This window comes from Nonomuraea sp. NPDC051298 (genome assembly GCF_055586305.1).
In genome coordinates, this window is record NZ_JBVJIM010000005.1 from 1 (window position 1) to 111,670 (window position 111,670).

A 111,670-nucleotide genomic window follows, 5' to 3' on the forward strand; every position below is an offset into this window, starting at 1 on the left:
CCAGGTGCATGGCTGGTTGGCTACGTTCGGGAGGGATAACCGCTGAAAGCATCTAAGCGGGAAGCTTGCCTTGAGATGAGGTCTCCCACCCCTGTGAGGGGGGTAAGGCTCCCGGGTGATGACCGGGTTGATAGGCCGGAGGTGGAAGCGCGGTAACGTGTGGAGCTGACCGGTACTAATAGGCCGAGGACTTGACCACAAAGCAGTTTTTCTTGCTCGCGTCCACTAGGCAATTCTGAGACAGCAAATGGGCTGTTTCGGAGGGTTACGGCGGTTATGGCGGGAAGGAAACACCCGGTTACATTCCGAACCCGGAAGTTAAGCTTCTCTGCGCCGATGGTACTGCACTCGGGAGGGTGTGGGAGAGTAGGTCACCGCCGGACAATCATTTCGGGAATGGGTCTGACACGGTTTGTGTCGGGCCCTTCCTGCATTTCCGGACTCCTTTTCTTCTTCGTCTTCTTTCTTCGGCGGGTTGTGGGGGGAGGCTGGTTGGGGGTTGTCGTGGCTGTTTGAAGGGTTGTGGTTGTGGGGTGGTGGGGTTTGGCTGGGTGGTGGGGGTGTGTGTTTGGTGGGCCTGGCCGGGGTGGCTGGGCCCTTTTCTGTTTTCCGGGGGTTGGTGCTCGCTGTTGGTTCTGGGGTGGTGGTTGGTCTTGTTGGTGGGGGTCGGTGGGTGTGGGGTTGGCGGTTGGTCGGGGCGGAGGGGGTGTTGTGGGGGTTGGGGGTGGTTGTTGGGGGGATGTGAGGATTCATCGGAGATTGGGGTTGTTTGTCTAGCGGGGTGGGGGGAGTTTTCGTGATAATGCTCGGGTGATCACGGCCGGGGTGAAGGCGGCGGCTCGACTGGTCATGGCGCTTGCCCTGGTTATGCCGATTGCGTCGGAGCAAGGGGTGGGCGGGGGCGGTTCGGTGGGGTCTGGTGTGGTGGTTGCCGGCGTCAGGGCTGGTGGTGTTGGTGTGGGTGGTGGGGAGCTGGTGGCGGTGGCCAAGGTGGCGGGTGTGTCGCGGGTGCCGGGGGAGAAGATATCCGCGCGGCTTGACCGGTATCTGGCCGGGCGGGCCGGGGCGGCGACGGCCATGGTGAAGGACCTGGGTACGGGCCAGGTGTATCGGTATCACGCGGGCGAGCGGCTGATCACGGCCAGTACGGCGAAGGTGCAGATTCTCATGGCGTTGCTGTTGCGTACGTCATGGAAGAAGTTGCCGGCGGGGGTCAGGCGGGATGCCGAGATGATGATCCGCTACAGCGACAACCATGCGGCCGACCGGTTGTGGTCACGGATCGGGGGCGCGGGCGGGTTCACCGCGGCCGGGAAGAGGTTCGGGCTGAAGCACACGCAGGGGGTGCCGGGGGACTGCCTCGACCTGTACTGCTGGGGGATCACCAAGACGTCCGTGGACGACCAGGTGCGGCTGATGGCGGCGCTGGTGTCCGAGCGGAGCCCGCTCAAGAAGGGTGACCGGGAGCAGGTGCTCAGGCTCATGGGCGCGGTCATCGACGGCCAGGACTGGGGTATCAGCGCCGCCGCGTGTGAGGGGGACCGGGTGGCGCTGAAGAACGGCTGGCTGAAGCGGGTCTCGACCAAGCGCTGGGCCACGATCAGCGTGGGGCTGATCAGGAGTGACGGGCGCGACTACGCCGTTGCCGTACTCACCGAGGGAAGTCCCGAGGTAGGGTACGGCATCGCGACGGTCGAAGGTGTGGCAAAGCGGATTATGCAGGATTTTCGGAAGTGCCGGGCGTGACCAGCCGATAGCCCACCCCGCGTACGGTCTGGATGAGCTGGTCGTCCTCGTCGCCGAGACGTGCCCGCAGTCGTTTGACGTGCACCGCGATCGTGTTCGTCGAGGTGTTCGCGGCGGCGTGCCAGACGTGGCGCATGATCTGCTCGCGGGTGACCGTGCGGTCGGCGTTGCGCATGAGGTACTGCAACAGCTCGAACTCACGCAACGGCAGGTGCACGGCCCGCCCGCTGACGCGTACTTGGTAAGCCTGTACGTCCAGCTCGACCCCGCCCACGGCGAGCACCTTGCGGGACTCGGGCGAGGCCGCCTGGATGAACGGCAGCAGTTCGGGCACCCGGTAGGGCCTGGCCACGCAGGCGGCCGCGCCTGCCGCGAGTGCGCGTACCGCTTGCTCGGCGTGTCCCTCTCCCACGCCGAGCAGCACGGGTACGGCTCGCGCCAGCCGCACCGCGCGTACGAACTCCACTGCGTCGATGACCGGGAGCGTGGCCGAGACGAGTACCACGTCCGGCTGCAGGGCTCCGGCCTGCAGCAGCCCCTGAGCACCGTCGGAGGCACCGGTGACGGCCACGCCCTCGCGTTCGAGGGCGGTGGCCACCTCCTCCACCACGGCGCCGTCGGGGTCGGCGATGAGCAGTACGGGCTTGGTCCTCGTGTCCCCGTTCATCGTGGATGCCGCCTGCTGTGGGGTCATCAGCCGAAGCGCCCCGTGATGTAGTCCTCCGTGGCCTTCTGCGTGGGGTTGGTGAACATGCGGGAGGTCTCGTCCATCTCGATCACCTTGCCGGGCTTGCCCTGCTCGGCGAGGTTGAAGAACGCGGTCCGGTCGCTGACGCGGGCGGCCTGCTGCATGTTGTGGGTCACGATGACGATCGTGTACTGGTCCTTCAGCTTGGCCATCAGGTCCTCGATGGCCAGCGTGGAGATCGGGTCGAGCGCCGAGCACGGCTCGTCCATCAGCAGCACCTGCGGCTTGACCGCGATAGCGCGGGCGATGCAGAGCCGCTGCTGCTGACCGCCGGACAGGCCGGCGCCGGGCTTGCTGAGGCGGTCCTTGACCTCGTTCCAGAGGTTGGCGCCCTTGAGCGACTCCTCCACGACGCTGTCGCTCTCCGACTTGCTGACGCGGCCGTTGAGCTTGAGCCCGGCGGCCACGTTCTCGTAGATCGACATCGTGGGGAACGGGTTGGGGCGCTGGAAGACCATGCCGATCATCCGGCGGACGGAGACGGGCTCGATGGTGGGGGCGTACAGGTCCTCGCCGTCGAGCAGCACCTTGCCCTCCACGCGCGCACCGGGGATCACCTCGTGCATGCGGTTGAGCGTGCGCAGGAACGTCGACTTGCCGCATCCCGACGGGCCGATGAACGCGGTGATCGAACGGGGCTCGATGGTCATCGACACGTCTTCGATCGCCTTGTGCGACCCGTAGTACGCGTCGAGACCCGAGACCTGGATCTGCTTGGACATTGCGGTGGTTACCCCCTATCGGCCCCTGGCGGGCGCACGCCACCAGGCGATCAGGCGCGCCACCAGGTTGAGCAGCATGACGATCAGGATCAGCGTGAGGGCTCCGGTCCACGCCCGGTCGACCGCGGTGTCGTTGGGACGCGCGGCCTGGTCGAAGACGAACAGCGGCAGGCCCATCTGCGGCCCGTTGAACGGGTCGTTGTTGATGGAGTTGGTGAAGAACACCGTCATCAACAGCGGTGCGGTCTCACCGGCGACGCGGGCCACCGCCAGCATGACGCCGGTGACGATGCCGGTGAACGCGGTCGGCAGCACGACCTTGCCGATGGTGCGCCACTTGGGCACGCCCAGCGCGTACGAGGCTTCGCGCAGGTCGTTGGGCACCAGCCGGAGCATCTCCTCGGCGGACCTGACGACCGTCGGCATCATCAGGATCGACAGCGCGATCGCGCCCGCCCAGCCGGAGAACGGGAAGCCGAGGAACAGGATCCAGAACGCGAAGACGAACAGGCCGGAAACGACTGAAGGGACGCCGGTCATGACGTCCACGAAGAAGCTGATGGCGCGGCTCAGCCGGCCCCCGTTGCCGTATTCGACCAGATAGATCGCGGTGAACAGGCCGATCGGGACCGAGATGAGCGAGGCGAGCAGAACCTGTTCCAGCGTGCCGATGATCGCGTGGTACGCGCCGCCGCCGGCGTCTCTGGCACCGATGCCGTTCATGGAGTGGGTGAGGAACTCCATGTCGAAGCGGCCGATGCCGTTGGAGATCACCAGCCAGAGCACCGAGATCAAGGGGATCACGGCCAGCACGAACGCCAGGTAGACCAGGCCCTGGACGACCCTGTCCTTGATCCGGCGGCCGGTTGAGATGTGCTGAATCGTCATGCGCCGGCCCTCGCGAACTCCTTGCGGCGGTTGATGACCATCCGAGCCGCCATGTTGACCAGCAACGTGATGATGAACAGCACCAGACCGGAGGCGATCAGGGCGCCCCGGCCCATCTCGGTGGCCTCGCCGAACCCGTTGGCGATGTTGGCGGCGATGCTGTTGGCGTGCGGGGTGAGGATCTCGATGCTGATGTCGAAGGTGGCCGGGAAGATCAGCGCGACCGCGATGGTCTCGCCCATGGCCCGGCCGAGGCCGAGCATGGCGGCGCTGATGACGCCGGGGCGGCCGAAGGGCAGCACGGCCATCCTGATCATCTCCCAGCGGGTGGCGCCGAGAGCGAGCGCGGCTTCCTCGTTCATCTTCGGAGCCTGGAGGAACACCTCGCGGGAGATGGCCGCGATGATCGGCAGGATCATGATGGCCAGCACGATCGCGCCGGCGAGCATGGTCTTGCCGCCGATGACGCCTTCGCCGGCGAACAGCGGGAACCAGCCGAAATGCTCGTTGACCCACTGCGACGGGGTCCTGATGAGGGGCACCAGGAACGCCACGCCCCACAGGCCGTAGACGACGCTGGGGACGGCGGCGAGCAGGTCGATCAGGTAGCCGAGGGGGGCCGCGAGCCTGCGGGGGGCGTAGTGAGAGATGAACAGCGCGACGCCGACCGCGATCGGGGTGGCGATGACGAGCGCGAGCGCCGAGCTGAACACGGTGCCGAACGCGAGCGCTCCGATGCCGAACACGCCGCTGCTGTTCGGTTCCCAGATCAAGTCGGTGAAGAAGTTGCCCTTGTTCGCCTGCAACGCGGGCAGCGCCTCGCTGATGAGGAACACGGCGATGGCCGCCATGATCGCCAGCAGCAGGACGCCGGCCCCGGTGGCGGTGATGCGGAAGGGGCTCTCACCGTGGCTGCGCCGCGAGGCGAACCGGCTCTCGGCCGGTCCGCCGTCACGGGTACGTACGTTTGTTGTCATGGGGGGTTAGGAGATCGCCTCGACCGCGGTCCGGACCTTCGTGAGCAGTTCGCCCGACAGGGGGGCGTAGCCGAGCTCCTTCAGCGCGGCCTGGCCCTCGTCGCTGGCGGTGTAGGTGAGGAAGCTCTTGACGACCTTCGACTCCTCGGCCGGCAGGCCCTTCTCGCAGGTGATCTCGTAGGTCACCAGGACGATCGGGTAGGCGCCCGGGGTCTTGGTGGCGTAGTCGATCGACAGGGCGAGGTCGTTGCCGGTGCCCTTGACCTCGGCGGTCTCGACCGTCTTGGCCGCGCTCTCCGGGGTCAGCTCGACGAACTCACCGGCGCCGTTGGAGACCTTGGCCTTCTGCAGCCCGGAGTTCTCGGCGTAGGAGAGCTCGACGTAGCTGATCGCGCCCTCGGAGTCCTTCACGCTGGCGGCGATCTGGTCGGAGCCCTTCGCGCCCTGGCCCTTGGCCTCGGCGGGCCAGGCCTTGGCCGGCTCGTACGGCCAGTCGGCCTCGGCGGTGGCCTTGAGGAACTTGGTGAAGTTGTCGCTGGTGCCCGACTCGTCGGAGCGGTGGACCGCCACGATCGGGGTGGACGGCAGCGTGGCGCTGGGGTTGTCGGCCTTGATGGCGGCGTCGTCCCACTTGGTGATCTTGCTGTTGAAGATGCCGGCGAGCGTCTTGGGGGAGAGCTGGAGGCCCTCGGCGCCGGGCAGGTTGTAGACGACCGCGACGGGGCCGGTCACCATCGGGATGTTGATCGCCTTGCCGGTCTTGCACCGGGCGTCGGCCTGGGCGGGCTCGTCTTCCTTGAGCGCCGAGTCGGAGCCGGCGAAGGAGACCGTGCCCTGGATGAACGCCTGCACACCGGCGCCCGAGCCGCTCGGCTGGTAGTTCAGGGTCACACCAGGGTTCGTGGCCGTGAAGTTCTTCGTCCACTCGGTGATCGCGTTCGCCTGGGCGGAGGAGCCCGCGGCGTTGATCGTGCCACTCACAGCGTTGTCATTGCCCGCCGCGGGCGCACTGGCACTGGCAGAGCTGGTGGTCCCGCTGCCTGCGTTGTTGTCTGTGCCGCACGCAGCGAGCGAGAGCGCGCCGACGACGGCGACGGCGGCGAGCCGGCCTGCATACTTCACGGTTGGGTTCCTCCCACTTGGTCCTTAGTCGTTTGGAAAGCTATGCAGGCAAGGTGACTCGGACCCCCCACCATGGGTGAACGTTCGGTGAACGCGCCAGGTCACCCTCATGATGGGTGCTATGACCTATCGCGTATGCCTAGTGTGCATGGGGAACATCTGCCGGTCGCCGATGGCCGAGGTCGTGTTGCGCCGGACGCTCGAGAACCGCGGACTGGGCGGAAGTGTCGTCGTCGACAGCGCGGGGACCGGCGGGTGGCACGCCGGAGATCCCATGGACGAGCGGGCGCTGGAGATCCTCGCCCGGCACGGGTACGACGGCTCGGCGCACCGGGCCAGGCAGTTCACCGAAGACTGGTTCGACCGCTACGACCTCGTGCTGGCCATGGACCGGGACAACCTGTCCAATCTGCGGCGGCTGGCGTCAGCGGGGGCGAAGGTGCGGTTGTTCCGGTCGTTCGATCCGGCATCGCCCGAGGGGGCCGAGGTGCCGGATCCGTACTACGGCGGCCGTGAGGGGTTCGAGGAGGTGCTCGGGCTGGTCGAGGCCGCCGCCGAGGGCGTGGCCAAGCACGTCGCCGATGAGATTCACTGACGATCTGGGGTCGTCGCACGGCCGCCGGCTGCGCCGGGGCGTGCTGGACGACGGGCGTGAGGTCTTCGCGAAGAGCGGCCCGGCCTCCGAGGGCTTCGCCTCGGAGGCCGCCGGGCTGCGCTGGCTGGGCGAGGCCGCCGCGGTGCCCGAGGTGATCGACGTGCGGCCCGACCGGCTCGTGCTGTCCTGGGTACGCCAGGAGCCGCCCGGTCCGGCCGCCGCCGAGCGGTTCGGGCGCTCGCTGGCCCGGTTGCACCGCGCGGGAGCGCCGGGTTTCGGCGCCCCGTGGCCGGGCTTCATCGCCGAGCTGCCCATGGACAACTCGCCCGCCGCCGACTGGCCGGCGTTCTACGTGGAGCGGCGGGTGCTGCCGTTCCTGCGTACGGCGCGGCTGGGGGCCTCGGATGCCGCGCTCGTGGAACGGGCCGTCGGACGCCTGGCGGAGGTCGCCGGGCCCGCGGAGCCGCCCGCGCGGATCCACGGGGACCTGTGGAGCGGGAACGTGTTGTGGTCGGGCGGGGACGGCGTGCTGATCGATCCGGCGGCCCACGGCGGGCATCGGGAGACCGATCTGGCGATGCTGGACCTGTTCGGGCTGCCGTATCTCGATCGGGTGCTGGGGGCGTACCGGGAGGAGTTTCCGCTTGCGGAGGGGTGGCGGGAGCGGGTGGCGGTGCACCAGCTCCATCCGCTGCTGGTGCACGTGGTGTTGTTCGGCGGGGCGTACCGGGAGAGCCTCATGGGCGCGGTGCGGCGGGTGCTGGCGCTTTAGCCGCAGTTGTCCGCGCCTGACTTGCGTCTGCGGTAGGCGCGTTGCTGACAGGCCCGGGAGCAGTAGACGCGGGGACGGCCGGACGCGGCGGGCTCCAGTGGGGTGCCACACTCGGGGCAGATTTCGTCACGGGATTCGTCACGCTCTCGGACGAGGGTCTCGACGCCGTCGAGGAGGCGGCGCAGGCCGAACTCGAAGGAGTCCTCCGGGGGGTCCCAGCCGCCGGTCTCCCACAGGCGGGTGATCGTGGGGTATTGGCCGAGGCGCTCGTACAGGGAGTCGCGGCCGCCCCACCACTCCTCCTCCGACACGCCACTGCGGCGCTCCTCGCGCTGGATCTCGACCAGGGTCAGGGCCTCGGCGTCCACGAAGCGGCCGAGCAGGCCGACGACCGCGATCACCTCGGACGGCCTGAGCGCCGTGCCGGTCAGGGTGGCGAGCATGCGCTCGTAGTGGGCGACGGCGTTGGGGCCGGGGAGGTGGCGGGTGCCGCGTACCTCGGCCATCCAGGGGTGGCGTCGGCAGGTGCGCCACGTCTGCCTGGTCACCGCCTCCAGGGCGGCCCGCCAGCCGGCCGCCGGCGGGCGCTCCGGCTCCGTGACCTGCCCCGTCATCTGCCCCGTCATCTGCCCCGTCATCTGCTCTGTGGCCCGCTCGCCGATGACCTCGTCGAGCATCAGGTCGAGTAGCTGGTCGCGGCCTGGGACGTGGCGGTAGAGGGACATGGTCGTGAAGCCGAGCCGGTCGGCGACCTTGCGCATGGACAGGCCGTCGAGTCCCTCCGCGTCGGCCAGCTCGATGGCGGCGCGCACGATCCTGCCCAGGCTCAGCCCGGCGCGCGGCTCGCGCTCGCCTTCGCGCCACAACAGCTCGACCCCGTCGTCCGGATTCCCCATGCTTCTAGTTTATGGTGTAGTAGTTGGTGTACCACATAAACAACGGAAGGCGGCTCAGATGTTTCACTTCCACGTCGATCCCGGAGGCGACGACTCCTCGCCGGGCTCCGCAGAACGACCGTTCGCGACTCTCGAACGCGCCCGGTCGGCGGCCCGCGAGGCTCCTGGCGCGGCGGTCGTCCTGCTCAGGGGCGGGACGCATGTGCAGGCGCGGCCGTTCGAGCTGACCGGCGACGACTCGGGCACCGTCTACCAGGCGTACGGCTACGGCACTCCCGAGCAGGAGGAGCCCGTCATCAGCGGCGGCCAGGTGATCACCGGCTGGCAGGAGCGGGACGGCGTCTGGCTGGCCGAGGTCGGCGACCTGCGGACCCGGCAGCTCTATGTGGACGGCCGCCGCGCCCCCCGCGCCGCCGTCCCCGGCCTGCCGGGGACGGCGGCCATGACCGAAACCGGCTACGTCACCGACAACGCGGAGCCCCTGGCGTGGCGCGGGGCCGAGTTCGTCTACCGGGGAGTCTACCCGTGGACCGAGGCCCGCCTGCCGATGGCCGGGGTCTCGGCCGACGGCGGCTCGACGGTGATCACCATGGCCCAGCCGGGCTTCGGGCTGGCCACCGAGCTGTACAACTCGACCTGGGAGGGCGCCACCTCCAACGGGCCCGGCCTGCCCACCAGCGTCGAGAACGACCCGAGCTTCCTGCGCGAGCCGGGCACCTTCGTGCTCGACCGGTCACGGGCGGGGGACCACGTGCTGATGTACCTGCCTCTTCCCGGTGAGGAGCCGGGGCGTACGCGGGTGGTCGCGCCGGTCCTGGAGCGGCTGGTGACCGTGGCCGGAGCGCGGGACGTGTCGTTCAAGGGAGTGGTGTTCGCCGAGGCCACGTGGTTGCGCCCGGATCGTCCGGAAGGCTTCCCGCACTACCACGGCAGTGGCTACTACGAGGGCGGGGGCATCGAGACGGCCTTCATCGGGGAGGACGCCTCCGTGACGTATCCGGTTGCTTCCGTCACGATTCCCGCCTGTGTGACGGCCGAGGACACGGACGGGGTGGAGATCGAGGGCTGCCGGTTCACCCGGCTCGGGGCCTCGGGGCTGGGTCTGTCCGGAGGCTCGCGGATCGCGGTACGCGGCTGCGACTTCGACACGCTCTCCGCCGGGGGCGTCGTGGTCCAGGGCAGCCGTGACACCGCGATCGAGGACAACCGGGTGCGCCGGGTGGGGCTGGAGTACAGCGGGTCGCCGGGGATCTCGGTGTCCGGCACGCGCGGCTGCGTCATCGCGCACAACGAGGTCACGGAGGTGCCCCACTGCGGCATCGTGGCCGGGCCGGGGGAGGGCACGCGCATCCTGCGCAACCTGACCGTCGACACCATGCAGGTGCTGGCCGACGGGGGCGGGATCTACCTGTCCCTCGCCCAGGGGGACTCGGAGGCCAACGGGGGCGTGGTGCGGGGGAACGTCGTCAAGGACACGCGCACGCCGTACAACTTCGGGCTCTACACCGACTATGGGGCCAGTTGGGTGACCGTGGAGGAGAACGTCGTCATGCGGGCCGACAACACGGCCGTGCTGCACGTGGCACCGCCGTTGGAGAACGTGGTGTACCGGGGGAACTTCTGGGATGCCGACCCGGTCGGGCACGATGATCCGCCGCTTGGGGTGACGTATGACGGAAATTTGACGATCCTAGATGAACAGGAGTTGAACGCCGCCACCAAGGCCATCCAGTCGCAGGCCGGGCTGCGCCACCCACGCCCATAGCCCGGTTTCAGCGGTTCTGTGTGTTTCCGGCCCTCCTGGGAGCCGGAGCGCCGTGCGGTGAGGTGGCGACGACCGGCCGTGGGGGCGGTGGGCCGGACGCCGCTGCGGGGTCGGATCGGATCCTGGGCAGGGGGTGAATCAGGTTCTGAGGGTGGTGCCGTTGAGGCGGTCGATCACCTCGTTGTGCAGGACGCCGTTGGTGCACACCAGGCTGCCGCCCTCCAGCCCCTTCACGCCGGCGACGTCCGTCCAGGCGCCGCCCGCCTCCTCGACGATCACGGTGAGCGCCGCCATGTCCCACGGTGACAGCTCCGGCTCGGCCGACAGGTCCACCGATCCCTCGGCGACCATCATGTGTGACCAGAAGTCCCCGTACGCCCGCGTACGCCAGCAGGCCCGGCCAAGGTCGAGGAAGTTCTCGAGCTTGCCGGCCTTCTCCCACCCGCCGAAGCTCGAGTACGAGAACGAGGCGTCCTCCAGCGCGGAGACCGAGGACACGTGCATGCGGGACGCCTTGGTCAGGCTCTTGCCCGTCCACGCCCCGCCGTCGGCCGCCGCCCACCAGCGCCGGCCGAGGGCGGGGGCCGAGACGAGGCCGACGACGACCTTGCCGTACTCCATGAGCGCGATCAGGGTGGCCCACACGGGGACGCCGCGTACGTAGTTCTTGGTGCCGTCGATGGGATCGATGATCCACGACCGGGCTCCCCACCCGGTCTTGCCGAACTCCTCGCCCACCACCGCATCGCGCGGCCTGGCGCGACGGAGCGTGCCCCGGATGGCCTCCTCCACGGCGCGGTCGGCGTCGCTGACCGGCGTCAGATCGGGTTTGGTCTCGACCTTGAGGTCGACCGCCTTGAACCGTCGCATGGTCAGGTCATCGGCGGCGTCCGCCATGACATGCGCGAGGCGAAGATCATCGCTGTAACCCTGCACGATCGCCCACGCTACCGTGTCGGGTATACCGAACATCAGTCACCAACACTCCTTTTCTGGTAACCCGCATTTCAGTTACCCGCCAGTAGCATGTCCATATGTCGCTAGATGTCGGTGAGCTTCTGCTGGAATCAGTCCCTTTTGCCCGGAATCTGGGCATCGTTTTTGAATCGGTGGCGGATGGGCGGGCCATTTGCCGGGTGCCCGATCGGGCCGATCTGCACAACCACGTCGGCGGGCCGCACGCAGGGGTGCTCTTCACGCTCGCGGAGTCCGCGTCGGGGGCCGCCGTACTGTCGTCCTTGGGAGACCAGCTCAGCCGGGCGGTGCCGTTGCCCACCACGGCCACCATCGAGTACCGGAAGGTGGCTTCCGGAGAGGTACGGGCCGAGGCCCGGCTGCTGGCCGACCGCGACGAGGTCGTGGCCAGGCTCGACGTGGGGGAGCGGCCGGTGTTCGACGTGGCGGTGGAGGTGACGAACTCCGAGGGCGTCGTGGTCGCTGCCCTGACCGTCACCTGGACGCTGCGTCCGAACCGGCCCGCCGGCTGACCGCCGAGAGCGCTCGCGGTTCATGATCGGGCATGACCGCCTCGGTCCGAGCCGCGTCTGTCTCACGCGCCGCGTCGGTGGGTCGGGGCGGCCCTCTGCGGGTGCGGTCGGGTGCGGTCGGGTAAGGAGACTTCACGGAGAATGTGACGTCGGCAGCGGTCGCAAGCGAGACGTCGGGAGGCTCGGCCGGAGGTCAGAGGACACTGTTGGACGCCGGAGGTCGCATGGGCAGCCATCCTGGACAACGGCAAACCTTGAGGTGGCCGCGAACATCTAAACGCACATGATGAAGACCTTAGCCCTGGGCGTGGTGGCCGCGGCGGTCACGGGAGCGCTGTTGACCAACCCCGCCGAGGCGTCCGTCAAGCAGTACACCCACCCCTGCCAGGGCGTCAGCCAATGCAGGTACGAGAAGACCGACGGTGAGATGTGGCAGGTCTCGACACCGACGAAGAACTGGAAGAAGGTCATCTACCGCTTCCACCACCTCACCAAGCGAGCCCGCTCGGTCTGCGGCAACGGCAGCGGCGACAGCGGCAAGAAGCCGCAGATCAGGATGATCCTCACGACCCCCGACAGTTCCAAGAGCAAGGTCGTCGATATCGAGGCCTCGGGACGCACCCCCCGGAAATACTGCTACTAGTGCTGTGATCGGAGCCTTTGGCCGGGTTGGCCTGCCCTTGGGTCGGCACGCGTTCCGATGAGCAGCCCGGCAAACCTTTCCGGCCACGCTAGGGAACGTGGTCGGCCGTCGGGGGACGTGTGCGGACGTCTATGGGACGTGTTCGGAAATGTGTGGCCGGACGGGTGGCGTCAGGGGGCGTGCGGTCGGCGAGGTGGGGTCAGGAGACGTCGTCGGAGATCGGCTCGCGGCGGGTGGCGGTCGGGTCGTCGGCGGTGCCCTCGCGGCTGGCCAGCAGGCGGCGCAGCGACTCCAGGCGGGCGGGATCGGCGTTGCCCGCAGCCACCCACGCGTCGAGAGCGCACTCCTCGCCCAGGTGCGCGCATCCCTTCGGGCAGTCGACCGTGCCCTCCACCAGGTCGGGGAAGGCCGCCAGCACCGTCTCCACGGACACGTGGGCCAGCCCGAAGCTGCGTATGCCGGGCGTGTCGATGATCCAGCCGCCCTCGGGCAGTTCCAGGGCCACGGCCGAGGTGGAGGTGTGGCGACCCCGGCCGGTGACCGCGTTGACATGGGAGACGGCCCGGTTGGCGTCGGGGACCAGGGCGTTGACCAGGGTGGACTTGCCGACGCCCGAATGGCCCACCAGGACGCTGATGTGGCCGGACAGGTGTTCGCGCAGCTCGTCGAGGGAGCCGCCCTTGTGGACGACCACGTGCGGCACGCCCAGCGGCTCGTAGAGGGCCACCAGCTCGTCGGGCGGCGCGAGGTCGGACTTGGTGAGGCAGAGCAGGGCGTCGATCTCGGCGTCGAAGGCCGCCACCAGGATGCGGTCGATCATGCGCGGGCGCGGCGGCGGGTCGGCCAGGGCCGTCACGATGACGAGCTGGTCGGCGTTGGCCACCACCGGGCGTTCGATTCCGTCGGTGTCCTCGGTGTCGTCGGCCGAACGGCGCAACATGGAGGTGCGCGGCTCCACGCGTACGACCCGGGCCAGCGTGTCTGGGCGGCCCGACACGTCGCCCACCAGGGCCACCCTGTCGCCCACCACGATGCCCTTGCGGCCCAGCTCGCGGGCCTTCATGGCGACCACCAGCCGGGGCTGCGGCGGCTTGCGCTTCTGGGCCGAGCCCTTCGGGCGCTCGGGCTCGACCAGCGTCGTGTAGCGGCCCCGGTCGACGGCCACCACGAATCCTTCGACGGCGTCCTCGTGCGCGGGACGGATGCGGGTCCGGGGCCGTGAGCCCTTGCCCGGCCTGACCCGTACGTCGTCCTCGTCGTACTCCCGCTTACTCAGCGGTCCGCTCCCATGCGCTCGCTTCCCTTCCTCGGTGTCCTTGGTGGTGTCGGTGTGCTTGGTGTGTCGTCTCGCGTGTGTGGGGTGAGAGTGGTGCGGCCTCCCGCGATCGCGAGGCCGTCTGGGCGCGCGGCGCGCCGACGCCTCGCCTGCCCGGCGCACTTGTGCCCGTGCCCGTGCCCGGCGCACGTGCGGATGGTGTCCGTGTGGTCGGCGTTCGTGCGGTGGGTACGCGTATCGCTGATGTCCGTGCGGCCGGTGCGCGCGTCATCGGTGTGGGTGTCACCGGCGAGGGTGTCACCAGTGAATGCGTCGTCGGCAGGCGTGTCGTCGGTACGCGTGTGGCCAGTGCACGTGTGGCCAGCGCACGTGTGGTGCGGGCCCGCGAGGCGGGTGTTCGTCGTGCTCCAGCCCGGTCTGCGGCCCCTGGAAGGCCGTTGGAGCGTCCCGCCAGTGCCAGTGCCAGTGCCAGTGTCCGTGCCCACGCCCGTGCCCCTGCCCGTGGTGTACGGATGCGGACGCGCGTGCGGCTGGGCGGTGTCGGTGGTGGGCGGGTGGGCGGTGCTGGTGGTGAACTGGTGCGGGGCGCAGGTGGTTGGCTGGTGTGGGGCGTCGGTGGTGGGTTGGTTGGTGTGAGCGGTGCCTGCGGTGCGGACGTCACCCGGAAGTGCACGGGTGACGGCAGGCCGGTGGAACTCGTGATCGCCATGCGGACGGTGCGGACGGCGCGCTGTCACGCGTCGCCCTTTTCCGACGTGCCCGGCGCTTTCCGGGTGAAACCAGCGTTTGCGGGCCCGAACGCGTCAGCCCAGCTCACACGGGTCGGGTCGGCCCAGCTCGCGCAGGTCACCGCGCCCGCCGTCATCGGGATCCCAGCATCGCCGCCCACATCTGGACGAACTCCGGCAGGGTCTTGGCGGTCGTCGCGATGTTCTCCACCTCGACGCCGGGCACCGCCAGGCCGATCACGGCTCCGGCTGTGGCCATGCGGTGGTCGTCGTAGCTGTGGAAGGTGCCGCCGTGCAGCGGGCGGGGGCGGATGAGCAGGCCGTCGTCGGTCTCCTCGACGTCGCCGCCGAGTCGGTTGATCTCGGTGGCCAGCGCGGCGAGGCGGTCGGTCTCGTGGCCGCGCAGGTGGCTCACGCCCCGGATGCGGCTCGGTGTGGAGGCCAGCGCCGCGATGGCGGCGATGGTCGGGGTCAGCTCGCCCACCTCGTGGAGATCGGCGTCGATGCCGATGATCTCGCCCGTGCCCGTGACCACCAGGTCGGAGACGGCCCCGGACGCGACCGGGGAGGCGGTCTCGGAGTCGGCCGGGGAGACGACCTCGGAGTCGGCGGGCGAGACGGACTCGGAGTGCGTGGCGGCGGAGGAGCGGGTGACCGTCGCGCCCATGGCGGTGAGCAGGCCGCGCAGGGCGTCGCCCGGCTGAGTGGTGCGCGCCGGCCAGGCGGGGATGGTCACCGTGCCGCCCGTCACCAGCGCCGCCGCCAGGAAGGGGGCCGCGTTGGACAGGTCGGGCTCGACCGTAAGGTCTCTGGCCGCGATCGGGCCGGGCGCGACCCGCCACACCTCGGGCTCGCCGTCGTCGACCGCGACGCCCGCGGCCCTGAGCATCTCCACGGTCATCTCGATGTGCGGCTGCGAGGGCACCGGCGGGCCCACGTGGCGGATCGTGACGCCCTTCTCGAACCGCGCCGCCGTCAGCAGCAGGCCGGAGACGAACTGCGACGAGCCCGACGCGTCGAGCGTGACCTCGCCGCCCACCGGCGGCCCGCTGATCGTGAACGGCAGGGCGTCGTTGTCGATGCGCGCCCCGAGCGAGCGCAGCGCGTCGAGGATGGGGCCCATGGGGCGCTTGCGCGCGTGCGGGTCGCCGTCGAAGGAGACGGGACCGTCGGCGAGGGCGGCCATCGGCGGCACGAAACGCATGACCGTGCCCGCCAGCCCGGCGTCGATGTGCGCCCCGCCGTGGATCGGGCCGGGCGTCACCCGCCAGTCGACGCTCGCCGCGCTCTCCCGCATGGGCTCCAGCGTCGTGCCGAGCGCCCGTAGCGCCGCCACCATCAGGTCGGCGTCGCGGCTGCGCAGCGCCTGGCGCACGACCCCGGGGCCGTCGGCGAGCGCGGCGAGCAGGAGCGCGCGGTTGGTGACCGACTTGGAGCCGGGCAGGGTGACGGTGGCGGTGACCGGGGTGGCCGCCGTCGGTGCGGGCCAGTGCGGAGCGGGCATGGTCAAAGGGTACTGGCCGTGGCGGGGCGGGGGTCACAGGCTGTGGATAACGACTGGCTCACTGTCGCTGTCTGTGCATGACGGGCCTCCAGAGATCGGCTCCTCCAGAGATCGGCTCTTCGCTGAGATCGGCTCCTTCAGAGGTCAGGCTCCCTCCACGGGACAGGGCGCCCGGCTGGGCGACACGCCGTGTCACACCCGCCGCGTCCAGCGGTACGACGCGCGGGTGGCGTGGCGCGTGCCGAGGCAAACATGCGATCGAAAGCCTGGCATGGCAGTGTGGGGTCATGTGCGGTAGATACGCCTCGGCGCGCAAGAAGCACGAGTTGCTCGAGGAGTTCCAGGTCGAGCAGGACGCCGAGCCAGACAAGGAGCTCGGCGCCGACTTCAACGTCGCCCCCACCAAGAACGTCTACGCCGTGCTCAGCCGCGTTCCCAAGGAGGCCGAGCGGGCCGTGCGCCAGCTCAGGGTCGTGAAGTGGGGCCTGGTGCCGGCCTGGGCCAAGGATCCGTCGATCGGGTCGCGGCTGATCAACGCCAGGGCCGAGACGCTGGCCGAGAAGCCGTCGTTCCGCCAGGCGTTCGCCAAGCGCCGGTGCCTGCTCCCGGCCGACGGCTACTTCGAGTGGATGCCGGTCGAGGGGGAAAAGAAGAAGAAACAGCCGTACTTCATCCATCCGGCCGACGGCGGCGTCCTGGCCATGGCCGGTCTGTACGAGTTCTGGAAGGACCCGTCGCGCGACGACGACGACCCGCTCAAGTGGCTGGTCACCTGCACCGTCATCACCACCGACGCCGAGGACCACCTGGGCCGCATCCACGACAGGATGCCCATGATGATCGACCGGGAGCACTGGGCCGAGTGGCTCGACCCCAAGCTGACCGACACCTCCAGGGCCGCGGGCCTGCTGGTGCCCGCCGAGTCGGGCCGGCTCACCGCGTACGCGGTCTCGGCCGACGTCAACAACGTCCGTAACAATGGCCCGGACCTCATCAAACCTCTTCAGGAAGAGGGGGAAACGGCCCTTTTCTAAAGGTGTAAGAGGCACGGTAAATGGGCATCCGGTGAGGAAAGCGATGCAACCGTTCACTCGGTGTCACCGCCATAAATGCCCCTTGATTGCGCCGGGCGGGACATCCGGGGAGTCCGGCCGCGGGTTGCCCTCATCACCCGGAGGTGCGGATTCGTGGATGTCACGACCGCTCGTGAGCGGCTCGAAGTAATGCTCGCCAACCTGGATCGATCGATCGGGGTCATCCAGGGCGACCCCGTCGCCGTACGCGAGCACTCGGCGGCGGACGCCGGCTCCGACCTGACGGACGCCGACCGCGCCAGGGCCATGCTGACCGTGGCCACCACCCAGCGTCAGGCGATCGTCGAGGCGATCAGACGCATCGAGGAAGGCGCGTACGGCAGGTGCGTCGACTGCGAACGCACGGTGCCGGAGGGCCGCCTGGAGGCCCGGCCCGAGGCCGCGCGCTGCGTGCAGTGCCAGGGCAAGCGGGAGCGCCGTCGCTGAGCGCGCACGCCGCCGGACACGAAGAACGGCGGCGCGCCACCCCGCACCGCGGCGGATCACCCCTTACGGGCGCTGGCCACCAGGTGGATGCCGACCGTGTCGTCGTCGTCCGGCTGGGCCTCGAGCTCGGTGCGCACCAGGTAGTTGAGCGCCCGCGCGTCGGACCCGAGCACGTGGTCGACCGTGGACGGCGACAGCACCGTACGCGGCCGCATCCACTCGACCTCCAGCCCGGCGCCCACGAGCAGCTCGCGCAACTGGCCGCTGCTGAAGCAGCGCGTGATGCTGCCGTCGGGCCACGGCACCAGCATGACCTCGCCGGTCTGCCGCAGGTGCTGCCACTGCTCCTGCTCGGCCAGGATCGCCATGCCCAGCACCAGCGAGTCGACGCACACCAGGGCCCGCCCGCCCGGCCGCAGCACGCGGGCCACGTCGCTCATCGCCGACTCGGCCATCAGTTCGATCGACATCACCCGTTCCTCGGCGAGCACCGCGTCCACGCTCGCGTCGGGCAGGAAGGCCAGGTCGTCGGCGCGTACGTGCCGGACGCGGTCGGCGTCGCGCAACCGGGACTGCCCGTCGAGGGTCCGGCGGAAGTCGAGCACCTCGATCACTCGGTGTCCCGCCCTGGCGGCCTGGCCGGACCACCGCCCACGGCCGCCGGAGAGGTCGAGGATCACGGAGGGTTGGCCGGGGAGCCATCGGGTGAGTTGTTCGGCGGCGACGGCGCGGTAGAAGGTCCAGTACGGCCCGAGCGTCCCTGAGCCGTTCAGTTCCTCGGCCGGAATGGGCAGCACACGCGACTCCTGGGTTCCGGGAAAAGGGCTACCAGCCGGTACGTATGACGTTCCCCGCACCGGGTCCTTCGTACCTTCTATCTTGCGGGAACAGACAAGGGCGCGGGCGTGTTGCGACGAGCATGCTCACATTGGTAGAACCCCAGCCCGTTGACAGAGCGGTCACGGGCCAGCGGGTATCCTCCCCTGAGTACGGTGTCCCGCCACAGCCGGCCACCGGTGATCTTAGGGGGGTGGGTCCGGTGCCCGCGACAGGCGCGGAGACGCTGGAGCAGCGAAGCGAGCGATTCGAGCGCGACGTCATGCCGTATCTCGAGCAGCTCTACTCCGCCGCGCTCCGGATGACCCGGAATCCCGCGGACGCGGAGGACCTGCTGCAGGAGACCTTCGCCAAGGCGTTCGCGTCGTTCCACCAGTTCCAGCAGGGAACCAACCTCAAGGCGTGGCTCTACCGGATCCTGACCAACACCTTCATCAACAGTTACCGCAAGAAGCAGCGGGAGCCGAAGCAGTCGGGCACGGAGGAGATCGAGGACTGGCAGCTCGCGCGGGCCGAGTCCCACACGTCGAGCGGCCTGAAGTCCGCCGAGGTCGAGGCGCTCGAGCACCTGCCCGACGGCGACATCAAGCAGGCGCTGGCCGTGCTGCCCGAGGAGTTCAGGATCGCGGTCTACCTGGCCGACGTCGAAGGCTTCCCCTACAAGGAGATCGCCGACATCATGGGCACTCCGATCGGCACCGTGATGTCGAGGCTGCACAGGGGACGCAGGCAGCTCCGGGGCCTCCTTGAGGACTACGCCCGCGAGCGCGGCCTGGTCCCGGCGGAGGGATCGAAATGAGCTGTGGCAACCCACACGACACCGACTGTCGCGAGGTCCTCGACAAGGTCTACGCCTACCTCGACGGCGAGTTGACCGAGGGTGACGTCGCCGACATCCGCGTGCACCTCGACGAGTGCAGCCCGTGCCTGAAGGAATACGACCTCGACAAGGCGATCAAGGCGCTGGTGCACAAGCACTGCGGCTGCGATCCAGTTCCCGCGGACCTGCGCTCGAAGGTGCTGGCTCGCATCGCGCAGGTGAGGTCGGAGCTGTCCGACTAAGATTCACCCATGCGCGTGTTGGTCACCGGGGGTGCCGGGTTCATCGGTTCGCATCTCGTCGATCGTCTGCTTGCCGATGGGCACGAGGTCGACGCGGTCGACGACCTGTCCTCGGGCAGCAGGGGCAACCTGGCGGGAGCGGCCGGCCACGACCGGTTCCGGCTGCACGTGATGGACGTCCGCGACCGGGCGCTCACCACGCTGATGAGCGACCTCCAGCCCGAGGTGGTCTGCCACCTGGCCGCGCAGATCAGCGTGCGCAGGAGCGTGGCCGACCCGGCCCACGACGCCAGGCTCAACGTCGAGGGCACGGCGGCGGTGCTGGCCGCGGCCCACGAGGGGCGTACGCGCAAGGTCGTCTTCGCCTCGTCGGTGGCCGTCTACGGCCGCCCGGCGGTGATCCCCGTGCCGGGTGACGCGGCCGGTGACCCCCGCTCGCCGTACGCCGCCTCGAAGCTGAGCGGCGAGATCTACCTGGCCACCTTCCGCGCCCTCTACGGCATCGAGTACACCACGCTGGTGCTCTCCAACGTCTACGGCCCGCGACAGTCTCCGGAGGGCGAGGCCGGAGTGGTGGCGATCTTCACCGACGCCCTGCTCGGCGGCACGCCCACGGTCGTCTACGGCGACGGCACCCAGACCCGCGACTACGTCTACGTCGACGACGTGGTCGACGGCTTCGTCAGGGCGTGCGGGTCGGAGGGCAACGGCCGCCGCTTCAACCTCGGCACCGGCATCCAGACCACCGACCGCCGCCTGCACTCGCTGATCGCCGACGCGGCCGGGGCGCACGACAAGCCCGGTTTCGCCCCGCCGCGCGCGGGCGACCTGCCGGCCATGGCGGTCGATCCGGTGCCCGCGCACGACGGGCTCCGCTGGCAGCCGCGCACCGACCTGCCGACCGGGCTGAAGAAGACCGTCGAGTGGGCGGCCGCGCGTCGCGTGAAGTAGTGGCTTGATTACGCTTTGCTTGCGATTTCCCCCTCCGCCCGTACGGCAACGTCGTCTTCTGTAGCGTGAACCCCACAAGTCGACGTGGAGGCATGTGGATGTCGAAGGTTATGGTCGCCCGGCTGCTCACGGCCATCGTGCTGATCACCCCGGTGGTCACGATGGTGATCGGTGGCGGACTGGTTCCTCCCGGGGTGTCCTGGACCTGAACACCTTAGGGGGCCGCAATGCGTGATCTGCCGTGGCCCGCAAGGGTCTATCTGGTCGCCGTGATCGGCGCGGCGGCCGCTCTCATCGTACGCAGCGTCATGGTCTCCGGCGCGCCCGTGGCCGACGAGGACCTTGACATCCTCCTGGTGCTCGCCCTGCTGTTCCTGGTGTGCGAGTCGATGCCGACGCTGCTCAACGTGGAGCAGTTCGCGGTGTCGGTCAGCTTCTCCGCCTCGCTCGCGGCCGTGGTGCTCATCGGGCCGGAGGGCGCGGCGCTGGTGGGGCTCACCGCGGTGCTGAGCGTGCGGCCGGGGCTGCCGCTGATCAAGCGGCTGTTCAACGGTGCCCAGTTCGCCATCTGTGGTTACGTGGCGGGCCGGGTCTACGAGGCGTTGCACGGCCGGGTGGGCGTTCCCGAGGTCAACGCCTTCGACGACCTCATCGGCCCCTACGCCGCCGCCACCGCGGTCTTCGTGCCGCTCAACATCTTGCTCACGCTCACCATGATCGGGCTGGCCACGCGGGTGCGGGCCGCCGAGGTGCCGATGCGGGGCATGGGGCAGTTCCTGCTCTCCTACCTGGGCTACGGGACGTTCGGGCTGCTCGTGGCGGGTCTGTGGGCCACCGTGGCGTCCATCTCGGCCGTGCTGGTGCTGCTGCCGCTGTTCGTGGCGCGCTGGGCGTTCGGCCAGTACAGCGCCCAGCAGCGCTCCTACGACGCCACCATCGCCGCGCTCTGCCAGGCCGTCGAGACGAAGGACTACTACACCCGAGGGCACTGCACGCGCGTCTCGCACGCGTCCTCGATGATCGCCCAGGAGATCGGCATGCGCACCGAGCGGGTGCGGGCCATCCGCTACGCGGGCATGCTGCACGACGTCGGCAAGCTCGGCGTGCCCACCAAGGTGCTGCAGAAGGACGGGCCGCTCACCGAGGAGGAGTTCGCCGCGATCCAGCTCCATCCCATGCGCGGGCTGGAGATCGTGCGCGGGATCGGCTTCCTCGACGAGGCGTACGCCGGGATCATGCACCACCACGAGCGCCACGACGGCACCGGCTACCCGATGGGGCTGGCCGGTGACGAGATCCCCGAGTTCGCCAAGGTGATCGCGGTGGCCGACGCGTTCGACTCGATGACCTCCGACCGCTCCTACCGCGGGGCCAGGCCCGTCCCCGTGGCCGTCGACGAGCTGCGCAAGAGCGCCGGCACCCACTTCGACCCCGTGATGGTGGCCGCCTTCATCCGCGCGCTCGAGCGCGAGCCGTGGCAGCCGCCGCGCCGGGTCGACCCGCCGCCGCCCGAGGCCGCCGAGACGCCGATCAAGGACCACGACGATCCGACCATGCCTATCCAGGTCGTGACCGGGCAATGACCACCACTGAGCGCGTCAGACGTACCGAGCGGTCGCTGCACACGGTGCTGCGCCGGCTCGACTCCGGCCAGCTCCTGCTCATCTGCGCGGCCGGGCTGGTCGCGCTGGCGGGGGTGGCGCACACGGCGGCCGTCGGGCTCGACCGGCCGGAGATCGCGGTCGGGTTCGGGGCCCTGATCGCCGTCGGTGAGCTGGCCCGGCTGACCATGCCGGGCAACAGGGAGGTCGCGCCGATCGGCGCCGCCGCCGCGCTCGGCTACACGCTGCTGCTCGACCTCAGCCAGAACCCGCTGCGGCACTCCGCGTTGCAGGTGGTGGCGGTGATCACGGTCGGCATGCTCGCAGGGGCGCTCCCGCATCTGGCCGTGGGCCGGCCGCCGCGCCTCGACGCGATGGCCCGGCGGCTGCTGACCGGCGCGCTGCTCGCCTTCGCGTTCCGGCCGCTGGCCGACCCTCTCTACGAGCTGACCAAGCCGCCGACCAGCACGTGGTGGCCCGCGCTCGTGGTGATGGTCACGCTGATCGCGATCACGCTGCTCATCGACGTGCTCATCGCCGCGCTGCTGCGGGCCGAGCAGGTGCGCACTGCGTTCCGGGTGGCCGTGCGCGACGAGATCAACATGGCCTTCCCGCTGGGGGCCGCCGTGGCGTCGTCGGGGGTGCTGCTCGCGCTGGCCACGCACAGCATGGACCTGGTGGCGCTGCTGGTGTTCGCCGCGCCGCTGCTGGTGACGCAGGTGGCCTTCCGCAAATACGCGGGCATCCGCGCCACCTACCTGCAGACCGTACGCGCCCTGTCGCGGGTCACCGAGGTGGGCGGCTACGTCGAGCCGGGCCACTCGCGCCGGGTCAGCCGCCTGGCCGTGGCGATCGGCAGAGAGCTGGGCATGTCGGAGCCCGAGCTGCTGGAGCTGGAGTACGCCGCGCTGATGCACGACATCGGCCAGCTCTCGCTGCGCGACCCGATCCCGGGCGGGGCGACCGTGCTGACCGAGCCCGAGCAGGCCCGGCGCATCGCGGAGCTGGGCGCGGAGGTGATCAGGCAGACGGGCGTGCTCGACCGGGTGGCCGAGGTGGTCAGCCGCCAGTGCGAGTCGATCGCCGACGACCCGCCGCTGTCGAGCCGCATCATCAAGGTGGCCAACGCCTACGACGACCTGGTGGGGCCCTCGACCGATCGCGACCGGGGCGGCGCGGCGCTGGAGCGGATCCGGTTGTCGGCCGGCAGCGCGTACGATGCCCACGCGGTCGAGGCGCTGGCCCGCGTGATCGACCGCGGCCGCGTCTGAGTCCCCGCGCTTCCAGGGTTTTTGTGTACTTCCTACAGATCGTGCTCGCCCGATCGGTGCTTCAGGGCGAAAGAGGGCAAGCCGGTGGCGGTCATAGGGTGGTCGGCGTGCTTATCGAGACGCTCGGACCCGTTCTGATCGCCAACCGGGGGGAGATCGCGCGGCGGATCATCCGTACGGTCCAGCGGCTGGGCCTGCGCGCCATAGCCGTCCACTCGGAGGCCGACGCCGCTCTGCCGTTCGTCCGCGAGGCCGACGAGGCCGTGCTGATCGGGCCCGGCGATCCCGCGCGGAGCTATCTCGACGTCGCGAAGGTGCTGGAGGCGGCGCGCGCGACGGGCGCAGGGGCGATCCATCCGGGTCACGGATTCCTCGCGGAGAACGCCGCGTTCGCCCGCGCCGGCATCGAGGCCGGGATGGTGTGGATCGGGCCGTCCCCAGAGGTCATCGGCAGGATCGGCGACAAGATCAACGCCAGGAACCTCATGGAGGCCGCCGGCGTGCCGGTCGCCCCGGGCACCCGCGAGCCGGTCACCGATCTGTCGCTGGCGCTGAAGGCCGCCGAGGGCATCGGCTACCCGGTCATGGTCAAGACCGCGGGCGGGAGCGGTGGCATCGGCATGAGCGTGGCCCACGACGACGAGGAGCTGGCCAAGGCGTACGAGCAGGCCGCCAGGGCGGCGTCCAGGTCCTCCGGCGACGCGCTCGACGGCCCGGACGTGCTGCTCGAACGCTACGTCGAGCGCGCCCGTCACGTCGAGGTGCAGATCCTCGGCCTGCCCGGCGGCCGGGTCGTGGCGCTGGGCGAGCGCGACTGCTCGGTGCAGCGCCGCCATCAGAAGGTCGTCGAGGAGTCTCCCTCGCCCGGCGTCACCGCCGAGTTGCGCGAGCGCCTGCTGGCCGCCGCGGTGCGGGCCGGTGAGGCCGCCGGCTGTCTGGGCGCGGCCACGGTGGAGTGGCTGGTCGACGTCGAGCGGCAGGAGTTCGTGTTCCTGGAGATGAGCACCGGGCTCCAGGTGGAGCATCCGGTCACCGAGCTGGTCACCGGGCTCGACCTGGTCGAGCTGCAGCTTCGCGTCGCGGCGGGGGAGAGCCCCGAGCTGAGGGCCGAGCCCAGGGGGCACGCGATCGAGTTCCGCGTCCACGCGGAGGACTCCGAGCGGTTCCTGCCCGGCCCCGGCCCGATCACGGCCTGGGACGAGCCGACCGGCGAGGGCGTACGCGTCGACTCCGGCTACGCGGCCGGCGACACCGTCACCGCGTACTACGACCCGCTGATGGCCAAGCTTTGCGTGCACGGCTCCGACCGGGAGGAGGCCCTGGAGAAGGGCCGCAAGGCGGTCGCCGGGTTCGTCGTCGAGGGCCCCGAGAACAATCTGCGGTTCTGCGCGGAGCTGCTGGACAACGCCGAGTTCGTCACCGGCGACTACGACACGGGACTGGTCGGGCGGATGCGCGCCCCGGCCGCGTGAGGTGGTGGAGAACATGGAGATCCCCGGTGATCATCGAGGCCGAGGGCGATCTGGCCGCCGTCACCGGGTGGCGCGGGCGAGGAACCTGGTGCGGTCGACCACGACGCGCTCGATCGTGCCCTTGCCCACCACAGCCTGCCTGTCGTGGGCCTCGAAGGCGAAGACCAGCCGCCGGCCGTCGACCTGGGTCAGCTCCACGCCCACCTGGACGTGGCTGCCGAGCGGGCTGGCCGCCAGGTGCTCGAGCTCGACCCGGGTGCCGACCGACGTCTCGCCGGGGGCGAGGTGCCGGTGCACGGCGCGTACGGTCGCCGCCTCGGCCAGCGCGAGCAGCCGGGGTGTGGCCAGCACGGGCACGTCGCCGCTGCCGAGCTTCTTGGCGGTGTCGTCCATCTCGACCACGACGGAGAGCTGGGCGCGGAGCCCGGGAGCGAGCGTCATGAGATCAGCTTAAGCTGCCTGCTTGGAGCCCCTGGACTTCGCGGAAACGCGGACAAGTGTGGGCAAGAGGCCCCAGGATAGGCTTTGTACGTCTTGGGGCTTTTGAGTGGCATGTGGGACAGGTGAGTCGTAGACTCTCTGAGTTCCGTGACCACTGTGTTACCTCACCGCGACAAAACTTCGCTTTGTTGGAGATCCGCGGGGTGGGAGAGGCTTCGGACATAGGGGGTAACGGGGGAATCATGGTGGCCCAAGGGACGACGCTGGCGGGGCGGTACCGGCTCGACACCCGCATCGGCGCCGGTGGCATGGGCGAGGTGTGGCGAGGCGAAGACATCGTCCTGGCCCGCACCGTCGCCGTAAAGGTGCTGCTCCCGGGCCGGATGGAGGACCCAGGGTTCGTCGCTCGCTTCCAGGGGGAAGCGCGGGCGATGGCCACGATCAACCACTCCGGCGTGGTCGACGTCTACGACTACGGCATCAGCGGCGACAACGTCTACCTGGTGATGAAGTTCGTCGACGGCGAGCCGCTCGACCGGCTGCTGGGCCGGCTCGGCCGGATCCAGCCGCAGGCGGCGATGGAGCTGATCGCTCAGGCCGCCTCGGCGTTGCAGGCCGTTCATGACCAGGGCATCGTGCACCGCGACGTCAAACCCGGCAACCTGCTCGTGCAGCGCGACGGCACGCTCGTGCTCACCGACTTCGGCATCGCGCGCGCCGACCTGGCCAGCCGGCTCACCGACGCGGGGATGGTGCTGGGCACCGCCGCCTACTGCGCCCCCGAGCAGGCCGAAGGCGCTCCCGTGACACCCGCGGTGGACATCTACGCCCTCGGCGTCGTCGCGTACGAGTGCCTGGTGGGCCAGCGGCCGTTCGACGGCGACAGCGCGGTCACCATCGCGCTCAAGCACATCCGCGAGGCCCCACCGCCCCTGCCGCAGGACATCCCGCAGGCGGCCAGGTCGCTGGTCGAGATCGCCCTGTCGAAAGACCCGGCCAGGCGCTACCCCAGCGCCCGCGCCATGAGCGAGGCCGCCCGCGCGATCGCCAGCGGCCAGGTGCCCGTCGCGCCCGAACTGGCCACCGGGATCACGATGGTGCCGCCCCCCGAGGCGTACCAGCAGCCGCCCGGCCAGGAGCCCCAGCAGCCCGACGCGAACCCCTACCAGACGGGCGCCAGGCTGGCCCAGGAGGACACGGCCGTGTCCGAGCGGCGCGGGAGCCGGCGCGCGGCCAAGACACCGCGCAGGACCGGGTTGATCGCGGGCATCGCCGCGGCGGTCGTGCTCGGCGCGGGAGCCACGGCCGTGGCGCTGACCGGCATGACCACCACCGCCCCGCCGGAGGTGACGTTCACGCCGGGCGGCGACTCGAAGTCCATCAGCAAGTCGTCCAAGCCCAGGAAGACCACCCCCGCTCCCGAGCGCTCGGAGACGGAGGAGGCGGTCCTCCCGCCCAAGCCCACGAAGCCCACGCCGACGCCGGAGGAGAGCGAGGAGGCGACGGAGACGCCCTCCAGCACACCCAGCAAGACCCCCTCGAAGACCCCCAGCGGCACGCCGACGCCGACGACGACGAAGGTGCGGGTGCCCAACGTGGTGGGCAGGCCGTTCCTGGACGGGCAGTCGATGGTGGAGGGCGCCGGGCTGCTGGCGGGACTCGACGACCGCACCACCACCACCGACGGCCTGCGCTGCGGCAAGATCAAGCAGACCGTCCCCGTCGCCGGCACGGCGCTGGACAAGGGGAAGGAGGTCACGCTGGTCGTCATCGACGCGGTCTGCCCCGAGGACGTCCCGCCGACGCCCACCCCGACCCCCTCCACCACCCCCAAGCCCACCGCCAAGGCGTCGTAGGCCGCTCACACCCCCGTCGTGTTGCGGGGATAGGCGATCTGCGGGTCGGTGGCGATGTTCACCAGGTACGGCACCCCGGAGTCGAACGCCCTGCGCAGCGCGGGCCCGATCTCCGACGGCTTGGTGACCAGCTCGCCGCCCCCGCCCAGCGCGGTCACGACCTGGTCGTAGCGGCACTGCGGCTGCAGCTCGGCGGCCACGTCGTAGCCGTACAGCATCTGCATGGGGTGCTTCTCCAGGCCCCACATGCCGTTGTTGCCGCAGACCATGACGACCGGGAGGCGGTGGCGTACGAGGGTGTCGACGTCCATCAGCGAGAACCCGGCCGCGCCGTCGCCCAGCAGCAGCACCACCTGCGAGGACGGCCTGGCCAGGCGGGCGGCGATGGAGTAGCCCAGGCCAGTGCCGAGACACCCGTAGGGGCCGGGGTCGAGCCAGTTGCCCGGCTGCTTCGGCTCGACGTATTTACCCGCGTACGAGACGAAGTCGCCGCCGTCGCCGATCACCACGGCGTCGTCGGCCAGGACCTTGCCCAGCTCGCCGTACACCCGCATGGGGTGGATGGGGTCGGAGTCGGCGGTCAGCAGCTCGGCGTCGCCGGCGGTGGCCGCGGCGGCGGCCTCGGACAGCCTGGACACCCACGACGCGTACGAGTCGGGCTTGACCCCCGCCTCGGCGCAGGCGGTGCCGAGGCCCCAGAACACCACCGACAGGTCGCCGGCGGCCGAGGCGGCCGGCTGCATGTGCGTGGTGAGCTGCGAGGGCGCGTCGGCGACGTGGACGACCCTGGCCAGCGGCGCGCCGTCCTTCCCGCCGAACCAGCCGTAGCCGAGGCGGAAGTCGAGCGGCGTGCCCACCACGATCACCAGGTCAGCCTGGCCGAAGGCGAGGCTGCGGGCCCGGGTGACGAGCAGCTCGTGCCCGGACGGCAGGATGCCGCGGCCCTGGCCGTTGGGGATGACCGGCAGCCGCCAGGTCTCGGCGAAGTCGCGGGCGGCCTCCTCGGCGCGGTCCATCCACACGTCGGAGCCGTAGACCAGGACCGGGCGCTCGGCCTCGGCCAGCAGGCGGGCGATGCCCGCCAGGTCGTCGGGGTCGGGCTCCAGCGGGGAGGGCGTCTGCGTGTGCACCTCGTGCGGCGGCGACGGCGAGAACAGGTGGTCCATGTAAAAGTCGAGGAACACCGGGCCGCGGTGCGGCGCGACCGCCGTGCGGAAGGCCATCTCGACGTCCTGGCCGACCGACTCCGCGCCGGACGAGGTGAACGCCAGCTTGGTGATCGGCTCGAGCAGCGGCGGGTGGTCCATCTCCTGGAGGGCGCCGCTGCCCCAGCGCGACTGGGGCGCCCGGCCGCCCAGGACGACCACCGGCGAGCCGTTGAAGTGGGCGGTCGCGACGCCGCTGACGCCGTTGGTGATGCCGGGGCCGGCGGTCAGCACGGCCAGGCCGGGTTTCCTGGTCAGCCTGGCGGTCGCCTCGGCGGCGAAGACCGCGCTCTGCTCGTGGCGTACGTCGAGGATGCGCATGTCCTCGTGCACCGCGCCGTCGTAGAGGGGGAAGACGTGCCCTCCCGACAGCGTGAACATGGTCTCGACGCCATATGCCTTGGACACGGCGACGGCGGCGTCACCGGCGTGCTTCGCAGACTCCATGCCGGGAACTTACCAACCAGTCACACTGGTAAACAGTTTTTCACCGGCAGCATACGGACACGGAGCCCTTGGGGGCCTTGGCGATGATCTTCCGTGGGGCGTCCGTGTCTCTCCTGACGTCGAGGGTGGTGTTGGAGGCGGACGTCGTCACGGCGTAGACGTTGTCGGGCACGGTCAGGTCGACGTTGCCCACTGTCCGCACCACGGCCCTGACCTCGGCCGGGACGCCGGCGAACATCAGCCGCACGTCGCCCCAGCCGACCTCCACGTCGGCCTTCCGCCCACTGAGATCCATCCCGCGGATGCTGCCCGTCGCGGTCCTGGCCCACAGGTCTCCGGTGATGGCGCGTACGCTGATGTCACCGGAGACGGAGGTCAGCCGCACGCTGCCGAAGAGGTCGCCGACATCGAGCCTGCCCCCGGACGTACTGGCCTCGAGCTCGATCTCCGGCGGCACGTACACGGTGTAGTCGGCCCGGCAGAGCGGGCCCTCCGGCTGGTCGGAGCCGGAGCAGACGGCGTCGAGCCGCAGCGTCCCGGAGCGGGCGTCCCACTCCTCGGTGACCGCCGGCCGGTCCCGCGACCAGTGCAGCGCCCGGTCGAGCAGCAGCTCACCCGCCTTGCCGGGCAAGACGACCAGGTCGACCTGGCCCCTGCCCGTCTCGATCCGCATGTCGCCCCGGTCGAACGGGATCGACCTCATCGTGACGTCCATCGGCATTCTGGCCTGGGCGAAGCCGATCCAGAGCGCCGCCGTGGACAACACCAGCGCGAACACCGTCATCACCGCGCCGGCCGCCAGCCACGCCGCTCTCACGGCAGGCTCCGGATCTTGAGAAACTGCAGCACCGCCAGCACGCGCCGGTGGTCGCCCTCGGTCGGCGGCAGGTCGAGCTTGGTGAAGATGTTGCCGATGTGCTTGCCCACGGCCCCCTCGCTGAGCACCAGAGCCTGCCCGATGCCGGCGTTGGAACGGCCCTCCGCCATCAGCTTGAGCACCTCGTGCTCGCGGGGCGTCAGCCGTTCCAGCGGGTCGCTGCTGCGGCGCAGCAGGAGCTGGGCCACGACCTCGGGGTCGAGCGCGGTGCCGCCCGCGGCCACCCTTCGCAGCGCGTCGACGAACTCGGCCACGTCGGCCACCCGGTCCTTGAGCAGGTAGCCGACCCCGCCGGTCGCGGCCGAGGCGAGGAGCTGGGCGGCGTAGCGCTCCTCGACGTACTGCGAGAGCACCAGCACCGCCAGCCCCGGCTGCTGGCGGCGGAGCACGAGCGCGGCCCGCAGGCCCTCGTCGGTGTGCGTGGGCGGCATGCGCACGTCCGTGATGACCAGCTCGGGCCGGTGCCGCTCGGCCGCGCGCAGCAGGCCCTCGGCCTCGTCCACCGCGGCCACCACCTCCATGTCGGCGGCGTCGAGGAGCCGGATCAGCCCCTCCCTCAGCAGCACGGAATCCTCGGCGAGCACTACTCGCACGGCAGCTCCACCTCGATCGTCGTCGGTCCGCCCAGCGGGCTGGACAGCCGCAGCGTCCCGTCCACCGAATCGACCCGCTGCGCCAGGCCACGCAGCCCGGTGCCGCCGTCCATCCTCGCACCGCCGCACCCGTCGTCGTGGACGAGCACGTGCAGGCGGTCTCGCTCGCGCCGCACGCTCACCTCGGCCTTGGTGGCCGCCGCGTGCTTGGCGATGTTGGTCAGTGCTTCGGACACGATGAAGAACGCCACCGCCTCGATGGTCGGAGTGGTACGCAGCTCGATGTCGACGCGGAGTCTGACGGGGAAGGGCGCGCGGGCCGCCACGCCGGACAGCGCGGCGTCCAGGCCCTGGTCGTTGAGCACGGCCGGATGCAGGCCGCGGACGAAGTCACGCAGCTCCTTGAGCGCCTGCTTGGCCTCCTCGTGCGCCCGCGCGATGGCCTCGCGGGCCGGCTCGGGCAGGTCGGTCAGCGTGGCCCGGGCCAGGCCCAGGTTCATGGCGAGGGAGACCAGGCGCTGCTGGGCGCCGTCGTGCAGGTCGCGCTCGATCCTGCGGCGCTCGGCGTCGGCCGCGTCGATCACGCCTGCGCGGCTCTCGGTCAGCGTCTCGATGCGCTGCCCCAGCTCGGTACGGCTCGGTTCGAGCAGGGCGCGGGCCACCGACAGGTCCAGCATCGCCATCGCGCGGGCCAGGACGGGCGCGAGCACCAGCAACACCAGCCCCACCAGCATGAACACGGCCACGACCCGGTTGTTCCTGAGATCGAAGACGAACTCCAGCGGCACCTCGTGGATCTTCGCCGGCAGGAACGCCAGCAGCCCCACGATCGCCCCGCCCCACGTCACCGCCACCAGGATCACGCCGACCAGGCTCACCAGCGGCGACAGCAGGTGGTAGCCGATCTGCCGCCACATGCCCGGGTCACGCCACCCGCTCGGGTCCTGCGCGGGCGGGATGCGCAGGCCCAGGAACGCCTCGAACCTGGAACGCTGCACACCGGTGAAGCGCGGCACGGCCCGCAACAGCAGCCGCGGCGCGACGACCAGGACGAGCGTCAGCCCGCCGAGCAGCACGCCGACCGGCAAGCCGATCATCACGTGAGCCGTGTCGAGCCACGCCCGTCTCGACCAGGGACGGGGGACTTTCATGCCTCAACGGTATTGACCGGCGGCGGTGACGGGAAATGGGCCAGGTGTGCCGGTGCATGGTGGGGCTAGCCCCACCCCCCAAGCGCCCGTACGACGCCTGCCACCCGTCGGGCGGCTCCGCCTGCGTTCCTCAGAGGCTGTGGTGGTCACGGAAGCCGGCGGGGTCGAAGGAACCGCCCAGGGTGACGCCCAGCCCCAGGCGGGCCACCTCGGTGAACTCCCGGCCTCCGCCGAGCCTCCCCGCCCCTTCCGGCAGCGCTCCGGCGAGCGGGCGGGCGGCCAGCATCTCCAGATCCGCCACGCTGCCGCACTCGGCCAGGCCGGGCCTGGCGGGCCAGCGCCCGATGACGATCCCGGCCAGGTCGAGCCCGCGATGGGCCAGCGCCTCCAGGGTCAGCGCCGTGTGGTTGACGGTGTCGCCGCCGGGGCGAGCCACGACGAGCACCTGGGCGCGCAGGGTACGGGCGAGGTCGGCGACGGTGGCGCCGTCGTCGTCGTAACGGTCCAGCAGCCCGCCGGTGCCCTCCACGACCACCAGGCGGTTGCTCTCGGCCAACTCGGAGATCAGCTCGGCGGCGCGGGCCGGGGACACCGGCGGCCTGCCGGCGGCCCTGGCGGCCGCGGCAGGCGGGAGCGGCGCGGGGAAGCGGGCCAGCTCGAACGTCGTGCTGACGCCCGCCAGCCGGATCACCTCGTCGACGTCGCCGCTCTCGCCGTCGGCCACCCCGGTCTGGGCGGGCTTCACCACGGCCACCGCCGCGCCGCGGGCCCGCGCCAGCGCCGCGAGCGCCGCCGTCACCACGGTCTTGCCCACTCCGGTGCCCGTGCCGGTGACGACGAGGATGCTCATGCTCTCAGCGTAGAAGGCGCGCCACCTCCAGACCGCGCTTGACCACGCTCGGAACGCGCCGGTCCAGGAGGCGCGCACCCGAGCCGGGAACACGTGCCCGGCCGTGCCGTTGGGCGGGCGGGCGGTGCCCGCGACCGGCGTCCCCAGACGGGCTGTGTTCGCGACCGGCGTCACCTGAAGCGCAGGGACTCCTCCCGCGCGACCGCCTGGGACACCTTCTCCGGAGCCCGCCGGAGCTCGTCCTCCAACTCGTCGACCACCTGACGCGAGCGCCTCCTCAGCTCCTGCCGCTGCCGGCTCAGCTCCTCGCCGAACTGCCTGGCGGCCGGCCCCACCCAGACGGCCGTGCCGGTGAACTGCCGGAAGGGCTGGTCGAGCGCGCTCTCGAGCTGCGCCACCTGCCGGCGCACGTTCTCCAGGGCCTGCTGGAGGGCCCGGTGACGGGGACTGTCGACGAGCCCCTCGGGAGAGTCGTACGTCATCGGGGATTACCTATCTGCGCAATGTCCGTACGGCGGGGGCGGGGTCGGGGAATATGAGAGCTGCGAGGCGATGGGTGGAGGCGGTCCCGATGAAGGGTGCTCTGCGGTGTCTGAGCGTGCTGGCGGTGTTCGCCGTCGTCACGGGATGCGCGGGCGGCGATCCCGGTCCCACGGCCGCTCAGGCGGGCGAGACCCTCAAGGCTCACATCAATGAGCTGATGGCGAAAGCGAACCTGCCCGATTTCGCCGTCACCGACCATGGGGACAACGACCTCCCCTGCGGCTCCGACGGGAGGAAACGTACGTATGGCGTCAGGTCCGCTTTCCAGACCGACGCCGAAGGGCTCATCGCCGAGCTGACCGGCACCCTCACCACCACCTGGGGCTACAAGGTGGATCAGGTCTTCGTACCCGACCGGGGAAAGACCGTTCTCAAGCTGGCTCCGTCGCGCGTCGCGGTGACCCTCGACCTTCCTGAGGCACACGTGGTGACGGTGACGGGCGAGACCGATTGCGTCTCGGGAGACAGGTGAGAGCGGCATCGTAGGGTCACTCACTCCGAGCCGGTCAGTATCTTCTTGAGGCGTTCGTCGGTGACCGCCAGCAGCGCCTGCGCCCGCTCCTGCTGACCGGCGAACTTTATGCCGGAGTTCGCCGCCACCTGCCCCAAGGTGCGGCGGTCGGCGGTGTCGTTGGTGCTGCCGTTGGATTTCAGCCACTCCAGGAACGCCTCCATCCGCTTCGGTTCCTTGCTGATCTCCGCGAACGCCCGCAGCCGCCCGTCGTCGTCCACGATGAGCGGGTCCGTCGGGGGCTTGAACCACACCGGCGCCCCCTTCTCCGTGTAGCCCGCGTTGACCAGTGCGGACGCCATGTCGTACAGGACGGCCCTGGCCCGTGTCAGCTCCTTCTCGTTGACCGAGGGCAGGCGGGGCTCGGGCTCCAGGGCGGCTCCGAGGCCGTCCTTGACGACCCAGCTGAACACCATCCACGACGCCGCCGCAGCGCCGGCCGGCAGGCCGAAGGCCGGGGTGGACAGGAGCGCGATGTCCATGCCCTTGTCCAGGGCCAGTTCGAAGGTCTCGTGGCCGTTCCTGTCGGCCAGGTCGGCGCCGCCGCGTACGACCTTCAGCGCCGCGTACTGCATGCCCGACACGACGCCCAGCCGGGAGAAGAGGTGCTCGACGGCGGTCTGCGGCTGTGCGCCGTCCGGCGGGGGGTGGGCGAGGCGGTGCCGGTCGAGGGCGACGCTGTGCGCGAAGAGACGCTGGGTGAGCCCGGCCATGGCGCGGTCGAAGGGCTCCATGTGCTCGTTCGTGTCGGCGAAGGTCTGCAGGAAGCGGTAGCCGTCGCGCAGCGTCAGGCGGAAGGCGGGGGTCGTGCCGGGCAGTTCATCGTCGAACGTGCCGAACCGGCTGTCCTTGTGGGCGTCGGGTTCGAGGGTCTCGGCACCGGCCGCGAACTCGGTGACGTACGCGCCGCCGACCTCCGCCAGGTGCCGTCTCATGGCATCGTGCGCGGAGAACCGCGGCGCCGCCGTGATCACGTGGAAGGCGAACCTGGCGGCGTCCTGGCTGTGGGCTCCGTCCTTCTCGTCGTACGCGCCGGAGGCCGCGGCCAGCATGCGTCCGAACGCGTCGGCGGTGCGCCTGTCACCCCCCGCGTACGCGCTCATGGCCACCAGCACGCCCCCCACGGTCGGCTTCGGGACGCCTTGGAAGAGGGGGAGTGAGGGCGGGACCTGGGCCGTCCAGTCGCGTCCTGCGCCGCCGACCGCCGCGCGGGCCGCGGACGGGTTGTTGGCCAGCGCCGCGAGGAAGCGCGAGGTGGTGCCGAGGGTGATGTCCGTGGGCGGCAGCGTACGGCCGAGCATGGGCAGCACCACGTTGGCCCGCGCCACGCTCGCGAGCCATTCCGTGGGGAAGTGGCCGGTGCTGACCAGCCACGACAGCCCGTCGCGGTGCGCCTCGTCGCCGCCGTGCGCGAGGTCGTCGAGCACCTTGCCGAAGCCGGGGGTGCGCCGGGTGGCGGTGGTGGCGGCGGCGAACGCGGCGGCCAGCCCGGCGAGCGCCTGCTCCTTGGTGGGCGTCTCCTCGTCGACGGACAGGGACGGCGAGTCGTCGTAGAGACGCTGGATCTCCGCGGGGAGCCCGGCGGTCTTTTCCGCGCCGACGCCGGCGAAGAAGGCGGAGGTGAAGTCGGCGTCCCCCTTGCGCGCGAGGAGCTGCGCGAGCAGGGCCCGCTGGCGCTCCTTCAGCTCCGTGGTGTGCACCTTGCCCTCGGCGTCCGCGTCGTAGCGCCGGTACAGGCCGGCGAGCGCACTGCCCTCGCGGCGGGACTCCTCGGGCGACGCGTACGGCACCAGCCCCTCGTCGTACGCCACCAGCCCCGGATCCGTGGTCAGCGGCCCCCAGTCGGGAACGCGTTCGCGGATTCGCTCCAGGCGCACGCGCAGCCAGGGGAGTTGCTCGCCCGTCCAGTCCTCGACCCGCCTGACCGGGGACAGCGCGGCCGCGCCGAGGCCCACCCGGCCGAACTGGTCGCGGATCGCCTGGGACTGCTCGCCCATCACCGCGTGGGCGCGGGTCATGGCGGCGATGAAGCCGTCCATCAGGCCGGGATCGATCCCGGAGAGGCCGGGGTCGAGCGGACCCGTGCCGGGAGGCGTCGGCGCCATGGCGTCGCTCCCCACTGTCACACCGGTGGCGGTACGGCTAGGTGACCCCACCTTGCCACAGCGTGACGCCGGTGGTCAGCCGTAGCGCCACTCATGCGCAACGGGCCTGGCGGCCTCTTCTCCGGCGATCCGTCAGGGTCGGCGCAGGCGGGTGACGAACTTGTAGCGGTCGCCCCGGTAGAGCGACTGCGCCCACTCGACCGGGTGGCCGTCGGCGTCGAAGGCGTGGCGGGTCAGCAGGAGCATGGGCAGCCCCACGTCGACCCCGAGGGCCTTGGCGTCGTAGGGGGTGGCCAGGACGGTCTCGATGATCTCCTCGGCGTCCGTCAGCCGTACGTTGTAGGCGTTGTGCAGCGTCTCGTACAGGGAGGCGTGCACCTCCAGCTCGCGGCGCAGGCGGGGGAAGCGGCGGGCGGACAGGTGGGTGGTGTCGATCGAGACGGGCTCGTTGTTGGCGAGCCTGAGCCGGTGGATGCGCAGCACGCGCCCGCCCGGGTTGATGGCCAGCCGCCGCGCCAGCGCCTCGTCGGCGGTGATGTAGCCGATCTCCAGGATCTTCGTGTCCGGCTCCAGCCCGGCCGTGCGCAGGTCGCCGATGTACGACGTGAGCTGCAGCACCTGCGCCACCTTGGGCTGCGCCACGAACGTGCCCTTGCCCTGGATGCGCAGCAGCCGCCCCTCGACCACCAGCTCGGTGAGCGCCTGCCTGACCGTGGTCCTGGAGGTCTCGAACCGTACGGCGAGCGTGCGTTCAGGAGGCAGTGCGGTGCCGGGTGTGAGGCTCTTGGTGAGCTCGAGCAGGGCCCGTTTCACGTCGTAGTACTTCGGAACGCGGGGGCTGTCGTCTGTCACGCTCTCACCTTCACTTCTGCCACGGCGGTGAAGGCGTGTCTGATCACCGCGAGATCATCGGAACCCACTTCGGCCCGAGCGGTCAACCGCGGGCCGGTGCGGCCGGCCGGCGCAGGGCCCGCGCGGGTGTGGGCACGCACGGATCCGGGCTGCTCAGGTTGATGGTGAAGGATATCCACAGCGGCGTACGCGATCGCAACCGAGGCCGGTCCGCGTGCCGTGTCGCGGGAAAGCCACCTGGCCGTGGGGATCACCTCCGGCTGGCCGCGCACCTGCCCGTCCTGGAGGGCGGATGGCGCGGGGATGTGACAGTTCTCACAATATGAGATTTTGGTAATTGTCCAGTTGGGTAGGCGGTTGAGCGGACACGATGGCATGTGTCTTCCCTGTGCGGCTGAGACGGTTTGCGCCCCCGTTCTTTCCGGAGTTATGCCCCTTGCCGGGCGAAGTCCGCCCGCCCGTCCCGTGCGTTGTCGAATGTGCTCGTCTCGCTGGGAGTCGGTTTGGTTGTTGCGGGGGAAAGCACGCATGATGCACTCGTGCCGACTCTCAGCGACCTCGTAGCCCGCCACACCGCGCTCGACGAAGCGGATCTCGACTGGCTGCACTCGCTGGTCTCCGACTGGCAGCTCCTGGCCGACCTGTCGTTCGCCGACCTCATCCTGTGGGCGCCGCTGCTCGGGGAGAGCGGCTGGATCGCCATCGCCCAGATGCGCCCCACGACCGGCCCCACCGTCTACCACGACGACATCGTCGGCACCGTCGCGGCCAAGGGCGAGCGCCACCTCATCGACACGGCGTGGAACGAGCGGCGCATCTGCCGTGAGGGTGACCCCGACTGGTCCACCGGCGTCCCGGTCAGGGAGGAGACGATCCCCGTGCGCCGGACGGTCGAGGGCGGCGAGGGGCGCTTCCTGGCGGTCATCCAGCGCTCCACGAACCTCTCCTCGGCCCGCACGCCCTCCCGCCTGGAGCTGACCTACCTGCAGAGCGCCTCCGACCTGGCGCAGATGGTGGCGGAGGGGCGCTTCCCGTTCTCGGGTGAGGAGCCGATCCTGGTCCGTTCGCCGCGCGTCGGCGACGGGCTGCTCAGGCTCGACCGCGCCGGGCGCGTCACGTACGCCTCCCCGAACGCCCTGTCCGCCTACCGCCGGCTCGGCCTGCACGCGGACCTGGTCGGCGCCGAGCTGGGCCGGGTCACCGCCACGCTGTGCTATTCGGACGAGCCGATCAACGAAGACCTCATGATCGTGGCCAGCGGGCGCGCCGCCAAGGAGACCGAGGTGGAGTCCGGAGGCACGACCGTGCAGCTCAGGGCCATCCCGCTGATCGTCGGCGGCGGCCGGATCGGCGCGCTGGTCCTCATCAGGGACGTGACCGAGCTGCGGCGGCGCGAGCGCGAGCTGATGACGAAGGACGCCACCATCCGCGAGATCCACCACCGGGTGAAGAACAATCTGCAGACCGTGGCCGCGCTGCTCAGGCTCCAGGCCAGGCGGCTGCAGGTGCCCGAGGGGCGGGAGGCGCTGGAGGAGGCGGTACGCCGCGTCGGGTCGATCGCGATCGTGCACGAGACGCTGTCTCACGCGCCGGAGGAGTTCGTGGACTTCGACGAGATCGCCGATCGGGTGAGCGCGATGGCCGGAGAGGTGTCCTCGCCCGAGGTGGCCGTCACGCCGCGGCGGGTGGGGGAGTTCGGCGTGCTGCCCTCGCTCATCGCCACGCCGCTGGCCATGGCGCTGACCGAGCTGCTGCAGAACGCGTTGCAACACGGCCGGCCCAAGCGGCTCGAGGTCGTGGTCGAGCCCGCCCACGAGCGGCTCAACGTGACCGTCTGGGACGACGGCCGCGGTCTGCCCCCCGGCTTCGACCTCGACAGTTCCACCAGTCTGGGGCTGCAGATCGTGCGTACGCTCGTGGAGGGCGAGCTGTCCGGGCGGCTCACCATCGAACCGCGCCTGGAAGGCGGCACGGAAGTGGTGCTGTCGATCCCGCTCCCCGCCGGCTGACCCTGCTGGTCGCAGGCTTCGGTCGCTGGTGTCGGTCGCCGGTGTCGGTCCGTGCTGTCTGTCGGTGCTGTCTGTCGGCAGGTGAGGTGGTCAGGCGGAGGCGCGGGCGCGGGCCCGGATGCTGCGGCGCTTGAGAGCGCGGCGCTCGTCCTCGCTCAGACCGCCCCAGACGCCGGCGTCCTGGCCGGACTCCAGGGCCCACTTCAGGCAGGCTTCGACGGCCGGGCAGGAACGACAGACCTGCTTGGCCTCCTCGATCTGCATGAGGGCGGGGCCGGAGTTGCCGATCGGGAAGAACAGCTCGGGGTCCACGTCACGGCAGGCAGCTCGGTGGCGCCAGTCCATGCGTCCACTCCTTAGTAGATGGGGCCTCTGGTCGGCTCCGTGCGGCTACTTTGTGAAGAGTTTCACTAACTCGCGCGAACAATTACCCGGGATCCTGTGAGGACCGGGGTCGCCCGCCGACGTCCGGAGGACCCTGGGGTTGTTAAAGGTCCTACGTTCGGACGTCAAGCTTGAGCCTGTCAGCCACGGAGAGTGCACGCAAGGGGGTTGGCGGGAAGTTTTGGCGGTTATGGATGTCGGATGCGTCACACAATGACCGAATGTAACCAGCTAGACCAGAACTTGTAACGCGTTCGGTGTAGAGCGAAATGTCACGGTTTCGCGTTCGCCCAGGTAGTCGCCGTCCAGTTGAAAGGCCACGGGGCGGTCCGCGGTGAGCGTGATCTCGGCCTCGTCGTGGAGCTGGACGAGGTGCCGGCCGGACGGAAGGGCCTCACTCTCCGTGAGGATGTGCCTGATCACTCCTGAAAGTGTGATAGCGCCCATCCGGCGCAGGCCGAGGAGGTCGAGCCCGGTCTCGAAACTGGCCCACGGCGTCGGGCGTACGGGGTGCGCGCCGACGTACGTCCACGGTGAGGTGTTGGAGACGATCGCCATGAACACGCCTCCGGCCGAAGGGATGCCGGGGCCGGTCACGGTCATCGGAGGATGCCGCTTGTCCGTGGCCAGGTAGTGCCTCAGAGCGGTGTTCACATACCGCGTAGGGGTAGCCTTGCGGCCGGTGCCTCTGAGGCCCTCCACGGCCCGTACAACCTCGGCGTCGTATCCCATCCCTGAACAGAAGGTGAAGTATCGGCTCTGCCCCTCCCAGAGGGCCTGCCCCAGGCCGACGGTCCTGCGCCGGCCCTCCCTGATGGCCTCCAGCACCTGGCCCGTCGACTCCACCGGGTCGTTGGGCAGGCCGAGCGCGCGGGCGAAGACGTTCGCGCTGCCGCCGGGGATGACGAGGAGCCCCGGACGTCCTGCGCTGGGGTCGTCACCGAGCGGGAGGTCGGGGCCGTCGACCGGGTTCAGCAGGCCGTTGACGGTCTCGTTGATCGTGCCGTCGCCGCCGAGCACCGCCACCACGTCGAACCCCTTGGCCCGCGCGGTGGACGCCAGCGACGCCGCGTGACCCCGGTAGCGGGTCTCCTCGACGGAGAGCTCCACCGCCGCGCCGAGCGCCCGGATGAGCACGTCGCGCGTGCGGGCGTTCGTGGTCGTGGCCTTGGGATTGACCAGCAGCATTGCGCGCATAACGCCAGCGTATCCGCTGATTGTTGTCCGCCTTATCGGCCGAACGTCCTATTTCCCGCCCCGCGCACCCCGAGAGGTAGGGTACGGACCGTGAACGCTCGCCCGCTTACCCTCCTCATCGCCGCCGCGGTCGTCGCCCTGGAGGGCCTGGTCGCGCTCGGGCTCGGCGTCTTCGTCGCGGTCGAGACCCTCGTCGGGGCTCCCGACGACGTGACCAGCGCCGTGGCGGAGGCGGTGTTCGGGCTGCTCGTCGGCGCGGGGCTGCTCTGGGTGGCCTGGGGCGGGCTGTTCCGGATGGAGCGGTGGGGGAGGTCACCCGCCGTGCTGGCCCAGATCTTCATGCTGCCGGTGGGCGTCACGCTCACCCAGTCGGGCTGGCCGCAGCTCGGCGTCCCGCTGATCGCGGTGGCGGTGGCGGGACTGGTGACGCTGCTGGCGCCGCCCACCACCCGCGCGTTGTACGGAAGCGGATAGCCGGTGGGCACTGACGGCCGACAGCGGGTGTGCGCGGTCGGGCCCTCGCGCAGGCTTGGCGCGTTCGCGGTCGGGCCCGCCGTGCCGGAATCTCGAAGGGCTGGTCTCGGGCTTCGGGGGGTCGTCGGCTAGTCTTCCGCGGTCAGGCCCTCGCGCAACTGGGCCAGGGTGCGGGCCAGCAGGCGTGAGACGTGCATCTGTGAGATGCCCAGCTCGGTGGCGATCTGCGACTGCGTCATGTTGCCGAAGAAGCGCAGCAGCAGAATGCGCTTCTCGCGGGGCGGCAGCCGCTCCAGCAGCGGTTTGAGCGACTCGCGGTATTCGACGCCCTCGAGCGACTCGTCCACGATGCCGAGGGAGTCGGACACGGCCGGCGCGTCGTCGTCGCCGGAGTCGGGCGCGTCGAGGGACACGGTCGAGTACGCGTTGGCCGACTCGAGCCCCTCCAGCACCTCCTCCTCGGTCATCTTGAGGTAGGAGGCCAGCTCGGCCACGGTCGGGGCGCGCCCCTCGCGCTGCGAGAGATCGCTTATCGCCTTGGTCAGCGAGAGCTTCAGCTCCTGCAGGCGGCGCGGCACGCGGACCGCCCAGCCCTTGTCGCGGAAGTGCCGCTTGATCTCGCCGACGATGGTGGGCGTGGCGTAGGTGGAGAACTCCACGCCGCGGTTGAGGTCGAACCGGTCGATGGACTTGATCAGACCGATGGTGGCGACCTGGGTGAGGTCGTCGAGCCACTCGCCCCGGTTGCGGAACCGGCGCGCCAGGTATTCGACCAGCGGAAGGTGAAGCTCGACCAGCTCGTCCCTGATGCGCTGGCGGCGCGGCTCCTCGGGGCCCAGCTCGGCCAGCTCGGCGAAGAGCATGCGGGCGCGCACCCTGTCGGGCACGGCGTGTTCGCTGGTGGCCATGGCTCCAGTCCTTTCCGTCACGCCGGCCCTGCCGTACTCCGGGCCGCGGCTCGGCGCTTGCGCAGGACGATCGCCATGCGGTCGGGGGAGCCGGTCACCGCGTCGACGTCGTCGGCCAGGGCGGTCAGCACCATCCAGGCGAAGTCGTCGCGTTTGGGGGCTGAGCTGCCGACGGTGGCCACCTCGACCCTGACCTGCATCTCCTGCCCGGTCAGCTCGAACTCCGCGGTCAGGTCTGTGCCCGGCACCGCCTCGGTCAGCAGCATGGCACAGGCCTCGTCGACCGCGATCCGCAGATCTTCGATCTCGTCCAGGGTGAAGTCAAGCCGCGCCGCAAGGCCGGCGGTAGCCGTACGCAGCACAGACAGGTAGGCACTGGCGGCGGGGAGCCTGATGCTCACCACGTCGCGGATGCCGGCCACGCCCTCCGCGCGCGTCTCGGTTTCCTCGGTCACGTTCCTCCTCGCGAATCCGACGCTGACTGCAACTTACCGCCCCTGAGAGGTGCTTGGACGATTCAGACTCGCCATCGACGGAAAAGGCTCTGCGCGGTCTGCGACCGCACAGAGCCTTATATGCCGTTTTAGGCGGCCTTGGTCTCCCAGAAGATCTTGGAGATCTCGTCGATCTTGCCCAGCAGGTCCTCAGCCTTGGAGACGTCAACGGTGCCCTTGGCCCCGGCGGCGCCGGCCAGCTTCGTGGCGTCCCAGAAGAGCTGGTGGAGCTGCGGGTACTGCTCGAGGTGCGGCGGCTTGAAGTAGTCGGTCCAGAGCACCCACAGGTGGTGCTTGACCAACTCGGCGCGGTCTTCCTTGATCTTGATGGCGCGGGCGCGGAAGACCGGGTCCTCGTTGGCCGCGTACTTCTCCATGATCGCCTTGACCGACTCGGCCTCGATGCGGGCCTGAGCGGGGTCGTAGACCCCACACGGCAGGTCGCAGTGTGCGGAAGCGACATGCTTGGGTCGTAGCAGTCGTGCGAGCATCAGAAAGTCCTTCCTGGATGCTGAATCAGCTTGGTCCACAACCGACCTTACTCGTGTCCCAACGCCTGCGGAGTAGGGGGTCACAGCCGATGAGAGTGCGTGTCGAAGGGGATTCGATGCGGCCGGCGCTGGTTCCTGGTGACTGGCTGCTGGTGCGCCGGGGCGCCTCGGTGCACCCTGGCGACCTCGTGGTGGCCAGGCTTCCCGAGGAGCCCGACCGGCTGATCGTGAAACGGGCCCAGTGGCACGGCGTGGACGGGTGGTGGCTGGAGAGCGACAACCAGCGCGCCAGTGGCCGCCGCGACAGTTGGGACTTCGGGCCGGTCCAGGACATCGTGGGGCGCGTGGTGCTGCGTTACTGGCCGCTGCTGAGGCGGCGGCGCCGCTAGGCCGACGTCACGCCGCATGAGGCTCGCCGGGGTGGCTCAGGAGCCGGGATGCCTCACGAGGCGGGATGCCTCACGAGGCGGGATGGCTCAGGAGGCGGTGCGGCGGCGGGCGCGGAAGGCGGCCACGTTCGCCCGGCTGGCGCAGCGGGACGAGCAGTAGCGGCGCGAGCGGTTCGACGAGGTGTCGAGGAAGGCGAGCCCGCAGCGCGGCTCCCGGCAGCGGCCCAGGCGGTCGACGCCCAGCTCGGCCACGACCGCGGCCAACCCCATCACGGCGGTCGCGGCCGGGTCCTCGGCCAGGTGGAGATGCCAGCCGCTGCCGTCGTGGTCGGAGAGCTGAGGGTGTACGGGATAGCGCGCGAGCAGGGCGTTGAGCCGCTCGGCCACGGCACGGTCGTCGCCGGCCGCGTCGAACACGGCGGCCAGCTCGTCGCGCAGCCGGCGCAGCTCGGGCGGCGGGGCGAGGTCGTTGGCCAGCCGGACCGCCCACTCGGCGTAAGAGGTGAGGTCCATCCCTGCGTATTACACCAGAAAGGCGGGGCGGCCCGCAGACCTCGCGGGCGCCCCAGCTCTCCGGCGCGGCCAATGTTCGGCGCGGCCCCCGTCCGGGGCGGCCCCCGTCCGGGGCGGCCCTGTTCGGCGCGGCCGCGCCGAACTGGCGGGCCGCTCTGTCCTCCGGAGCGGCCCGTGGCGTCCGGAGCGGCCCGCCGAGGTCGGCGGGTGCGCCGTCCCTTCGCGGGTTACCCCTCGGGGTGCAGGACGCGGTGCAGGAACGCGCGGGTGCGCTCGTGCTGCGGGTCGCCGATCACCTGGGCCGGGACGCCGTCCTCGACGATCACGCCGCCGTCCATGAAGACCACCCGGTCGGCCACCTCCCGCGCGAAGCCCATCTCGTGCGTGACCACGAGCATGGTCATGCCCTCCTCCGCCAGCTTGCGCATGACGGTGAGCACGTCGCCGACCAGCTCGGGGTCGAGCGCCGAGGTGGGCTCGTCGAACAGCATCAGGTCGGGGCTCATCGCCAGCGCCCTGGCGATGGCCACCCGCTGCTGCTGTCCGCCCGAGAGCTGGGACGGCGGGACGTCGCACTTGCTGCCGACGCCGACCTTGTCCAGGTTCTCCCTGGCGATGACCTCGGCCTCCCGCCTGCCGCGCTTCAGCACCCGCTGTTGGGCGATCATGACGTTCTGCAGCGAGGTCATGTGCGGGAACAGGTTGAACTGCTGGAAGACCATGCCGATGCGGCGGCGTACGGCGTCGATGTCCACGTCGGGGTCGGTCACCTCGACGCCCTCCACGAACACCTGGCCCCTGGTCGGCCGCTCCAGCAGGTTCACGCAGCGCAGCAGGGTGGACTTGCCCGAGCCGGACGGCCCGATGACGCAGACCACCTGGCCGGGGTCGACGGTCATGTCGATGCCCCTGAGCACCTCGTTCCTGCCGAAGTGCTTGTGCAGGTCGCGCAGCTCGATGGCGTGTGTCATCGCGTCCTCCCCTTGCGTCCCTCCAGGCGGGAGGCGAGGTATCCCAGCGGGATCGTGACGATCAGGTACGTGACGCCGGCCACCATGATGGGGGTGGCGTTGGCGTACTGGGAGGCCAGGTCGTTGCCGAACTTCGCCAGCTCGACGTACTCGCCGGAGACGCCGAGGAACAACACCAGCGACGAGTCCTTGAGCAGCGCGACGAACTGGTTGGTGGTCGGCGGGATGACCATGCGGATCGCCTGCGGGATCACCACGGTGACCTGGGCGCGCGTGGCCGACATGCCCAGCGACCTAGCGGCCTCGGTCTGCCCCTTGGGCACGGCCTGCAGCCCCGCGCGGAAGACCTCCGCCTGGTAGGCGGCGCCGACCAGGCCGAGCCCGAGGATGCCCTGCCCGTACGTGCCGCCAGGCACCGCGAAGCCCGGCAGCGCCAGCGGCAGGAACGTGATCATCAGGAAGATCAGCAGCGCGGGCAGCCCGCGGAAGATCTCGATGTACACGAGCGCGATCCACCGGTACGGCCCCACCTGCGACAACCGCATCAGCGCCAGCAGCAGCCCCAGCACGAACGCGAACACGAACCCGCCGACCGCGTAGATGATCGTGTTGCGCAGCGCCACCGTGAACAGGTCGGGCAGGGCCTCGCGCGCCACGTCGGCCTTGGCGAAGTTCTGGGCGAGGCTGCCCCAGTCGGCGTACAGGACGAGCGCGACGAGCGCGGCGACCAGGACGCCGTACTGGATGACCCTGCTGACCTGCTGTTTTTTTCGAGGGCTGAGCCTGGCGCGGCCAGGCTCAGCCGTCTTGGGCTGGTCGGCCATGGATCAGCCCAGCTCGCCGGGCTTCTTGCCGAACCACTTCACGTAGATCTTCTCGTAGGTGCCGTCCTGCTTGGCCTTGGCGATCTCCTCGTTGATCGTCTTGAGCAGGGTGGGGTCGGCGCCCTTCTTGAGTCCGACGCCGTACTGCTCGCCGGTCTCGAGGCTGGCGATCAGCTCGAACTTCGCGGCGACGTCGGGCTTCTTCAGCCAGGTGAGCACGACGGGCAGGTCCTGGACGATGACGTCGGCCTGGCCGGCCTGCAGGGCCAGCAGTTCCTTGGAGGAGTCGGCGTACTCGGTGGGGTCGAAGCCGTTCTTCTTGACGTGGTCGAGGCCGGTGGTGCTGGCCTGCGCGCCCAGCTTGAGCCCCTTGGCCTTGACGTCCTCGAGGGACTTGGCGCCGGTGCCCTTCTTGGCCAGCAGCGCCTGCGTGGCGTCGAAGTACGGGTCGGAGAAGTCGATGTTCTTCTGCCGGTCCGGAGTGATGGTCATGCCCGCGGCGGCGAGGTCGCACTTGCCGGCGGCCATGGCCGCACCGCTCTTGATCACCGCGAAGTCGATGTCCACGATGTTCTGGGTGACGCCCAGCTTCTTCGCGGCCAGGTCGACGATGTCGACGTCGAACCCGACGATCTTGCCGCTCTCGTCCTTGAACTGGAACGGCTCGTACGGGATGTTCGTACAGACTGTGAGTTTGCCGGGTTGCACCAGCTTGACGCCGCCGGACGCGGAGGCGCCGGCACTGGTCGTACCGGTGCTCGAGCCGGTCTCACCGCCACACGCGGTCAGCGCGAGAGCGGCGGTCAAGGCGAGCGCGCCGGCGGCGTAGCCGCGGCGGCCCTTGGGGCTGAGGGCCATGTACGGCCTCCTCGAAGTGAAATGCCACGAAACTTGCGTTTTGTGCAGTTTAAATGGCTTTTAGCTGCGGTCAGTCATCGGGCATTTAACGATGCGTCAACGGAACGGCTCCGGCACTGACACCGAACACCGTCTCACCCGTGGCACTATGGTGTGACGGGTGACCCCCGAACCCCCTCACGAGACGATCGGCGAGGGGAGTCTGGCAGCTACCGAAGCCAGCCCGCTCGAGCTCGTCCGCCGTAGGTTTCTCCGCTACCGATGACTACTGGGGTCGCTGTGGCTGTCACGCCCGCTTCTGCTTCCGACGAAAATCTCGATCTCGACCCGGCGTTCGCGCTGCACCGCGGCGGCAAGATCGAGATCCGCTCCACCGTTCCCGTCCGCGACGCGGACGACCTCGCCCTCGCCTACACCCCCGGCGTCGCCCGGGTCTGCACGGCCATCGCCGACAACCCCGCGCTGGCCGACGAATACACCTGGGTCCCCAACGTGGTCGCCGTCGTCACCGACGGCACCGCCGTGCTCGGTCTGGGCGACATCGGCCCCTCGGCGGCCATGCCCGTCATGGAGGGCAAGGCACTGCTGTTCAAAGAGTTCGCCAACGTCGACGCCGTGCCGCTCTGCCTCGACTGTACCGACGTCGACGCGCTGGTCGAGACCGTGGTGCGGCTGGCGCCGTCGTTCGGCGGGGTCAACCTCGAGGACATCAGCGCTCCCCGCTGCTTCGAGGTCGAAGAGCGGCTGCGCGGCCTGCTCGACATCCCCGTCTTCCACGACGACCAGCACGGCACCGCCATCGTGGCGCTGGCCGCCCTGCAGAACGCCGCCCGCCTGACCGGCCGCCCCCTGGGCGACCTGCGGGCCGTCGTGGCCGGCGCGGGCGCCTCCGGCGTCGCCGTCACCCGCATTCTTCTTGAGGCGGGCATCGGCGACATCGCGGTCTCCGACTCCAAGGGCCTGATCTACGAGGGCCGTGAGGGCCTCAACCAGGTCAAGCAGCTCCTGGCCAAGGACACCAACCGGGCCGGGCGCACCGGCTCCACGGAGGACGCCCTGGAGGGCGCCGACGTGTTCGTGGGGCTGTCCGGGTCCACGGTCTCCGAGGCGGCCATCGCGTCCATGGCGCCTGAGTCGATCGTGTTCGCGCTGTCCAACCCGACGCCCGAGGTGCATCCCGACGTGGCCGCCAAGCACGCCGGCGTCGTGGCCACCGGGCGTTCCGACTTCCCCAACCAGATCAACAACGTGCTGGCGTTCCCCGGCGTCTTCCGCGGCGCCATCGACGTGCGGGCCACCGCCATCACCGAGAACATGAAGGTGGCCGCGGCCAACGCGCTGGCGGGGGTCGTGGGCGACGACCTGTCGGCGACGTACGTCATCCCGAGCCCGTTCGACGGCCGGGTCGCGCCCGCCGTGGCCGCGGCGGTCTCCGCGCAGGCCCGCGCCGACGGTGTCGCCCGTCGCTGAGAAACTCCCCTGCGTACGGGCGAGCGGCCTTACGGCCCTCGCCCGTTCCGTTTTCATCGGGTGCTGCCGTGCCCGAAACCGGTCGGTGACCTGCCCGTTCAGGAGTCGGCGCGGTCGGCCCGACCGTGGGCGGAACCGGTGCGGTGCGCGGGCGGCTTTTGGCCGACCTTGGAGAACCGTCGTAAAACCTTTACGCAAGGTGCTATAACAGTAGCTCTCTGTAGGGATGTGGGCGCCGACTCCTGTGACGAGGAGAGCGATGGAACGCGAGCCGAACCGACTGCTGCAGCAGCTCATCGTGGAGGCGGGCTTTTCCCACAAGGGATTGGCCAGGCGCCTCAACGATCTGGGAGCCGCACGTGGCACACCGGGCCTCAAGTACGACCACAGCTCCGTCCTGCGCTGGATCGGAGGTCAGAGGCCGCGCGACCCGGTGCCGTGCCTGCTCACGGAGATCTTCGCGCTACGGCTAGGCCGGCCGGTCACCTCGGAAGACCTGGGCATGCCGGCCAGCATCACACCCCTCGACCTCGGACAGGAGTTCACGCACACGTGGCAGGAGGGGGTCGTGACCGTGACGGCGCTGTGGAGAGCCGACGTGGAGAGACGGCGGTTCCTGATCGACTCCACACTCGCAATCGGAGCAGGCTCCGTAGGAGCCGTACGCTGGCTGACGTCCCCCACCGAGGGACGCCCCAGCGGCATGGGCGCGCGGCGGGTGGGCCGCGCCGACATCGCCGCCATCCACGAGGTCACCCGGTCCTTCGGTGAGCTCGACAATCGATTCGGCAGCGGCCGCGTCCGCTCGTCGGTGGTCAAATACCTCGACACCGCCGTGGCCCCGCTGCTCAAGGACGGCTCCTACGGCGAGTCCACCGGCAGGCAACTCGCCGCCGCGGCGGCCGAGCTGACCCGCCTGGCGGGCTGGATGGCCTACGACATGGAGCAGCACGGCCTCGCCCAGCGCTACCTCATCCAGGCCCTGCGCCTGGCCAGGGGCGCCGACGACCACACCCTGGGCGGGGAGATCCTGGCGGGCATGGCGCACCAGGCCATCTACATGGGCCAGTCGGCCCACGCCCTCGACCTGGCCAGGGCCGCCCAGATCTCGGCTCGCAAGGCGGGCGTCCAGACGCTCCTGGCCTCCGCGCACGTCCTGGAGGCGCACGCGCACGCGGGCCTGGGCGACGCCCGCGCCTGTGGCGGCTCCCTGCACGAGGCCGAGCGCGCCTTCGAGACCCGCAGGCCCGAGGACGAGCCCTCCTGGCTCAGCTACTTCGACGAGGCGTATCTGTCGGCCAAGTTCGCCCACTGCTTCCGCGACCTCGGGGAGGGCGAGCGCGTCGTCCGCCAGGCGCGGCGCTCGCTCGACATGGACGGCCGCTACGTCCGTGGCCGCATGTTCAACCTGTCGCTGCTGGCCGCCGGGCTGGTGCAGTGCGGCGAGTTGGAGGAGGCGTGCACGGTGGCCGCCGGCGCGCTGGCCCTGGCCGGCGAGCTGCAGTCGGCGCGTTCGCGCTCCTACGCGGCCGATCTGCGCAGGCGGCTGGAGCCGTACAAGAGCGAGCGGCCGGTGATGGCGCTGCGGGAGCGCACTCGGGAGCTCTCCGCGGTCTGAACACGTGAACGGCCCGGACCGCTCGGGGGTCCGGGCCGTTCACGTGTGTTCGGCTACTTCAGGAGCTCGTTACTTCAGGAGCTCGCCCTTGGGGCCGACGATCGACTTGGTCGCCGCGTAGTTGGCCTTGTTGTAGACGTCGGCGGTCTCACCGTCGAAGATGGCGGAGCTGATCGCGTCGATCCGCCCGTTGCCGTCGTTGTCGGCGAACACGCTGGTCACGCCGTTGACGTAGCCGGTGCGCTTGCTGTTGTCGTACTTCATGAGCCAGGGGCCGCCGTCGGCGCCGCCGGTCATGGAGCACTTGAGCACCTGGTGCGTCTCGACCTTGAACGTGTTGACCTGAACGCTCTTCGTACCGGTCTTGCCGCTGCACCACTTGGGCGTGACGCCGGTGAACGCGCGGTCGCCGTCGGGGTGGGGGGCGCTCGGGTATCCGAAGGCGGTCACCTGCTGGCCGAGCGGCTGGTTCCAGGCGAAGCCCTGGCCACCGACCACGTCACCGAGCCGACCCAGGTCCTTGGCGATGCCGAGGATGTAGTGATCGCGGAAGTAGCGGACCGTCGTGCCCGACTTCACCCACTGCTTGAGGTAGTAGGACGTCTTGAACCAGGCGGTCTCGACGCCGCCGGCGTCCTTGGTGACCGCGAGCTTGCCGAGGAACTTGCCGTCGCCCTTCTCCGCCAGGAGCTTCTTGTACTCCTCCTGGCTGATGGGCGTCGGGCCGTCCTCCACGTACTGCTCGCCGTTGACGTCGCTGCCGGTGTCCTTCGGCGCCTTGGTGTAGGTGGCCTCGGTGACCTCGACCCGGGTCAGCACCTTCTGACCCGGGTAGTTGTGGGCCACCTTCTCCGGAGTGACGTCGAAGTCCTTCGACCAGTACGGCCCGGCGGGCCCGTACTTGTCGAAGCCGGCGTCGTACTCCTCCTTCTTGATCTCCTCGTGCTTGATCCACTTGTCGCCCGCCCACGCGGCGAACTCGCTCTTGACGACCTCCCGCTCACTCGCCAAGGCGAAGCCGTTGTGGACCGCGACGAAGGCGTAGTCACCGTCGTAGTCGTCATAGGTGTCGAGATCGTACGCCGTGAAAGCGTAGGCGCCCACGTAGACGCCCCAGGGGGCCTTGCCCTGGTAGTAACCGGGCACGAAGATCCACTTGCGGAAGACGTCCTCGCCGCTCTCGAAGACGCAGTGGCCGGCGGTGGCGACGAGATTACGATTGCGGGCCTGGATGGAGGTGGCCGAGCACCAGCGGTAGCGGCCCGCCTTGTCGAGGAAGAAGACCTTGCCGATGGTCTTGGGGAGGTTGACGTTCTTGGAGGCGGCCGGCTTGGCGGCGGTGGTCGGGCCGGTCATGCCGGGCTTGCCGTCGGGGGTGCCCTTGCTGCCGGACGAGACCAGCTTGGACACCTCCTTGGTGTCCAAGTTGTATTGCGTGGCCTTCCGGAGAGCCGCACCGTTGGAGTCGAGCCAGAAGTAGGCGGCACTGTACGCGTCGGCCGGCTTCGGCAGGAGGTCGTCGGATGCCCAATTCGGGGCGGCGTTGGCGGGCTGGGTCAGGACGGTGGCGCTCAGGCCGACCGCGGCGAGGGGGATGAGCAGGCGCTTCAACGGAGGCTCCACAGTTGTCAAAAAGGGGTGTAAAAACCCTATCGACCCTTCAGTCGCTTTGGTAAGGGAAATGCGCAGATTCCCCAGAATGGCCAAAGGGCCCGGCTGGATGCCGGGCCCTTTGGTTAATGCGACTGAACGCCGAACAAGTCGCCGTTCACGATCGGCAGCGAACTACGGGATGAGCTTGCCGGACCACGAGGCCGCAGCGGCCTTGTAGATCGCAGCCGTCTCACCGGTGAAGATCGCCGAGGTGATCGTGTCGTAGCGGTTGTTGTCGTCGGTGTCAGCGATGAGGCTGGTGACACCGTTGACGTAGCCGAGACGCTTGCTGTTGCTGTACTTGTACAGCCACGGGCCACCGTCGTAGCCGGCGGTCACGGTGCACTTCAGGGACTGCTGCTCCTCGACCTTCTTGGACGGGATGAGCAGGACCTTGGAAGCGGTCTTGCCGTAGCACCACTTCGGCGTCACACCGGTGAACGGCTTGTTGCCGTCCAGGTGCGGGCCGTAGGGGTAGCCGAAGGTGCGGACGTACTTGCCGGTCGGCTGGTTCCACGCGAAGCCCTGGCCACCGACGTTGTCGCCGAGGCGACCCACGCTCTTGACCGAGTGCTCGACGACGTAGTACTCCTCGACCCAGTACTTCGTCAGAGCGGTGGCCTGAACCCACTTCTTGACGAAGAACCGCTGCTTGTACCAAGCAACCTCGGTGCCGTCCTTGACGTCGGCGCGCACCTTGCCCAGGAACTTGCCGTCGCCCTTGTCGGCCTTCAGCTTGTCGTACTCTTCCTTGCTGATCGGCACCTCGGTGCTGAGGCGCTCGAACTTGTTGCCGTTGTCCAGGCCAGTCTTGGCGGCGGTGTACGTCGCCTCAGTGACCTCGACCCCGGTCAGCTTGACGCCGCCGACGCCGGTGGTGATGTAGTCCTCGATCTTGCCTGCGGCGTCCGCAGGCTTGGCCACGGACTCGACCTTGGGGTCGGTCAGGGCCGACTTGTACGGGCCAGACTCGCCGTACTTGTCGTAGCCCGCCGCGAACTCGTCCTTCGTGATCGGGGTCTCCTTGACGAAGCCCTTGCCACCCTTGGCCACGTGGGCCTTGTACTCGCTCGGGGTGACCTTGGTCGTCTTGTTGGCGACACCGCCGATGCCGTCGTAGACGGTCACGAACGCGTAGTCGGCGTCGAAGTCCTCGTACACGTCGAAGTCGTAGTGGGTGAAGGCCTGCTTACCCACGTAGATGCCCCAAGGAGCCTTGCCCTGGTAGTAGCCGGGGACGAAGACCCAGTTGGACAGGACGTCCTTGTTGGCGCCGACCTCGTACACGCAGTGACCGGCCGTGGCGACCAGGTTGCGGTACTGCGACTGGATCGAGGTGCCAGAGCACCAGTAGTTCTTGCCGTCGCTGCCCTGGAAGAAAACCTTGCCGATGGTCTTCGGCAGGTTCACGTTCTGAACCTTGGCGGCGGTCTTCTTCTCCTCGCCGATGGGAGCGGTCGAGCCCGGCTTGGTGTCCGCGCTGTAGCCACCCCCACTCTTGATCTTGGAGACCTCGAGGGCGTCGGGGTTGAAGGCCGTGGCGCCCTTGAGCGCCGCGTAGTCGGACTGGGTCCAGAAGTCCAGGACCTGGGCCGCCTTGGCGGCGTTCGCGGCCAGAGCGTCAGTCGCGACGGTGTCGTCGGCCTGAGCGGTGCCGGCCAGACCGGCAGCCAGCAGACCAGTGGCCAGAACGGCGCCACCGGCCGGAAGGAGGATGCGCTTCAAGGTAACTCCTTGCGCTGTCGTGGAACGCCTCTTGCGTCCCATGCGTCAGTAAAGGGATAGCCAGGAACATACAGTGTCGATCTTGGGAACCGGTAGCCGCTTTGGCAGGAAAAGATGCGACAAGCCGGGCGTTATCGTTCTGTGATGTTTAGCTGGCCGATGCGCAGGATCTGAGAGGGGCTGCCTTCGTCGCCATTTGCCCTGATCAACATAAAGAAGTGGCTAGTGTGGCGATTGGGGATGGAGCATCTGTCTGGCCCGTCCCATAGGGGCCATGTGACACACATCACATTGAGGTGATGGCACCGTATCGGCGCGCTGTGCGTCCAAGCGGCTTCACTTTCGGGCCAACAGCAGAAGGGCCCGGCACGATGCCGGGCCCTTCGCTTGCTAACGGTTATACGAACGGTCTAAGTCCGGTCGCTATCCGTTACTTAGACAATCTTGCCGGACCACGAAGCCGCAGCGGCCCTGTAGACGGTGTTGGTCTCGCCGTTGAAGTACGGCGACGAGATGTAGTCCACGCGACCGTTGGAGTCCTGGTCGTTGAAGGTGCTGGTGACACCGTTCACGTAGCCGAGACGCTTGCTGTTGCTGTAGTTGTACAGCCACGGGCCACCGTCGGCGCCCTCGGTCATGGCGCACTTGAGGGCGACGTGCTCCTCGATCTTCTTGGCGGCGGAACCGACCAGCTTCGCCGAAGTCTTGCCGTAGCACCACTTCGGCGTAACACCGGTGTAGTTCTTGTTGCCGTCGGGGTGAGGAGCGGCCGGGTAGCCGAACACGCGCACGGCCTTGCCGGTCGGCTGGTTCCACGCGAAGCCCTGGCCGCCGACGTTGTCGCCGAGGCGGCCGGCGTCCTTGGCGGCGATGTCGACGAGGTAGTAGTCCTCGACCCAGTACTTCACCTGAGCGGTGGACTTGATCCACTTCTTGATGAAGAACTGCTGCTTGAACCAGGCGACCTCGGTCTTCTTGTCATCGCCGAGCTGGGCGCGGACCTCGCCCATGAACTTGCCGTCGCCCTTGTCGGCCTTCAGCTTGTCGTACTCTTCCTTGCTGATGGGCACTTCGGTGCTCAGGCGCTCGAACTTGTGGCCGTTGTCGAAGCCGGCGCCAGCCGCGGTGTACTGCGACTTGTAAACCTCGGCACCGGTGAGCTGGACACCCTTGGTGGGGCCCTCGCCCTTGATGTAGGCGTCGACGTTCTTGTCCGTCACGTCGGCAGGCTTCGCGACGGTCTCGACCTTGGGGTCGACGGCCTTCGACTTGTACGGACCGTCCTCGCCGTACTTGTCGTAGCCCGCCTGGAACTCCGCCTCGGTGATCGTCGTTTCCTTCACGTAGCCGACGCCGCCCTTGGCGACGTGGGCCTTGTACTCGCTCGGGGTGACCTTGGTGGTCTTCCCGGTGACGTTGACGCCGTTGTACACGGTCACGAACGCGTAGTCGGCGTCGTAGTCCTCGTACACGTCGAAGTCGTAGTGGGTGAAGGCCTGCTTACCCACGTAGACGCCCCAGGGAGCCTTGCCCTGGTAGTAGCCGGGCACGAAGGCCCACTTGGACATGACGTCCGTGTTGTCGGCCGGGTCGTACACGCAGTGACCGGCCGTGGCGACCAGGTTGCGGTACTGCGACTGGATCGAAGTGGCGGAGCACCACTTCTTCTCGCCCTTGCCGTTGACGAAGAACACCTTGCCGATGGTCTTCGGCATGTTGACGTTCTGGACCTTGGCGGTGGTCTTCTTCTCTTCGCCGATGGGAGCGGTCGAGCCCGGCTTGGTGTCCGTGCTGGACCCACCCTTGCTCTGCAGCTTCGCGACGTCAGCCTTGTCCCAGACGTTGGACTCGGTGGCGGCCTTGAGGGCAGCACCGTTGTTGTCCGCCCAGAAGTTGGCGATGGCCTTGGCGTTGGCCGCGCTCGTCGCCAGGTTGTCCTTGGCGATGGTGTCGTCGGCCTGAGCGGTGCCGGCGAGGCCGGCAGCCAGAAGACCGGTGGCCAGGAGGGCGCCACCGGCGGGGATGAGGATGCGCTTCAAGGGAACTGCTCCTTGCTCTGTCGTGGGTCGCAATGTGCGTCCCATGCGTCAGTAAAGGGATAGCAAGGAACATAGCGTGGTGATCTACGCAGGTGGAACCCGCTTTGAGTGATCCGGTAGCGCCCCTGGTCGCCGTGACCTTTCCGTGACCAGTCAGAGATCTTTGTGTGCCGCGTACCTTGAGTCGCGTTTTTGCTGGGTATGTGGGGGTTGTTGTTGACGGGGCGAAAGTGTCGTTAATCCTTGAACACGTATCGTAGTCGGTTCAATGTGACCCAGATCACAGGAACCGAATGGGAACCTGGCCCGTCTAATTTCGCTCCCTTCTCACAGGAGATCTTCAGGTTCCGCTCTGGAGCCGTTCAGAAGCCCGTGTTCGCCGGGGCTCGCGACGGTTCTGGAGGGGAGTGTGAGGGGTGGATTGTCCGGAAATGCAAAGACCCCCGCCTGGGTGGAGCCGCAGTTCCACCTCGTGCGGAGGTCTTGGGTGTCTCGCCTGTGAGCTAACCGAGTGTGGCGGCGGGCCCGCCTAATGACCTCTCGGCCTGATGGCCTCTCCGAGGAGGTGCTGGAGGCTGGTGAGTACGGCCGCGACCTTGATGTGGGGGAGCGGCGGTGTGGTGAGCGGGCTGCCGGGGTCAGGGCGGTGCGTCCTGGCGAAGGCGAGGTCCGGCGGTGTCGCGGCCTGGTGGGGGTAGGCCGTGCCGGCCTGGAGGGTGTGTATGAGGCGCTGCCAGGTGCCGTCGGCCCGCCAGCGGCGGTGGCGCCGGTAGATCGTGACCCAGCAGCCGTACCGCTCGGGGAGGCAACGCCAGCGGACGCCGGTGCGGGCTTGGTAGAGCAGTCCGTTGACGATGGTTCGGTCGTTGCTCGCCCGGTTGCGCTGTGCGTCGTCCATGGGAAGCAGGGCGGCCACGCGTTCCCATTCGGCGTTCGTCAGATCATGGTGACGCATGCGCTCATCGTGGCAAGGTAAATACGGTCTGTCACAAGAATCAAGAAAGATCTCCGCAGAGAGCCGGGGAGGGTCCGGTTTTGTGGTGTGTTCGTGGCGGGGTGCGATCCTGTGCCTTCGGCGCTTCCCGCGTCAGTAAGAGCCCCGGAAACACCAAGGCGAGGGCCTCGACGCCCGAGGCCCTCGCTTTCCCCTGGTAGGGCTTACTTGTACAGCTCGCCGTTCGAGCCGACGATCTTGCCGGACCACACGTTCTTGGCCGCGTTGTAGACGCCGGCCGTCTCACCGTTGAAGTACGGCGAGGTGATGTAGTCGATCCGGTCGTTGCCGTCCTGGTCGGCGAACGTGCTGGTGACGCCGTTCACGTAGCCCAGACGCTTGCCGTTGCTGTAGTTCAGCAGCCACGGGCCGCCGTCGTACCCGGGGGTCACGGCGCACTTGAGGCCGATGTGCTCCTCGATCTTGAGCCAGGAGGCGCCGACCGTCTTCGGGGTGGTCTTGCCGTAGCAGTGCTTCGGCGTCACACCGCTGTACGGCTTGTTGCCGTCGGGGTGCGGGGCCGACGGGTAGCCGAAGGTGCGGACCGTCTTGCCGGTGGGCTGGTTCCAGGCGAAGCCCTGGCCGCCGACGTTGTCGCCGAGGCGCCCCGCGTCCTTGGTCTCCAGGATGTAGTTACGGCCGCCCCACGAGCGCTTCGGGCCGCTGAAGCGCTTGTAGTCGCTGCTGTCCACCTGCTTGACGCCGTTGAACAGGACGCCGTTGTAGACGGTTACGAACGCGTAGTCGGTGTCGTAGTCCTCGTACACGTCGAAGTCGTAGTGGGTGAAGGCCTGCTTGCCCACGTAGACGCCCCAAGGAGCCTTGCCCTGGTAGTAGCCGGGGACGAAGATCCACTTGTCGAGCGTGGGGGCGTTGCTGTCGGTGTCGTACACGCAGTGGCCGGCCGTGGCGACCAGGTTGCGGTAGTTCGACTGGATGGAGGAACCCGAACACCAGCGGAGCTTCCCGCTGCCGTCGACGAAGAAGACCTTGCCGACGCTCTTGGGCAGGTTGATGTTCTGGGCCTTGCCGGTCGACTTCGACTCCCCGGTCGGCGCCGTCATGCCGGGCCGGCCGTCGGGGTCGGCGCCGCCCTTGGAGACGACCTTCCTGACCTCGTTCGAGTCCCACGTGTACTGGGTCGCGGACCGGAGCGCCGCACCGTTGGCCGCCAGCCAGAAGGAGGCGACGGAGACGGCGTCGGAGGTGTTGCGGGCCATCGGGTCGCGGGAGACGTCGCCGTCGGCCAGGGCCGTGCCGGACAGACCGCTGGCGAGCAGGCCGGTCGCCAGGACGGCACCGCCGGCGGGCAGAAGGATTCGCTTCAAGGTAACTCCAGATTGCGCTGACATGAGGCGCCTCGTGCACCCCCGAACTCAGCAAACGGACAGCCCGGAACCTACAGCTTTGACTGTCGTCATGTGAATTTTCGGTAGATCATGTCAACGTTCCAAGACCTGTCGTGACCTTGTCGAGATCTAGAACTGGCTGATCACCCGCAGTGATCATGTAGTTCCTATGACTTACATCACATTTGCCAGGATGCTGACCCCCGCGGCGCGCCGGTAGACCTCGCCGGTGGTCGTGTCGAAGTGCGGCGCCGACACCGCGTCGTAGCGCCCCTTGGCGTCCCGGTTCCAGGTGAGGCTGTTGACGCCGTTCAGGTTGCCGAGCCTGCGGGCGTCGTCGTAACCGATCAGCCACGGCCCGCCGCTGGCGCCCGGACTGAAGTCGCAGGGCTGCAGCTCTACGCCCTTCTGCAGGTCGAGGCTGGGGGCGACGGTGTAGCGGGTGACGCGTTCCGGGCACTGCTTGAGCGTCTTGCCGTCGTACGGGCGCGAGCCGTCGGGCTGCTGCCCGGCCGGGTAGCCGAAGGCGGCCACGTTGTACGTCCCGGGCTTCTTGTTCAGTTCGAGCCCGACGCCGCCCACGTTGTCCTGGAGCCGGCCGACGTCCTGCATGACGTAGTCGCCGTCCTTGGCGGTCCAGACGAAGCCGCGCTGAACGGTGACGAACGCGTAGTCGAAGTCGTAGTCGCCCTTGCCCGACCAGTCCTCGTGCATGCTGATCGAGGCGCCCACGTAGATGCCGTCGGGCGTCTCACCGTTGGGGCCGGGGTTCGGGACGAAGATCCAGTAGTCGGCGGCCTTGCCCTGCCGCGGGTCGTACGTGCAGTGTCCGGCCGTGGCGACGACGCTGCGGTTCTTGGCCGCGACGGCGCTGGCCGAGCACCAGTACTCCTTGTCCCCGAACCGGAAGTAGACCTTGCCCATGGTCCGCGCGGTGCCCTTGCGCGGCGCGGCGGCCGGCACGGCCTGCGCGGCGGTCGCCCGGTTGACGGTCGTGGTGACGGCCGAGGCGGGGCCCGCGGAGGCGGCCGTCGAACTCGTCGGCGCGGCGGCGGCGCCGGGCGTGGCCGGGGTGTAGCTGTCGGCCTGCTTGAGGCGGTCGGGCTTCCAGTACTCGGCGACCCTCTTGACGTCCGCGACGGTCTTGGTCAGCGGGGCGGCGTACACCTTGCTGGGTGCGGCGTGGGCGATCCCCGTGAAGGCAGGCAGCAGCAGTAGCGCGCTGCCCAGGGCAGCGGCCACGAGGCGCCTGGCGCGGGGGATCATGAAATGCCTTTCTTGGGGTCGTAAGGGTGGATTTTTCCAGATGTACAGACGGTATTGCAGCTTGGATAGAGATTCGTTACCTGATCAAGAGTGCATCGTGAACTATAAGGACATCGTCAGACCGGGACTCCCGATACGTGTAAATGATCATTAGTGGACGACATCCTCGCAGGTCAGGGTGGGTGCGGATGGATCATTCGCGCACCGGGAATTCGCCGACTTCCCGGCGCATTCGGTGGCGCTTCAGTGGTGTACGCCACTGCCCGGGACGGCCTCTCGTGCCCGCAATAGAGGGTGAGGGGAGGCCCCGGCTCCCAGGAGAGCCGGGGCCTGGGGTGCCAGCTTGATCTACGGCATGTTGCCGGTCCACCGGTTGGCGGCGGCCTTGTACACGTTGTACGTGTCGGTGTTGAAGTACGGCGACGAGATGTGGTCGTAGCGGTCGTTGCCGTCGGTGTCCCACGCGACGCTGTTCACGCCGACCAGGTAGCCGGTGCGCGACGCGCTCTTGTAGTTGTAGATGAGGGGTCCGCCGCTCGCGCCGGCGGTGAAGCCGCACTTGACGCCGATGTGCTCCTGCAGGTTGTACTTCTTGGCCTCGGGCATCGCCTTGGTCTTGCCGTAGCAGTACTTCATCGTGCGGCCCGTGAACGGCTTGTCGCCGTCGGGGTGCTCGCCCGCCGGGTAGCCGAACGAGAACACGTTCAGCTTCGTGCTCCGGTTCCAGGTGAAGCCCTGGCCGCCGACGTTGTCGCCGAGCCGGCCCGCGTTCTTCACGGTCCACTGCCAGCGGTTGTTGACCTTCTCCCAGTTGACCTTGATGCCGTTGTAGACGTTGACGAACGCGTAGTCGTAGTCGTAGTCCTCCTTCACCACGAAATCGTCGTGCGCGTTGAACGTCTTGGCGGCGTAGATGCCGTAGGGGGCCTTGCCGGTCCAGACGCTGTCGCCGTCCCAGTACGACGGGATGAAGATCCAGTTGTCGTAGAAGGTGTTCTTCTTGGTGTCGTACACGCAGTGGGCCGAGGTCGCCACCAGGTTGCGGAACTTGCCCTGCAGCGAGCTGGCCGAGCAGTAACGCCAGTTCTTCGGGTCGCGCGGATCGGCCTTCGGCAGCGTGAAGAACACGCGGCCGACCGTGTTCGGCAGGTTGACGTGCTTGCTCTTCGTGGTGGTCTTCTTCTCTCCGCCGATCGGGGGAACCGAGCCGGGCGGCCCGTCAGGGGTGTCGTTGCTGGCCTTGATGCCCTTGGTGGACAGGTCGAGGCCGTCGTCGTAGTCGGTCGCCAGCTTGATGCGGTCGGGCGTCCAGAACTGGATCGCCTGCTCCGCCGGTGTCGCCGCGTTCCTGGCGACGACGTCGGAGGGTGCCGTCGCGCCGGCCGCGGTGCCGCCGAGCGTTCCCGCTGCCAGGCCGATGGCCACCAGACCGGCGAGGGGGATCGCGATGCGCCTTGCTCGGGAATACATGGAGCTCCTCTCAGCTTTCGGCGGCCCAGAGCGGGGTACTGCGCCCCGGTGGGCCAGGAAAACGATCGGAACGTTAATGAATGGCGCGATCCGGCGACCAGGAAACGACGTGAAAAAGCATGGTCCGGTTCCTTTCCGTTATAGAGATACCGAGATCGCATGTATTACTGATCGGCATTTCCGCAGGCCGGAGGCGGTGCTCGATTTTCTGTGGCAACACCGGTAACGCCATTTATCAAACGCCACTCCTCGTTCGGTCCTCATCAACGGAGTGATGTTCTGGTCGACGGGTCGCAGGGATCCGCACGGCCTCACGACCACCGGAGGGCGGCCGGGGCCCGGGCAGGACGCCGCGGGGTGAGCGGTGGTGAACCGGTGCCCCATAGGCGGATATTTCGGGTCTTGCGCTGGTGCCTGCCGTTCGATTGAACTGAGAGCCTAGGGCGCAAGCCGGCACTACTCGGCGAGGAACGTCGTGGCTGACCAGTTCGACGTCATCGAGGCAGGCGAGCGCGGCCGTCGCCGGTGGGTCGGGCTGGTGGTGGTTCTGGCGCTCCTGCTGATCCCCGCTGTCAGCCTGCTGACCAGCCGTGACCCCGAGCCTGAGCCCGCACGGCCGACGCCGGAGCCCATCAGGTCGCTGACCCGGCTGGAGAGCGCGCCCAACGTCCTCACCGTCCCCGCCACGCGCAGGGGCGGCGACGAGGTCCTCCAGGTCGTGTTCCCGCACGGGGTGCGGGCCGAGGTGCGCTACCCGGCGGGGCTCGACCTCGACGAGAAGGGCTCGCGTCCCTTCCAGTCGGGGTGGGTGGACGGGAGGCTGCGGATGTTCGTGGCGCCGTACGGGGGCGAGGCCGAGATCACCCGCGGCGACGAGCCGATCAGGAACTACGCCCCCAACGTGACCCTCTGGCCGCGCCAGGCCGGCAGCCGGTCCTCCGGGCAGGTGCTGCTGTTCGCCTTCGGGCCGTGGCGGCTCGCCGTGTACGACCGGGGCTACGGCATGGGTGACGCCCTGACGTTCGACCAGCGGCTCACGCTCGCGCGGAGCCTGAAGGGCACGGTGACCGAGCGCGGCTACCTGGTGCTGTCGGCCGGTCGGGGCGTACGGCTGGCCGAGCCGGGCGACACCGAGCACGGTGCGCCGATCGGCCCGCAGCTCTGGTTCGGCGGCGGCACGAGGGAGATGGTCGCGCTCGTGCCCACCCCCGACTGCCGGAAGAAGGCCAGGATGCCCCAGGTGATCGAGGGGCTCAGGCGGTCCGCCGAGATGGTGTGCCGCGGCGACGTGCTGGTGGCCGTGGCCGGGTCGGCGGAGTTCCGGCGGCAGGCGATCGAGGGCATTCGGGTCACGGTCAGGTGATGGCGATCCGGGGCGGGCGTACGGGGCTGAAGTAAGGTGCGGCCATGTTCGCCGTAACCGCCACACAGACCGATCCCGACCACCCGCTCGCCGGGCTGACGCTCGGTGAGCACCCGGAGCCGAAGGTGCCCGACGGCTGGACGACCGTCTCCGTACGCGCCGCCGCCCTCAACCACCACGACCTGTGGACGCTCAAGGGCGTCGGCATCAGGCAGGACCGGCTGCCGATCGTGCTCGGCTGCGACGCCGCAGGGGTGGACGAGGACGGCAACGAGGTCATCGTGCACTCCGTGATCGGCACGGGCGCCGACGAGACGCTCGACCCGAAGCGCACGCTGCTGTCGGAGGCGTACGACGGCACGTTCGCCGAGCGGGTGGCCGTGCCGCGGCGCAACCTGGTGCCCAAGCCGGCCGCGCTCTCGTTCGAGCATGCGGCGTGCCTGCCGACGGCGTGGCTGACCGCGTACCGGATGCTGTTCGACAAGGCCGGGCTCGAACCCGGGTCCACCGTCCTCGTGCAGGGGGCGGGCGGGGGCGTCGCGACCGCGCTGATCGCGCTCGGACGGGCCGCCGGCTACCGGATCTGGGCCACCAGCCGCTCCGGGGACAAGCGCGAACGGGCCCGGCTGCTCGGCGCCGACCAGGTCTTCGAGCCGGGCGCGCGGCTGCCCGAGCGGGTGGACGCGGTCATGGAGACCGTCGGGCAGGCCACCTGGGACCACTCGCTCAAGTCGCTCAAGCCGGGCGGGCGCATCGTGGTCTCGGGCGCCACCAGCGGCGCGGTCCCGCCCGCCGACCTGAACCGGGTCTTCTTCCTGCAGCTCTCCGTGATCGGCTCCACCATGGGGACGCGCGCGCAGCTCCAGCGGCTGGCCGTGTTCCTGGAGCAGACGGGGCTGCGGCCCGAGATCGACCGGGTGCTGCCGCTGACCGAGGCGCGGGACGGGTTCGCCGCCATGGCGGCAGGGGACCTCTTCGGAAAGATCGTCTTCACCGGCTGAATAAGTGCCGGGTTACTGCCGGGCCCTCCCGGGTGATACAAGGGGTGTGTCACCCGGGAGGCAGTCATGACCGACGTCGAGCCCTTCGGCCCAGGTTCGATGCACTGGGAGACCGCCGGCGAATACCGCAACCTGCTCGTGGCCGGCAGCGCCCTGGTGCTCCAGACGATGCACCCGGCGGTCGGGGCGGCGGTCGCCGAGCACTCCGCCTACAGGCACGACCCCTGGGGGCGGCTGGAGCGCACGCTCGTCTCCGTCCAGAAGTGGGTGTACGGCGGCGCCGGCGGCCCCGCGGAGGGGCGGCGGCTGCGCGAGCTGCACAAGCCGATCGGCGGCGTCGACGAGCAGGGCCGGCACTACCACGCGCTGAACGGCGAGGCGTGGGCCTGGGTGCACCTGACGTTGTTCGAGCGCTTCGTCGCGCTCAACCGCTACTTCGGCACCCCGTTGACGCGGGCCCAGGAACGGCGCTTCTACGAGGAGTCGCGGCGGCTCGGCGCGATCCTGCGGGTGCCGGAGCGGGAGCTGCCCGCCGACGCGGAGGCGTGCCGGCGATACTTCGAGGGGATGGTCGACCGGCGGCTGGAGGCGCACCCGACGGCGCTCGACGTGCTGGCGGTCATGCGGGTCACCCCGGCGCCACCCGGGTTGCCGGGGCCGCTGCGCCGGTGGTGGACGCCGGTCGGGATCAGGTCGGGGGAGCTCAACTACTTCGTCACCGTCGGGACGCTGCCGGCCGCCGTACGGGGGAGGCTGGGGCTGCGGTGGACCGCCAGGGACGAGCGGCGCCTGCGGCGACTCGGGCGGGCGGTGGCGATGTTGACGCCGTGGGTGCCCGAGCGGTTGCGGTACATGCCGATCGCCTATCGCGCGCGCAGGGCGGCCCGAGGGGCGCGGCGGCCGGACGGGCGGCGCCTCCGCTCCCGCTGACCTCGCCGTCCCAGGGGCCCGCCGGTCCCAGGCAGCGAAGGCGGCGGGCGCGGCGGGCGACGTCAGCGTTCGAGGATGTCGCGGACGCGCCGGGCGGTGTCGTCGAGCGTCGTACGCAGCTCCGCGAGCTTCTCCGGCGTCAGCCGGGCCTTCGAGGCCCCCTCGCGGATCTCGGCCACGACGTCGGCGAGCAGCTCGCCCAGCTCGGCGTCGAGCGCGGCCCGGTTGGGCGGCGCGTCGGACGCCTCGCCCCCGAGCGTGGCCCACACCTGCGACCAGATCCGGCGCCATTCCCCGGTGAGCCGTCCGCCCTCGTCCTGCCAGTGCGCGGCGTGCTCCATCCACTGCCGCTTCTGCTCGTCCCTGAGCCGCCTGATGTCCTCCTTCTGCCGCTGCCGCATCCGCAGGGTGTCCTCCGCCGCACCCGTACGCACGTCCTTGGCCATCCGCGTCAGCTCGTCGCGCAGCGACTTGACCGTGTCGCGCACGTCCTCCTTCACCTCGCGGGCGATGTCGCGCACGGAGGCGGAGATCTCCTGCTCCAGGTCGTCGAGTTCGTCGAGCCGGGCGTTCAGCTCCTCGCGGCCCTTGTCGGTGATCGAGAACACCTTCTTGCCCTCGACCACCTCGTGCGTCACGAGGCCCTCCTCCTCCAGGCGGGCCAGGCGGGGGTAGATGGTGCCGGGGGAGGGCGAGTAGACGCCGAGGAAGCGGTCTTGGAGCAGCCGGATGACCTCGTAGCCGTGGCGCGGGCTCTCCTCCAGCAGCTTGAGCAGGTACAGCCGGAGCCGGCCGTGACCGAAGACAGGACTCATTCCTTCTCTCCCTTGAGCAGCGTGACCTCGCCGGAGACGGTGACGGCCGACAGCGAGGCCATGCCGCCGCCCAGCCGTCCCGACAGCGCCTTCGTGCCGGGGCCGCTCGTGGTGGCCAGCCCGTCGAACGTGCTGACGAGCCTGCCCGAGGTGGACCTGACGTTGACGTCGGTGTCGACGTTCTCGGGCAGTCTGACCAGAATGTCGCCGGACACGCTGTTGATCGTCACGTGTCCGGTCGGCCGCAGCGACAGGTCGGCCGTGATGCGGCCAGAGACCGTGTTCGCCTTGAGGCGGTGTGGCGTGCCGTCGGCCACGGTGAGGTCGCCGGAGACGCTGATGAACGACAGGTCGCCGTCCATCGCCCGGCTCTCGACGGCCCCGGAGACGGTGTTGGCGACCACGTCGCCGCTGACGCCGTCGAGGACGATCTCGCCGGAGACGGTCTTGACCTGCGTCACCCGCTCGAACCCGGCCACCACGGCCGGGGCGGTCACCACACCCGCCTTGACCCGGCAGCCCTTGGGGACGGCGATGGACAACACCGTGTGGCGGCGGTCGCGCCTGAGCCAGCCGAGCAGGCCGTCCCAGGTGAGGTCGCGGTAGGCGACGGTGAGCGATCTGCTGTGCTCGTCGTAGGTGACCACGAGCGGTGAGGCCGAGTCGATCTCGGCGACCTCCAGGGTGGGTGTGCCGTCGCTGGCCAGGACGTCCAGGCGGCCGGCGACGATGCGTACGTCGAGCGAGTCCACCTCGCCGAAGGTCAGTTGTCCTGGCTCATCGATCGTCCACTGCGGCATGCTCCCCCGCCTCTCATTGGCGACACGTGTCTACGACAATCACGATATGTCGCGTTCGCCGAAAACTCAAGATGTATCGCGTTTGGAAAGCGGGCGATTCGTCGGGCGCGGCCGAGTGCGACGGCCCTCCGCCCTCCGCCCTCAGTCGTCCTCGTCGTCGTCGAGGCGTGCCAGCCAGGTCGCCAGCCGCTCGACCGGGGTCTCGAACTCGGGGTTGAGGTCGACGAACTCACGCAGCCGCTCGCCCAGCCAGAGCAGGCTGACCTCCTCCTCGCCGCGCCGCTCGACCAGCTCCTCGATCCCCCGATCGGTGAAGTACATCGCTCTCCATTCGTTCCCGAGGCACCTTGCGGCACCTCGGGGCGCCCTTGGGGCGCCGAGCCTGCCTGAAAGAGGCGAGCCCCCGGCCGCGAAGGGCAGGGGGCTCGCCGGGCGGGGCGCTCAGCCGAAGATCTGGTGAAGGATCTCCTCGAGCTCCCTGTCGTGCGCGTTGTGCGACCCGGTCGCCGGAGAGCTGTTGGCCGCGCGCGACACGCGCCGCAGCTCCCGGCCGCCCAGCGACTGCGGGTCTTCGGCCAGCTTGAGCGTCAGGTAGGGCCACGGACCCATGTTGGTCGGCTCGTCCTGCGCCCACACCAGCTCGACCTGCGAGCCGTAGCGGGCCAGCTCGGTGGCCAGCTCTTCCGACGGGAACGGGTAGAGCCGCTCCAGCCGGACGATCGCGACGTCGTCGCGGCCGCTCTTCTCGCGCTGCGCCGCCAGCTCGTAGTAGAGCTTGCCGGAGCAGAGCGCGACCCTGGTGACCTTGCCCGGGTCGACGGTCGTGTCACCGAGGACCGGCTGGAAGGTGCCCGAGCTGAACTCGGACGCCTTCGACGTGGCCGCCTTGTGGCGCAGCAGCCACTTCGGCGTGAAGACCACCATCGGCTTGTGCCGCTCGGACTCCACCTGCCAGCGCAGCAGGTGGAAGTAGTTGGCCGGCGTGGTGGGCTGCGCGACCGTCATGTTGTCGAGCGCGCAGACCTGCAGGAACCGTTCGATGCGGGCCGAGGAGTGGTCGGGGCCCTGGCCCTCGAAGCCGTGCGGCAGCAGCAGCACGACCGAGGACTTCTGGCCCCACTTCTGCTCGCCGGACGAGATGAACTCGTCGATGATCGTCTGGGCGCCGTTGACGAAGTCGCCGAACTGCGCCTCCCAGCAGACCAGGGCGTCGGGGCGGACCACGCTGTAGCCGTACTCGAAGCCGAGCGCCGCGAACTCGCTGAGCAGCGAGTCGTAGACGTAGAACTTCGTGGTGCCCTGGTTGAAGCTCTTGAGCGGTGTGTGGTCGGCGCCGGTCATCCGGTCGACCAGGACGGCGTGCCGCTGGGTGAACGTGCCGCGGCGCGAGTCTTGTCCGACCAGGCGCACCGGGTGGCCGTCGAGCAGCAGCGAGCCGAACGCCAGCGTCTCACCCATCGCCCAGTCGATCGAGTCCTGCTCGACCATCTGACCGCGGCGCTGCAGCACCGGCGCCAGGCGCGGGTGCGGCGTGAAGCCCTCGGGCAGGCTGAGCTGGGTGTCGACGATGCGCTTGAGCGTCTCGTCGCTGATCGCGGTCGGCGTGTCGTCGTGGGACCACTTGACGACCTCGGTCGGCGGCACCCGCATGGCGGCCGCCTCCTTGGGCTTCTTCGCCGCCTCGCGGGTCTCGGTGAACGCCTGCTCCAGCTTCGCCTGGTAGTCGCGCAGCGCCTGCTCGGCCTCCTCGACCGTGATGTCGCCCCGGCCGATCAGCGCCTCGGTGTAGAGCTTTCGGGTCGAGCGCTTGGCGTCGATGAGGTCGTACATCAGCGGCTGGGTGAAGGCCGGGTTGTCGCCCTCGTTGTGGCCGCGGCGGCGGTAGCAGATGAGGTCGATGACGACGTCCTTGCGGAACGCCTGGCGGTACTCGTAGGCCAGTTGGCCCACGCGGACCACGGCCTCGGGGTCGTCGCCGTTGACGTGGAAGATCGGGGCCTGGATCATCCGCGCCACGTCGGTCGCGTAGACCGAGGAACGGGACGAGGCGGGCGAGGTCGTGAAGCCGACCTGGTTGTTGACCACCACGTGCACGGTGCCGCCGGTGCGGTAGCCGCGAAGCTGCGACAGGTTGAGCGTCTCGGCCACGACGCCCTGGCCGGCGAAGGCCGCGTCACCGTGGACGAGCACGGGCAGGACGGTGAAGCCCTCCTCGCCGCGCTCCAGGAGGTCCTGCTTGGCGCGGACGACGCCCTCCAGCACCGGGTCGACCGCCTCCAGGTGGGAGGGGTTGGCGACCACGGACGCGGTGATGTTCGTGCCGCTCGGCGCGGTGAACTGGCCGCTCGCGCCCAGGTGGTACTTCACGTCGCCGGAGCCGTGGGCGGTGCGCGGGTCGATGTTGCCCTCGAACTCGCCGAAGATCTGCGCGTAGGACTTGCCCACGATGTTGGCCAGCACGTTGAGCCGGCCGCGGTGGGCCATGCCGATGACGACCTCGTCGAGCCCCTCGTCGGCGGCGTCGCTGATGACCGAGTCGAGCAGCGGGATCAGGGACTCGCCGCCCTCCAGCGAGAAGCGCTTCTGGCCGACGAACTTCGTCTGCAGGAACGTCTCGAACGCCTCGGCGGTGTTGAGCCGCGACAGGATGTTGAGCTGCTCGGCGCGCTCGGGCGAGGCGTGCGCCTTCTCCACCCGCTCCTGGATCCAGGCCCGCTCCTCGGGATTCTGGATGTGCATGTACTCGATGCCGACGGTGCGGCAGTAGGAGTCGCGCAGCACGCCCAGGATGTCGCGCAGCTTCATCAGCGGCTTGCCGCCGAATCCGCCGGTGGCGAACTCGCGCTCCAGGTCCCACAGCGTCAGGCCGTGCGACTGGATGTCGAGGTCGGGGTGCTTGCGCTGCTTGTACTCCAGCGGGTCGGTCTCGGCCATGAGGTGGCCGCGGACCCGGTAGGCGTGGATCAGCTCGATGACGCGGGCGGACTTGGCCACGTCGTCGTCGTGCGTGGCCGAGATGTCCTGGACCCAGCGGACCGGCTCGTACGGGATGCGCAGGGCCTCGAAGATCTCGTCGTAGAAGCCGTCCTCACCGAGCAGCAGCCGGTGGATCTGGCGCAGGAAGTCGCCCGACTGGGCGCCCTGGATGATGCGGTGGTCGTAGGTGCTGGTCAGCGTCATGACCTTGGAGACGGCCAGACGCGAGAGCGTGTCGGGGGAGGCCCCCTGGTATTCGGCCGGGTATTCCATCGCGCCGACGCCGATGATCGTGCCCTGGCCGGGCATCAGGCGCGGCACGGAGTGCACGGTGCCGATGGTGCCGGGGTTGGTCAGCGAGATCGTGGTGCCGGAGAAGTCGTCGACGCCGAGCTTGCCGGCTCGCGCCTTGCGCACGACGTCTTCGTAGGCCATCCAGAACTGCCGGAAGTCCATCGCCTCCGCGCCCTTGATCGAGGGCACGAGGAGCTGGCGATCGCCGTTGCTCTTCTGGACGTCGATCGCCAGGCCGAAGCCCACGTGCTCGGGCTTGACCAGGGTCGGCTTGCCGTCGATCTCCGCGTAGGAGTGATTCATCTCCGGCATGGCCTTCAGGGCCTTGACGATCGCGAAGCCGATCAGGTGGGTGAAGGAGACCTTGCCGCCACGACCCCGCTTGAGGTGATTGTTGATCACGATGCGGTTGTCGATCAGCAGCTTGGCCGGGATGGCCCGCACGCTGGTCGCCGTCGGGACCGTCAGTGACAGCTCCATGTTGGCGGCCGTGCGGGCCGCCGCGCCACGGAGCTTGATCTCCTCGGCGTCCTTGGGGACCGGGGTGGCAGGCTGCTTCGGCTTCTCGGCCACGGCCGGCGCCTTCGGCGCGGCCTTGGGAGCGGCCTGGGGTGCCTGGGGAGGTGCGGGGGCGGTCACAGTGCCGTTCGCAGCCTCCCTGACCGGGGCACGGCCCGGTCCGTAGTCAGGGTTGTAGTCAGCGAAGAAGTTCCACCATGCCTTGTCGACAGACTCGGGATCCTGGAGGTACTTCTGGTACAGCTCGTCGACAAGCCACTCGTTCTGACCAAAGCTTGCCAGCGGGTTTGTCCGCGACGACTCAGACGACACGGCGGAAATCGCCCTCTTCCGCAGATCGGCGTTGATGTTAGAGAACCTGTCCAAGGCTACTCGCCCGGACCGGCAGCGCGCGCCGAAGAGCCCGTGCCGCCTCGAACGATCCTCTCAGGACCGTGCAAAGAGGTCACGCCCCCCTCGTCAATCCGGGTGGTGCGGCAATTATTACTCTTTGGTATCAACGCCGCGACGAGGGGTTTATTTCCCGTTGGACAACAATCTGCTGGTGATCTGCACCTCAGGGGACATCTCGGACAGCAGGTCCGCCAGCTCCTCGCCCGCCTCCTTCAGCTCCTCCAGCGACATGGGCTCCAGGCGTTCGAGCAGGAAGAGCGCGTTGGCGGTCGTCTCGGTGAGCCGGGTGCGCACCCCCTGACGCCAGTTCCACCTGCGGCAGGTGACGCCGGTGTCGTCGCGCCAGATCACCTCGCCCGGCTCGGGCCGCCCGAGTGCCTCCTCCGACTCCTCCTCGCCGCTCGCCCGCACCAGCCGCGCCGCGCCGACGTAGTGGTCGAGGTCTTCGCCGCCGATGGGCAGCGCGTGCTTGACGCTGACCGAGTTGTACGCGTCGACGGCCCGGTTGATCTCGGGCAGCGGCATGCGCCGGGTGAGCGCGTCGACCGAGGGCCGGGTGCGCTGCGGCTTGGCCCCGAACGCCCGGTAGGCGTCCTTCCACGCGTCGATCTTGCCGGTCTGCACCTCCAGCGCCGACGCCTGCTCCAGCCAGCCCCTGGACCGGTCGTCGGTGGGCCCGTTGCGCAGGCCGCGCGCGGTCATGAGGAGCACCGCGAAGTCGGGTCGCAGTGCGAAGACGGAGTCGTCCACCCAGATGTCGTCGAGCATCCCCACAGTCTAGGAGCGGAGAAACCGCAAAAATCCCTTTGCAAAATTGTCTTTGTGGTTTACCTTCGAGGCGTGGAGGAGAGCTACAAGATCACTGATCCGCAGGTGCTCAAGGCGGTCACCCACCCGTTGCGCATCCGGCTGCTCGGCCTGCTGCGCAGCGACGGCCCGGCCACCGCCAGCGAGCTGGGCCGCAAGGTCGGCGAGAGCTCCGGCTCGACCAGCTACCACCTGCGCGAGCTGTTCAAGTACGGCTTCATCGAGGAGGACGACGGCCGGCGCGACGCCCGCGAGCGCCGCTGGCGGGCCCGCCACCGCTACACCTCGTGGAACAGCCGCGAGCTGTACGGCACGCCCGAAGGCCGCGAGGCGGTCAGGCTGCTGCGGCTGCGCCAGGCCGAGACGCTCGCGCGGGTCGTCCAGGAGTTCGACGAGGACGACTGGTCCCCGGAGTGGGTGGAGGCCGCGGGGATGAACGACCACTTCGTGGAGTTGCCGCCGGTCGCGCTGGCGGAGTTCATGACGCGTGCCGACGAGCTGTTGAACGAGCTGGTGGCGCGCTACGAGGGCGAGCCCGGCGCGCCGCAGGTGCACATCTGGGTGGGGGGCTACCCCAAGGTGCGGAGGGAGGAGCCGTGACCGCGCGTTCCGCGTTACGGCGCTACATGCTCGTCAGCTTCCTGACCTGGCTGCCTCCTGGTCTGATGATGGCCTCCATGGTCCTGCTGATGAGCGAGCGGGGGCTCAGCCTGGCCCAGGTCGGGTTGACGGTGACGGTGTTCTCGGTCGTGACCGTGAGCCTCGAGCTGCCCACGGGCGGGCTGGCCGACGTGGTGGGGCGTCGCGTGATGCTGGTCGCCTCGGCCGCGTTCACGGTGGCGGCGCTGGCGCTGATGAGCGTGTCGACCACGTTCTGGATGTTCCTGGTGAGCGGCGTGTTCAAGGGCGTGGCCAGGGCGCTGTCCAGCGGCCCCGCCACCTCCTGGTACGTCGACACCCTGCACGGCATCGAGGGCCCCGGCGCCGATCTCAAGCCAGGACTGGCCAGGGGCGGCGCGATGGAGTCGGTGGCCCTGTGCCTGGGCGTGCTGGCGGGCGGCGTCCTGCCGCTGCTGGCGCCGCCCTCGCTGATCTTCCCGCTGGCGGCGCCGCCCCTGGCGGGCGCGGTGGCGGCGATGGTGCTGCTGGTCGTGGTGGTCTTCGCGCTGCCAGAGCCCGCGCACGGGCGCCGGTCCCTGGCCAGCGTGCTGCGCGAGGTGCCCGCGACGGTGATCGGCGGCGTCCGGCTGGCCGTGGGCGGCGCCGTGCTGCGCCGGCTCATGGCGGCCGCCGCGGCGTCGGGCATGGTGCTCATGACCATCGAACTGCTCACCCCCGGACGGCTGGCCGAGCTGGCCGGCACCGCCGAGCGCGGCAGCCTGTTCTACGCCGTGGTCGCGGCGCTCGGGTTCGCGGGCAGCGCGGCGGGCAGCGCGCTCGCCCCGCGGGCCGCGCGGCTGGCGGGCGGCTCGGCAGGGGGCGCGATCGCCGGGACGGTCCTGACCGCGCTCTCCGTGGCCGCGCTGGCCGCCACGGCGGGGCTGACCGGCCCGCCAGGGATGGTCAGCGCCGGGCTCGCCTACATCGCGCTCTTCGTGGGCGCCGCGGTGACGGGGGTGCTGTGCCTGGAGCTGACGCACAAGGCGGTCAGCGCCTCCGAGCGGACCACCGTCACCTCGACGGGGTCGCTCTCGCTGCAGTCGGGCGGGATCCTGGCCAACCTGACGCTCGGCACCCTGGCCGCCCAGGCGGGCCTCGCCGCCGCCTGGGGCGCCGCCGCCGTGGTCATGGTGTCGTCGGCGCTGCTGTTCGTGCGGATGCCGGTGGCCGCGGACCCCAGTCCAGGTCGGGTCCTACCGGCACGATCCGGCTCGGGTTGATGTGTGACTGGGTGATGTAGTAGTGACGCTTGATCTGGTCGAAGTCGGTGGTCTCGTGGAAGGCCGGGATGGCGTACAGCCGGCGCGCGTACGCCCACAGCGCCGGATAGTCCGTCAGCCGCCTGACCGAGCACTTGAAGTGGCCGTAGTAGACGGAGTCGAACCTGGCCAGCGTCGTGTAGAGGCGCACGTCACTGTCGGTGAGGGTGTCGAAGAGGTACTCCGACTCGGCCAGGCGCACCTCGAGGAAGTCGAGGGTGGTGAACACCCGCGCCACCGCCTCCTCGTACGCCTGCTGGTCACGGGAGAAGCCGGCCTCGTAGACCGCGTTGTTGAGGCCGTGGTAGAGGCGGTCGTTCATGATGTCGACGTCGGGCCGCAGGCGTTCCGGGTAGAGGTCGGGCGAGGTGCCCCACGACGTCTCCAGATCGAGGGTGATCTGCGGGAAGTCGTTGGTGACGATCCGCTCGTCCCTGGTGTCCCAGACGCAGGGGACGGTGTAGCGGCCCGCGTAGCCGGGTTCGGTGGCGTGGTACAGCTCCGACAGGTATTCCGGGTCGCCTCCCGGCACCCGCCAGCCCTTCTCGTCGCGGATGGGGTCGACGATCGTGACGTCCAGCAGGTCTTCCAGGCCGAGGAGCTTGCGGACGATCAGCACCCGCTGTGCCCACGGGCAGGCGTAGGAGGCGTAGAGCCGGTAGCGGCCGGGCTCGGGAGGGCCGAGCCGTTCGGTGAAGCGGTTCGGCTGCCGGACGAAGCGGCCATCATCCGAGATCTCGCGGCTCAGCTTCATGACCCCCAGTAGAACATGATTCGGATGCAGAACTATATTCGGGACCGTGGCGAAATTTGCGGTGACCCCCTCGAACGCGGCGCAGAGAGAGGCGTGGGTCGGCGGGACGATCCCCGAAGTCGAGCGGGTACGCCCGGGGCTGTGGTCCGTCCCGGTGCCGATCCCGGTCAACCCCCTCCGGTACGTGCTGGTCTACCTCCTCGAACTGCCCGGCGGCGTGGCGATCGTCGACGCCGGATGGAACACCGACGAGGCGTACGACGCGCTCGTCGCCGGCCTGGGCGTGGCCGGATACGCGATCACCGACGTCAAGGGCGTGCTGGTCACCCACATCCACCCCGACCACTACGGGCTCGCGGGGCGCGTTCGTGAGGCGTCGGGCGCCTGGATCGCGCTGCACCCCGCCGACGCCCGCCTGGTGCGCGAACGCTACGACGACGAGGTCGTCGACACCCTCGTCCGGCGGGAACGCGCGCTGCTGCGCCGCTGCGGGGTCCCCGAGCTGACGCTGGACGAGCTGGCCGGGGCCTCCATGATGATCCGGCACGTGGTCTCAATGGCCCGTCCTGACCGGCTGGTGGAGGACGGCGACGACCTCGGCCTGCCCGGCTGGGACCTGCGGGCCGTCTGGACGCCCGGCCACTCGCCTGGGCACCTGTGCTTCGTCTCGCCCTCGCGCAGGGTGCTGTTCTCCGGCGACCACGTGCTGGCCAGGATCACGCCCATCGTGGCCGTGCACCCCCAGTCGGGGCCGAACCCGCTGGCCGACTACCTCGACTCGCTGGCGGCCGTGCGCGCGCTTGAGGTGGACGAGGTGCTGCCGGCGCACGAGTACCGGTTCCTGGAGCTGGCCGGGCGGGTGGACGCCGTGATGGCGCACCATGACGCGCGCCTGGCCGAGATCGAGCGGGTCGTGGGCGCGGCAGGGAGCGGCGTGGCGTGCTGGGAGGTGGCCACCCGGCTGACGTGGTCGCGGCCCTGGGAGACGATCCCGCCGTTCATGCGGCGCTCGGCCAACAACGAGACGCTGGCCCATCTGGTGTGGCTGGCGGCCAAGGGGCGCGTGGTCAGGCAGGCGGGGGAACCCGATCTGTGGCACGCCCCCTGACGGTCCCCGGGGTAAAGGGCGGTCGGCGTCTCCCTCCAGAGGAACCCGGGCGGGTTATCGTACTCGTAACAGAATGTTGTTCTCCTGTGCGGGAGGTTCGATGCTCCGGTTCGATGACAGGGTCGCGATCGTCACGGGGGCCGGGCACGGCCTCGGGAGGTCGCACGCGCTCCTCCTGGCCGAGCGCGGCGCCAAGGTCGTCGTCAACGACCTCGGGGGCGCGCTCGACGGCACCGGCGCCTCGGCCGGGCCCGCCGCCGAGGTGGCCGCCCTCATCGCGAAGAACGGCGGCCAGGCCGTGGCCAGCACTGACAACGTGGCGACGCCCGAGGGCGCCAGGGCCATCGTGCAGGCGGCCGTCGACGCGTACGGCAAGGTCGACATCGTCGTCAACAACGCGGGCATCCTGCGCGACAGGTCGTTCGGCAAGATGACGGTGGAGGAGTTCGACGGGGTGCTGGCCGTGCACGTACGCGGCTCGTACCTGGTGAGCCAGGCCGCCTACCCGCTGATGAAGGCCGCCGGCTACGGGCGCGTGGTCAACACCTCCAGCCCGGCCGGCCTGTTCGGCAACTTCGGCCAGGCGAACTACTCCACCGCCAAGATGGGCCTGGTGGGCCTGACCAAGACGATCGGGATCGAGGGCGCGCGCAACGGCATCAAGGCCAACGCGATCGCGCCCATCGCCTGGACCAGGATGACGGAGGCGCTGCTGCCGGCCGAGTTCGAGGCCAAGTTCGCGCCCGAGCGGGTCAGCGCGCTGGTGGCCTACCTCGTGCACGAGTCGTGCGAGGTCAGCGGCGAGGTCTTCAGCGTCGGCGGCGGCCGGGTGGCCCGGGTGTTCGTGGCGGAGGGGCCGGGCTGGAAGACCGACGACCTCACGCCGGAGGCGATCGCGGCCCACTGGGAGTCGGTGATGGCCGAGCAGCCTTACGTGCTGACGGCGGGCGACTCGATGAAGGCGATGCTCTGAGCCCGTACGTCAACCGTCCGCCGCCGGGCGTCGCGCGTCGGCGGACGTAGCCGTTCGATCCATATCAACAAGCATGGTTTGTTCGATCTTCGGCGGAAGTCAGGGGAGTTCGGTCGATCCCCACTCTTGATTTGCCGCATCGGTGATCATATTGTCGCGGCATGACCCCCCAGCCGGGCTCCGCCGGCGACGTGCTGACGCTGATCAGCGCAGGCTCCGCGACGACCCGTTCCGATCTGGCGAGGCTCACCGGCCTGGCCAGATCCACCATCTCCCAGCGGGTGGACGCGCTGATCGAGCGCGGCCTGGTGGAAGAGACCGAGAGCGGCGAGTCCACCGGCGGCCGCCCTCCCCGCCAGCTCCGCCTGCACACCGAGGAGCACGCCTTCGCGGGCGTCGACCTGGGCGCCACGCACTGCCGGGTGTCCCTGATGGACATCTCGGGCAACGTGCTGGCCGAGTGCGAAGACGCGCTGCACATCGGCGAGGGGCCCGACCACGTGCTCGCCCACGTCGACCAGCGCCTCGACCGCCTGCTCGACCAGGCCGGACGCCCCCGCAAGGCGCTGCGCGCGCTCGGCATCGGGGTGCCGGGGCCGGTGGAGTTCGCCACGGGGCGGCCGAACAACCCGCCGATCATGCCGGGTTGGAACGACTACCCCGTCCCCGAATACTTCGAGGGCGTCGAGGTCCTGGTGGACAACGACGTCAACGTGATGGCGCTGGGCGAGCACCGCAACGCCTTCGCGGGCACGAGCCACCTGCTGTTCGTCAAGGTCGGCACCGGCATCGGCTGCGGGATCATGGCCGAGGGCAAGCTGCACAGGGGCGCCCAGGGCTCGGCCGGCGACATCGGGCACATCCGGGTCAGCGGCCACGACGACGCCGGCTGCCGGTGCGGCAACAGCGCCTGCCTGGAGGCCGTGGCCGGCGGCGCCGCCATCGCGCGGCGGCTGACCGAGCTGGGCCTGCCCGCCGAGTCGGGCGGCGACGTGGTGGCGCTCGTCCAGTCGGGCAACACCCAGGCGCTGCGGCTGGTCAGAGAGGCCGGCCGGCTCATCGGCGAGGTGCTGGCCAGCCTGGTCAACTTCTTCAACCCCGAGGTCATCGTCATCGGCGGCGCGCTGTCGCGGGTGCACGAGCATCTGCTGGCCGGGATCAGGGAGACGGTCTACCGCAGATCGCTCCCGCTGGCCACGAACCATCTGTCGATCACGCCGAGCCGTACGGGCATCAACGCCGCCGCGCTCGGCGCCGGAATCCTCGCCATCGAGCACTACCTGTCACCGGACAACATCAACCGCATCGTCAACGCCTGATAGAACGCCTGAAAGGGACCTCCCGATGCTGGTCATGAAGGGCATCGTCAAGCAGTTCCCCGGTGTGCGCGCGCTGGACGGAGTCGACCTGGACGTACGGGCGGGCGAAGTGCACTGCCTGCTCGGCCAGAACGGCGCCGGCAAGTCCACCTTGATCAAGGTGCTGGCCGGAGTCCACCAGCCGGACGAGGGCACGATCCTCTTCAACGGCGCGGAAGTGCGCCCCGGCAGCCCCATCGACGCCATCAAGCTCGGCTTCGCCACCATCTACCAGGAACTCGACCTGGTCGACGGGCTCTCCGTGGCCGAGAACATCTTCCTCGGCCACGAGCACGCCCGCCTGGGCTTCGTGAACCGGGCCGCGGGCCGGCGCGCGGCCCGCGAGGTGCTCGAACGGCTCGGCCACGCCGAGATCCGCCCGTCGATGGAGGTCGGGCGGCTGCCGCCGGCCGCCAAGCAGGTCGTCTCGATGGCCCGCGCGCTCTCCCACGACGCCCGCCTCATCATCATGGACGAGCCGTCGGCCGCACTCGCCCACGACGAGGTGGCCAACCTGTTCCGCATCATCCGCGAGCTGACCGCCCAGGGCGTGGCCGTGGTCTACATCTCCCACCGGCTGGAGGAGATCCGCGAGATCGGCGACCGGGTCACGGTGCTGAAGGACGGCCGCACGGTGGCCGTCGGACTGCCCGCCCGCGACACGCCGACCACGCAGATCGTCTCCCTCATGACCGGCCGCAACGTCGAGTACGTCTTCCCGCCCAGGGGCAGACGCACCCTGGGGGAGGAGGTGCTCCGCGTCGAGGGACTCAGCTCTACCGGCGTGTTCGCGGACGTGTCGTTCTCCGTACGGGCGGGTGAGATCGTCGGGCTGGCCGGGCTCGTCGGCTCGGGCCGCTCGGAGATCCTCGAAGCCGTGTACGGCGCCCGTCCCGCCTCCGGCCGGGTCCTGCTCGACGGCCGCCCGGTGCGCCGCGGCGTCGTCAGCACGGTCAAACGCGGCATGGGCCTGGCCCCCGAGGAACGTAAGGCCCAGGCCCTGCTCCTCGACCAGAGCGTCACCGCCAACATCACGCTGGGGAGCCTGCCGGAGTTCGCCAGGTTCGGCTGGATCGACCGCAAACGGGAGCGGGCCGAGGCCAAGCGCCTGTCGGAGATGCTCGACATCCGGCCGCCCGACCCCGAACGCCCGATCAGGACCCTGTCGGGCGGCAACCAGCAGAAGGCCGTGCTCGCCCGCTGGCTCATCGGCGGGCGCAAGCTGCTCCTGCTCGACGAGCCGACCCGGGGTGTGGACGTGGGCGCCAGGGCCGAGCTGTACGCGGTGATCCACGACCTGGCCGAGCAGGGCATCGGCGTGCTGCTGGTCTCCAGCGAGGTGCCCGAGGTGCTCGGCCTGGCCGATCGGGTGCTGGTGCTGCGCGAGGGGACGGTCATCCACGAGGGCGAGGCCGCCGGGCTCGACGAGCACCGCGTACTGGACATGATCATGAATGGGAGGGCGGCGTGATGAGCGAGCCCACGACCGACCGGCCCGTGGGGAAGACGGCGACGCCGACGCTGCCGTCCATCCGCGGGTTCGGTGAGCTTCGACATCTCGGCCTGTTCGGCGCGCTGGCCCTGCTGGTCGTCGTCGGGCTGGTCACCCGGCCGGAGAACTTCGCGACCGCCTCCAACCTGGCCAGCATCCTGTCGCTGGCCGCCACGATCGGCGTGATCACGGTCGGGGCCACGTTCGTCATCATCGGCGGCGGCATCGACCTGTCGGTGGGCGCGGTCATGGCGCTGGCCTCGGTCTGGGCGACGACCCTGGCCACACAGTCGTACGGGCCCGTGGTGATGGCGATCTGCGCGATCCTCGTCGGCACGGGGGCGGGGCTGGTCAACGGGTTACTGATCGCGTACGGGCGGCTGGTGCCGTTCATCGCCACGCTCGCGATGCTGGTGGCCGCCCGGGGTCTGGCGCAGCGCATGTCCGACCGCAAGACGCAGCTCGTCCAGAGCGACAACACGGCGCTGGTGGACCTGTCGACCACCCGCGTGCTCGGCATCCCGGTGCTGGTCTACATCTTCGCCCTGGTGGTGGTGCTGGGGTGGGTGCTGCTCAACCGCACGACCTTCGGGCGGCGCACGTACGCCGTGGGCGGCAACCTCGAGGCGGCCCGGCTGGCCGGGATCAACGTGCGCAGGCACACGATGCTGCTCTACGCGCTGTCGGGGCTGTGCTGCGGCATCGCCGCCATCCTCATCATGGCGCGTACGACGACGGGCTCGTCCACCCACGGCGACCTGTACGAGCTGGACGCCATCGCCGCCGTGATCATCGGCGGCACGCTCCTCACCGGGGGGCGGGGCACGATCATGGGCTCGATCCTGGGCCTGCTGATCCTCACCTTGATCACGAACCTCTTCATCCTCAACGGGCTCAACACCAGTGACCAACTGATCGCCAAGGGCCTGATCATCGTCGTCGCCGTCCTTCTCCAGCGGCGGAACCTGAAGGAGAGATCACCATGAGTGACAACGTCGCGCGCAGGGGATTCCTCGTCGGCGGAGCCGTACTGTTAGCGGCGGGCTGCACCAGCAACGAGCCCGCCGCCGCGCCCTCGAGCGCCGCCCCCGCGCCCGCCCCGGCCGCCAGCGGCAACGACCAGCCGGGCACCAAGGTGGTGATCGGCTTCTCCGCGCCGGCCGCCGACCACGGCTGGATCGCGGCCATCGCCAAGAACGCCGAGGCCACCGCGAAGCAGTACACCGACATCGAGTTCAAGCCCGTCGAGCCCACGAACGACATCAACCAGCAGATCTCCGCGGTCGAGTCGCTGATCGCGGCCAAGGTGAACGCCCTGGTGATCCTGCCCAACGACGGCCAGCAGCTCAACCAGGTCGCCCTGCAGGCCACCGAGGCCGGCATCCCGGTCATCAACCTCGACCGCATCTTCCCCGACAAGCTCGCCTACCGGTCGTGGATCGGCGGCGACAACTACGGCATGGGCGTGGCCGCCGGCCACTTCATCGGCGAGCAGCTCAAGGGCAAGGGCGTGACGAACCCCGTGATCGTCGAGATCCAGGGCATCGCCACGCTGCCGCTGACCCAGGACCGCAGCAAAGGCTTCGCCGACGCGCTGAAGAAGTACGGGTTCAGCGTCACGGCCAAGCAGGACGCCAAGTTCACCGTCGAGACCGGCAACCAGGTGGCCACGTCGCTGCTGCAGGCGCACAAGAAGATCGACGCGCTCTGGAACCACGACGACGACCAGGGCGTCGGCGTGCTGGCCGCGATCAAGGAGGCCGGGCGCAACGAGTTCATCATGGTCGGCGGGGCCGGCTCGCTGAACGCGATGCGGGAGATCCAGTCGGGCTCGTCGGTGCTGCAGGCCACGGTCACCTACAGCCCGACGATGGCCTCCTCGGCGATCAAACTCGCACGTCTGATAGCACAGGGAAAGGGCATGAGTGATCTGGTGGAGAACCAGGTCCCCCAGTCCATCACGCTCGCGTCCGAGACCATTACCAAGGAGAACGTCGAGAAGTATCTGGCGCTCGGCTTCGAATCCTGATCGGGGGTTGCATGTCAGACAAGACCACCATCGGCGTGGGGATGGTCGGCTACGCCTTCATGGGCCGCGTCCACTCCCAGGCCTGGCGAAGCGTGGGAGCCTTCTTCGACCTGCCGCTGACGCCGCGCATGGCGGTGCTCGCGGGCCGGTCGAAGGAGCGCACCGAGGCGGCGGCCGCGCAGCTCGGCTGGGCCGGCATCGAGACGGACTGGAGAGAGCTGGTCAAGCGCGACGACGTGCAGATCGTCGACATCTGCACGCCGGGCGACTCCCACGCCGAGATCGCCATCGCGGCGCTGGCGGCCGGCAAGCACGTGCTCTGTGAGAAGCCGCTGGCCAACAGCGTCGCCGAGGCCGAGGCCATGGTGGCGGCGGCGGCCGCGGCGCCGGGCAGGAGCATGGTGGCCTTCAACTACCGGCGGGTGCCCGCGGTCGCGCTCGCCCGCCGGTACGTCGAGGAGGGACGGATCGGGGAGGTCAGGCACGTACGCGCCGCCTACCTCCAGGACTGGATCGTCGACCCCGAGTTCCCGCTGGTCTGGCGGCTGCAGAAGGACAAGGCCGGGGCGGGCGCGCTTGGCGACATCGGCTCGCACATCGTCGACGCCGCCCAGTTCATCACCGGGCAGCGCGTGGTGGGCGTGTCGGCGCTGACGGAGACGTTCATCAAGGAGCGCCCGCTGGCGGCGGAGTCCGCGGGCCTGGGCGCGACCGGCTCCGCCGCCAGGGGCTCGGTCACCGTGGACGACGCGGCCCTGTTCATCGGGCGGCTGTCGGGTGGCGGGCTGGCCTCGTTCGAGGCCACGCGCTTCGCCAACGGGCGCAAGAACGCGATGCGCATCGAGATCAACGGCTCGCTCGGCAGCCTGGCCTTCGACTTCGAGGCCATGAACGAGCTGTGGTTCAGCGCGAACGGCGGCGGCTTCGAGCGCATCCTGGTCACCGAGCCCGACCACCCGTACGTCGGCGCCTGGTGGCCGCCCGGCCACGGCCTCGGCTACGAGCACACCTTCACCCACGAGATCAAGGACTTCCTGGAAGCGGTCGCCACCGGGGCCGACCCCACACCGTCGTTCGCCGACGGGCTGCGGGTGCAGCGGGTGCTGGAGGCGGTCGAGCGCAGCGCGGCTGAGGGCAGCCGTTACACGGATGTGGAGGATCGATGAGACCAGTCACGCTGTTCACCGGGCAGTGGGCCGACCTGCCCTTCGACGAGGTGTGCCGGCTGGCGGCCGAATGGGGCTACGACGGGCTGGAGATCGCCTGCTCCGGTGACCACTTCGACGTGGCCCAGGCCGTGGCCGACCCGTCGTACGTGGAGCAGAAGCGCGCCCAGCTCGACAAGTACGGCCTGAAGGTGTGGACGATCTCCAACCACCTCGTCGGCCAGGCGGTCTGCGACCACCCCATCGACGAGCGGCACAAGACGATCCTGCCTGCCCGCATCTGGGGCGACGGCGACCCCGAGTCGGTGCGCCGGGCGGCGGCCGAAGACCTGAAGAACACCGCCCGCGCCGCCGCGCTGCTGGGCGTGGACACCGTGGTGGGCTTCACGGGGTCGTCGATCTGGCACACGGTGGCCATGTTCCCGCCGGTGCCCGCCTCGATGGTGGAGGCCGGCTACCAGGACTTCGCCGACCGCTGGAACCCGATCCTCGACGTCTTCGACGAGGTGGGCGTGCGGTTCGCGCACGAGGTGCACCCGAGTGAGATCGCCTACGACTACCACACCACCGTGCGCACGCTGGAGGCCATCGGCCACCGGCCCGCGTTCGGCCTGAACTGGGACCCCTCCCACATGGTGTGGCAGGACCTCGACCCGGTGGGGTTCATCCTCGACTTCAAGGACCGCATCTACCACGTCGACTGCAAGGACACGCGGATGCGCGTCGGCGACGGCCGCAAGGGCCGCCTGTCGTCGCACCTGCCGTGGGCCGACCTGCGCAGGGGCTGGGACTTCGTCTCGACCGGGCGCGGCGACGTGCCGTGGGAGGACTGCTTCCGCGCCCTGAACGCGATCGGCTACGAGGGGCCGATCTCGATCGAGTGGGAGGACGCGGGCATGGACCGGCTCGACGGGGCCAAGGAGGCGCTGGGGTACATCCGCCGCCTCAACTCCATCACCCCGCCGGCCACGGCCTTCGACGCGGCCTTCTCGACCACGTAGGGGCCTCGTACGGATCGGGTCCTCCCCTCCGCGGGGAGGACCCGTCCGCCGGTCAGTCCATGACGACGATCTGGCGCAGGACCTCGCCGCCCCGCAGGGCCTCGACCGCGTCGTTCAGGTCGCCCAGGCGGATGCGGGCGCTGATCATCGACTCCAGGTCCAGCAGGCCCGTCTTGTGCAGCTTGGCGAAGTACGGGAAGTCGCGCCGCACGTCGGCCTCGCCGTACAGGCTGGACAGCAGGTTCTTGCCCTCGAACAGCAAGCTGAAGGCGGAGATCGACACCATGTCGTCCATCGCGCCCGCCCCGACCACGATGACGTCGCCGCCGGCCCTGGTGATCTGCCAGGCGCTCTGGATGGTGGCCGACTTGCCGACCACCTCGAAGCCGTAGTCGAAGCCGCTGCCGCCGGTCAGCTCGTTCAGCGCCTCGGGGATTTGCTCGGGCGTGACCGCGTGCGTGGCCCCGACCTTCCTGGCCAGTTCGTGCTTGGACTCCAGGGGGTCGACGGCGAGGATCGTCCTGGCGCCGGAGACGCGGGCGCCCTGGATGACGGACAGGCCGACGCCGCCGCAGCCGATCACCGCGACGGTGGCGCCGGGGCGTACCTTCGCGGTGTTGACGGCGGCGCCGACGCCGGTCGTGATGCCGCAGCCGATCAGGGCCGCCGCCTCCCACGGCAGGTCGTCGTCGATCTTGATCGCGCCCTGCCAGGGCACGATGATCTCCTCCGCCCAGGTGCCGCACCCGGCCATCCCGAACACCGTCGCGTCGTCGCCGCCCAGCCGGAAGTTGCCCTTGCTGAAGGACTCGATGACGTACTTCATGCACAGGTACGGCTGGCCGCCCACGCACAGCTCGCACTCCTGGCAGGCCGGGCGCCAACTGATGACCACGTGGTCGCCCGGCTTGACCGAGCTGACGTGCTCGCCCACCTCGACCACCTCGCCCGCGCCCTCGTGGCCGGGGACGAGCGGCACGGGCTGGGGCAGCACACCGGAGATGGCCGACAGGTCCGAGTGGCAGACACCCGTGGCCTTGATCCGCACGCGTACGTCGCCCGGCCCGACCGGGGCCAGCGTGACGTCGTCGCGGATGTCGAGCTTGTCGTTGCCTACGGCGTGCAGGATCGCGGCGCGCATGGGGGTTCCTCCTCGTGCCTGGGGGCTATTCCTCGAGGGACAGAGCGGCTTTCGGGCAGGACCTGACCGCGTGGCGGACGCGGTCCCGCAGGTCGGGGGGTGGTTCTGGCAGCAGGATGTGGAGCTGGTCGTCGTCGTCCACCTCGAACACCTCCGGCGCGAGCCCCATGCACACGGCGTTGGCTTCGCAGACCAGCTCGTCTACCTTCACCTTCATGTGAGCCTCCTGTGGTCCCATGAGACCACTTTCGTGCGCTCGACGACGTACGCGATCCGCTTGAGGCCGGTTTTCTCCACGTACGGGCGCAGCAGCTCGTCCGGCACGCCCGGAGTCATCCTGCGGGCGATCAGCAGGCCGACGGCCATGACGCGGTCGCGGTCGTCCACCCGCCGGGCGGTGCCGTAGAGCAGGACGCCGCGCAGCTCGTCGTAGTTCTCGCCGGTCTCGACCAGACAGCTCACCCGGGGGTCGCGGGCCAGGTTGCGGGCCTTCTGCGCCTTGCCGTACGTCCAAAAGGCCACACGCCCCTCGTCGAGGCCGTAGAACATGGTCACCAGGTGCGGCGTGCCGTCCTGGTTGACGGTGGCCAGTTGCAGCTTGCGTGAGCCTTCGAGGAACGCGGTGACTTCGTCGTCCGGCATGGCGATGCGCGCGCGCTGATTCACGCTGCCAAGTAGAACAGGTTACAGAACGGGCCTGCAAGAGTCCGCTGGAATGTTGTTCGGTTCGGCTAGGGTGCATCCCTATGACAATGCCGTCAGAGCTGCTGTACGCGGCAGAACGCGCCAAGGGCTTCATGCCGCCGCAAGAGGGGCTGGCCCTGTTCGACACGGCCTGCCGGTACGGCAAGCTCGGCCCCATCTGCGAGATCGGCACCTACTGCGGCAAGTCGGCCATCTACCTCGGCGCGGGAGCCAGGCAGAGCGGGTCCGTGGTCGTCACGGTCGACCACCACCGCGGCTCCGAGGAGATCCAGCCGGGCTGGGCCCACCACGACCCGACGCTGGTGGACCCCCGGTTCGGGAGGATGGACTCGCTGCCGACGTTCAGGTCCACGATCGCGGCGGCCGGGCTGGAGGAGGAGGTGATCGCGGTCGTCGGACGGTCCGAGCAGGTCGCGGCCCTCTGGAACACGCCGCTCGGCCTGCTGTTCATCGACGGCGGCCACTCCGAGGAGCCGGTGACCAGTGACTACGAGGGCTGGGCGCCGCACGTCGTGACGGGCGGGGCGCTGGTCTTCCACGACATCTACCCCGATCCGGCCGACGGCGGGCAGGCGCCGTACCGGGTCTACCGGCGGGCGCTGGCGTCGGGCGCGTTCGGCGAGGTCGCCGTGACGGGCTCGCTGCGCGTGCTGGAGCGCGTCGGACCGGGAATCTGACGCCCGGCCGACGCGCCCGCGTTGTGTCGCCCAGTCTGTGGCCCAGTCTGTGGGCCGGTCTGTGGGCCGGTCTGGGGCTCAGTACCGGTGGCGGCGGGTCCAGGAGCGGCGGATGTGCGACTGCCAGGTCTGGAAGTCGTCGTGCGTGTGCGCCTCGTGGCCGAGCGCGATGAGCGCCTGGTCCGTCCAGGAGGCCGCCTCGTCGGGCTCGGTCCCCGCCAGGATCGCCACGGCCCGCGTCCCGTGGTCGGGCAGCGCGCCCGACCGCAGCCGCGCGGCCGCCGCGAACGCGCACCCCTGCGCCAGGTACGCCCGGAACCCGTCGGCCGTCGCGTGCTCGGTCAGCCACCACAGCTCCTCGGGCTCGGCCCCGCCCGTGTACGTGGCCGCGAACCCGACCCCGCTCCACAGGTCCGCCCGCCGCACCGCCGGATAGCCGGCGATGCGCGCGGCCACGTCGTCGGGCGCGGCGCCGTCGTGGTACCACAGCAGCCGCCCCAGCCCCTGGTCGAACACCGCGCAGTGCGCCCGGGTGAACAGGTCGGGCATCGTCCGCTGGCCCACCATGCGGTCGGCCCTGGTCAGGCTCCACTGGAAGCCGAACCCGTCCACGGCCAGCCAGCGCAGCAGCGGATGGGCCCGCCGCGCGCCCCACACCGGGCGCAGCCGCAGCAGCGCGTAGCCGCGGCCGGCGCCCAGGTAGGCGGCGTGGCGATGATGCTGGGCGGGGCCGGCAAGTAGCTCGTGAAGGCGCCGGCCCCGAGTCAGGGTGAGCAGGTCGAGCACGGTGCAGGCGGCGGCGGCTCCCTCGTAGCCGAAGGGCCGCTGCTCTTCCCGGATCTCCTCGACCTTCTCGACTTCTCGCGACATCACCGCGTTGTAGCCGAAGACGTACGCTCGTTCGGCGTTCGTGAAGACCGTGCTGGCGGCGCCGCCTCTGCGCCGGAACCTGCGCCGGCTCAGGTCCGACTCCAGCGGATCCTTGGCCAGGAACCTCCGCAGCCCTCCGGCCCGCGACAGCTCCGGCTCGGTTGTCGGCTCAGTCCTGACCTGGTCCAAGAACGATGTTGTGCCCGTGTCGCCCACGCTTCCCCCGAAGACGCCTCGTACGGCCAGACACGAAGCTAGTAACCCCATTGCGGCGTGCATCGGCGGCGCACCGGATTTCCCCGGCAAAGAACCGGCAAAAGCCCTTGTGCCCGAGCTCGGCGCCGCCCTCAGGCTCCTTCTTCGACCGGCGGCACGCGTACGGCGGCGCACCCGCACACCTCGGGATCGGACACCGAGCCGCCCTCGACGCCGCCCTCGATGCCGCCTGCGATGCCGCCGTCGATGTCGCGGAACAGCCCGGACCCCGGCGAGAGCCCGAGCAGCGCGTCGGCCGCCAGGACCACGGCGGCCGCGGTGTAACCGGAACGCTCGTGCGGGAAGTGCCTGCGGTTGGCGAACTGCCACCCGGTCCAGTACGAGCCGTCCGCGTGCCGCAGATGCTGCACGTCGGCGAAGAGCGTCCGCGCCCGCTCCCCGTCACCCAGCGCGTCGAGCGCCAGCACCAGCTCGCACGTCTCGGCCCCCGTGACCCAAGGCTCGTCGGAGACGCACCGGATGCCCAGCCCCGGCACCACGAACGTGGCCCACTCGCGCTCCAGCAACTCGTACGCCCGCCGCCCGCGCACCGCGCCGCCCAGCACCGGGTAGTACCAGTCCATCGAGAAGCGGCTCTTGTCCGCGAACGCCTCGGGGTGGGCCGCCAGCACGTGCGCCAGCCGGTCGGCGGCCAGCTCCCAGTGCGGCTGCGGGTCCTTCAGCCGCTCGGCGAGCAGCACGCCGCAGCGTAACCCGTGGTGGATGGAGGAGCACCCCGTGAGCAGCGCGTAGGTGGAGGGCCTGCCGTGCGCGTCGCGCTCCCAGACGACCTCGCCCCGCTCGGTCTGCAGCCCCGCCACGTAGTCGAGCGCCGCCTTGACCATCGGCCAGCTCTCCTCGGTGAAGCCGCGGTCGCCGGTGACGAGGTGGTGGTGCCAGAGCCCGACGGCGACGTAGGCGGCGTGGTTGCTCTCGCCGCCCGGCTCGGTGGGCACGCCGCCGGCCAGCTTCATCGGCCAGGAGCCGTCGGGGCGCTGGTGGCGGGCCAGCCAGGCGTAGCCGCGGCGTACCGGCTCGGCGAGCCCCGCCACGGACATCGCCATCAGGCACTCGACGTGGTTCCACGCGTCGACGTGTCCTTCCGGCCAGGGCACGCCGCCGTCGTCCTGCTGGATCGCCGCGATGCTCTCGGCCGTCCGCACGACCTCCGCGCGGGAGATCATGGCTTCCTGACGTAGAGGACCACACTCTTTCCGATGAGCGGGTTGAGCAGCGTCTCGGCGATCCTGGTGGCGGCCGGGCGCTTCATGATGTCCCAGACCAGCAGCTCGTGGTACGCCTTCGCGATCGGGTGCTCGTCGTTGTTGACGCCGACCGCGCACTTGATCCACCAGTAGGGGGCGTGCAGGCCGTGGGCGTGGTGGTGCGGGCCGATCTCGAAGCCGGTGGACTTCAGCTTGGCCGACAGCTCGGCCAGCGTGTAGATGCGTACGTGGCCGCCGGGAGCGGTGTGGTAGTCCTCGTCCAGCGCCCAGCAGATCCGCTCGGGCAGGAAGCTCGGCACGGTGACGGCGGCCGTGCCGCCCGGCCTGAGCACGCGGAAGATCTCCCGCATGGCGGTCATGTCGTCGGGGATGTGCTCCAGCACCTCGGCCGCGATGACGCGGTCGAAGCTTCCGTCCTCGAACGGCATGTCCAGCGCCGTGCCCTGGACGGTCTGGGCGCTCGCCCCGGCCGGCACCTCGCCCGCCTTGTCCATCGCCGCGAACATGCCCGCCACGCCGTCCAGCTCCGACTGGTCCATGTCGAACGCGGTCACGTCCGCCCCGCGGCGCAGCACCTCGAAGGCGTGCCGCCCGCCGCCGCAGCCCAGGTCGAGCACGCGTACGCCGGGTCCCACGGGAAGGCGGGCGAAGTCCACCGTCAGCACTGGTTGCCTCTCCTCTTGTGGTTCTCGATGGCCTCGTGGTAGGCGTCGACGGTCCGCTTGGCCACGACGTGCCAGGTGTAGCGCTCCATGACGCGGTCATATCCGGCCCGGCCCACCCGCTCGCGCTCCTCGGGCGAGTCGTGCAGGCGGCGCAGCGCCGCGGCCAGCTCCTCCGGGTCGCCCGGCGGCACCTGTACGGCCGCGTCGCCGACGACCTCGGGCAGCGCCCCGGTACGACTGGCGACCAGCGGCGTGCCGCAGGCCATGTGCTCGACGGCCGGCAGCGAGAACCCCTCGTAGAGCGAGGGCACGACCGAGATCTCCGAGGTGGCGATCAGCTCGCCCAGTTCGTCGTCGGAGATGCCGTGCACGAAGCGCACCCGGTCCTGCAGGGACAGCTCCTGGACGAGCTGCTCGGTCGGGCCGCCGGGCGTGGGCCTGCTGACGACGGTGAGGTGCACGTCGCGCTCGGTGGCCAGCTTCGCCACCGCGCGCAGCAGCGTCGCCACGCCCTTCATCGGCGAGTCGGCGCTGGCCACGGCCACGATCGAGCCCTTGCGCCGCGGCTTGTCCTGACGCGGGTGGAAGTATCGGGTGTCCACGCCGAGCGGGATCAGCCGCAGGTTGGCCTGGGGGACGTTGAAGTCACGGTGGATGTCGGCCAGCGACGACTCGCTGACGGTGAGGATCGGGCTCAGCCGGGGCGCGACCCTGGACTGCATCTTCACGAAGCCGTACCAGCGGCGCAGGCTCAGCCTCTTCCCGCCCTCGGCGGCCTCCAGCTCGATGCGCCGGTCCACGCTGATCGGGTGGTGGATGGTGCCGACCACGGGGAAGAGCTTCTGGATGCCGAGCAGGCCGTAGCCGAGGGTCTGGTTGTCCTGCACGACGTCGAAGTCGCCGACCCGCTTCTTCAGCTCGCGGTGGGCCCGCAGCGTGAACGTCAGCGGCTCGGGGAAGCCGGCGGTCCACATGGTGCCGACCTCTAACCAGTCGATCCAGTCGCGGTATTCGTGCAGCTTGGGCGTTCTGAACGGGTCCTCGTCGCGGTAGAGGTCGAGGCTGGGCACCTCCCGCAGGATGACGCCCTCGTCCAGCTCGGGATAGGGCTGGCCGGAGAACACCTCGACGTGGTGCCCGAGCGCGACCAGCTCGCGGCTCAGATGGCGGAGATAGACACCCTGGCCACCACAGGTGGGCTTGCTGCGGTAGGACAGAAGCGCGATCCGCAGCGCACGATCCCGCACGGACACCCCTTTCTCCGCCGGTAGGGCCCTGAGCCGGGCGTGTACCGTGAAAGATGACCTTAGTCCGAGAAGGCTACCATTCGGTAGGTCGGCTGGAATTGTTCACAATGACCGCTATAGGTCGTGCGAACTGCGACGTTGCCGTGACCGAGCGTGGTTCGGTGGAACGTGTTCTATGCGGCTTGGTGCCTCACCGCACTGCTTAGCTGTACATTCCCGTCCCAAAGGGATGGGGTAGGCGAAAGTTGGAGGACCCCTTGGCCAGGCGCGCTCTGATCACCGGCATCACCGGCCAGGACGGTTCCTACTTGGCGGAGCACCTCCTCGAGCAGGGGTACGAGGTGTGGGGGCTGGCCCGCGGGCAGGCGAACCCGCGCGTGTCCCGCATGCGCAAACTGCTGACGGACGTCCGGGTGGTCCGCGGTGACCTGCTGGACCAGGGGTCGCTGATCTCGGCCGTGGAGCGGGTCCAGCCGGACGAGGTGTACAACCTGGGGGCGATCTCGTTCGTGCCCATGTCGTGGGAGCAGGCCGAGCTGACGGCCGAGGTGACCGGGATGGGCGTCCTGCGGATGCTCGAGGCCATCCGGGTGTGCTCGGGTGTGTCGCGGGGCGGGGACTCGGCCGGACAGATCCGCTTTTATCAGGCTTCGTCGTCCGAGATGTTCGGACAGGTCAGCGAGACGCCCCAGACCGAGCGCACCGCCTTCCACCCCCGCTCGCCGTACGGGGTGGCCAAGGCGTACGGGCACTTCCTGACGCAGAACTACCGTGAGTCGTACGGGATGTTCGCGGTGTCCGGGATCCTGTTCAACCACGAGTCGCCGCGCCGCGGGGCCGAGTTCGTCACCAGGAAGGTCTCGCTCGGGGTGGCCCGGATCAAGCTGGGGCTGGCCACGGAGCTGCGGCTGGGGAACCTGGAGGCGCGGCGCGACTGGGGGTTCGCGGGCGACTACGTCAAGGCCATGCACCTGATGCTGCGGGCCGCCGCCCCCGAGGACTACGTGATCGGCACCGGGCGGATGAAGTCGGTCAGGGAGCTGGTGGCGGCCGCCTTCAGCGCGGCGGGCCTCGACTGGGAGCGGTACGTGGTGACCGACACGAACCTGCACCGGCCGGCCGAGGTGGACCTGCTGTGCGCCGACCCGAAGAAGGCGCGGGCGCAGCTCGGGTGGGAGCCACGGGTGTCGTTCGACGAGCTGGTGGCCATGATGGTCGAGTCGGACCTGCGGCTGCTCACCGACGGCGGCGACCCCCACGACGACGGCTCCTGGCCCTGACCTCCCTCTTTGCTGTGACGTTCAGGGCCGGGTCGCGCGGCGGTAGGCGCCGGGCGTCAGGCCGAAGTAGCGGGTGAACCAGCGGGTCAGATGGCTCTGGTCGGCGAAGCCCGCCCGGACGGCCGCCTCCGCGATGGGGCTGCCGGAGGCGATGAGCGCGCGGGCCGCTCTGAGGCGGAGCTGGCGCTGGTAGTCGCTGGGCGGCAGGCCGTACGCGGCGTGGAAGGCGCGGTAGACGGCGTACCGGCTGGTCCCGGTCTCGCGGGCGAGGTCGTCGACGGTCACGTCGTCCGTGAGGTGGTCGTGGAGGAGCTGTCTGACCCGTCCGGCCACCGTCCCGGGCCCTGAACCCTCGTCCGCCCTCATGATCGGGGACGTGGCCGCCCGCCGTACGATGCTCGCGACAGTGGCGGTGAGCAGCTCGTCGCGGCGCAGGGCGGTGGTGCGGCCGTCGAGGACTGCGGTGTGCAGCGCCCGCAGGGCGCCCGCGAGTGCCGGGTCGGCCACCACCGGGTCCGTGAAGAGCGGCAGCCCGGCAGGCCGGCCCGACGCGTCTGTCAGCGCGTCGGCGACCAGCTCGGGGCCGATGTGGACGATCCGGTAGGTGAAGCCGCGCGGGTCGGTGGGGTGGCCGTCGTGGGGGTCGTCCGGGTTGAAGGCCATCACCATGCCCGCCGCGCTGGTGTGCCCCGAGCCCCGGCAGGTGAACGACTGCGCGCCGCTCTCCGTGACGCCGAAGGAGTACGTGTCGTGGCTGTGCCGGTGGTAGACGTGCCGCTCGAAGTGGGCGTACATGGCCTCCAGCGGTCGGTCGGGCGACCGCCAGTAGCTGGTCCAGTCATGTGCCATCCCTTCATTGTGGCCGCCTTATTGACAAAGAGGATTTTTACGTAAAGGATTGTTTTTGCGATGAGAGACGTCCTGTACCTCGAAGAGATCGAGCAGGCCGAGGCGCTGCTCAAGCCGCAGCGCGTGGAAGTGCTGCGGCAACTGGCCGAACCACGTACGTGCTCGGAGGTGGCCGAACGGCTCGGCCAGACTCCGCAGCGGGTCTACTACCACGTCAAGCGGCTGGTGGAGGCCGGGCTGGTGGACCTCGTGGCCGAGCGCAAGGTGCGCGGCATCAGCGAGGGCATCTACCAGGCCGGCGCGCGGGCGTACTGGCTGTCGCCGCGCCTGGTGGGCCGCATCGGGCTGCGCCGGGCGCGCGACGAGCTGAGCCTCGGCTACCTCCTCGACCTCATGGAGGAGGTCCAGGCCGACATCGCGGCGCTCGACAGGACGGCGCCCGAGCTGCCGTCGATCGGACTGTCCGGGGAGATCCACGTGCGTCCGGAGAACCGCCAGGAGTTCCTGAACGAGCTGCAGACCATGCTGCAGGACCTGTTCACCCGTTACGGAGGGGACCAGGGCGACGCCTTCAAGCTGGCCGTCGCCTGCTACCCCAAGACCGAGCAAGAGCCCAGAGGAGAGCAAGACCATGACTGAGCCCCTGATCATCCATGCCCGCATCCCCGCGCCGCTCGAGCGGGTGCGCCGGGCCCTGACCGACCCCGAGAGCATGCGGATCTGGCTGGCCGAGCACGTCGAGGTGGAGCTGCCCGACCGTTTCGGCTTCTGGGGGCGTACGACGCCGGAGGGCGACGCGCCCCACCAGCGCCTGCTGCACGCCGACGAGCGCACGGTGCGCTTCGCCTGGCTGCTCGACGGCGAGGAGACGACCACCGAGATCGCGCTGGCGCCGGAGGGCGACGACGTGACGCTCGTAACCCTGTCGCAGACGCACTTCGACTTCCAGGACGTCATCACGGGCAAGAGCATCAGGGGAGTGCTGGAGACGTACTGGTGCCAGGTGCTGATCATCCTGGCCGAGCACCTGGAGGGCCGCGCGCTGACGCCCATGCAGGACTACACCTCGACGGACCTGAGCGTCACGGTCGAGATCGAGGCGTCGCCGTCGGAGGTGTTCAAGTCGATCACCGACTCCGAGACGGTGACGAAGTGGTTCGGCTACCCGATCGAGATCGAGCCGTTCGTGGGCGGGCGCTTCGCGATGGGCGGCCTGGACAACAACCCCGACCCGGCGAAGGTGCTGGAGCTCGTGCCCGACCGCAAGTTCGCCGTGGGCTGGGGCGGTCCGGGCGTCGGCACCTGGGAGCTGGAGGGGTCCGGCGGGAAGACGCGGCTGACCTTGGTCCAGAGCGGTTTCGACGAGTCGCAGCCTCCGTACGCGGCGTGGGGCGGGTTCCTGTCGGGCGTCGCGGAGCTGCGGCGCTACCACGAGGTGCCCGACTGGAAGCCGGTCGTCGCGGCGTAGGCGCACGAGCGTTCAAGACCTGGTGGGGGTGGGGCTGGGAGGCTGGCCGCCATGCGTTTCGACACCAAGATCGGCATCGTGGTCCGGTCGGATCTGGCCGCCTGGCAACGCCTCAACGTCACCGCCTTCCTCGCCGGCGCCATGGCGGGCGGGGTGCCGTCCGTCATGGGGGAGCCGTACGAGGACGGGTCGGGGAACACGTACCTGCCGATGTTCGGGCAGCCCGTGGTCATCTACGAGGGTGACCTGGAGGCGTTGCGGGTCGTCCGGGAGAAGGCCGTAGGGCGGGGGATGGACGTGGCCGTCTACATCGAGGAGATGTTCAAGACGGGGAACGACGAGGACAACCGGGCTGCGGTGCGGGCGGTGGGGGCTGAGGCGATGGGGTTGGTGGGGGTGGCCGTACATGGGGGGAAGAACGCGGCCGACAAGGTCCTCAAGGGCCTGCCCCTCCACCCCTGACCACCCTGCGACCCCCCACCCCGCCCATCCCGTACGTGCGTTGCGCGGCATCGCCTGTTCCGTGCGTGCGTTGCGTGGCATCGCCTGTCCCGCGCGGGTGTCGTGCGGCACCGCCCGGCCCGTACGTGCGTCGCGCGGCACCGCTCGCCCTGGACGGCACCGCCTGTTCCGGACGGACCGCCGCCCCCGTCCCCGCACGAACTGGCCCGCCCATCCCCGCGCGGCACCGCCCATCCCCGCGCGGCACCGCCCATCCCCGCGCGCCACTGCCCGTTCCCGAACGGACCGCCTGTCCCGAACGGACCGCCTGTCCCGAACGGACCGCCTGTCCCGAACGGACCGCCTGTCCCGAACGGACCGCCCCCCATCCCCTGCGCGGTGCTGCCCGCCTCCGCACGGACTGACCCGCCCATCTCCTACGCGGCACCGCCGGAACTGGTCCGTCGCCGCACAGCCTCACCCCGCACATCTACGGCCCGGCATGCCTTCGACGCCACCTTCGACGCCACCGCCGACGCAATCTCCGACTTCGTCGCCAGGCGGAGCCCCTTCCAAAGAAATCTCCATCACCCGCTGCTCAGGCTGCCCACACCTCCAGGGACAGCGCCTGACCGCTGTCCACAGAACCCCGTTCGGCTCACTCGCGTCCTGCCCAACCCCAGCATCCTTACGGCCATGAACCACTCGCTCCCAACACCACCCTCCCTGAGCACCACCCCGGCCGCTGCGTCCGACCCCCAATGCCCGCCCCAACCTTCACCCCTCACCCTCCCGCCAGGGCCCACCGACCCACCCGCTTCCCACACCACCACTCCACAACCGACGCCGAATCCACCCTCTACGCGCACCGCCCCACCACCACCGGCTCCCGCCCGGTCCCTAGCCTGCACCACGCCACCACCGCCCACTGACATACCGTCCAGCGGCGCAGTTCCCCGGCCGGGACCCGCCCTGCCCCCGACCGGCCCGGTCTCACCGCGAACGCCGCAGCCCGGCACAGCCTTGCGAACGCCGCCGACAGGCACAGTTTCACCGCGAACACCTCCTACCGGCCCGGTCTCGGCACGTACGCCACCGACTGGCACGGCACCACGCCCACCGTCACCGACTCCGGAGTCACCGACTCCGGCGTCACCGAGTCCACCATCATCACAACGCCCATCCAGGCCCGGACCTCACCGGTCACCTGGTCGCCATCCCTCGGCCTCGCCTCCATCCCTGGTCGAGCGGGCCCGCCGCGTGACCGCTGCCGCCCCGCAGGCGGTCGCCTGCCGTCAGACGGCGGCTCACATCTGGGGCCTCCAGGTCCTCCCCACCTCTGAGGCCGATTGGCCCGTCGAGGTGATCGCCCCCGGCCACCTCGCGATCCCCGACTGCGTCACCTACGTGTGGCCGATCCCGCTCCCCGACGAGGACGTCACCGACCATCGGGGCATCCGCATCACCACCATGGCCCGTACCGCCCTCGACTGCGCCCGATGGCTCCCGCGCATGGACGCCGTCGCAGCCCTCGACCAGTTCGCCCGCAGGGGCGTCGACCTCGAAGCTCTGTGGCGCCGCCCGTTCAACCCCTGGAGCCTGCGCGACACCCTCAGCCTCGCCGACAGCGGGGCCGCCTCACCCAGGGAGAGCTGGCTCAGGGTCATCCTCGTGGACGGCGGCCTCCCCAGACCCGCCACCCAGATCAGGGTGGAGCTGGGAGCCGACCGGTTCGCGTACCTCGACATGGGCTGGGAGGAATTCAAGGTCGCTGTGGAATATGACGGACAGGAACATCACACCTCCATGCCCGACCAGCAGCGCGACGCGGACCGCCGAGATGAGCTACGGCGGCGAGGCTGGCGTGTGATCGCCGTCCGGAGAGACGTCATCCCCGCCCAGATCGCCGACCTCCTCCACCACGTGGCAAACGCCCTGATCGAGCGCGGCTGGCAACCGGGTCCGCAGCGTACGGTCCGGATCCTCTCCCGCATACGCGCGGCCCGCCGCAGGTCCCGCTTCCGATTACCGCTCACCCGCGCTGGAGCCCGACCCGCCCCTGCCGCAGCCGCCTACCGTGCTGCCCCGGGCAGCACCACCGCCCGGCCTCACCACTGTCCTGTGGCGCAGCCCCAGTCTCCGCAAGCGACGTGAGCCGACTCTCGCAGGTAAGTCTCAGCACAATGGGCGATCTGGCCTCGCCTCCAGCCCTCTGGAGGCTGGGGTCGGGCATCTGGGCGACAGCGGTCCCAGCATCAACTCCATTGCGAAGCGCTCGTCCACACCTTCGGGAGACTCACGCCCGTCCCGTTCGGCAAGCACGCACACGTGCCGTTCGGGAGATGCGCTCCCGTCCCGTTCGGCAGGCACGCGCACGTGCCGTTCGGGAGACGTACGCCCGTCCCGTTCAGGAGACGCGTGCACGTAACGTTCGGGAGGCGTATGCACGTAACGTTCGGGCGGTGCGCGTTCGTGAATCTTCGGGAGGCGCGCGCTCGGGTGTTCCGGAAGCATGTGCCCGAGCGTTTCGCGAACTCATCGTCATGCGGACGCGCTGTCGGCCGTGGGCAGCCGGGGGTCGAGACGGCCGTGGGCCGAGACACGCGAACACATGGCAGGCCGGTGATCGGTAGTCGCCTGCTCCTGCGGACGCTGTGCCGCCCGTGACCCCCGCGTCCGCTCTGTCCGCGTCCGCTCTGTCCGCGTGCGGTGTGTCCGCGTCTGGTCTGGCTGTGGCCGGCGTGGGCGTGCTCAGGTTGGTGTGGCTGCGCGCGTTGTGTGGCGTCGGTGTTGGGTTGGGCTCCGCTCGCGCAGGTCAGCCGATGGTGACGGGCAGTTCCTTGATGCCGTTGATGAAGTTCGAGCGCAGTCGTCGGGCGTCACCTGTCTGCTGGAGGCGTGGGTACCGGCGGGCCAGTTGCTCGAACAGGATCCTGAGTTCCAGTTTGGCCAGGTGGTTGCCGAGGCAGAAGTGCGGGCCGCCACCGCCGAAGCCGATGTGGGGGTTGGGGTCGCGGCCGATGTCGAAGACCTCGGCGTCAGGGAAGACGGAGACGTCGCGGTTGGCGGAGGCGTAGAAGACCACGACCTTGTCGTTCGCCTTGATCTCCTGCCCGCCCAGCACCTGGTCGGTCGTGGAAGTGCGGCGGAACAGGTTCACGGGTGAGACCCAGCGGACGATCTCGTCTGCCGCCGTCTTCGCCAGGGTGGGGTCGGCGACGAGGCGGTTCCACTGGTCGGGGTGCTCGAAGAGGGCGAGCATGCCGCCGGAAGCCGCGTTGCGGGTGGTCTCGTTGCCGGCTACCACCAGAAGGAGGACGAAGAGGTCGAACTCGTTCTCGTCGAGCGTTTGGCCCTGGTCGTCCGGCTGGAGGAGTTTGGTGACGATGTCGTTCTTGGGGTTGGCCTTGCGCTTGGCGGCGAGTTGGTTGGCGTAGGCGTAGACCTCCATGGCGGCGCCCGAGCCCTCTTCCGGGGTCGCGGCGTAGTCGGGGTCCTGGGCACCGATCATGCGGTTCGACCAGTTGAACAACTTGTCGCGGTCGGACACCGGGGCACCGAGCAGTTCGCAGATCACGTAGAGAGGCAGGGGCGCGGCGACTTCGGTGACGAAGTCGATCTCGCCGGTCAGTTTGTCGAGGAGGTCGTCGCAGATGCCACGGATGTGATCTTCGAGTGCGCCGATCGTACGCGGGGTGAAGCCCCGGTTGACCAGGGAGCGTCGCCTGGTGTGCTCCGGCGGGTCCTGGTTGAGCATCATGTGGCGTTGCAGCGCGACCTGGTCTTCGGCCATTTCGTCGAAGAGGGCGAGTCTGCGGTGGGAGGAGAAGAGTTCGGAGTGCCGCGAGACGTGCACGACATCCTCGTAGCGGGTGACGGCCCAGAATCCGGGCTCGCCCTCGTGCCAGTGGACGGGGGAGTTCGCGCGCAGCCAGGCTAGCTGGTCGTGGGGTGGTCCAGCGGTCGCGTATAGGTCCCTGTCGACGAGGTCGATGTGCACCCGGAGTCACCCCTTGATCAAACGCTTGGTTATCTTCTATTGAAACGTGTTCTATTACGTGACTGTACGGTCGTCAAGGACAGGTCTCCGGCACCCTGACCTTCGTCTCCCGCATAGGTCTCACCGTCTCTCCAATATGTCCCGGGCCTTCCACGTATGTCCGCCGCTTCCCGTGCGTATCCGTCGCTTCACATGTGCGTCCGTCAGCTCCTGTCCGTCTGTCGGCTCTTGGGTGTCCGCCGTCCCGTGTGCGTCCGTCGGCCCTCTGTGTCCGTCGACGCCTCTGTGTTCGCTCTCCCGGTCGGCTGCTCGGATGTCGGGCCGGGTCCTGTGTCGGGTGCTCCCTGTATCTCGCGTTGCCTTGGCTGTGTTCGCTCTCTTGGCTGGGTGCTTGGGCTCTGTTGCTCTTGGTCGGGTCTCGGGGGTGGTGTCGAGGAGGTGTGTGCTCTCGCGTTGTGGGCTCTGCTCGGGCTCTTGTGGCGGGCGTCTCGCGTTGGGTTGCGCGCATTCTTGGTGGGTCCTTGCGTGGCTTGCTCGGTCTGGGGGCGCTCGGGTGGGCGGGTCTGGTTGGTGGGCAGGTTTCGTCTGGGTGTCGTCCGATGTTTTTGAGGATGTGCTTTCAAGAGTGTGGACGGAGACATGGGGACGGTTAACTGGGTTCACAGATGAAGGGGCGGCGTCGGAGTGTCTTTCGAGGTCACGGATCGGATGTATCCGTCACGGCACCCTTGACACGCTCCGCCCCACGGCACGAGCATCGAGAGACAAGACATCCGATGTATATGAGAAGGATGCGGTGTGAAGCTGCTGCGAGTAGGACCCGTCGGCCAGGAGCGACCGGTGGTCATGGACGACGCCGGTAACCTGCGCGACATCGGAGAGCCTGAGATCGATGGGGCTTTCCTCGCCTCCGGGGGAGTGGCGCGCGTTCGTGACGCGCTCGGGCGCGGTTCCCTGCCCGTTGTCGAGGCCGAAGGGCTGCGGATCGGTGCGCCGATCGCGCGTCCGGGGAAGATCGTTTGCATCGGTCTGAACTTCAGCGATCACGCCGCCGAGTCCGGTGCCGCAGTGCCTGCCGAGCCCGTCGTGTTCATGAAGGCGAGCAACACCATGGTCGGCCCGTACGACGAGGTGCTCGTGCCTCGGGGCAGTGTGAAGACCGACTGGGAGGTGGAGCTGGCCATCGTGATCGGGCAGGAGGCCCGCTACCTCGGTAGCCGGGAGGAGGCGCTCGGCGTGATCGCCGGGTACGCGATCTCCAACGACGTCTCCGAGCGCGAGTTCCAGCTCGAACGCGGTGGGCAGTGGGACAAGGGCAAGTCGTGCGAGACGTTCAACCCGATCGGCCCCTGGCTGGTGACGGCCGACGAAGTGGGTGACCCGCAGAGCCTGGCCATGCGCCTGTGGGTGAACGGTGAGCTGCGTCAGAACGGTGACACCAAGAACATGATCTTCGATGTCGCGGAGGTCGTGCGGTACCTGAGCCAGTTCATGGTGCTGGAGCCCGGGGACGTGATCAACACCGGCACCCCGGCCGGAGTGGCCATGGGGATACCGGGGCAGCCGTACCTGCGGGCCGGTGACGTGGTGGAGCTGGAGATCGAAGGGCTGGGGCGGCAGCGGCAGACGGTGAGGCAGGCATGACGGCGACGGGACACGGCGACACCGGCCCGGTGGCCGGTCGTGATGATGCCGGTTGGGTGGCTGGTAGTGGTGACGCTGGGCCGGTGGCCGGTAGCGATGATGCCGGTTGGGCGACCAGTGGTGGTGACGCTGGTTCGGTGGCCGGTGGTGGTGACGCTGGTCCGGGGGCTGGTGATGGTGACGCCGGTTGGGTAGTCGGGCGGGGTGATGCTGGGGCGGAGGCCGGGCACGGTGGTGCCGATTCAGCGGCCGGGCGCGGTGGCGCCGGTTCGGCGGCCGAGCTTGGTGGCGCTGGTCCGGTGGCGGGGCGGGGCGAGACGGGTTCGGAGGCGGGGCGGAGTGAGGGTGGTTCTGTGGGTGTGGGCGGTGTCGTGGGCGCGGGTGCGGTGGCTCTGGTGAACGGCGCGGCGGCGTACCGGATTGTCGGGATGGAGACGCATGACGTGCGGTTCCCGACCTCGCGGGAGCTCGACGGCTCCGACGCGATGAATCCGGACCCCGACTACTCGGCCGCGTACGTGGTGCTCAAGACCGACGACGGGTACGAGGGGCACGGGTTCGCGTTCACGATCGGGCGTGGCAACGACATCCAGACGACGGCCATCAGCGCGCTCGAACCATACGTGATCGGCAAGACGGTCGAGGATCTCGGCACGCTCTACAAGGCCATGGTCAACGACTCGCAGTTGCGCTGGCTGGGGCCGGAGAAGGGCGTCATGCACATGGCGATCTCCGCCGTGGTCAACGCTCTGTGGGATCTGAAGGCCAAGCGTGCGGGCAAGCCGTTGTGGCGGTTGCTGTCGGACATGTCGCCCGAGGAGATCGTCGAGCTCATCGACTTCCGTTACCTGAGCGACGCACTCACCGAGGACGAGGCCCTGCAGATCCTGAAGCGGCAGGAGAGCGGCAAGGCCGAGCGAGCCGGGCGGCTGAAGGAGATCGGTTACCCGGCCTACACGACCTCCCCCGGCTGGCTCGGCTACGACGACGAGAAGTTGCGGCGGCTCTGCAAGGAGGCCATCGAGCAGGGGTTCGGGCAGATCAAGCTCAAGGTCGGCGCCGACCTCGAGGACGACCGGCGGCGGTTCAGGGTGGCGCGCGAGGTGTGCGGGGACGACTTCCCGATCGCCATCGACGCCAACCAGCGCTGGGACGTCGGCTCCGGGACCGAGTGGATCAACGCGCTGCGCGAGTTCCGGCCGCACTGGGTCGAGGAGCCCACCAGCCCGGACGACGTGCTCGGCCACGCCGCCATCGCCAGGGGCATCCACCCCATCCCGGTGGCGACCGGCGAACACGTCCAGAACCGCATCGTGTTCAAACAGCTCCTGCAGGCCGAGGCCGTCTCCTTCGTGCAGATCGACTCTGCCCGCGTCGGCGGCGTCAACGAGAACCTGGCGATCCTGTTGCTGGCGGCCAAGTTCGGCGTGCCGGTGTGCCCGCACGCGGGCGGCGTCGGGCTGTGCGAACTGGTGCAGCACTTGTCGATGTTCGATTATGTGGCGGTGACCGGGACGATGGACGGCCGCGTGATCGAGTACGTCGACCATCTCCACGAGCACTTCGTCGACCCGGTCGTCATCCGTGACGGGCGGTACGTGGCACCGTCCGCGCCGGGGTTCAGCGCGGAGATGCGCCCGGAATCGATCGCCGCCCACACCTTCCCCGGCGGTGAGGTCTGGAGGGCGAGCGAATGATCAGCCGATCCCAGGTCGGTTCCGGGCCGCCCGAGGCCGTGCGCCTGAGTGGTGAGGGTCGACGGGAGGCCGTGCTCGGGAGTGGGGGGGCTCCGTGGCGGGCGGGGGCCGGGGGTGCTGTGCTCGGGCGGTGGGTCCTGCGATGGGCGGGAGTTGGAGGTCGTGGTCGTGAGCAGTCGGTTCGTTGACAGGCAGGTTCTGGAGGGTAGCGGATGAGCGAGGAACGTACGAGGCTGAAGGCGGTCGTCACCGGTGGAGGCTCAGGGATCGGGCTGGCCGCGGCCACCGCGCTCGCCGCACGCGGCATGACGGTTGCCTGTCTCGACCTCAACCCGCCCGGCGAGCCCTTCATCGGGATCAAGGCCGACGTCACCGACGACGCGCAGGTACGTGCCGCGGTGGCCGAGGCGGCCGAGCGGCTGGGCGGCATCGATGTGCTGGTGAACAACGCCGGTATCGGTGCGCAGGGCACGATCGAGGACAACTCGGACAGCGAGTGGCATCGGGTGTTCGACGTCAACGTGCTCGGCATGGTCCGGGTGGCGCGGGCGGCGTTGCCGTACCTGAGGGAGTCCGAGCACGCCGCGATCGTGAACACCTGCTCGATCGCGGCCACCGCCGGGCTGCCTCAGCGGGCGCTCTACAGCGCCACCAAGGGTGCGGTGTTGTCGCTGACGCTCGCCATGGCCGCGGATCACATCCGCGAGGGCATCCGCGTCAACTGCGTCAATCCGGGCACCGCCGACACCCCCTGGGTCGCCAGGCTGCTGGACGCGGCCGACGATCCCGAGGCGGAGCGGGCGGCGCTCAACGCGAGGCAGCCGATGGGTCGCCTGGTCAGTGCGGAGGAGGTGGCTGCGGCGATCGCCTACCTCGCCGGCCCGGAGGCCGGCTCGACCACGGGGACGGCGATCGCAGTGGACGGCGGTATGCAAGGACTCCGGCTCAGACCGGCCAAGTGAGTCGGCCGGGCCTGGCCCCGGTCCGGCCCCGGCCCAGCCTGGGCTGGCCTGGCCTGCTGATGGATCTCGATCGGGTTTGTCGAGCCTGACCAGGTTGGTTGAGCCCGATCGGGCCGGTTTAGCCTGATCGGCCCGCTGGGGTCGGTCCGGCTCGCTCGCTGGGTCGGTCTGGCTCGGCTGGTGTCCGATCGTCCCGCTGCCGCCCGACCGGCCTGCTGGTGTCCAACCGGGCGTTGGGCCCCACGGGATCGAGTTGGACGGCATCGGGTCGATCGGGTCGATCGGGCATCGGGCCGGGGCAGGGATTGGGCTGGTCAGGGTTCGGGTCGATCGGGCATCGGGTCGGGCAGGGACTGGGCCGATCGGGCATCGGGCCGGGCAGGGATCGGGCCGGGCAAGGATCGGGCCGATCGGGCATCGGAACGGACAGGTGTCGGGCTTGGCCGGTTGAGGTTTGCGCCAACCGAATAAGGAAGGTAACCCCCCAATGAAGTTCGGACGGGCGGTCGCGTCAGCGGCCCTCTTCATGGTCGTCACCGCGTGTGGCTCGGATACCACGGCGGCAGGAGGAGGCGGCGGCGGGAAGGTCGGCATCGATCATCCCCGCGCCGACTCCGATTTCTGGAACTCCTACATCAAGTACGTCCCGCAGATGGCCGGCGAGCTGAAGGTGGAGCTCATGCCCGCCACCAACTCGCAGAACGACGTGGCCAAACTGGTCAACAACGTGCAGGCGCTGATCGGCCAGGGCGCCAAGGTCATCGTCATGGCCCCGCAGGACACCGGCGCCATAGCCAACACGCTCCAGCAACTGGAGAACAAGAAGATCCCCGTCGTCACCGTCGACACCCGGCCGGACAAGGGCAAGGTCTACATGGTCGTACGCGCCGACAACCGCGCGTACGGCACCAAGGCGTGCGAGTTCCTCGGCGAGAAGCTCGGCGGCAAGGGCAAGGTCGTCCAGCTCCAGGGCGCGCTCAGCTCGATCAACGGCCGTGACAGGTCGGAGGCGTTCCTGGAGTGCATGCAGACCAAGTTCCCGGGGATCACGGTGTTCAGCGAGCCGACTGAGTGGGAGGGCAGCAAGGCGGCGTCCATGCTGCAGACCCGCCTGGAGCAGAACCCCGACGTCAAGGGCGTCTACATGCACGCGGGCGGCGTGCACCTCGCACCCACGTTGCAGGTGCTCAAGCAGAAGGGCCTGCTGGTCCCGCCCACCGACCCGAAGCACGTCTTCGTGGTCTCGAACGACGGCATCCCGCAGGAGTTCGAGGCGATCCGCAAGGGTGACATCGACGCCACGGTGTCGCAACCGGCCGACCTGTACGCCAAGTACGCCCTGTACTACGCCAAGGCCGCAGCCGAGGGCAAGACGTTCAAGCCGGGCCCGACCGACCACGGCAGCACGATCATCCAGCTCCCGAACGGCCTGGAGGACCAGCTCCCCGCGCCGCTCGTGACCAAGGAGAACGTGGACGACCAGGCTCTCTGGGGCAACCAGGTCAAGTAGATGAGCATTCACGTTGAAGCCCGAAATGTCGTCAAGCGCTTCGGTCCGACCACCGCGCTGAACGGCGCGGAGATCGCGATCGCGGAAGGCGAGACCCACGCGCTCGTCGGCAGGAACGGCGCGGGGAAGTCCACCCTGGTGTCGATCCTCACCGGGCTCCAGCGGCCCGACGCGGGCGAGGTGCGGTTCTCGGGAGAGGCCGCACCCGCCCTCGCCGACCGCGACGCCTGGCGGCAGCGCGTCGCCTGCGTCTACCAGAAGTCCACGATCATCCCGGCGCTGACGGTCGCCGAGAACCTGTTCCTCAACCGCCAGTCCGACAAGGGCCGGATCAACTGGCGGGCGCTGCGGGCCAGGGCACGTGAGCTGCTCGACACGTACGAGGTGGACGTGGACGCGCAGGCGCTGGCCGGTGACCTGGGCGTCGAACAGCGCCAGCTCGTGGAGATCGCCCGCGCGCTGTCGTTCGGGGCCCGGTTCATCATCCTCGACGAGCCGACCGCCCGCCTCGACGGCCCGGCCATCGAGCGGCTGTTCGCGCGCATGCGGTCGCTGCGCGAGCAGGGCGTCACCATGATGTACATCTCCCACCACCTCGACGAGGTCTACCAGATCTGCCAGAGCGTCACGGTCTTCCGCGACGCCCGGCACGTCACGACCAGGGCGGTCGCCGACCTCCCGCACGACGAACTGGTGGCCGCGATGACGGGCGAGGCCACGGCCGCGTACGAATCGCGCGTGCGCACGCCCGGCGACCGGCTGGTACTGGAGGGCACGGGCCTCACGCTGGCGGGCCGCTACACCGACGTCGACCTCTCCGTCAGGTCGGGCGAGGTCGTCGGCCTGGCCGGCTCCGCGAGCAGCGGCAAGGTCGGCCTGGCCGAGACCCTGGTCGGGCTGCGCAGGGCCGACACCGGCACGGTCGCGGTCGACGGCGCCCGGGTCAGGCCCGGCGACGTGCCCGCGGCGATGCGGGCCGGGCTCGGGTTCGTCCCTGAAGACCGGCACCACGAGGGTTTCGTCCCGCTGCTCTCGGTCGGGGAGAACGCCACGTTCCCGATCGCACGCAAGCTCGGCCGGTTCGGCGTGGTCTCCCCGTCCAGGCGGCGTGCCAGGGCGGAGGAGATGATCGAATCCCTCGACATCAAGACGGAAGGGCCCGACCAGGCGGTCGGAGACCTGTCTGGGGGCAACGCGCAGAAGGTGGTGTTCGCCCGCGCGCTGGTGGACGACCCGACCGTGCTCGTGGTGATCAACCCGACCGCGGGCGTCGACGTCAAAGCCAAGCAGGCGCTCCTCGGCGCCGTCGAGGACGCGGTCGAACGCGGCGCCGGGGCCGTGGTGGTCTCCGACGAGCTCGACGACCTGCGGATCTGCGATCGGGTGCTGGTGATGTTCCACGGCCGGGTCGTCAAGGACGTGCCGCGTGGCTGGACCGACCACGAACTCGTGGCCGTGATGGAAGGCATAGAAGATTGACCACATTGACGGCGCCGGCCCCCCGGGCGCGGCTGGCCAGGTTCCGTGACCTGACGCTCGTACCGGTGATCGTGCTCCTGCTCGTCGTGGGTGCGTTCCTGGACCCGACGTTCCTGACCGCGGGCAACCTGACGAACGTGCTCCAGCAGCAGGCCGCGATCTCGCTGCTCGTACTGGCCGAGGCGATGATCCTGATCGCCGGCAAGTTCGACCTGTCACTGGAGTCCACGGTCGGCACCGCCCCGGCCATCGCGGTGATGCTGGTGGTCCCGGTGACGGCGGGCGGGTTGGGCATCGGGCTGCCGGGGGCGCTGGTGATCCCGCTGGCTCTGCTCGTCGGGGCGGCGATCGGGGCGTTCAACGGCTTTCTGATCATCAGGTTCCAGCTCTCGGCGTTCATCGTGACGCTGGCGATGCTGATCATCGTGCACGGCCTCTTGCAGGGGCCGACCGAGGGCAAGACGTTGTTCCAGCTTCCCGACTCGATCCTGTACCTGGGCAGCGCCATGTGGCTGGGCCTGCCCGCGGCCGTCTGGATCGCCGGTCTGCTGTTCGCGGCGGGCATCTTCGGGCTCGGCTACCTGCGGCTCGGCCGCGCGCTCTACGCCATCGGCGGCAACCTCGACGCCGCCCGCGCCGCCGGCATCCGGGTGGACCGGGTGCTGTACGGCGTCTTCATCCTGGGCGGTACGCTGGCGGCGCTGGCCGGCATCCTGGAGACCGGGCGCCTCGGAGCCATCGGCAACAACCAGGGCGTCGGCTGGATCTTCATGGTGTTCGCGGCGGCCGTCATCGGCGGCGTCAGCATGGACGGCGGCAAGGGCACGATCCTCGGCGCGCTCACCGGCGTGCTGGTGATCGGCCTGGTGCAGAACATCCTCACCCTGATCGGCGTATCGGGCTTCTGGCAGCCCGTCATCTACGGTTCGATCATTCTCGTCGCCCTGATGATCAGCCGGATCGCGGGCGGAAAGGCACAAGATTGATGGAACGGATCGACCTGCCCCGACACGGCTTCGGCGGCGCTCCGATCGGCAACCTGTACGACGCGGTCACCGACGAGCAGGCCCGCGCCACGCTCGACGCCGCCTGGGAGAGCGGGGTCCGCCTGTACGACACCGCGCCCCACTACGGGCTCGGCCTGTCGGAGCGGCGCGTGGGCGCGGCCCTGGCCGGTCGCTCCGGCTACGTGCTGTCCACGAAGGTCGGGCGGCTGCTGCGGCCCAGGGCGTCCGGTGGCGAGCGTGACGACCAGGGCTTCGACGTTCCCGGGGACCTGGAGCGGGTGTGGGACTTCTCGGGTGACGGCGTCCGTACGTCGCTCGACGAGTCGCTGGCCCGCCTCGGCCTCCCGGCTGTGCACGTCGCCCTCATCCACGATCCCGACGAGCACGTGGACCAGGCGATCTCGGAGGCGTACCCGGCCCTGGCCGAGCTGCGGGCCGAGGGGCGGGTCCACGCGATCGGCGTCGGCATGAACCAGTGGCGGACTCCGCTGCGCTTCGTCCAGGAGACCGACATCGACATCGTCATGCTCGCGGGTCGCTACACCCTGCTCGACCAGTCGGGTCTGCCGCTCCTGGAGGAGTGCGTACGGCGCGGGGTCAGGGTGCTGGCGGCGGGCGTCTTCAACAGCGGCATCCTGGCCACGCACGAGCCGTCGGGCACCTACAACTACCAGCCCGCCCCTGCGCCGCTCGTGGACCGGGCCGCCAGGATCGCCGCGGTGTGCGAGCGCCACGGCGTCACACTGCCCCAGGCGGCCATGGCCTTCCCGCTGCGCCATCCGGCGGTGGCCACGATCGTCCTGGGGGCACGTACGCCGCAGGAGGTCGTGGAGAACGCCGCCGTGTGGTCCCGTCCGGTGCCTGACTCCCTCTGGGAGGACCTGCGGGCGGAGGGGCTCCTGCCGGAGAACGCGTAACGGGATCCACCGCCGGGCAAGGCGGCGATAGGAACGCCCGGGGCCGGAGAAGGAAGGGACGCGGCAGGGGAGGTGCGCCTGCGTCCGGGCGGGGGCGAGCAGTCGTGGTCGGGGAGGTGCGGCTGTGGTCGGGGGTGAACGTTCGTGGTTGGGGGTGAGCGGCTGTGGTTGAGGAGGTGCGGCTTCGGTTGGAGGGCGAGCGGTCGTGGGCGGGGAGGTGTTGTCCTGGTCAGGTGGGAATGAGCAGCCACGACTTCGACGGCCCCGGTGCGTACGCCGAGTCCAGCCGCTTGGCCACCACCCCCGGCAACCCCTGCTCCCGCGCCGCCCGCAGCACCGGCCCCGCCTCTCCTGGCCACGACGGGGCCGTCTGCCAGTGGGCGCCCGTCAGGCCGAGCGTCTCCAGGGCCGCCCGCCGGGCCGTGTACGGTTCGGCGACCAGCGAGCGCCCGTCGTCGTACAGGAGGTCGTAGAAGACGAGGAGTTCGGTGCCGCTGAGGGTGGCCACCTCCCCGTCCAGCACGGCCGAGCGGCTGCCGAACGACTCGGCCAGCCCGCGCAGCCACGGGTGCTCGCGGGCGGCGTCCGTGCGTCCCCCGTCGATGGGGACGAGGAGGCGGCGCCCGCCCCAGGCGAACTCGAAGGCGTAGGCGGCGGCGTCCTTCGGGGGTCTGGCGCGCGCGGTGGGCAGCATGGGCTCCACGGACGGGAACGGGTCGCGGACGGCCGAGCCCATCCGGTGGATCATCCAGTTCTTGTCCCGCGTCCTGAACAGCACGAACCGGCCCGAGGCCCGGTCACCGCGCAGCACGAACTTGACCTCGCGGTCCGACCACTTCTCTGTGTCGTAGGTGCCGGTGTCCCAGACGGTCATGGTGCCGCCGCCGTACTCGCCCTGCGGGATCTCGCCGTGGAAGGTGAGGTACTCCATCGGATGGTCCTCGGTCTGCACCGCCAGGTGGTTGGTGCCGGGGTCGGCGGGCAGGCCCTTGGGGACGGCCCAGGAGACCAGCACGCCGTCGCGTTCCAGCCGCAGGTCCCAGTGCAGGGAGCGGGCGTGGTGCTCCTGGATGACGAACGCGTTCCCGCCGGGGGAGGCGGGGGCGGTCTCGGGGATGGGCTCAGGGGTACGTTCGGGGTCGCGTTTGCTCCGATATCTGCTGAGTTTGTCGGACACAACACCCGTCCTACCCGCTGCGGTCCTCCCCGATCGGCGACCAGGCGCGAGCCCTGTCATGGGACCCTGTCCATCGGGCGATGTCCGCAGGGGCGTCGGCCCTCCTTTGCCGCGTGCCCGAAGGTGCCGGAGTCCTCCGACGTGTGCTCGCGCCTCCCTTCTGGCCGGAGCCGCGCGGGGTGCGCGGTCGCGAGCCTTGCGTCAGTCGAGATCGAGGGCCCGGCGCAGCCACGCCTCCACGCCCGCCACGTGCACGGTCGCCCACGAGCGGGCCACGTCGGCCTGGCGGGCGGCGATGGCCTCGTAGATCGCGGTGTGCTGCTCGCGCGTCTTGTCCATCGCGCCCTCCTGGGTGAGCCCCCGCCAGATCCGCGCCCGCGTGGTCGGGCCCGACAGGCTCTCGATGAACGAGCACAGCACGCTGTTGCCCGAGCCCTGCGCGATCCGGTGGTGGAACTGCAGGTCGTTGGCCACCAGCTCCTCGACCGTGGGCCGCTCGGGCAGCGACTCGAGGATCACCCGCAGCTCCGCGATGTCGGCCTCGGTCATCAGCTCGGTCGCCATCGCCGTGGCGGCCGGTTCGAGGATGCGCCGGACCTCGAAGAACTGGATCACCGTGTCGTCGCGGTGCAGGTCGAGCACGAACGACATGGTGTCGAGCAGGAGGTGGGGCTCCAGGCTGGTGACGTAGGTGCCGTCGCCCTGGCGTACGTCGAGCACGTTGATCAGCGACAGCGCGCGCACGGCCTCGCGCAACGAGTTGCGTGACAGACCGAGCCGCTCGGCGAGGTCGGCCTCCTTGGGCAGGCGGTCGCCCGGGGCCAGCTCCCCCGAGACGATCATTTCTTTGATCTTGTCGATGGCCGCGTCGGTGACCGCCACGCTCTTCCCCCTAGACATCGGATGTCTAGGAGTCTAGAGCCTGGAAGCGGACGGGATCGACCCCGGTGACCCGGCGGATCGCGCCCCGGGCCTCCAGGGTGCGCAGGTGTGCCGCGGCCTCACCGGCCGCCATGCCCCGCAGCGTCGGGGGCAACTCGTCCCACGGCCTGTTCCACGTCATCATCGCGGCGACCTCCCAGATGGTCAGGGGCTGCGGTCGCCGGGCGAGCAGGGCGCGCAGCCGTTCGAGCTTCTCCTCGTGATGGTGGCGGATCTCGGCGGCGCGCGCGGCCACATCGGGAAATATCCACTCATGGGCGGGCAAGGCGTCGAGAGGGCCGTTGAGAGAGCCGAGGTTGCTCACGCGGTCCAGCGAGTCCAGGAAGTCGCTCAGGGGATCGACGTCGTCGCGGTCGTACGGATAGATGCCGACGTGCGGGGTGATGTCGGGCAGGACGTGGTCACCGGTGAAGATCCGGTCGGCGTCCTCCAGGTGCAGGCAGATGTGGCCCGGCGTGTGGCCGGGGGTGTGCACGGCCCGCAGCTTGCGGCCCGGCAGGTCCACCAGGTCGCCGTCACGCAGCTCACGGTCGGGCTGCGCGGGCGGGGTGGGCCGGTCGCCCATGGCCTGCCTGGCCTCGTCCTGGTCGGCCCCGGCCCGCCGGAGCATGTCGGCCTGGAAGTCGTCGTTGCCGGTGGCCACGTACTCGGTCATGAGCCTGACCAGCGCGGCATCGTCCTCGTGCATGGCGATCCAGGCGCCGGACGCCTCCTTCACCTGCCCGGCCAGCCCGGCGTGGTCGGGGTGGAAGTGGGTGACGACCACCCCGCGCACCGCGTTCACGTCCAGGCCGAGCGCCGCCAGGCCGCCGCTGAGCGCCTCCCACGCGTCGGGGTGGTTCCAGCCCGCGTCGACCAGTACGGGGCCCTTGGGCGACTCGACGGCGTAGACGAGCGTGTATCCCAGCGGGTTGCCCGGCATGGGCACCGGCACGCTCCACACCCCGCCGCCGAGGTCCTGCGGCCGCTGCTCCGCGTACGGCCTGCGCCTGCTCTTCATGTGCCCCCCGATCGAACCGAGTACGTCATTCCGCGTGGACCGGCGATCAGCCGACCCGTTCCAGAATCGTGGCCGTGGCCAGCGCCCCACCGGCGCACATCGTGACCAGCGCGGTCGCCGAGTCCGACCGCTCCAGCTCGTGCAGTGCCGTGGTGATCAGCCGCGCGCCCGTGGCCCCCACCGGGTGGCCGAGCGCGATCGCGCCGCCGTTGACGTTGACCCGGTCGAGGTCGGGCTCGTGCACGCCCGCCCAGGACAGGACGACCGCGGCGAACGCCTCGTTCACCTCGAACCGATCGAGATCGCCGATCGTCATGCCCGCCGCCGCCAGCACCCTGGCCGTGGCCTCGACCGGCCCGTCCAGGTGGTAGTACGGCTCGGCCCCGACCAGCGCCTGCGCCCGGATCCGCGCCCGGGGCCGCAGCCCGTGCCGCCCCGCCGCCTCCTCGCTCATCACCAGCACGGCCGCCGCGCCGTCGGAGATCTGCGAGGAGGTGCCGGCGGTGTGCAGGCCGTCCTCGACCACGGGTTCGAGCCGGGCCAGGCCGTCGACGGTGGTCTCGCGCAGGCCCTGGTCCCTGCGTACGCCGCCGACCGGCACGATCTCCCGCTCGAACCGTCCGTCGGCCCACGCCTCGCCCGCCAGTTGCTGCGAGCGCGCCCCGAACCAGTCGAGCCGCTCGCGCGTCAGCCCGCGCCGCCGGGCGATCCGCTCGGCGGCCGTGAACTGGTCGGGCAGGTCGATGCTCCAGTCGTCCGGCCTGGGCCGGGCGGGCCGTACGTTGCTGCCCAGCGGCGCGCGGCTCATGACCTCGACCCCGCAGCCGATGCCCACCTCGATGGCGCCCGCCCCGATCAGCGCCGCCGCCAGGTGCACGGCCTGCTGGGAGGAGCCGCACTGGGAGTCGACCGTGGTGACCCCGCTCTGGTGCGGCAGCCCGGCGTAGAGCCAGGCGTAGCGGCCGACGTGTCCGCCCTGCTCGCCCGCCTGGGTCACGCATCCGGCGAACACCTGCTCCACGATCGCCGGATCGATGCCCGACCGCTCGACCAGGCCGTTGAGCGCGCCGGCCAGAACCTGTTGCGGTTTGAGCTGCGACAGCCATCCCGCCCGTTTCCCTATCGGAGTGCGTACGGCCTCGACAATCACTGGTACGCCCACGTCGCCTCCAGAACGATGCTCTGGCGCGACTGTAACGCGTTCTACTTTGCCGTGGAAGCCTCGTTCGGCAAAGTCGCGGGCAGGTCGAAGACGCCGAACAGCCTCTCCTCGAAGAACATCCCGACGTGGCTGATCCGATCGCCGGAGAAGGTCAGCACCATGATCGCGAACTCGTGGTACACGCCGTCGCGGCGGTGGTAGACGGCGAAGGCCGGCTGCCCGTTGGCGGCCACCGGAATCAGCTTGAGATCGCCGGCGCGCTCGGCCGGGCACTGTGTCCTGGTCAGCTCGGCGATCGTCTCCGGACCCTGGTACCAGCCGACGAACGGCGGCATCTCCCAGATCGCGTCCTTGGTGAACAGGTCGACCAGCGCGTCCACGTCGTAGTTCTCGAACGCGGCGACGTAGCGGTCGAGCATCGCCCGCTGCTCCTGCGACAGCGGCTCCACCGGGTCCTCGAGGCTGGGTGAGACCTCGTTGAGCTGGGCGCGGGCCCGCTGGAGGATGCTGTTGACCGCGGCGGTGGAGGTGCCGACCGCCTCCGCCACCTCGGCGGCCTTCCACTTGAGCACGTCGCGCAGGATCAGCACCGCGCGCTGCCGGGGCGGCAGGTGCTGCAGCGCGGCGATCAGCGCGAGCCGGATGCTCTCGCGCGAGGCCACGATCGAGGCCGGGTCGTCGTCGGTGCCCACCCCCGCCATCGCGTCGGGCACCGGTTGGAGCCACGGCACCTCGTCGTCCGACACCAGCGGAGCCGTCGCCTCCAGGCTCGGGGCGCCGAGCCCGGTCGGCAGCGGGCGCCTGGACCGGCTGTCGAGCGCGGTCAGGCAGGTGGTGGTGGCGATGCGGTAGAGCCACGTACGCAGGGACGAGCGGCCCTCGAACCCGTCGTACGCCTTCCACGCGCGGAGATACGTCTCCTGCACGAGGTCCTCGGCGTCGTGCACGGACCCCATCATGCGGTAGCAGTGCGCCAGCAGTTCGCGCCGCATCGGATCAGCCAGCCGGAGGAAGTCCTCATTTGTCGGCTTGTCGGTCATACCCCCTTGTATAGACGCCGCCACCGACAGTTCGACGAATTCTTTACCACCACACGGTCAATTAGTGTGTCGCCCTTTACCGGACAGGCCGCCACGTCGGCGGTGCTCAGTGGGGCACGGTCAGCACGATCTTGCCGGTCGTCCGGTTGGTCTCGCCCAGCTCGTGCGCCTTGGCCGCCTCGGCCAGCGGCAGGACGGCGGCGATCTCCGGACGCAGCCTGCCCGCCTCCACCAGCGCCGCGAGCGCCCGCAACGCGGCCTGGTCGGGCTCGACCAGGATGGCCTCCGAGCGGATGCCCAGCGCCGCCGCCCTGTCGTGCAGGCCGGGATCGAGCAGGCTGAGTGCCAGCGAGACGATCGTGCCGCCCGCGCGCATCGTACGCAGCGAGCGCTGTCCGTAGTCGCCGCCGACGGCGTCGAGCACCACGTCCACGTCTCGTACGACCTCGGCGAAGTCCTGCTCGCGGTAGTCCACCAGCTCGTCGGCGCCCAGCCCGCGCAGGAAGTCGTGCTTGGCCGCGCCGGCCGTGCCGATCACGTACGCGCCCCTGGCCTTGGCGATCTGCACCGCCAGGTGGCCGACCCCGCCGGCCGCGGCGTGGATCAGCACCCGGTGGCCGGACTCCAGCCGGGCGACGTCCACCAGCGCCTGCCACGCGGTCAGCCCGGCGAGCGGGATGGCCGCCGCGTGCACGTGGTCGACGTTCGCGGGCTTGCGGACGAAGTGCCGTGAGGGCGCGGTCACGTACTCGGCGAAGGCGCCGTGCCCCTGCGGGTAACGCAGCAGCCCGATCACCTCGTCGCCCGGCCGGTGCAGCGCCTGCCCGACGCCGGAGCCCTCGACCACGCCCGAGACCTCCCACCCCAGCACGAACGGCGGTGTCATCCCCAGGATCCCGCCGCTCGCCCGCGTCTTCCAGTCGGTCGGGTTGAGGCCCGCCGCCTCCACCCGCACCAGCACCTCGGTCGGGCCCGGCACCGGCCGGTCCACCTCGACCGCCTTGAGCACCTCAGGGCCGCCGAGCGTGTCCTGACTGATCGCCTTCATCTTCATGTGCCCCAGCCTGCTGGCCCGGCAGCCCTTTCGCGAGCGGCCCGGAGGCCAGGATGGGCAAGGATCGGGCCACGCGTCTTTTGCCGCGGTGAGGGCGAGGGGCCAAAGGATCGGGCCACGCGTCCTTTGACGCGGTGCGGCGAGGGGTCAGATGTCGGCGAACAGCCGCGTGGCGGCCGTCTCGATGCGTCGCTGGATCTGGTCATAGGTGCGCCGCCCTCGCAGCATCTCCAGCAGCTCCTGCACCCACACGCTCGCCAGCGAACCCGCGAGGTCGATCTGCTCGTCGCCGGCCTCCTCCAGCGTCAGCCCGTCGGCCGAGACCCGCAGCAGCAGCCCCGTCATGCGGTCGCCGAACGGCGTCTGCACCTCGGCCATGATCAACGACCGGATGAGCGCGTCGGCCAGCTCGGGCTCGCGCATCAGCCCCCGGGTGGCCCGCATCAG

General features: G+C 69.8%; 105 protein-coding genes and 2 rRNA genes (1 of these 107 cut by a window edge). 49 read left to right on the forward strand and 58 right to left on the reverse strand.

Features of this window, described 5'->3' with window-relative positions; all coding sequences use genetic code 11:
* The 3 genes from ACZ6S0_RS16975 to ACZ6S0_RS16985 all read left to right on the forward strand — a co-directional run.
* A 23S ribosomal RNA gene (locus ACZ6S0_RS16975) occupies positions 1-199 on the forward strand; the annotation flags it as partial.
* A gap of 67 nt (positions 200-266) precedes the next feature.
* A 5S ribosomal RNA gene (gene rrf, locus ACZ6S0_RS16980) occupies positions 267-383 on the forward strand.
* Between the two features lie 427 nt (positions 384-810).
* Positions 811-1,746, forward strand: coding sequence for a serine hydrolase (locus tag ACZ6S0_RS16985; RefSeq protein WP_465917872.1), 936 nt, complete (start codon positions 811-813; stop codon positions 1,744-1,746).
* On the opposite strand, the gene ACZ6S0_RS16990 is transcribed toward ACZ6S0_RS16985, so the two are convergent.
* The 5 genes from ACZ6S0_RS16990 to pstS are packed head-to-tail and all read right to left on the reverse strand — an operon-like array spanning position 1,715 to position 6,203.
* Positions 1,715-2,413: a response regulator transcription factor gene (locus ACZ6S0_RS16990; protein WP_465917874.1), complete on the reverse strand. Its 699-nt coding sequence runs from the start codon at positions 2,411-2,413 to the stop codon at positions 1,715-1,717. The genes ACZ6S0_RS16985 and ACZ6S0_RS16990 overlap by 32 nt on opposite strands.
* A 26-nt stretch (positions 2,414-2,439) precedes the next feature.
* Positions 2,440-3,216, reverse strand: coding sequence for a phosphate ABC transporter ATP-binding protein PstB (gene pstB, locus ACZ6S0_RS16995; RefSeq protein WP_465917878.1), 777 nt, complete (start codon positions 3,214-3,216; stop codon positions 2,440-2,442).
* A 15-nt stretch (positions 3,217-3,231) separates the two neighbouring features.
* On the reverse strand, positions 3,232-4,104 hold the full coding sequence (gene pstA / locus ACZ6S0_RS17000) for a phosphate ABC transporter permease PstA (RefSeq protein ID WP_465917880.1): 873 nt from the start codon (positions 4,102-4,104) through the stop codon (positions 3,232-3,234).
* Entirely contained in the window at positions 4,101-5,081 is a 981-nt protein-coding gene (pstC, locus tag ACZ6S0_RS17005) for a phosphate ABC transporter permease subunit PstC (RefSeq protein ID WP_465917885.1), read from the reverse strand. Before pstC ends, pstA begins: the two co-directional genes overlap by 4 nt.
* Positions 5,082-5,087: 6 nt before the next feature.
* Entirely contained in the window at positions 5,088-6,203 is a 1,116-nt protein-coding gene (gene pstS, locus ACZ6S0_RS17010) for a phosphate ABC transporter substrate-binding protein PstS (RefSeq protein WP_465917888.1), read from the reverse strand.
* A gap of 121 nt (positions 6,204-6,324) precedes the next feature.
* Between pstS and ACZ6S0_RS17015 the strand changes: the two genes are divergently transcribed.
* Positions 6,325-6,798: a low molecular weight protein-tyrosine-phosphatase gene (locus ACZ6S0_RS17015; RefSeq protein ID WP_465917891.1), complete on the forward strand. Its 474-nt coding sequence runs from the start codon at positions 6,325-6,327 to the stop codon at positions 6,796-6,798.
* Positions 6,785-7,570 carry a fructosamine kinase family protein gene (locus tag ACZ6S0_RS17020; RefSeq protein ID WP_465917895.1) on the forward strand — a complete coding sequence of 262 codons (786 nt, stop codon included), beginning with the start codon at positions 6,785-6,787 and terminating at the stop codon, positions 7,568-7,570. Before ACZ6S0_RS17015 ends, ACZ6S0_RS17020 begins: the two co-directional genes overlap by 14 nt.
* Here the strand turns inward: ACZ6S0_RS17020 and ACZ6S0_RS17025 are convergent.
* Positions 7,567-8,466, reverse strand: a complete 900-nt coding sequence (locus ACZ6S0_RS17025) for a TetR/AcrR family transcriptional regulator (RefSeq protein ID WP_465917898.1) — start codon at positions 8,464-8,466, stop codon at positions 7,567-7,569. The genes ACZ6S0_RS17020 and ACZ6S0_RS17025 overlap by 4 nt on opposite strands.
* Before the next feature lie 58 nt (positions 8,467-8,524).
* On the opposite strand from ACZ6S0_RS17025, the gene ACZ6S0_RS17030 reads away from it, so the two are divergent.
* Entirely contained in the window at positions 8,525-10,231 is a 1,707-nt protein-coding gene (locus ACZ6S0_RS17030; protein ID WP_465917901.1) for a right-handed parallel beta-helix repeat-containing protein, read from the forward strand.
* A 138-nt stretch (positions 10,232-10,369) separates the two neighbouring features.
* On the opposite strand, the gene hisN is transcribed toward ACZ6S0_RS17030, so the two are convergent.
* Entirely contained in the window at positions 10,370-11,167 is a 798-nt protein-coding gene (hisN, locus tag ACZ6S0_RS17035) for a histidinol-phosphatase (RefSeq protein WP_465919277.1), read from the reverse strand.
* A gap of 98 nt (positions 11,168-11,265) precedes the next feature.
* On the opposite strand from hisN, the gene ACZ6S0_RS17040 reads away from it, so the two are divergent.
* Both ACZ6S0_RS17040 and ACZ6S0_RS17045 read left to right on the forward strand, forming a co-directional pair.
* Complete coding sequence (locus ACZ6S0_RS17040; protein WP_465917905.1) at positions 11,266-11,718, forward strand: DUF4442 domain-containing protein; 453 nt, start codon at positions 11,266-11,268, stop codon at positions 11,716-11,718.
* Positions 11,719-12,001: 283 nt separating this feature from the next.
* Positions 12,002-12,361 carry a hypothetical protein gene (locus ACZ6S0_RS17045; protein ID WP_465917909.1) on the forward strand — a complete coding sequence of 120 codons (360 nt, stop codon included), beginning with the start codon at positions 12,002-12,004 and terminating at the stop codon, positions 12,359-12,361.
* Between the two features lie 199 nt (positions 12,362-12,560).
* Here ACZ6S0_RS17045 and rsgA read toward each other — a convergent pair whose 3' ends face one another.
* The gene (gene rsgA / locus ACZ6S0_RS17050; RefSeq protein WP_465919280.1) at positions 12,561-13,637 is read right to left on the reverse strand and encodes a ribosome small subunit-dependent GTPase A; all 1,077 of its coding nucleotides are present in this window, start codon (positions 13,635-13,637) and stop codon (positions 12,561-12,563) included.
* A gap of 861 nt (positions 13,638-14,498) precedes the next feature.
* Positions 14,499-15,869 (reverse strand): 3-phosphoshikimate 1-carboxyvinyltransferase, encoded by a 1,371-nt coding sequence (gene aroA, locus ACZ6S0_RS17055; protein WP_465917914.1) that lies wholly within the window; start codon positions 15,867-15,869, stop codon positions 14,499-14,501.
* Positions 15,870-16,156: 287 nt separating this feature from the next.
* Between aroA and ACZ6S0_RS17060 the strand changes: the two genes are divergently transcribed.
* Both ACZ6S0_RS17060 and ACZ6S0_RS17065 read left to right on the forward strand, forming a co-directional pair.
* The gene (locus ACZ6S0_RS17060; RefSeq protein WP_465917919.1) at positions 16,157-16,903 is read left to right on the forward strand and encodes an SOS response-associated peptidase; all 747 of its coding nucleotides are present in this window, start codon (positions 16,157-16,159) and stop codon (positions 16,901-16,903) included.
* Positions 16,904-17,056: 153 nt separating this feature from the next.
* The gene (locus ACZ6S0_RS17065; RefSeq protein ID WP_465917922.1) at positions 17,057-17,389 is read left to right on the forward strand and encodes a TraR/DksA family transcriptional regulator; all 333 of its coding nucleotides are present in this window, start codon (positions 17,057-17,059) and stop codon (positions 17,387-17,389) included.
* Between the two features lie 56 nt (positions 17,390-17,445).
* Here ACZ6S0_RS17065 and ACZ6S0_RS17070 read toward each other — a convergent pair whose 3' ends face one another.
* Positions 17,446-18,186 carry a class I SAM-dependent methyltransferase gene (locus ACZ6S0_RS17070; protein ID WP_465917925.1) on the reverse strand — a complete coding sequence of 247 codons (741 nt, stop codon included), beginning with the start codon at positions 18,184-18,186 and terminating at the stop codon, positions 17,446-17,448.
* Positions 18,187-18,419: 233 nt separating this feature from the next.
* Between ACZ6S0_RS17070 and ACZ6S0_RS17075 the strand changes: the two genes are divergently transcribed.
* The 6 genes from ACZ6S0_RS17075 to ACZ6S0_RS17100 all read left to right on the forward strand — a co-directional run bounded on the left by ACZ6S0_RS17075 (position 18,420) and on the right by ACZ6S0_RS17100 (position 24,583).
* Positions 18,420-19,025 (forward strand): sigma-70 family RNA polymerase sigma factor, encoded by a 606-nt coding sequence (locus tag ACZ6S0_RS17075; RefSeq protein WP_465917929.1) that lies wholly within the window; start codon positions 18,420-18,422, stop codon positions 19,023-19,025.
* Positions 19,022-19,288, forward strand: coding sequence for a mycothiol system anti-sigma-R factor (gene rsrA / locus ACZ6S0_RS17080; protein ID WP_465917933.1), 267 nt, complete (start codon positions 19,022-19,024; stop codon positions 19,286-19,288). The genes ACZ6S0_RS17075 and rsrA overlap by 4 nt, the downstream gene beginning before the upstream one ends.
* Before the next feature lie 9 nt (positions 19,289-19,297).
* The gene (locus tag ACZ6S0_RS17085; RefSeq protein WP_465917936.1) at positions 19,298-20,239 is read left to right on the forward strand and encodes an NAD-dependent epimerase/dehydratase family protein; all 942 of its coding nucleotides are present in this window, start codon (positions 19,298-19,300) and stop codon (positions 20,237-20,239) included.
* 227 nt (positions 20,240-20,466) lie between these two features.
* Positions 20,467-21,822: an HD-GYP domain-containing protein gene (locus ACZ6S0_RS17090; RefSeq protein WP_465917939.1), complete on the forward strand. Its 1,356-nt coding sequence runs from the start codon at positions 20,467-20,469 to the stop codon at positions 21,820-21,822.
* Positions 21,819-23,111: an HD-GYP domain-containing protein gene (locus ACZ6S0_RS17095; protein WP_465917942.1), complete on the forward strand. Its 1,293-nt coding sequence runs from the start codon at positions 21,819-21,821 to the stop codon at positions 23,109-23,111. Before ACZ6S0_RS17090 ends, ACZ6S0_RS17095 begins: the two co-directional genes overlap by 4 nt.
* Before the next feature lie 107 nt (positions 23,112-23,218).
* Positions 23,219-24,583, forward strand: coding sequence for an acetyl-CoA carboxylase biotin carboxylase subunit (locus ACZ6S0_RS17100; protein WP_465917945.1), 1,365 nt, complete (start codon positions 23,219-23,221; stop codon positions 24,581-24,583).
* Positions 24,584-24,643: 60 nt separating this feature from the next.
* Here the strand turns inward: ACZ6S0_RS17100 and ACZ6S0_RS17105 are convergent, their stop codons facing one another.
* Positions 24,644-25,024: a thioesterase family protein gene (locus ACZ6S0_RS17105; protein ID WP_344894350.1), complete on the reverse strand. Its 381-nt coding sequence runs from the start codon at positions 25,022-25,024 to the stop codon at positions 24,644-24,646.
* Positions 25,025-25,266: 242 nt separating this feature from the next.
* Here ACZ6S0_RS17105 and ACZ6S0_RS17110 point away from each other — a divergent pair, with 242 nt between their 5' ends.
* Positions 25,267-26,880, forward strand: a complete 1,614-nt coding sequence (locus tag ACZ6S0_RS17110; protein ID WP_465917949.1) for a serine/threonine-protein kinase — start codon at positions 25,267-25,269, stop codon at positions 26,878-26,880.
* Positions 26,881-26,885: 5 nt separating this feature from the next.
* Here ACZ6S0_RS17110 and ACZ6S0_RS17115 read toward each other — a convergent pair whose 3' ends face one another.
* From ACZ6S0_RS17115 to ACZ6S0_RS17140, 6 genes are all read right to left on the reverse strand, one after another.
* Positions 26,886-28,532 carry an acetolactate synthase gene (locus ACZ6S0_RS17115; protein WP_465917952.1) on the reverse strand — a complete coding sequence of 549 codons (1,647 nt, stop codon included), beginning with the start codon at positions 28,530-28,532 and terminating at the stop codon, positions 26,886-26,888.
* A 40-nt stretch (positions 28,533-28,572) separates the two neighbouring features.
* Positions 28,573-29,349: a DUF4097 family beta strand repeat-containing protein gene (locus ACZ6S0_RS17120; RefSeq protein WP_465917955.1), complete on the reverse strand. Its 777-nt coding sequence runs from the start codon at positions 29,347-29,349 to the stop codon at positions 28,573-28,575.
* Entirely contained in the window at positions 29,346-30,002 is a 657-nt protein-coding gene (locus tag ACZ6S0_RS17125; protein ID WP_465917959.1) for a response regulator, read from the reverse strand. Before ACZ6S0_RS17125 ends, ACZ6S0_RS17120 begins: the two co-directional genes overlap by 4 nt.
* Complete coding sequence (locus ACZ6S0_RS17130) at positions 29,993-31,153, reverse strand: sensor histidine kinase (RefSeq protein ID WP_465917962.1); 1,161 nt, start codon at positions 31,151-31,153, stop codon at positions 29,993-29,995. The genes ACZ6S0_RS17125 and ACZ6S0_RS17130 overlap by 10 nt, the downstream gene beginning before the upstream one ends.
* Positions 31,154-31,283: 130 nt before the next feature.
* Entirely contained in the window at positions 31,284-32,003 is a 720-nt protein-coding gene (bioD, locus tag ACZ6S0_RS17135; protein WP_465917965.1) for a dethiobiotin synthase, read from the reverse strand.
* Positions 32,004-32,173: 170 nt separating this feature from the next.
* Entirely contained in the window at positions 32,174-32,485 is a 312-nt protein-coding gene (locus tag ACZ6S0_RS17140) for a hypothetical protein (RefSeq protein WP_465917969.1), read from the reverse strand.
* Positions 32,486-32,601: 116 nt separating this feature from the next.
* On the opposite strand from ACZ6S0_RS17140, the gene ACZ6S0_RS17145 reads away from it, so the two are divergent.
* Positions 32,602-33,018 carry a hypothetical protein gene (locus ACZ6S0_RS17145; RefSeq protein ID WP_465917973.1) on the forward strand — a complete coding sequence of 139 codons (417 nt, stop codon included), beginning with the start codon at positions 32,602-32,604 and terminating at the stop codon, positions 33,016-33,018.
* Positions 33,019-33,038: 20 nt separating this feature from the next.
* Here ACZ6S0_RS17145 and ACZ6S0_RS17150 read toward each other — a convergent pair whose 3' ends face one another.
* Positions 33,039-35,162: a hypothetical protein gene (locus tag ACZ6S0_RS17150; RefSeq protein ID WP_465917976.1), complete on the reverse strand. Its 2,124-nt coding sequence runs from the start codon at positions 35,160-35,162 to the stop codon at positions 33,039-33,041.
* Positions 35,163-35,294: 132 nt separating this feature from the next.
* Positions 35,295-36,014 (reverse strand): GntR family transcriptional regulator, encoded by a 720-nt coding sequence (locus ACZ6S0_RS17155; protein WP_465917981.1) that lies wholly within the window; start codon positions 36,012-36,014, stop codon positions 35,295-35,297.
* A gap of 539 nt (positions 36,015-36,553) precedes the next feature.
* Between ACZ6S0_RS17155 and ACZ6S0_RS17160 the strand changes: the two genes are divergently transcribed.
* Positions 36,554-38,023, forward strand: a complete 1,470-nt coding sequence (locus ACZ6S0_RS17160) for a histidine kinase N-terminal domain-containing protein (protein WP_465917985.1) — start codon at positions 36,554-36,556, stop codon at positions 38,021-38,023.
* A gap of 90 nt (positions 38,024-38,113) precedes the next feature.
* Here the strand turns inward: ACZ6S0_RS17160 and ACZ6S0_RS17165 are convergent, their stop codons facing one another.
* Both ACZ6S0_RS17165 and ACZ6S0_RS17170 read right to left on the reverse strand, forming a co-directional pair.
* Positions 38,114-38,368: a WhiB family transcriptional regulator gene (locus ACZ6S0_RS17165; RefSeq protein WP_344894387.1), complete on the reverse strand. Its 255-nt coding sequence runs from the start codon at positions 38,366-38,368 to the stop codon at positions 38,114-38,116.
* A 270-nt stretch (positions 38,369-38,638) separates the two neighbouring features.
* On the reverse strand, positions 38,639-39,604 hold the full coding sequence (locus tag ACZ6S0_RS17170) for a diacylglycerol/lipid kinase family protein (protein WP_465917994.1): 966 nt from the start codon (positions 39,602-39,604) through the stop codon (positions 38,639-38,641).
* Between the two features lie 90 nt (positions 39,605-39,694).
* Here ACZ6S0_RS17170 and ACZ6S0_RS17175 point away from each other — a divergent pair, with 90 nt between their 5' ends.
* Positions 39,695-40,078, forward strand: coding sequence for a hypothetical protein (locus tag ACZ6S0_RS17175; RefSeq protein ID WP_465917998.1), 384 nt, complete (start codon positions 39,695-39,697; stop codon positions 40,076-40,078).
* 128 nt (positions 40,079-40,206) lie between these two features.
* Here ACZ6S0_RS17175 and ACZ6S0_RS17180 read toward each other — a convergent pair whose 3' ends face one another.
* The 3 genes from ACZ6S0_RS17180 to sodN form a co-directional block, all read right to left on the reverse strand.
* The gene (locus ACZ6S0_RS17180; protein ID WP_176573444.1) at positions 40,207-40,986 is read right to left on the reverse strand and encodes an RNA polymerase sigma factor SigF; all 780 of its coding nucleotides are present in this window, start codon (positions 40,984-40,986) and stop codon (positions 40,207-40,209) included.
* 17 nt (positions 40,987-41,003) lie between these two features.
* Positions 41,004-41,441: an ATP-binding protein gene (locus ACZ6S0_RS17185; RefSeq protein WP_465918003.1), complete on the reverse strand. Its 438-nt coding sequence runs from the start codon at positions 41,439-41,441 to the stop codon at positions 41,004-41,006.
* A 128-nt stretch (positions 41,442-41,569) separates the two neighbouring features.
* Entirely contained in the window at positions 41,570-41,971 is a 402-nt protein-coding gene (gene sodN / locus ACZ6S0_RS17190) for a superoxide dismutase, Ni (protein ID WP_465918006.1), read from the reverse strand.
* A gap of 17 nt (positions 41,972-41,988) precedes the next feature.
* Here sodN and ACZ6S0_RS17195 point away from each other — a divergent pair, with 17 nt between their 5' ends.
* Entirely contained in the window at positions 41,989-42,360 is a 372-nt protein-coding gene (locus ACZ6S0_RS17195; RefSeq protein WP_465918009.1) for a S24 family peptidase, read from the forward strand.
* 87 nt (positions 42,361-42,447) lie between these two features.
* Here the strand turns inward: ACZ6S0_RS17195 and ACZ6S0_RS17200 are convergent, their stop codons facing one another.
* The 4 genes from ACZ6S0_RS17200 to ACZ6S0_RS17215 form a co-directional block, all read right to left on the reverse strand.
* On the reverse strand, positions 42,448-42,873 hold the full coding sequence (locus ACZ6S0_RS17200; protein ID WP_344894415.1) for a CGNR zinc finger domain-containing protein: 426 nt from the start codon (positions 42,871-42,873) through the stop codon (positions 42,448-42,450).
* Positions 42,874-43,100: 227 nt separating this feature from the next.
* Positions 43,101-43,844 carry an amino acid ABC transporter ATP-binding protein gene (locus ACZ6S0_RS17205; protein WP_465918014.1) on the reverse strand — a complete coding sequence of 248 codons (744 nt, stop codon included), beginning with the start codon at positions 43,842-43,844 and terminating at the stop codon, positions 43,101-43,103.
* Positions 43,841-44,668: an amino acid ABC transporter permease gene (locus ACZ6S0_RS17210; RefSeq protein WP_465918018.1), complete on the reverse strand. Its 828-nt coding sequence runs from the start codon at positions 44,666-44,668 to the stop codon at positions 43,841-43,843. Before ACZ6S0_RS17210 ends, ACZ6S0_RS17205 begins: the two co-directional genes overlap by 4 nt.
* 3 nt (positions 44,669-44,671) lie before the next feature.
* The gene (locus tag ACZ6S0_RS17215; RefSeq protein WP_465918022.1) at positions 44,672-45,526 is read right to left on the reverse strand and encodes an ABC transporter substrate-binding protein; all 855 of its coding nucleotides are present in this window, start codon (positions 45,524-45,526) and stop codon (positions 44,672-44,674) included.
* Between the two features lie 261 nt (positions 45,527-45,787).
* On the opposite strand from ACZ6S0_RS17215, the gene ACZ6S0_RS17220 reads away from it, so the two are divergent.
* Both ACZ6S0_RS17220 and ACZ6S0_RS17225 read left to right on the forward strand, forming a co-directional pair.
* Complete coding sequence (locus ACZ6S0_RS17220) at positions 45,788-46,996, forward strand: NAD(P)-dependent malic enzyme (RefSeq protein ID WP_465918024.1); 1,209 nt, start codon at positions 45,788-45,790, stop codon at positions 46,994-46,996.
* A 259-nt stretch (positions 46,997-47,255) separates the two neighbouring features.
* Positions 47,256-48,614 carry a hypothetical protein gene (locus tag ACZ6S0_RS17225; protein WP_465918027.1) on the forward strand — a complete coding sequence of 453 codons (1,359 nt, stop codon included), beginning with the start codon at positions 47,256-47,258 and terminating at the stop codon, positions 48,612-48,614.
* 69 nt (positions 48,615-48,683) lie between these two features.
* Here the strand turns inward: ACZ6S0_RS17225 and ACZ6S0_RS17230 are convergent, their stop codons facing one another.
* The 7 genes from ACZ6S0_RS17230 to ACZ6S0_RS17260 all read right to left on the reverse strand — a co-directional run bounded on the left by ACZ6S0_RS17230 (position 48,684) and on the right by ACZ6S0_RS17260 (position 59,110).
* The gene (locus ACZ6S0_RS17230) at positions 48,684-50,225 is read right to left on the reverse strand and encodes a trypsin-like serine peptidase (RefSeq protein WP_465918030.1); all 1,542 of its coding nucleotides are present in this window, start codon (positions 50,223-50,225) and stop codon (positions 48,684-48,686) included.
* A gap of 174 nt (positions 50,226-50,399) precedes the next feature.
* A complete protein-coding gene (locus ACZ6S0_RS17235; protein WP_465918034.1) occupies positions 50,400-51,992 on the reverse strand; it encodes a trypsin-like serine peptidase in 1,593 nt (530 codons plus the stop codon).
* Positions 51,993-52,426: 434 nt separating this feature from the next.
* Positions 52,427-54,031, reverse strand: a complete 1,605-nt coding sequence (locus tag ACZ6S0_RS17240) for a trypsin-like serine peptidase (protein ID WP_465918038.1) — start codon at positions 54,029-54,031, stop codon at positions 52,427-52,429.
* 529 nt (positions 54,032-54,560) lie between these two features.
* Positions 54,561-54,986: a transposase gene (locus ACZ6S0_RS17245; protein ID WP_465918041.1), complete on the reverse strand. Its 426-nt coding sequence runs from the start codon at positions 54,984-54,986 to the stop codon at positions 54,561-54,563.
* Positions 54,987-55,189: 203 nt separating this feature from the next.
* Positions 55,190-56,353: a trypsin-like serine peptidase gene (locus tag ACZ6S0_RS17250; protein WP_465918044.1), complete on the reverse strand. Its 1,164-nt coding sequence runs from the start codon at positions 56,351-56,353 to the stop codon at positions 55,190-55,192.
* Between the two features lie 195 nt (positions 56,354-56,548).
* Positions 56,549-57,640, reverse strand: a complete 1,092-nt coding sequence (locus tag ACZ6S0_RS17255; RefSeq protein WP_465918048.1) for a trypsin-like serine peptidase — start codon at positions 57,638-57,640, stop codon at positions 56,549-56,551.
* A 348-nt stretch (positions 57,641-57,988) separates the two neighbouring features.
* On the reverse strand, positions 57,989-59,110 hold the full coding sequence (locus ACZ6S0_RS17260) for a trypsin-like serine peptidase (RefSeq protein ID WP_465918051.1): 1,122 nt from the start codon (positions 59,108-59,110) through the stop codon (positions 57,989-57,991).
* A gap of 475 nt (positions 59,111-59,585) precedes the next feature.
* On the opposite strand from ACZ6S0_RS17260, the gene ACZ6S0_RS17265 reads away from it, so the two are divergent.
* From ACZ6S0_RS17265 to ACZ6S0_RS17275, 3 genes are all read left to right on the forward strand, one after another.
* Positions 59,586-60,473 carry a hypothetical protein gene (locus ACZ6S0_RS17265; RefSeq protein ID WP_465918056.1) on the forward strand — a complete coding sequence of 296 codons (888 nt, stop codon included), beginning with the start codon at positions 59,586-59,588 and terminating at the stop codon, positions 60,471-60,473.
* 44 nt (positions 60,474-60,517) lie between these two features.
* A complete protein-coding gene (locus ACZ6S0_RS17270) occupies positions 60,518-61,474 on the forward strand; it encodes a zinc-binding dehydrogenase (protein WP_465918060.1) in 957 nt (318 codons plus the stop codon).
* A 66-nt stretch (positions 61,475-61,540) separates the two neighbouring features.
* Positions 61,541-62,404, forward strand: coding sequence for an oxygenase MpaB family protein (locus tag ACZ6S0_RS17275; protein WP_465918064.1), 864 nt, complete (start codon positions 61,541-61,543; stop codon positions 62,402-62,404).
* Between the two features lie 62 nt (positions 62,405-62,466).
* Here ACZ6S0_RS17275 and ACZ6S0_RS17280 read toward each other — a convergent pair whose 3' ends face one another.
* The 5 genes from ACZ6S0_RS17280 to ACZ6S0_RS17300 form a co-directional block, all read right to left on the reverse strand.
* Complete coding sequence (locus ACZ6S0_RS17280; protein WP_465918068.1) at positions 62,467-63,219, reverse strand: PadR family transcriptional regulator; 753 nt, start codon at positions 63,217-63,219, stop codon at positions 62,467-62,469.
* Complete coding sequence (locus ACZ6S0_RS17285; RefSeq protein WP_465918071.1) at positions 63,216-64,019, reverse strand: DUF4097 family beta strand repeat-containing protein; 804 nt, start codon at positions 64,017-64,019, stop codon at positions 63,216-63,218. The genes ACZ6S0_RS17280 and ACZ6S0_RS17285 overlap by 4 nt, the downstream gene beginning before the upstream one ends.
* Before the next feature lie 141 nt (positions 64,020-64,160).
* The gene (locus tag ACZ6S0_RS17290; protein ID WP_344894470.1) at positions 64,161-64,340 is read right to left on the reverse strand and encodes a DUF6104 family protein; all 180 of its coding nucleotides are present in this window, start codon (positions 64,338-64,340) and stop codon (positions 64,161-64,163) included.
* 120 nt (positions 64,341-64,460) lie between these two features.
* On the reverse strand, positions 64,461-68,120 hold the full coding sequence (locus tag ACZ6S0_RS17295; protein ID WP_465918077.1) for a multifunctional oxoglutarate decarboxylase/oxoglutarate dehydrogenase thiamine pyrophosphate-binding subunit/dihydrolipoyllysine-residue succinyltransferase subunit: 3,660 nt from the start codon (positions 68,118-68,120) through the stop codon (positions 64,461-64,463).
* 204 nt (positions 68,121-68,324) lie between these two features.
* Positions 68,325-68,969: a B3/B4 domain-containing protein gene (locus ACZ6S0_RS17300; protein WP_465918080.1), complete on the reverse strand. Its 645-nt coding sequence runs from the start codon at positions 68,967-68,969 to the stop codon at positions 68,325-68,327.
* Positions 68,970-69,041: 72 nt separating this feature from the next.
* On the opposite strand from ACZ6S0_RS17300, the gene ACZ6S0_RS17305 reads away from it, so the two are divergent.
* Both ACZ6S0_RS17305 and ACZ6S0_RS17310 read left to right on the forward strand, forming a co-directional pair.
* A complete protein-coding gene (locus ACZ6S0_RS17305; protein ID WP_465918081.1) occupies positions 69,042-69,608 on the forward strand; it encodes a helix-turn-helix domain-containing protein in 567 nt (188 codons plus the stop codon).
* Complete coding sequence (locus tag ACZ6S0_RS17310; protein WP_465918083.1) at positions 69,605-70,888, forward strand: MFS transporter; 1,284 nt, start codon at positions 69,605-69,607, stop codon at positions 70,886-70,888. The genes ACZ6S0_RS17305 and ACZ6S0_RS17310 overlap by 4 nt, the downstream gene beginning before the upstream one ends.
* Here the strand turns inward: ACZ6S0_RS17310 and ACZ6S0_RS17315 are convergent.
* Positions 70,794-71,681: a glutathione S-transferase family protein gene (locus tag ACZ6S0_RS17315; RefSeq protein WP_465918085.1), complete on the reverse strand. Its 888-nt coding sequence runs from the start codon at positions 71,679-71,681 to the stop codon at positions 70,794-70,796. The two genes, ACZ6S0_RS17310 and ACZ6S0_RS17315, sit on opposite strands and share 95 nt — an antisense overlap.
* Positions 71,682-71,727: 46 nt before the next feature.
* On the opposite strand from ACZ6S0_RS17315, the gene ACZ6S0_RS17320 reads away from it, so the two are divergent.
* The 8 genes from ACZ6S0_RS17320 to ACZ6S0_RS17355 all read left to right on the forward strand — a co-directional run bounded on the left by ACZ6S0_RS17320 (position 71,728) and on the right by ACZ6S0_RS17355 (position 80,808).
* Positions 71,728-72,789: an MBL fold metallo-hydrolase gene (locus ACZ6S0_RS17320; protein WP_465918088.1), complete on the forward strand. Its 1,062-nt coding sequence runs from the start codon at positions 71,728-71,730 to the stop codon at positions 72,787-72,789.
* A 100-nt stretch (positions 72,790-72,889) separates the two neighbouring features.
* Positions 72,890-73,762, forward strand: a complete 873-nt coding sequence (locus tag ACZ6S0_RS17325) for an SDR family NAD(P)-dependent oxidoreductase (RefSeq protein ID WP_465918090.1) — start codon at positions 72,890-72,892, stop codon at positions 73,760-73,762.
* Positions 73,763-73,923: 161 nt separating this feature from the next.
* The gene (locus ACZ6S0_RS17330; protein ID WP_465918092.1) at positions 73,924-75,081 is read left to right on the forward strand and encodes an ROK family transcriptional regulator; all 1,158 of its coding nucleotides are present in this window, start codon (positions 73,924-73,926) and stop codon (positions 75,079-75,081) included.
* A 25-nt stretch (positions 75,082-75,106) separates the two neighbouring features.
* Positions 75,107-76,591, forward strand: coding sequence for a sugar ABC transporter ATP-binding protein (locus ACZ6S0_RS17335; protein WP_465918095.1), 1,485 nt, complete (start codon positions 75,107-75,109; stop codon positions 76,589-76,591).
* A complete protein-coding gene (locus ACZ6S0_RS17340) occupies positions 76,591-77,598 on the forward strand; it encodes an ABC transporter permease (RefSeq protein ID WP_465918098.1) in 1,008 nt (335 codons plus the stop codon). Before ACZ6S0_RS17335 ends, ACZ6S0_RS17340 begins: the two co-directional genes overlap by 1 nt.
* Complete coding sequence (locus tag ACZ6S0_RS17345) at positions 77,595-78,641, forward strand: ABC transporter substrate-binding protein (RefSeq protein WP_465918101.1); 1,047 nt, start codon at positions 77,595-77,597, stop codon at positions 78,639-78,641. Before ACZ6S0_RS17340 ends, ACZ6S0_RS17345 begins: the two co-directional genes overlap by 4 nt.
* Positions 78,642-78,652: 11 nt before the next feature.
* Positions 78,653-79,807 (forward strand): Gfo/Idh/MocA family protein, encoded by a 1,155-nt coding sequence (locus tag ACZ6S0_RS17350; protein ID WP_465918104.1) that lies wholly within the window; start codon positions 78,653-78,655, stop codon positions 79,805-79,807.
* Positions 79,804-80,808: a sugar phosphate isomerase/epimerase family protein gene (locus ACZ6S0_RS17355; protein WP_465918107.1), complete on the forward strand. Its 1,005-nt coding sequence runs from the start codon at positions 79,804-79,806 to the stop codon at positions 80,806-80,808. The genes ACZ6S0_RS17350 and ACZ6S0_RS17355 overlap by 4 nt, the downstream gene beginning before the upstream one ends.
* Before the next feature lie 52 nt (positions 80,809-80,860).
* On the opposite strand, the gene ACZ6S0_RS17360 is transcribed toward ACZ6S0_RS17355, so the two are convergent.
* The 3 genes from ACZ6S0_RS17360 to ACZ6S0_RS17370 are packed head-to-tail and all read right to left on the reverse strand — an operon-like array spanning position 80,861 to position 82,615.
* Positions 80,861-81,949 (reverse strand): Zn-dependent alcohol dehydrogenase, encoded by a 1,089-nt coding sequence (locus tag ACZ6S0_RS17360; protein ID WP_465918110.1) that lies wholly within the window; start codon positions 81,947-81,949, stop codon positions 80,861-80,863.
* A gap of 25 nt (positions 81,950-81,974) precedes the next feature.
* A complete protein-coding gene (locus ACZ6S0_RS17365) occupies positions 81,975-82,166 on the reverse strand; it encodes a ferredoxin (protein ID WP_344882053.1) in 192 nt (63 codons plus the stop codon).
* The gene (locus ACZ6S0_RS17370) at positions 82,163-82,615 is read right to left on the reverse strand and encodes a pyridoxamine 5'-phosphate oxidase family protein (protein WP_465918115.1); all 453 of its coding nucleotides are present in this window, start codon (positions 82,613-82,615) and stop codon (positions 82,163-82,165) included. Before ACZ6S0_RS17370 ends, ACZ6S0_RS17365 begins: the two co-directional genes overlap by 4 nt.
* Positions 82,616-82,701: 86 nt before the next feature.
* Here ACZ6S0_RS17370 and ACZ6S0_RS17375 point away from each other — a divergent pair, with 86 nt between their 5' ends.
* Complete coding sequence (locus tag ACZ6S0_RS17375) at positions 82,702-83,331, forward strand: class I SAM-dependent methyltransferase (protein ID WP_465919282.1); 630 nt, start codon at positions 82,702-82,704, stop codon at positions 83,329-83,331.
* Between the two features lie 78 nt (positions 83,332-83,409).
* Here ACZ6S0_RS17375 and ACZ6S0_RS17380 read toward each other — a convergent pair whose 3' ends face one another.
* From ACZ6S0_RS17380 to ACZ6S0_RS17395, 4 genes are all read right to left on the reverse strand, one after another.
* Positions 83,410-84,390, reverse strand: a complete 981-nt coding sequence (locus ACZ6S0_RS17380) for a DUF1702 family protein (RefSeq protein ID WP_465918119.1) — start codon at positions 84,388-84,390, stop codon at positions 83,410-83,412.
* 158 nt (positions 84,391-84,548) lie between these two features.
* Positions 84,549-85,640 (reverse strand): prenyltransferase, encoded by a 1,092-nt coding sequence (locus tag ACZ6S0_RS17385; protein ID WP_465918123.1) that lies wholly within the window; start codon positions 85,638-85,640, stop codon positions 84,549-84,551.
* Positions 85,637-86,347 carry a class I SAM-dependent methyltransferase gene (locus ACZ6S0_RS17390; RefSeq protein ID WP_465918127.1) on the reverse strand — a complete coding sequence of 237 codons (711 nt, stop codon included), beginning with the start codon at positions 86,345-86,347 and terminating at the stop codon, positions 85,637-85,639. The genes ACZ6S0_RS17385 and ACZ6S0_RS17390 overlap by 4 nt, the downstream gene beginning before the upstream one ends.
* Complete coding sequence (locus ACZ6S0_RS17395; RefSeq protein WP_465918130.1) at positions 86,341-87,600, reverse strand: glycosyltransferase family 4 protein; 1,260 nt, start codon at positions 87,598-87,600, stop codon at positions 86,341-86,343. Before ACZ6S0_RS17395 ends, ACZ6S0_RS17390 begins: the two co-directional genes overlap by 7 nt.
* Positions 87,601-87,851: 251 nt before the next feature.
* Between ACZ6S0_RS17395 and ACZ6S0_RS17400 the strand changes: the two genes are divergently transcribed.
* Positions 87,852-88,874 (forward strand): GDP-mannose 4,6-dehydratase, encoded by a 1,023-nt coding sequence (locus ACZ6S0_RS17400; RefSeq protein ID WP_465918135.1) that lies wholly within the window; start codon positions 87,852-87,854, stop codon positions 88,872-88,874.
* 21 nt (positions 88,875-88,895) lie between these two features.
* Here the strand turns inward: ACZ6S0_RS17400 and ACZ6S0_RS17405 are convergent, their stop codons facing one another.
* On the reverse strand, positions 88,896-89,723 hold the full coding sequence (locus tag ACZ6S0_RS17405; RefSeq protein WP_465918139.1) for an AraC family transcriptional regulator: 828 nt from the start codon (positions 89,721-89,723) through the stop codon (positions 88,896-88,898).
* A gap of 60 nt (positions 89,724-89,783) precedes the next feature.
* On the opposite strand from ACZ6S0_RS17405, the gene ACZ6S0_RS17410 reads away from it, so the two are divergent.
* The 3 genes from ACZ6S0_RS17410 to ACZ6S0_RS17420 are packed head-to-tail and all read left to right on the forward strand — an operon-like array spanning position 89,784 to position 91,653.
* Complete coding sequence (locus ACZ6S0_RS17410; RefSeq protein ID WP_465918142.1) at positions 89,784-90,362, forward strand: helix-turn-helix domain-containing protein; 579 nt, start codon at positions 89,784-89,786, stop codon at positions 90,360-90,362.
* Positions 90,355-91,191 (forward strand): SRPBCC domain-containing protein, encoded by an 837-nt coding sequence (locus ACZ6S0_RS17415; RefSeq protein WP_465918144.1) that lies wholly within the window; start codon positions 90,355-90,357, stop codon positions 91,189-91,191. The genes ACZ6S0_RS17410 and ACZ6S0_RS17415 overlap by 8 nt, the downstream gene beginning before the upstream one ends.
* A 51-nt stretch (positions 91,192-91,242) precedes the next feature.
* Positions 91,243-91,653, forward strand: coding sequence for a DUF2000 family protein (locus ACZ6S0_RS17420; RefSeq protein WP_465918148.1), 411 nt, complete (start codon positions 91,243-91,245; stop codon positions 91,651-91,653).
* Between the two features lie 1,045 nt (positions 91,654-92,698).
* On the opposite strand, the gene ACZ6S0_RS17425 is transcribed toward ACZ6S0_RS17420, so the two are convergent.
* Positions 92,699-92,839, reverse strand: coding sequence for a hypothetical protein (locus ACZ6S0_RS17425; protein ID WP_465918152.1), 141 nt, complete (start codon positions 92,837-92,839; stop codon positions 92,699-92,701).
* Positions 92,840-92,892: 53 nt separating this feature from the next.
* On the opposite strand from ACZ6S0_RS17425, the gene ACZ6S0_RS17430 reads away from it, so the two are divergent.
* Positions 92,893-93,786, forward strand: a complete 894-nt coding sequence (locus ACZ6S0_RS17430) for a DUF559 domain-containing protein (protein WP_465918155.1) — start codon at positions 92,893-92,895, stop codon at positions 93,784-93,786.
* A 661-nt stretch (positions 93,787-94,447) separates the two neighbouring features.
* On the opposite strand, the gene ACZ6S0_RS17435 is transcribed toward ACZ6S0_RS17430, so the two are convergent.
* Positions 94,448-95,632, reverse strand: a complete 1,185-nt coding sequence (locus ACZ6S0_RS17435; protein WP_465918159.1) for a cytochrome P450 — start codon at positions 95,630-95,632, stop codon at positions 94,448-94,450.
* 798 nt (positions 95,633-96,430) lie between these two features.
* Here ACZ6S0_RS17435 and ACZ6S0_RS17440 point away from each other — a divergent pair.
* The 7 genes from ACZ6S0_RS17440 to ACZ6S0_RS17470 all read left to right on the forward strand — a co-directional run bounded on the left by ACZ6S0_RS17440 (position 96,431) and on the right by ACZ6S0_RS17470 (position 104,848).
* Positions 96,431-97,276 (forward strand): fumarylacetoacetate hydrolase family protein, encoded by an 846-nt coding sequence (locus ACZ6S0_RS17440; protein ID WP_465918162.1) that lies wholly within the window; start codon positions 96,431-96,433, stop codon positions 97,274-97,276.
* A 353-nt stretch (positions 97,277-97,629) separates the two neighbouring features.
* Positions 97,630-98,973 (forward strand): L-fuconate dehydratase, encoded by a 1,344-nt coding sequence (locus ACZ6S0_RS17445; RefSeq protein WP_465918167.1) that lies wholly within the window; start codon positions 97,630-97,632, stop codon positions 98,971-98,973.
* Between the two features lie 212 nt (positions 98,974-99,185).
* Complete coding sequence (locus ACZ6S0_RS17450) at positions 99,186-99,935, forward strand: SDR family NAD(P)-dependent oxidoreductase (RefSeq protein WP_465918173.1); 750 nt, start codon at positions 99,186-99,188, stop codon at positions 99,933-99,935.
* 487 nt (positions 99,936-100,422) lie between these two features.
* On the forward strand, positions 100,423-101,445 hold the full coding sequence (locus ACZ6S0_RS17455; protein WP_465918179.1) for a sugar ABC transporter substrate-binding protein: 1,023 nt from the start codon (positions 100,423-100,425) through the stop codon (positions 101,443-101,445).
* Complete coding sequence (locus ACZ6S0_RS17460) at positions 101,446-102,924, forward strand: sugar ABC transporter ATP-binding protein (protein ID WP_465918183.1); 1,479 nt, start codon at positions 101,446-101,448, stop codon at positions 102,922-102,924.
* Between the two features lie 5 nt (positions 102,925-102,929).
* A complete protein-coding gene (locus tag ACZ6S0_RS17465; RefSeq protein ID WP_465918187.1) occupies positions 102,930-103,910 on the forward strand; it encodes an ABC transporter permease in 981 nt (326 codons plus the stop codon).
* Complete coding sequence (locus tag ACZ6S0_RS17470; RefSeq protein ID WP_465918191.1) at positions 103,910-104,848, forward strand: aldo/keto reductase; 939 nt, start codon at positions 103,910-103,912, stop codon at positions 104,846-104,848. The genes ACZ6S0_RS17465 and ACZ6S0_RS17470 overlap by 1 nt, the downstream gene beginning before the upstream one ends.
* 229 nt (positions 104,849-105,077) lie before the next feature.
* Here ACZ6S0_RS17470 and ACZ6S0_RS17475 read toward each other — a convergent pair whose 3' ends face one another.
* The 7 genes from ACZ6S0_RS17475 to ACZ6S0_RS17505 all read right to left on the reverse strand — a co-directional run.
* Positions 105,078-106,025 carry a DNA polymerase ligase N-terminal domain-containing protein gene (locus ACZ6S0_RS17475; RefSeq protein WP_465918195.1) on the reverse strand — a complete coding sequence of 316 codons (948 nt, stop codon included), beginning with the start codon at positions 106,023-106,025 and terminating at the stop codon, positions 105,078-105,080.
* A gap of 201 nt (positions 106,026-106,226) precedes the next feature.
* On the reverse strand, positions 106,227-106,925 hold the full coding sequence (locus ACZ6S0_RS17480; RefSeq protein WP_465918200.1) for a FadR/GntR family transcriptional regulator: 699 nt from the start codon (positions 106,923-106,925) through the stop codon (positions 106,227-106,229).
* 7 nt (positions 106,926-106,932) lie between these two features.
* Entirely contained in the window at positions 106,933-107,967 is a 1,035-nt protein-coding gene (locus ACZ6S0_RS17485) for an MBL fold metallo-hydrolase (protein WP_465918203.1), read from the reverse strand.
* Positions 107,968-108,013: 46 nt separating this feature from the next.
* On the reverse strand, positions 108,014-109,129 hold the full coding sequence (locus tag ACZ6S0_RS17490) for a steroid 3-ketoacyl-CoA thiolase (protein ID WP_465918207.1): 1,116 nt from the start codon (positions 109,127-109,129) through the stop codon (positions 108,014-108,016).
* A 41-nt stretch (positions 109,130-109,170) separates the two neighbouring features.
* On the reverse strand, positions 109,171-110,169 hold the full coding sequence (locus ACZ6S0_RS17495) for a sigma-70 family RNA polymerase sigma factor (RefSeq protein WP_465918210.1): 999 nt from the start codon (positions 110,167-110,169) through the stop codon (positions 109,171-109,173).
* Positions 110,170-110,275: 106 nt separating this feature from the next.
* A complete protein-coding gene (locus tag ACZ6S0_RS17500; protein ID WP_465919285.1) occupies positions 110,276-111,217 on the reverse strand; it encodes an NADP-dependent oxidoreductase in 942 nt (313 codons plus the stop codon).
* Positions 111,218-111,370: 153 nt separating this feature from the next.
* A protein-coding gene (locus ACZ6S0_RS17505; protein ID WP_465919287.1) for a TetR family transcriptional regulator crosses the window boundary here: on the reverse strand, positions 111,371-111,670 show its 3' portion. 297 nt of this gene lie beyond the right edge of the window; the window shows 300 of its 597 coding nt (coding positions 298-597); its start codon lies off the right edge, out of view; the stop codon is at positions 111,371-111,373.

Bases quoted from the DNA above. Each gene is read 5' to 3' on its own strand.
- ACZ6S0_RS16990 (WP_465917874.1), bottom strand. From the start codon at position 2,413: ATGAACGGGGACACGAGGACCAAGCCCGTACTGCTCATCGCCGACCCC.
- pstB (WP_465917878.1), bottom strand. From the start codon at position 3,216: ATGTCCAAGCAGATCCAGGTCTCGGGTCTCGACGCGTACTACGGGTCG.
- pstA (WP_465917880.1), bottom strand. From the start codon at position 4,104: ATGACGATTCAGCACATCTCAACCGGCCGCCGGATCAAGGACAGGGTC.
- pstC (WP_465917885.1), bottom strand. From the start codon at position 5,081: ATGACAACAAACGTACGTACCCGTGACGGCGGACCGGCCGAGAGCCGG.
- ACZ6S0_RS17015 (WP_465917891.1), top strand. From the start codon at position 6,325: ATGACCTATCGCGTATGCCTAGTGTGCATGGGGAACATCTGCCGGTCG.
- ACZ6S0_RS17020 (WP_465917895.1), top strand. From the start codon at position 6,785: ATGAGATTCACTGACGATCTGGGGTCGTCGCACGGCCGCCGGCTGCGC.
- ACZ6S0_RS17025 (WP_465917898.1), bottom strand. From the start codon at position 8,466: ATGGGGAATCCGGACGACGGGGTCGAGCTGTTGTGGCGCGAAGGCGAG.
- ACZ6S0_RS17030 (WP_465917901.1), top strand. From the start codon at position 8,525: ATGTTTCACTTCCACGTCGATCCCGGAGGCGACGACTCCTCGCCGGGC.
- ACZ6S0_RS17040 (WP_465917905.1), top strand. From the start codon at position 11,266: ATGTCGCTAGATGTCGGTGAGCTTCTGCTGGAATCAGTCCCTTTTGCC.
- ACZ6S0_RS17045 (WP_465917909.1), top strand. From the start codon at position 12,002: ATGATGAAGACCTTAGCCCTGGGCGTGGTGGCCGCGGCGGTCACGGGA.
- aroA (WP_465917914.1), bottom strand. From the start codon at position 15,869: ATGCCCGCTCCGCACTGGCCCGCACCGACGGCGGCCACCCCGGTCACC.
- ACZ6S0_RS17060 (WP_465917919.1), top strand. From the start codon at position 16,157: ATGTGCGGTAGATACGCCTCGGCGCGCAAGAAGCACGAGTTGCTCGAG.
- rsrA (WP_465917933.1), top strand. From the start codon at position 19,022: ATGAGCTGTGGCAACCCACACGACACCGACTGTCGCGAGGTCCTCGAC.
- ACZ6S0_RS17085 (WP_465917936.1), top strand. From the start codon at position 19,298: ATGCGCGTGTTGGTCACCGGGGGTGCCGGGTTCATCGGTTCGCATCTC.
- ACZ6S0_RS17090 (WP_465917939.1), top strand. From the start codon at position 20,467: ATGCGTGATCTGCCGTGGCCCGCAAGGGTCTATCTGGTCGCCGTGATC.
- ACZ6S0_RS17095 (WP_465917942.1), top strand. From the start codon at position 21,819: ATGACCACCACTGAGCGCGTCAGACGTACCGAGCGGTCGCTGCACACG.
- ACZ6S0_RS17105 (WP_344894350.1), bottom strand. From the start codon at position 25,024: ATGACGCTCGCTCCCGGGCTCCGCGCCCAGCTCTCCGTCGTGGTCGAG.
- ACZ6S0_RS17110 (WP_465917949.1), top strand. From the start codon at position 25,267: ATGGTGGCCCAAGGGACGACGCTGGCGGGGCGGTACCGGCTCGACACC.
- ACZ6S0_RS17115 (WP_465917952.1), bottom strand. From the start codon at position 28,532: ATGGAGTCTGCGAAGCACGCCGGTGACGCCGCCGTCGCCGTGTCCAAG.
- ACZ6S0_RS17130 (WP_465917962.1), bottom strand. From the start codon at position 31,153: ATGAAAGTCCCCCGTCCCTGGTCGAGACGGGCGTGGCTCGACACGGCT.
- bioD (WP_465917965.1), bottom strand. From the start codon at position 32,003: ATGAGCATCCTCGTCGTCACCGGCACGGGCACCGGAGTGGGCAAGACC.
- ACZ6S0_RS17140 (WP_465917969.1), bottom strand. From the start codon at position 32,485: ATGACGTACGACTCTCCCGAGGGGCTCGTCGACAGTCCCCGTCACCGG.
- ACZ6S0_RS17150 (WP_465917976.1), bottom strand. From the start codon at position 35,162: ATGGCGCCGACGCCTCCCGGCACGGGTCCGCTCGACCCCGGCCTCTCC.
- ACZ6S0_RS17165 (WP_344894387.1), bottom strand. From the start codon at position 38,368: ATGGACTGGCGCCACCGAGCTGCCTGCCGTGACGTGGACCCCGAGCTG.
- ACZ6S0_RS17170 (WP_465917994.1), bottom strand. From the start codon at position 39,604: ATGCGCGCAATGCTGCTGGTCAATCCCAAGGCCACGACCACGAACGCC.
- ACZ6S0_RS17180 (WP_176573444.1), bottom strand. From the start codon at position 40,986: ATGGCCACCAGCGAACACGCCGTGCCCGACAGGGTGCGCGCCCGCATG.
- sodN (WP_465918006.1), bottom strand. From the start codon at position 41,971: ATGCTCGCACGACTGCTACGACCCAAGCATGTCGCTTCCGCACACTGC.
- ACZ6S0_RS17195 (WP_465918009.1), top strand. From the start codon at position 41,989: ATGCTGAATCAGCTTGGTCCACAACCGACCTTACTCGTGTCCCAACGC.
- ACZ6S0_RS17200 (WP_344894415.1), bottom strand. From the start codon at position 42,873: ATGGACCTCACCTCTTACGCCGAGTGGGCGGTCCGGCTGGCCAACGAC.
- ACZ6S0_RS17205 (WP_465918014.1), bottom strand. From the start codon at position 43,844: ATGACACACGCCATCGAGCTGCGCGACCTGCACAAGCACTTCGGCAGG.
- ACZ6S0_RS17210 (WP_465918018.1), bottom strand. From the start codon at position 44,668: ATGGCCGACCAGCCCAAGACGGCTGAGCCTGGCCGCGCCAGGCTCAGC.
- ACZ6S0_RS17215 (WP_465918022.1), bottom strand. From the start codon at position 45,526: ATGGCCCTCAGCCCCAAGGGCCGCCGCGGCTACGCCGCCGGCGCGCTC.
- ACZ6S0_RS17220 (WP_465918024.1), top strand. From the start codon at position 45,788: ATGACTACTGGGGTCGCTGTGGCTGTCACGCCCGCTTCTGCTTCCGAC.
- ACZ6S0_RS17225 (WP_465918027.1), top strand. From the start codon at position 47,256: ATGGAACGCGAGCCGAACCGACTGCTGCAGCAGCTCATCGTGGAGGCG.
- ACZ6S0_RS17245 (WP_465918041.1), bottom strand. From the start codon at position 54,986: ATGCGTCACCATGATCTGACGAACGCCGAATGGGAACGCGTGGCCGCC.
- ACZ6S0_RS17255 (WP_465918048.1), bottom strand. From the start codon at position 57,640: ATGATCCCCCGCGCCAGGCGCCTCGTGGCCGCTGCCCTGGGCAGCGCG.
- ACZ6S0_RS17260 (WP_465918051.1), bottom strand. From the start codon at position 59,110: ATGTATTCCCGAGCAAGGCGCATCGCGATCCCCCTCGCCGGTCTGGTG.
- ACZ6S0_RS17270 (WP_465918060.1), top strand. From the start codon at position 60,518: ATGTTCGCCGTAACCGCCACACAGACCGATCCCGACCACCCGCTCGCC.
- ACZ6S0_RS17275 (WP_465918064.1), top strand. From the start codon at position 61,541: ATGACCGACGTCGAGCCCTTCGGCCCAGGTTCGATGCACTGGGAGACC.
- ACZ6S0_RS17280 (WP_465918068.1), bottom strand. From the start codon at position 63,219: ATGAGTCCTGTCTTCGGTCACGGCCGGCTCCGGCTGTACCTGCTCAAG.
- ACZ6S0_RS17285 (WP_465918071.1), bottom strand. From the start codon at position 64,019: ATGCCGCAGTGGACGATCGATGAGCCAGGACAACTGACCTTCGGCGAG.
- ACZ6S0_RS17290 (WP_344894470.1), bottom strand. From the start codon at position 64,340: ATGTACTTCACCGATCGGGGGATCGAGGAGCTGGTCGAGCGGCGCGGC.
- ACZ6S0_RS17300 (WP_465918080.1), bottom strand. From the start codon at position 68,969: ATGCTCGACGACATCTGGGTGGACGACTCCGTCTTCGCACTGCGACCC.
- ACZ6S0_RS17315 (WP_465918085.1), bottom strand. From the start codon at position 71,681: ATGAAGCTGAGCCGCGAGATCTCGGATGATGGCCGCTTCGTCCGGCAG.
- ACZ6S0_RS17325 (WP_465918090.1), top strand. From the start codon at position 72,890: ATGCTCCGGTTCGATGACAGGGTCGCGATCGTCACGGGGGCCGGGCAC.
- ACZ6S0_RS17330 (WP_465918092.1), top strand. From the start codon at position 73,924: ATGACCCCCCAGCCGGGCTCCGCCGGCGACGTGCTGACGCTGATCAGC.
- ACZ6S0_RS17335 (WP_465918095.1), top strand. From the start codon at position 75,107: ATGCTGGTCATGAAGGGCATCGTCAAGCAGTTCCCCGGTGTGCGCGCG.
- ACZ6S0_RS17340 (WP_465918098.1), top strand. From the start codon at position 76,591: ATGAGCGAGCCCACGACCGACCGGCCCGTGGGGAAGACGGCGACGCCG.
- ACZ6S0_RS17345 (WP_465918101.1), top strand. From the start codon at position 77,595: ATGAGTGACAACGTCGCGCGCAGGGGATTCCTCGTCGGCGGAGCCGTA.
- ACZ6S0_RS17350 (WP_465918104.1), top strand. From the start codon at position 78,653: ATGTCAGACAAGACCACCATCGGCGTGGGGATGGTCGGCTACGCCTTC.
- ACZ6S0_RS17355 (WP_465918107.1), top strand. From the start codon at position 79,804: ATGAGACCAGTCACGCTGTTCACCGGGCAGTGGGCCGACCTGCCCTTC.
- ACZ6S0_RS17360 (WP_465918110.1), bottom strand. From the start codon at position 81,949: ATGCGCGCCGCGATCCTGCACGCCGTAGGCAACGACAAGCTCGACATC.
- ACZ6S0_RS17365 (WP_344882053.1), bottom strand. From the start codon at position 82,166: ATGAAGGTGAAGGTAGACGAGCTGGTCTGCGAAGCCAACGCCGTGTGC.
- ACZ6S0_RS17375 (WP_465919282.1), top strand. From the start codon at position 82,702: ATGCCGTCAGAGCTGCTGTACGCGGCAGAACGCGCCAAGGGCTTCATG.
- ACZ6S0_RS17385 (WP_465918123.1), bottom strand. From the start codon at position 85,640: ATGATCTCCCGCGCGGAGGTCGTGCGGACGGCCGAGAGCATCGCGGCG.
- ACZ6S0_RS17405 (WP_465918139.1), bottom strand. From the start codon at position 89,723: ATGGCACATGACTGGACCAGCTACTGGCGGTCGCCCGACCGACCGCTG.
- ACZ6S0_RS17410 (WP_465918142.1), top strand. From the start codon at position 89,784: ATGAGAGACGTCCTGTACCTCGAAGAGATCGAGCAGGCCGAGGCGCTG.
- ACZ6S0_RS17415 (WP_465918144.1), top strand. From the start codon at position 90,355: ATGACTGAGCCCCTGATCATCCATGCCCGCATCCCCGCGCCGCTCGAG.
- ACZ6S0_RS17420 (WP_465918148.1), top strand. From the start codon at position 91,243: ATGCGTTTCGACACCAAGATCGGCATCGTGGTCCGGTCGGATCTGGCC.
- ACZ6S0_RS17450 (WP_465918173.1), top strand. From the start codon at position 99,186: ATGAGCGAGGAACGTACGAGGCTGAAGGCGGTCGTCACCGGTGGAGGC.
- ACZ6S0_RS17455 (WP_465918179.1), top strand. From the start codon at position 100,423: ATGAAGTTCGGACGGGCGGTCGCGTCAGCGGCCCTCTTCATGGTCGTC.
- ACZ6S0_RS17460 (WP_465918183.1), top strand. From the start codon at position 101,446: ATGAGCATTCACGTTGAAGCCCGAAATGTCGTCAAGCGCTTCGGTCCG.
- ACZ6S0_RS17470 (WP_465918191.1), top strand. From the start codon at position 103,910: ATGGAACGGATCGACCTGCCCCGACACGGCTTCGGCGGCGCTCCGATC.
- ACZ6S0_RS17480 (WP_465918200.1), bottom strand. From the start codon at position 106,925: ATGTCTAGGGGGAAGAGCGTGGCGGTCACCGACGCGGCCATCGACAAG.
- ACZ6S0_RS17485 (WP_465918203.1), bottom strand. From the start codon at position 107,967: ATGAAGAGCAGGCGCAGGCCGTACGCGGAGCAGCGGCCGCAGGACCTC.
- ACZ6S0_RS17495 (WP_465918210.1), bottom strand. From the start codon at position 110,169: ATGACCGACAAGCCGACAAATGAGGACTTCCTCCGGCTGGCTGATCCG.
- ACZ6S0_RS17500 (WP_465919285.1), bottom strand. From the start codon at position 111,217: ATGAAGGCGATCAGTCAGGACACGCTCGGCGGCCCTGAGGTGCTCAAG.